The 115,343-nt window shown below is 51.3% G+C and carries 106 protein-coding genes, 2 tRNA genes, 1 other RNA gene and 2 pseudogenes (1 of these 111 running past the window's edge); 60 read left to right on the top strand and 51 right to left on the bottom strand.

Translation table 11 applies throughout. The features are described from left to right. Together rsmH and mraZ are read right to left on the bottom strand one after the other, a co-directional pair. Positions 1–199 carry the start of a 16S rRNA (cytosine(1402)-N(4))-methyltransferase RsmH gene (rsmH, locus tag Q0X97_RS05095; protein ID WP_302066294.1) on the bottom strand. The gene continues 770 nt to the left of window position 1, outside the view, so only the first 199 of its 969 coding nucleotides appear in the window; its start codon is at positions 197–199; the stop codon falls past the left edge of the window. After that, complete coding sequence (gene mraZ, locus Q0X97_RS05090; RefSeq protein ID WP_244740356.1) at positions 196–651, bottom strand: division/cell wall cluster transcriptional repressor MraZ; 456 nt, start codon at positions 649–651, stop codon at positions 196–198. Before mraZ ends, rsmH begins: the two co-directional genes overlap by 4 nt. A 320-nt stretch (positions 652–971) precedes the next feature. On the opposite strand from mraZ, the gene Q0X97_RS05085 reads away from it, so the two are divergent. The 3 genes from Q0X97_RS05085 to Q0X97_RS05075 all read left to right on the top strand — a co-directional run bounded on the left by Q0X97_RS05085 (position 972) and on the right by Q0X97_RS05075 (position 2,469). Then, positions 972–2,120, top strand: coding sequence for a class I SAM-dependent methyltransferase (locus tag Q0X97_RS05085; protein ID WP_302066393.1), 1,149 nt, complete (start codon positions 972–974; stop codon positions 2,118–2,120). A 190-nt stretch (positions 2,121–2,310) separates the two neighbouring features. After that, positions 2,311–2,387: transfer RNA gene (locus tag Q0X97_RS05080), tRNA-Met, on the top strand. Positions 2,388–2,393: 6 nt separating this feature from the next. Continuing rightward, a tRNA-Ala gene (locus Q0X97_RS05075) sits at positions 2,394–2,469 on the top strand. A 124-nt stretch (positions 2,470–2,593) separates the two neighbouring features. On the opposite strand, the gene Q0X97_RS05070 is transcribed toward Q0X97_RS05075, so the two are convergent. Next, positions 2,594–3,211, bottom strand: a complete 618-nt coding sequence (locus tag Q0X97_RS05070) for an RDD family protein (RefSeq protein ID WP_302066295.1) — start codon at positions 3,209–3,211, stop codon at positions 2,594–2,596. Between the two features lie 169 nt (positions 3,212–3,380). Between Q0X97_RS05070 and asd the strand changes: the two genes are divergently transcribed. Both asd and Q0X97_RS05060 read left to right on the top strand, forming a co-directional pair. Next, on the top strand, positions 3,381–4,499 hold the full coding sequence (gene asd / locus Q0X97_RS05065) for an aspartate-semialdehyde dehydrogenase (protein ID WP_302066296.1): 1,119 nt from the start codon (positions 3,381–3,383) through the stop codon (positions 4,497–4,499). Positions 4,500–4,814: 315 nt separating this feature from the next. Further along, positions 4,815–6,635, top strand: a complete 1,821-nt coding sequence (locus tag Q0X97_RS05060; protein WP_302066297.1) for a BCCT family transporter — start codon at positions 4,815–4,817, stop codon at positions 6,633–6,635. A gap of 198 nt (positions 6,636–6,833) precedes the next feature. Here the strand turns inward: Q0X97_RS05060 and Q0X97_RS05055 are convergent, their stop codons facing one another. The 3 genes from Q0X97_RS05055 to Q0X97_RS05045 form a co-directional block, all read right to left on the bottom strand. Continuing rightward, the gene (locus Q0X97_RS05055) at positions 6,834–7,703 is read right to left on the bottom strand and encodes a mechanosensitive ion channel family protein (RefSeq protein ID WP_302066394.1); all 870 of its coding nucleotides are present in this window, start codon (positions 7,701–7,703) and stop codon (positions 6,834–6,836) included. 154 nt (positions 7,704–7,857) lie between these two features. After that, positions 7,858–8,685 carry a factor H binding protein domain-containing protein gene (locus Q0X97_RS05050; protein ID WP_302066298.1) on the bottom strand — a complete coding sequence of 276 codons (828 nt, stop codon included), beginning with the start codon at positions 8,683–8,685 and terminating at the stop codon, positions 7,858–7,860. A gap of 278 nt (positions 8,686–8,963) precedes the next feature. Continuing rightward, a complete protein-coding gene (locus tag Q0X97_RS05045; protein ID WP_302066299.1) occupies positions 8,964–9,125 on the bottom strand; it encodes a hypothetical protein in 162 nt (53 codons plus the stop codon). 130 nt (positions 9,126–9,255) lie between these two features. Here Q0X97_RS05045 and Q0X97_RS05040 point away from each other — a divergent pair, with 130 nt between their 5' ends. Beyond that, positions 9,256–10,746 (top strand): Fic family protein, encoded by a 1,491-nt coding sequence (locus Q0X97_RS05040; protein WP_302066300.1) that lies wholly within the window; start codon positions 9,256–9,258, stop codon positions 10,744–10,746. A 54-nt stretch (positions 10,747–10,800) separates the two neighbouring features. Here the strand turns inward: Q0X97_RS05040 and Q0X97_RS05035 are convergent, their stop codons facing one another. Next, the gene (locus Q0X97_RS05035; RefSeq protein ID WP_302066301.1) at positions 10,801–12,987 is read right to left on the bottom strand and encodes a UvrD-helicase domain-containing protein; all 2,187 of its coding nucleotides are present in this window, start codon (positions 12,985–12,987) and stop codon (positions 10,801–10,803) included. A gap of 192 nt (positions 12,988–13,179) precedes the next feature. Here Q0X97_RS05035 and sodA point away from each other — a divergent pair, with 192 nt between their 5' ends. Then, complete coding sequence (sodA, locus tag Q0X97_RS05030) at positions 13,180–13,806, top strand: superoxide dismutase [Mn] (protein WP_302066302.1); 627 nt, start codon at positions 13,180–13,182, stop codon at positions 13,804–13,806. A gap of 167 nt (positions 13,807–13,973) precedes the next feature. On the opposite strand, the gene Q0X97_RS05025 is transcribed toward sodA, so the two are convergent. Continuing rightward, complete coding sequence (locus tag Q0X97_RS05025; protein ID WP_302066303.1) at positions 13,974–14,303, bottom strand: hypothetical protein; 330 nt, start codon at positions 14,301–14,303, stop codon at positions 13,974–13,976. Positions 14,304–14,572: 269 nt separating this feature from the next. Between Q0X97_RS05025 and alr the strand changes: the two genes are divergently transcribed. Further along, complete coding sequence (gene alr / locus Q0X97_RS05020; RefSeq protein ID WP_302066304.1) at positions 14,573–15,862, top strand: alanine racemase; 1,290 nt, start codon at positions 14,573–14,575, stop codon at positions 15,860–15,862. A gap of 202 nt (positions 15,863–16,064) precedes the next feature. Here alr and rnhB read toward each other — a convergent pair whose 3' ends face one another. From rnhB to apbC, 7 genes and pseudogenes are all read right to left on the bottom strand, one after another. Further along, a complete protein-coding gene (gene rnhB / locus Q0X97_RS05015; protein WP_302066305.1) occupies positions 16,065–16,655 on the bottom strand; it encodes a ribonuclease HII in 591 nt (196 codons plus the stop codon). Positions 16,656–16,704: 49 nt separating this feature from the next. Beyond that, on the bottom strand, positions 16,705–17,646 hold the full coding sequence (locus Q0X97_RS05010) for a hypothetical protein (RefSeq protein WP_302066306.1): 942 nt from the start codon (positions 17,644–17,646) through the stop codon (positions 16,705–16,707). Positions 17,647–17,914: 268 nt separating this feature from the next. After that, a complete protein-coding gene (gene lpxB / locus Q0X97_RS05005; RefSeq protein WP_302066307.1) occupies positions 17,915–19,093 on the bottom strand; it encodes a lipid-A-disaccharide synthase in 1,179 nt (392 codons plus the stop codon). A gap of 196 nt (positions 19,094–19,289) precedes the next feature. Beyond that, complete coding sequence (locus Q0X97_RS05000; RefSeq protein WP_302066308.1) at positions 19,290–19,880, bottom strand: hypothetical protein; 591 nt, start codon at positions 19,878–19,880, stop codon at positions 19,290–19,292. Positions 19,881–19,955: 75 nt separating this feature from the next. After that, the gene (locus tag Q0X97_RS04995; protein ID WP_302066309.1) at positions 19,956–20,603 is read right to left on the bottom strand and encodes a TIGR01621 family pseudouridine synthase; all 648 of its coding nucleotides are present in this window, start codon (positions 20,601–20,603) and stop codon (positions 19,956–19,958) included. 13 nt (positions 20,604–20,616) lie between these two features. Next, a pseudogene (locus Q0X97_RS04990) lies at positions 20,617–21,188 on the bottom strand (TMEM165/GDT1 family protein). Positions 21,189–21,520: 332 nt separating this feature from the next. Then, entirely contained in the window at positions 21,521–22,600 is a 1,080-nt protein-coding gene (apbC, locus tag Q0X97_RS04985; protein ID WP_302066310.1) for an iron-sulfur cluster carrier protein ApbC, read from the bottom strand. 277 nt (positions 22,601–22,877) lie between these two features. Here apbC and Q0X97_RS04980 point away from each other — a divergent pair, with 277 nt between their 5' ends. The 4 genes from Q0X97_RS04980 to Q0X97_RS04965 all read left to right on the top strand — a co-directional run bounded on the left by Q0X97_RS04980 (position 22,878) and on the right by Q0X97_RS04965 (position 26,978). Then, positions 22,878–23,117, top strand: coding sequence for a TM2 domain-containing protein (locus Q0X97_RS04980; RefSeq protein ID WP_085390014.1), 240 nt, complete (start codon positions 22,878–22,880; stop codon positions 23,115–23,117). A 200-nt stretch (positions 23,118–23,317) separates the two neighbouring features. Further along, positions 23,318–24,592: a PHB depolymerase family esterase gene (locus tag Q0X97_RS04975; RefSeq protein WP_302066311.1), complete on the top strand. Its 1,275-nt coding sequence runs from the start codon at positions 23,318–23,320 to the stop codon at positions 24,590–24,592. Between the two features lie 268 nt (positions 24,593–24,860). After that, positions 24,861–26,330: a pyruvate kinase gene (pyk, locus tag Q0X97_RS04970; protein WP_302066312.1), complete on the top strand. Its 1,470-nt coding sequence runs from the start codon at positions 24,861–24,863 to the stop codon at positions 26,328–26,330. A 339-nt stretch (positions 26,331–26,669) separates the two neighbouring features. After that, positions 26,670–26,978, top strand: a complete 309-nt coding sequence (locus Q0X97_RS04965; RefSeq protein WP_302066313.1) for a PepSY domain-containing protein — start codon at positions 26,670–26,672, stop codon at positions 26,976–26,978. A gap of 274 nt (positions 26,979–27,252) precedes the next feature. On the opposite strand, the gene Q0X97_RS04960 is transcribed toward Q0X97_RS04965, so the two are convergent. Continuing rightward, positions 27,253–28,269 carry a quinone-dependent dihydroorotate dehydrogenase gene (locus tag Q0X97_RS04960; protein ID WP_302066314.1) on the bottom strand — a complete coding sequence of 339 codons (1,017 nt, stop codon included), beginning with the start codon at positions 28,267–28,269 and terminating at the stop codon, positions 27,253–27,255. Positions 28,270–28,518: 249 nt separating this feature from the next. On the opposite strand from Q0X97_RS04960, the gene Q0X97_RS04955 reads away from it, so the two are divergent. The 4 genes from Q0X97_RS04955 (at position 28,519) to Q0X97_RS04940 (ending at position 31,905) form a co-directional block, all read left to right on the top strand. Further along, entirely contained in the window at positions 28,519–29,181 is a 663-nt protein-coding gene (locus Q0X97_RS04955) for a histidine phosphatase family protein (RefSeq protein ID WP_302066315.1), read from the top strand. 550 nt (positions 29,182–29,731) lie between these two features. Beyond that, on the top strand, positions 29,732–30,952 hold the full coding sequence (locus Q0X97_RS04950; RefSeq protein WP_302066316.1) for a YadA family autotransporter adhesin: 1,221 nt from the start codon (positions 29,732–29,734) through the stop codon (positions 30,950–30,952). A 65-nt stretch (positions 30,953–31,017) separates the two neighbouring features. Beyond that, the gene (locus tag Q0X97_RS04945; protein ID WP_302066317.1) at positions 31,018–31,479 is read left to right on the top strand and encodes an outer membrane protein assembly factor BamE; all 462 of its coding nucleotides are present in this window, start codon (positions 31,018–31,020) and stop codon (positions 31,477–31,479) included. A 6-nt stretch (positions 31,480–31,485) separates the two neighbouring features. After that, complete coding sequence (locus tag Q0X97_RS04940; protein ID WP_302066318.1) at positions 31,486–31,905, top strand: murein L,D-transpeptidase; 420 nt, start codon at positions 31,486–31,488, stop codon at positions 31,903–31,905. Positions 31,906–32,053: 148 nt separating this feature from the next. Here Q0X97_RS04940 and Q0X97_RS04935 read toward each other — a convergent pair whose 3' ends face one another. After that, a complete protein-coding gene (locus Q0X97_RS04935; protein WP_302066319.1) occupies positions 32,054–32,212 on the bottom strand; it encodes a DUF1328 domain-containing protein in 159 nt (52 codons plus the stop codon). Positions 32,213–32,706: 494 nt separating this feature from the next. Here Q0X97_RS04935 and Q0X97_RS04930 point away from each other — a divergent pair, with 494 nt between their 5' ends. From Q0X97_RS04930 to Q0X97_RS04920, 3 genes are all read left to right on the top strand, one after another. Continuing rightward, entirely contained in the window at positions 32,707–32,904 is a 198-nt protein-coding gene (locus Q0X97_RS04930; RefSeq protein WP_302066320.1) for a CsbD family protein, read from the top strand. 157 nt (positions 32,905–33,061) lie between these two features. Further along, positions 33,062–35,872, top strand: coding sequence for a DNA polymerase I (gene polA, locus Q0X97_RS04925; protein WP_302066321.1), 2,811 nt, complete (start codon positions 33,062–33,064; stop codon positions 35,870–35,872). Between the two features lie 148 nt (positions 35,873–36,020). After that, positions 36,021–37,301, top strand: a complete 1,281-nt coding sequence (locus tag Q0X97_RS04920; RefSeq protein WP_302066322.1) for a hypothetical protein — start codon at positions 36,021–36,023, stop codon at positions 37,299–37,301. Between the two features lie 220 nt (positions 37,302–37,521). Here Q0X97_RS04920 and Q0X97_RS04915 read toward each other — a convergent pair. Further along, positions 37,522–37,644: pseudogene (locus tag Q0X97_RS04915) on the bottom strand (diaminopimelate decarboxylase); the annotation flags it as partial. Positions 37,645–37,879: 235 nt separating this feature from the next. On the opposite strand from Q0X97_RS04915, the gene Q0X97_RS04910 reads away from it, so the two are divergent. Further along, complete coding sequence (locus Q0X97_RS04910) at positions 37,880–38,317, top strand: cytochrome c (protein ID WP_302066323.1); 438 nt, start codon at positions 37,880–37,882, stop codon at positions 38,315–38,317. A gap of 131 nt (positions 38,318–38,448) precedes the next feature. Here Q0X97_RS04910 and Q0X97_RS04905 read toward each other — a convergent pair whose 3' ends face one another. Continuing rightward, a complete protein-coding gene (locus Q0X97_RS04905; protein ID WP_302066324.1) occupies positions 38,449–39,534 on the bottom strand; it encodes a methyltransferase in 1,086 nt (361 codons plus the stop codon). A 327-nt stretch (positions 39,535–39,861) separates the two neighbouring features. Here Q0X97_RS04905 and Q0X97_RS04900 point away from each other — a divergent pair, with 327 nt between their 5' ends. Continuing rightward, on the top strand, positions 39,862–41,421 hold the full coding sequence (locus tag Q0X97_RS04900) for a family 20 glycosylhydrolase (RefSeq protein WP_302066325.1): 1,560 nt from the start codon (positions 39,862–39,864) through the stop codon (positions 41,419–41,421). Between the two features lie 125 nt (positions 41,422–41,546). Here Q0X97_RS04900 and Q0X97_RS04895 read toward each other — a convergent pair whose 3' ends face one another. Next, the gene (locus Q0X97_RS04895) at positions 41,547–41,759 is read right to left on the bottom strand and encodes a cold-shock protein (protein ID WP_302066326.1); all 213 of its coding nucleotides are present in this window, start codon (positions 41,757–41,759) and stop codon (positions 41,547–41,549) included. A gap of 270 nt (positions 41,760–42,029) precedes the next feature. Beyond that, on the bottom strand, positions 42,030–42,233 hold the full coding sequence (locus Q0X97_RS04890) for a hypothetical protein (protein WP_302067682.1): 204 nt from the start codon (positions 42,231–42,233) through the stop codon (positions 42,030–42,032). On the opposite strand from Q0X97_RS04890, the gene lysS reads away from it, so the two are divergent. After that, positions 42,232–43,743, top strand: coding sequence for a lysine--tRNA ligase (gene lysS, locus Q0X97_RS04885; RefSeq protein WP_302066327.1), 1,512 nt, complete (start codon positions 42,232–42,234; stop codon positions 43,741–43,743). The genes Q0X97_RS04890 and lysS overlap by 2 nt on opposite strands. 147 nt (positions 43,744–43,890) lie before the next feature. On the opposite strand, the gene Q0X97_RS04880 is transcribed toward lysS, so the two are convergent. Continuing rightward, on the bottom strand, positions 43,891–44,325 hold the full coding sequence (locus Q0X97_RS04880; RefSeq protein WP_302066328.1) for a YiiD C-terminal domain-containing protein: 435 nt from the start codon (positions 44,323–44,325) through the stop codon (positions 43,891–43,893). 129 nt (positions 44,326–44,454) lie between these two features. Here Q0X97_RS04880 and Q0X97_RS04875 point away from each other — a divergent pair, with 129 nt between their 5' ends. The 3 genes from Q0X97_RS04875 (at position 44,455) to Q0X97_RS04865 (ending at position 47,373) form a co-directional block, all read left to right on the top strand. After that, a complete protein-coding gene (locus Q0X97_RS04875) occupies positions 44,455–45,882 on the top strand; it encodes a deoxyribodipyrimidine photo-lyase (RefSeq protein ID WP_302066329.1) in 1,428 nt (475 codons plus the stop codon). A 42-nt stretch (positions 45,883–45,924) separates the two neighbouring features. Beyond that, a complete protein-coding gene (locus Q0X97_RS04870; protein WP_302066330.1) occupies positions 45,925–46,209 on the top strand; it encodes a hypothetical protein in 285 nt (94 codons plus the stop codon). A 69-nt stretch (positions 46,210–46,278) separates the two neighbouring features. Next, positions 46,279–47,373: an FAD-dependent oxidoreductase gene (locus Q0X97_RS04865; protein ID WP_302066331.1), complete on the top strand. Its 1,095-nt coding sequence runs from the start codon at positions 46,279–46,281 to the stop codon at positions 47,371–47,373. 63 nt (positions 47,374–47,436) lie between these two features. Here Q0X97_RS04865 and Q0X97_RS04860 read toward each other — a convergent pair whose 3' ends face one another. Together Q0X97_RS04860 and Q0X97_RS04855 are read right to left on the bottom strand one after the other, a co-directional pair. Continuing rightward, the gene (locus tag Q0X97_RS04860) at positions 47,437–51,336 is read right to left on the bottom strand and encodes a translocation/assembly module TamB domain-containing protein (RefSeq protein WP_302066332.1); all 3,900 of its coding nucleotides are present in this window, start codon (positions 51,334–51,336) and stop codon (positions 47,437–47,439) included. A 1-nt stretch (position 51,337) separates the two neighbouring features. Continuing rightward, positions 51,338–53,167 (bottom strand): autotransporter assembly complex family protein, encoded by a 1,830-nt coding sequence (locus Q0X97_RS04855; protein ID WP_302066333.1) that lies wholly within the window; start codon positions 53,165–53,167, stop codon positions 51,338–51,340. Between the two features lie 385 nt (positions 53,168–53,552). Here Q0X97_RS04855 and sstT point away from each other — a divergent pair, with 385 nt between their 5' ends. Then, positions 53,553–54,782, top strand: coding sequence for a serine/threonine transporter SstT (gene sstT / locus Q0X97_RS04850; RefSeq protein WP_302066334.1), 1,230 nt, complete (start codon positions 53,553–53,555; stop codon positions 54,780–54,782). Positions 54,783–54,990: 208 nt separating this feature from the next. Here sstT and Q0X97_RS04845 read toward each other — a convergent pair whose 3' ends face one another. The 5 genes from Q0X97_RS04845 to Q0X97_RS04825 all read right to left on the bottom strand — a co-directional run bounded on the left by Q0X97_RS04845 (position 54,991) and on the right by Q0X97_RS04825 (position 58,319). Next, a complete protein-coding gene (locus tag Q0X97_RS04845) occupies positions 54,991–55,776 on the bottom strand; it encodes a trans-aconitate 2-methyltransferase (RefSeq protein ID WP_302066335.1) in 786 nt (261 codons plus the stop codon). A 155-nt stretch (positions 55,777–55,931) separates the two neighbouring features. Next, positions 55,932–56,537 carry a YdcF family protein gene (locus Q0X97_RS04840; protein WP_302066336.1) on the bottom strand — a complete coding sequence of 202 codons (606 nt, stop codon included), beginning with the start codon at positions 56,535–56,537 and terminating at the stop codon, positions 55,932–55,934. A 57-nt stretch (positions 56,538–56,594) separates the two neighbouring features. Further along, entirely contained in the window at positions 56,595–57,236 is a 642-nt protein-coding gene (locus tag Q0X97_RS04835; protein ID WP_302066337.1) for a YdcF family protein, read from the bottom strand. Between the two features lie 159 nt (positions 57,237–57,395). Next, entirely contained in the window at positions 57,396–57,875 is a 480-nt protein-coding gene (locus Q0X97_RS04830) for a CYTH domain-containing protein (RefSeq protein WP_302066338.1), read from the bottom strand. Positions 57,876–57,896: 21 nt separating this feature from the next. Further along, positions 57,897–58,319, bottom strand: a complete 423-nt coding sequence (locus Q0X97_RS04825; protein WP_302066339.1) for a CopD family protein — start codon at positions 58,317–58,319, stop codon at positions 57,897–57,899. 117 nt (positions 58,320–58,436) lie between these two features. Here Q0X97_RS04825 and Q0X97_RS04820 point away from each other — a divergent pair, with 117 nt between their 5' ends. Beyond that, the gene (locus Q0X97_RS04820; RefSeq protein WP_302066340.1) at positions 58,437–58,730 is read left to right on the top strand and encodes a hypothetical protein; all 294 of its coding nucleotides are present in this window, start codon (positions 58,437–58,439) and stop codon (positions 58,728–58,730) included. Between the two features lie 77 nt (positions 58,731–58,807). On the opposite strand, the gene Q0X97_RS04815 is transcribed toward Q0X97_RS04820, so the two are convergent. Both Q0X97_RS04815 and arsC read right to left on the bottom strand, forming a co-directional pair. Then, a complete protein-coding gene (locus Q0X97_RS04815; RefSeq protein ID WP_302066341.1) occupies positions 58,808–59,467 on the bottom strand; it encodes a YdcF family protein in 660 nt (219 codons plus the stop codon). A gap of 25 nt (positions 59,468–59,492) precedes the next feature. After that, complete coding sequence (gene arsC / locus Q0X97_RS04810) at positions 59,493–59,849, bottom strand: arsenate reductase (glutaredoxin) (RefSeq protein WP_302066342.1); 357 nt, start codon at positions 59,847–59,849, stop codon at positions 59,493–59,495. A gap of 127 nt (positions 59,850–59,976) precedes the next feature. Between arsC and Q0X97_RS04805 the strand changes: the two genes are divergently transcribed. Beyond that, the gene (locus tag Q0X97_RS04805; RefSeq protein WP_302066343.1) at positions 59,977–60,921 is read left to right on the top strand and encodes a hypothetical protein; all 945 of its coding nucleotides are present in this window, start codon (positions 59,977–59,979) and stop codon (positions 60,919–60,921) included. After that, entirely contained in the window at positions 60,918–61,406 is a 489-nt protein-coding gene (locus Q0X97_RS04800) for a TlpA disulfide reductase family protein (protein ID WP_302066344.1), read from the top strand. Before Q0X97_RS04805 ends, Q0X97_RS04800 begins: the two co-directional genes overlap by 4 nt. Positions 61,407–61,475: 69 nt before the next feature. Here Q0X97_RS04800 and Q0X97_RS04795 read toward each other — a convergent pair whose 3' ends face one another. After that, the gene (locus Q0X97_RS04795; protein ID WP_302066345.1) at positions 61,476–62,822 is read right to left on the bottom strand and encodes a murein transglycosylase A; all 1,347 of its coding nucleotides are present in this window, start codon (positions 62,820–62,822) and stop codon (positions 61,476–61,478) included. A 292-nt stretch (positions 62,823–63,114) separates the two neighbouring features. Between Q0X97_RS04795 and Q0X97_RS04790 the strand changes: the two genes are divergently transcribed. After that, the gene (locus Q0X97_RS04790; protein WP_302066346.1) at positions 63,115–63,423 is read left to right on the top strand and encodes a hypothetical protein; all 309 of its coding nucleotides are present in this window, start codon (positions 63,115–63,117) and stop codon (positions 63,421–63,423) included. A 235-nt stretch (positions 63,424–63,658) separates the two neighbouring features. On the opposite strand, the gene Q0X97_RS04785 is transcribed toward Q0X97_RS04790, so the two are convergent. The 7 genes from Q0X97_RS04785 to Q0X97_RS04755 form a co-directional block, all read right to left on the bottom strand. Next, positions 63,659–64,213: an L-threonylcarbamoyladenylate synthase gene (locus Q0X97_RS04785; protein ID WP_302066347.1), complete on the bottom strand. Its 555-nt coding sequence runs from the start codon at positions 64,211–64,213 to the stop codon at positions 63,659–63,661. A 186-nt stretch (positions 64,214–64,399) separates the two neighbouring features. Then, entirely contained in the window at positions 64,400–65,671 is a 1,272-nt protein-coding gene (purD, locus tag Q0X97_RS04780; RefSeq protein WP_302066348.1) for a phosphoribosylamine--glycine ligase, read from the bottom strand. 388 nt (positions 65,672–66,059) lie between these two features. Next, entirely contained in the window at positions 66,060–66,668 is a 609-nt protein-coding gene (locus tag Q0X97_RS04775; protein ID WP_302066349.1) for a YigZ family protein, read from the bottom strand. Positions 66,669–66,836: 168 nt separating this feature from the next. Then, complete coding sequence (locus Q0X97_RS04770) at positions 66,837–67,772, bottom strand: electron transfer flavoprotein subunit alpha/FixB family protein (RefSeq protein ID WP_302066350.1); 936 nt, start codon at positions 67,770–67,772, stop codon at positions 66,837–66,839. 10 nt (positions 67,773–67,782) lie between these two features. Then, on the bottom strand, positions 67,783–68,532 hold the full coding sequence (locus tag Q0X97_RS04765) for an electron transfer flavoprotein subunit beta/FixA family protein (protein WP_302066351.1): 750 nt from the start codon (positions 68,530–68,532) through the stop codon (positions 67,783–67,785). A gap of 223 nt (positions 68,533–68,755) precedes the next feature. Further along, positions 68,756–69,742, bottom strand: coding sequence for a lipopolysaccharide heptosyltransferase I (gene waaC, locus Q0X97_RS04760; protein WP_302066352.1), 987 nt, complete (start codon positions 69,740–69,742; stop codon positions 68,756–68,758). A 51-nt stretch (positions 69,743–69,793) separates the two neighbouring features. Continuing rightward, on the bottom strand, positions 69,794–70,429 hold the full coding sequence (locus tag Q0X97_RS04755; RefSeq protein ID WP_302066395.1) for a nicotinamidase: 636 nt from the start codon (positions 70,427–70,429) through the stop codon (positions 69,794–69,796). A gap of 116 nt (positions 70,430–70,545) precedes the next feature. Here Q0X97_RS04755 and tsaA point away from each other — a divergent pair, with 116 nt between their 5' ends. The 3 genes from tsaA to Q0X97_RS04740 all read left to right on the top strand — a co-directional run bounded on the left by tsaA (position 70,546) and on the right by Q0X97_RS04740 (position 72,286). Next, the gene (gene tsaA / locus Q0X97_RS04750) at positions 70,546–71,229 is read left to right on the top strand and encodes a tRNA (N6-threonylcarbamoyladenosine(37)-N6)-methyltransferase TrmO (protein WP_302066396.1); all 684 of its coding nucleotides are present in this window, start codon (positions 70,546–70,548) and stop codon (positions 71,227–71,229) included. A 168-nt stretch (positions 71,230–71,397) separates the two neighbouring features. Next, the gene (locus Q0X97_RS04745; RefSeq protein WP_302066353.1) at positions 71,398–71,883 is read left to right on the top strand and encodes a dihydrofolate reductase; all 486 of its coding nucleotides are present in this window, start codon (positions 71,398–71,400) and stop codon (positions 71,881–71,883) included. Between the two features lie 73 nt (positions 71,884–71,956). Then, complete coding sequence (locus tag Q0X97_RS04740) at positions 71,957–72,286, top strand: zinc ribbon domain-containing protein YjdM (RefSeq protein ID WP_302066354.1); 330 nt, start codon at positions 71,957–71,959, stop codon at positions 72,284–72,286. 175 nt (positions 72,287–72,461) lie between these two features. Here Q0X97_RS04740 and Q0X97_RS04735 read toward each other — a convergent pair whose 3' ends face one another. Further along, the gene (locus Q0X97_RS04735) at positions 72,462–73,001 is read right to left on the bottom strand and encodes a lipocalin family protein (RefSeq protein WP_302066355.1); all 540 of its coding nucleotides are present in this window, start codon (positions 72,999–73,001) and stop codon (positions 72,462–72,464) included. 423 nt (positions 73,002–73,424) lie between these two features. Here Q0X97_RS04735 and Q0X97_RS04730 point away from each other — a divergent pair, with 423 nt between their 5' ends. The 9 genes from Q0X97_RS04730 to dinG all read left to right on the top strand — a co-directional run bounded on the left by Q0X97_RS04730 (position 73,425) and on the right by dinG (position 83,630). After that, positions 73,425–73,655, top strand: coding sequence for an exodeoxyribonuclease VII small subunit (locus tag Q0X97_RS04730; protein WP_085389971.1), 231 nt, complete (start codon positions 73,425–73,427; stop codon positions 73,653–73,655). After that, complete coding sequence (locus Q0X97_RS04725; RefSeq protein ID WP_302066356.1) at positions 73,639–74,535, top strand: polyprenyl synthetase family protein; 897 nt, start codon at positions 73,639–73,641, stop codon at positions 74,533–74,535. The genes Q0X97_RS04730 and Q0X97_RS04725 overlap by 17 nt, the downstream gene beginning before the upstream one ends. An 89-nt stretch (positions 74,536–74,624) precedes the next feature. Beyond that, a complete protein-coding gene (locus Q0X97_RS04720) occupies positions 74,625–76,490 on the top strand; it encodes a ribonuclease catalytic domain-containing protein (RefSeq protein WP_302066357.1) in 1,866 nt (621 codons plus the stop codon). Between the two features lie 179 nt (positions 76,491–76,669). Beyond that, positions 76,670–77,920 carry a UDP-N-acetylglucosamine 1-carboxyvinyltransferase gene (gene murA / locus Q0X97_RS04715; RefSeq protein WP_302066358.1) on the top strand — a complete coding sequence of 417 codons (1,251 nt, stop codon included), beginning with the start codon at positions 76,670–76,672 and terminating at the stop codon, positions 77,918–77,920. 114 nt (positions 77,921–78,034) lie between these two features. Further along, positions 78,035–78,685: a uridine kinase gene (gene udk, locus Q0X97_RS04710; RefSeq protein WP_302066359.1), complete on the top strand. Its 651-nt coding sequence runs from the start codon at positions 78,035–78,037 to the stop codon at positions 78,683–78,685. Positions 78,686–78,826: 141 nt separating this feature from the next. Next, positions 78,827–79,555 (top strand): tRNA pseudouridine(65) synthase TruC, encoded by a 729-nt coding sequence (gene truC, locus Q0X97_RS04705; RefSeq protein ID WP_302066360.1) that lies wholly within the window; start codon positions 78,827–78,829, stop codon positions 79,553–79,555. A 163-nt stretch (positions 79,556–79,718) separates the two neighbouring features. Beyond that, the gene (locus tag Q0X97_RS04700) at positions 79,719–80,606 is read left to right on the top strand and encodes a DegV family protein (RefSeq protein ID WP_302066361.1); all 888 of its coding nucleotides are present in this window, start codon (positions 79,719–79,721) and stop codon (positions 80,604–80,606) included. A 230-nt stretch (positions 80,607–80,836) separates the two neighbouring features. Continuing rightward, positions 80,837–81,316, top strand: a complete 480-nt coding sequence (locus Q0X97_RS04695) for a hypothetical protein (protein ID WP_302066362.1) — start codon at positions 80,837–80,839, stop codon at positions 81,314–81,316. Between the two features lie 184 nt (positions 81,317–81,500). Beyond that, positions 81,501–83,630, top strand: coding sequence for an ATP-dependent DNA helicase DinG (dinG, locus tag Q0X97_RS04690; protein ID WP_302066363.1), 2,130 nt, complete (start codon positions 81,501–81,503; stop codon positions 83,628–83,630). An 87-nt stretch (positions 83,631–83,717) separates the two neighbouring features. On the opposite strand, the gene prfB is transcribed toward dinG, so the two are convergent. The 3 genes from prfB to Q0X97_RS04675 all read right to left on the bottom strand — a co-directional run bounded on the left by prfB (position 83,718) and on the right by Q0X97_RS04675 (position 86,985). Beyond that, positions 83,718–84,822 (bottom strand): peptide chain release factor 2 gene (prfB, locus tag Q0X97_RS04685; RefSeq protein ID WP_302066397.1). Its coding sequence is split into 2 segments (ribosomal slippage): positions 83,718–84,740 and positions 84,742–84,822, totalling 1,104 coding nucleotides; the frame shifts between segments, so codons are not numbered across the junction. 113 nt (positions 84,823–84,935) lie between these two features. Then, complete coding sequence (locus Q0X97_RS04680; RefSeq protein WP_302066364.1) at positions 84,936–85,667, bottom strand: TIGR00730 family Rossman fold protein; 732 nt, start codon at positions 85,665–85,667, stop codon at positions 84,936–84,938. Positions 85,668–85,809: 142 nt separating this feature from the next. After that, a complete protein-coding gene (locus Q0X97_RS04675) occupies positions 85,810–86,985 on the bottom strand; it encodes a phosphoglycerate kinase (protein ID WP_302066365.1) in 1,176 nt (391 codons plus the stop codon). A gap of 166 nt (positions 86,986–87,151) precedes the next feature. Here Q0X97_RS04675 and Q0X97_RS04670 point away from each other — a divergent pair, with 166 nt between their 5' ends. From Q0X97_RS04670 to rnpB, 4 genes are all read left to right on the top strand, one after another. Further along, positions 87,152–87,622, top strand: a complete 471-nt coding sequence (locus Q0X97_RS04670; RefSeq protein ID WP_302066398.1) for a GNAT family N-acetyltransferase — start codon at positions 87,152–87,154, stop codon at positions 87,620–87,622. A 107-nt stretch (positions 87,623–87,729) separates the two neighbouring features. Then, positions 87,730–88,239 carry a hypothetical protein gene (locus tag Q0X97_RS04665; RefSeq protein WP_302066366.1) on the top strand — a complete coding sequence of 170 codons (510 nt, stop codon included), beginning with the start codon at positions 87,730–87,732 and terminating at the stop codon, positions 88,237–88,239. Positions 88,240–88,354: 115 nt separating this feature from the next. Beyond that, complete coding sequence (gene rsgA / locus Q0X97_RS04660; protein ID WP_302066367.1) at positions 88,355–89,221, top strand: ribosome small subunit-dependent GTPase A; 867 nt, start codon at positions 88,355–88,357, stop codon at positions 89,219–89,221. 126 nt (positions 89,222–89,347) lie between these two features. Then, an RNA gene (rnpB, locus tag Q0X97_RS04655) (RNase P RNA component class A) lies at positions 89,348–89,708 on the top strand. Between the two features lie 91 nt (positions 89,709–89,799). On the opposite strand, the gene Q0X97_RS04650 is transcribed toward rnpB, so the two are convergent. Both Q0X97_RS04650 and gap read right to left on the bottom strand, forming a co-directional pair. Then, on the bottom strand, positions 89,800–91,074 hold the full coding sequence (locus Q0X97_RS04650; RefSeq protein ID WP_302066368.1) for a M48 family metallopeptidase: 1,275 nt from the start codon (positions 91,072–91,074) through the stop codon (positions 89,800–89,802). Between the two features lie 352 nt (positions 91,075–91,426). Further along, positions 91,427–92,431 (bottom strand): type I glyceraldehyde-3-phosphate dehydrogenase, encoded by a 1,005-nt coding sequence (gap, locus tag Q0X97_RS04645; RefSeq protein ID WP_302066369.1) that lies wholly within the window; start codon positions 92,429–92,431, stop codon positions 91,427–91,429. A 517-nt stretch (positions 92,432–92,948) separates the two neighbouring features. On the opposite strand from gap, the gene lpxC reads away from it, so the two are divergent. Then, positions 92,949–93,866 (top strand): UDP-3-O-acyl-N-acetylglucosamine deacetylase, encoded by a 918-nt coding sequence (gene lpxC / locus Q0X97_RS04640; RefSeq protein ID WP_302066370.1) that lies wholly within the window; start codon positions 92,949–92,951, stop codon positions 93,864–93,866. An 88-nt stretch (positions 93,867–93,954) separates the two neighbouring features. Here the strand turns inward: lpxC and ggt are convergent, their stop codons facing one another. After that, positions 93,955–95,736, bottom strand: a complete 1,782-nt coding sequence (gene ggt, locus Q0X97_RS04635) for a gamma-glutamyltransferase (RefSeq protein ID WP_302066371.1) — start codon at positions 95,734–95,736, stop codon at positions 93,955–93,957. Between the two features lie 418 nt (positions 95,737–96,154). Between ggt and gnd the strand changes: the two genes are divergently transcribed. After that, positions 96,155–97,603 (top strand): decarboxylating NADP(+)-dependent phosphogluconate dehydrogenase, encoded by a 1,449-nt coding sequence (gnd, locus tag Q0X97_RS04630; RefSeq protein ID WP_302066372.1) that lies wholly within the window; start codon positions 96,155–96,157, stop codon positions 97,601–97,603. 73 nt (positions 97,604–97,676) lie between these two features. On the opposite strand, the gene Q0X97_RS04625 is transcribed toward gnd, so the two are convergent. After that, complete coding sequence (locus Q0X97_RS04625; protein ID WP_302066373.1) at positions 97,677–98,627, bottom strand: D-2-hydroxyacid dehydrogenase; 951 nt, start codon at positions 98,625–98,627, stop codon at positions 97,677–97,679. A 185-nt stretch (positions 98,628–98,812) separates the two neighbouring features. Between Q0X97_RS04625 and Q0X97_RS04620 the strand changes: the two genes are divergently transcribed. From Q0X97_RS04620 to mnmE, 3 genes are all read left to right on the top strand, one after another. Further along, positions 98,813–99,040, top strand: a complete 228-nt coding sequence (locus Q0X97_RS04620; protein WP_302066374.1) for a DUF2061 domain-containing protein — start codon at positions 98,813–98,815, stop codon at positions 99,038–99,040. A gap of 71 nt (positions 99,041–99,111) precedes the next feature. Further along, positions 99,112–99,438 carry an FKBP-type peptidyl-prolyl cis-trans isomerase gene (locus Q0X97_RS04615; protein WP_085389955.1) on the top strand — a complete coding sequence of 109 codons (327 nt, stop codon included), beginning with the start codon at positions 99,112–99,114 and terminating at the stop codon, positions 99,436–99,438. 219 nt (positions 99,439–99,657) lie between these two features. Continuing rightward, the gene (mnmE, locus tag Q0X97_RS04610) at positions 99,658–101,025 is read left to right on the top strand and encodes a tRNA uridine-5-carboxymethylaminomethyl(34) synthesis GTPase MnmE (RefSeq protein ID WP_302066375.1); all 1,368 of its coding nucleotides are present in this window, start codon (positions 99,658–99,660) and stop codon (positions 101,023–101,025) included. 83 nt (positions 101,026–101,108) lie between these two features. On the opposite strand, the gene Q0X97_RS04605 is transcribed toward mnmE, so the two are convergent. After that, the gene (locus tag Q0X97_RS04605; protein ID WP_302066376.1) at positions 101,109–101,969 is read right to left on the bottom strand and encodes an SDR family oxidoreductase; all 861 of its coding nucleotides are present in this window, start codon (positions 101,967–101,969) and stop codon (positions 101,109–101,111) included. Between the two features lie 86 nt (positions 101,970–102,055). Between Q0X97_RS04605 and Q0X97_RS04600 the strand changes: the two genes are divergently transcribed. The 5 genes from Q0X97_RS04600 to mutS all read left to right on the top strand — a co-directional run bounded on the left by Q0X97_RS04600 (position 102,056) and on the right by mutS (position 108,057). Then, positions 102,056–102,430: a helix-turn-helix domain-containing protein gene (locus Q0X97_RS04600; RefSeq protein WP_302066377.1), complete on the top strand. Its 375-nt coding sequence runs from the start codon at positions 102,056–102,058 to the stop codon at positions 102,428–102,430. Positions 102,431–102,585: 155 nt separating this feature from the next. Further along, the gene (locus tag Q0X97_RS04595) at positions 102,586–103,317 is read left to right on the top strand and encodes a dienelactone hydrolase family protein (protein WP_302066378.1); all 732 of its coding nucleotides are present in this window, start codon (positions 102,586–102,588) and stop codon (positions 103,315–103,317) included. A 134-nt stretch (positions 103,318–103,451) separates the two neighbouring features. After that, positions 103,452–104,846 (top strand): glutamate--tRNA ligase, encoded by a 1,395-nt coding sequence (gene gltX / locus Q0X97_RS04590; RefSeq protein WP_302066379.1) that lies wholly within the window; start codon positions 103,452–103,454, stop codon positions 104,844–104,846. Positions 104,847–105,011: 165 nt separating this feature from the next. Continuing rightward, the gene (locus tag Q0X97_RS04585; protein WP_302066380.1) at positions 105,012–105,344 is read left to right on the top strand and encodes a hypothetical protein; all 333 of its coding nucleotides are present in this window, start codon (positions 105,012–105,014) and stop codon (positions 105,342–105,344) included. A gap of 133 nt (positions 105,345–105,477) precedes the next feature. After that, positions 105,478–108,057: a DNA mismatch repair protein MutS gene (mutS, locus tag Q0X97_RS04580; RefSeq protein WP_302066381.1), complete on the top strand. Its 2,580-nt coding sequence runs from the start codon at positions 105,478–105,480 to the stop codon at positions 108,055–108,057. A gap of 99 nt (positions 108,058–108,156) precedes the next feature. Here the strand turns inward: mutS and argE are convergent, their stop codons facing one another. From argE to Q0X97_RS04565, 3 genes are all read right to left on the bottom strand, one after another. After that, positions 108,157–109,314 (bottom strand): acetylornithine deacetylase, encoded by a 1,158-nt coding sequence (gene argE / locus Q0X97_RS04575; RefSeq protein WP_302066382.1) that lies wholly within the window; start codon positions 109,312–109,314, stop codon positions 108,157–108,159. Positions 109,315–109,626: 312 nt separating this feature from the next. Beyond that, on the bottom strand, positions 109,627–110,856 hold the full coding sequence (locus Q0X97_RS04570; RefSeq protein ID WP_302067680.1) for a PilT/PilU family type 4a pilus ATPase: 1,230 nt from the start codon (positions 110,854–110,856) through the stop codon (positions 109,627–109,629). A gap of 36 nt (positions 110,857–110,892) precedes the next feature. After that, positions 110,893–111,933: a type IV pilus twitching motility protein PilT gene (locus Q0X97_RS04565; RefSeq protein WP_302066384.1), complete on the bottom strand. Its 1,041-nt coding sequence runs from the start codon at positions 111,931–111,933 to the stop codon at positions 110,893–110,895. Positions 111,934–112,103: 170 nt separating this feature from the next. Between Q0X97_RS04565 and Q0X97_RS04560 the strand changes: the two genes are divergently transcribed. From Q0X97_RS04560 to dksA, 4 genes are all read left to right on the top strand, one after another. Beyond that, positions 112,104–112,796: a YggS family pyridoxal phosphate-dependent enzyme gene (locus Q0X97_RS04560; RefSeq protein ID WP_302066385.1), complete on the top strand. Its 693-nt coding sequence runs from the start codon at positions 112,104–112,106 to the stop codon at positions 112,794–112,796. Positions 112,797–113,246: 450 nt separating this feature from the next. Next, positions 113,247–114,041, top strand: coding sequence for a pyrroline-5-carboxylate reductase (gene proC / locus Q0X97_RS04555; protein ID WP_302066386.1), 795 nt, complete (start codon positions 113,247–113,249; stop codon positions 114,039–114,041). A 53-nt stretch (positions 114,042–114,094) separates the two neighbouring features. Continuing rightward, entirely contained in the window at positions 114,095–114,616 is a 522-nt protein-coding gene (locus Q0X97_RS04550) for a YggT family protein (RefSeq protein WP_302066387.1), read from the top strand. 208 nt (positions 114,617–114,824) lie between these two features. Further along, positions 114,825–115,241 carry an RNA polymerase-binding protein DksA gene (gene dksA, locus Q0X97_RS04545; RefSeq protein WP_302066388.1) on the top strand — a complete coding sequence of 139 codons (417 nt, stop codon included), beginning with the start codon at positions 114,825–114,827 and terminating at the stop codon, positions 115,239–115,241. The last annotated feature ends 102 nt before the right edge of the window (positions 115,242–115,343 follow it).

The following is a 115,343-nucleotide window of genomic DNA, read 5'->3' as shown; positions in this document are numbered from 1 at the left end:
TTGCCACCGCAATGGCCTGCGGGTCTTTGTCAAACACCACCAAACGGCCTTGTTCGCCCAGCTTCGACAAAATCAGGCGGGAATGCCCTCCCCTGCCGAATGTGCCGTCCACATAAATACCGTTCGGGCGGATATTCAATGCGTCAACCGCTTCATGCAGCAGCACGGTTACATGCTGTAAAGGTTCGGCGGCAATCACAATTGCAAATCCGTTTGGCTCAGCTGGAAAGCCAGCTCGTCGGGGTCGATATCCAAAGCCTTGTTCATTTCATCTTCCCAATGTTTGCGACCCCACAGCTCCAAGCGGTTGGCCCGCCCCACCAGCGTAACGTCTTTATCGAAATCCACGCGGCGGCGCAGATTGGCGGGCAACAACACGCGCCCTGCCGTATCCAATTCCAGCGTATCGGCGTTGTGCAGCAACAGGTTTTGGTAACGCTGCAAAGCCAGATTGCCGGCCACTTTCAAAGACAACAACTGCTCGGCAACTTTTTGCCATTCCGACTCGGGATAAATCAGCAGGCGGCTGCGCGAATCCAGCGTTGCCACCACGGCCGGCGTGTAATGGCGCAGCAAAAGCTCGCGGAACTTGGCAGGAATCGCCAACCGCCCTTTGCTGTCTATGCTCAACTCGTGAACGCCACCAAACACTTTATCCCACTCCGTTAACAAATCCGGGCAACAGCGACACTTTGACACACATTACCCCACATGCCCACACTATAAGAAATTTTACAGATATGGTCAAATCCGCGATTCAGCAAAAATAAGCGTTTAGACAACCACTTACCTTTAAAAAACACGGGCATGCGCCCGCCTTTGGCGCATACCCGTATGCATAAAATACTACATCTAGCGTAGATTAATTACACTAACTACTATATTTAGTAAAAAAGGCATAAAAAACATGCCGTTTCAATCCGCGCTATAATACACGCGAGTCCATATAAAATTTACATGTTCTAACAATGATAAACCCGCAACTCCCCGCCCCGTCCGCAGCAGCTTCGGCCTCCTCCCAAGCCTTACAAAACCTGATTGCGGAAGAAATTACAAAAAATGACAATTTCATTCCGTTTTCCCGCTTCATGCAACTGGCACTTTACGCCCCCGAATACGGTTACTACACCGGCGGCGCACACAAAATCGGCGCGGCAGGCGATTTCATTACCGCTCCGACATTGTCCCCGCTATTCGGCCAAACCCTTGCCCGCCAAATCGCCGCCGTGCTGCCGCAAACCGACGGCAATATTTACGAATTCGGCGCCGGCACGGGCGAACTGGCCGCGACCTTGCTGCAACAGTTTTCAGACGGCCTCAAGCATTACTACATCATTGAATTATCAAGCGAACTGGCTGAACGCCAACGCCGGCACATTCTCGAAAAAGCTCCCCGAGCGGCAGATAAAGTTATCCACCTAAACACCCTGCCCGACACCTTCGACGGCATCATCATCGGCAACGAAGTGCTGGACGCCATGCCCTGCGAAATCGTTAAACGCGAACACGGCAGCTTTTGGCAGATGGGCGTGGCCTTAGAAAGCCAATCGTTTATCCAAACCGCCCGCCCTCTGGCGCAAGAAGAACTGCTCAAAGCCGCCGCCGAATACTTTCCCGCGTCCGAACCGTACACCAGCGAATTACACCCCGCCCAACACGCCTTTATCCGCACACTTGCCGAAAAACTCGTGCGCGGCGGCATGATTTTTATCGATTACGGTTTCGATGCCGCCCAGTATTACCACCCGCAACGGCACATGGGCACATTCATCGGCCACTACCGCCACCACACCGTGCACGACCCGTTTTTCCACATCGGCCTTACCGACCTGACCGCCCATGTGAATTTCACCGATATCGCTTTGGCAGGCACCGATGCCGGACTGGACTTAATCGGCTACATCACCCAAGCCAATTTCCTGCTCAACCTCGGCATTACCGAAATGCTGGCACAAACCGCCGCACCCGATTCCGCCGACTATATCCGCGAAACCGCCGCCGTACACAAACTGGTCGGCCAGCATGAAATGGGCGAATTGTTTAAAGTCATCGCCTTCGGGCGCGGCATTGATGTTGACTGGCAAGGCTTTATGTTTGGCGACATCTGCCACAAATTGTGAATACAAAGCGGATACGAGGCCGTCTGAAAACCACACCGTTGGTTTGCCATGCTTTTTTCAGACGGCCCCCATGCTTTCCAAGCACACAAAATTGATATTTTTTCTTATAAAAATCAAATAAAAACAAACATAAGCCGATAAATCGGTTGCCCAAAAACAAAAAAGCCGTATAATCACGCTTTCATGAAACGGCGAATTAGCTCAGTCGGTTAGAGCAGAGGAATCATAATCCTTGTGTCCGGGGTTCGAGTCCCTGATTCGCCACCATATTTCGGGGGTATAGCTCAGTTGGTAGAGCGCTTGCATGGCATGCAAGAGGTCAGCGGTTCGATCCCGCTTACCTCCACCATAGAACAAAAAAGACTTGGTATGAAAACCAAGTCTTTTTGTTTTTTATAACCAACTCTTTAGAGGCCGTCTGAAAACCTTTTCAGACGGCCTCCGCTTTTGCAGCCACCTTCCCTGCAATTTATTTAACGTTTCGGTAAACGCACCACTACGGTATCGGCCAGATAATCCTGCAAAGTGCGGCGGTCTTTCGAGCGGTTGAACAGCATCACGAAGCAAACCAGCCAAACGATAAGCGATATAGTATTGGCAATCACATCGGCGATTTCTCCCCCGCTGCCGAAAAGCAAGGCAAGCAGATAGCCTGCAATCAAAGCACCGATGGTCAGCATAATATTGAACGCCACTTCCCTCAGCAAAACAGCGCCCCAGAAGCCCGGATTGCTGCCGTCGGTTTTCAGCAAGCGGATGTTCAGGATTTTTTTACCTAACGACTGACCGTCGCGGCTCATATACCAAGCCTGTATCACAACATACACCAGCAATACCAGCAATCCGCCGAGCATCCACATCCAATTGATGTTTTCGACGGCCAGATTTTCCAAATTTTCCGTACCGCCGGCCCGTGCCACATAACCGTCGCTTACAGCCAGAAATATACTGCCGATAAACGGCAAATAAGCCAAAATAGAAAATAGGCAGTTCAGCAAATAGGCTCCGATACGACGGCCGGCCGAGGCAATTTCAACTTCCACTTCTTCCGGCGGCGGCATTTGCATTCCGTTCGTATTGATTTCGTTCATTTATACACTCCGTTTTAATGTTATCCGAATCCGGCCTTACTTCCGGTATTTATTCCGTTTTTTATCAAAATACCACAAAAAAACCTTTACATTTATGCCCCTCGGCGTTAAAACGCTATCTTCATCATTACTCACCGTTTTGTAAACAATTTTTCAAAGGAGCAAACCCATGAAAGTAGGATTCGTCGGCTGGCGCGGCATGGTCGGTTCGGTGTTGATGCAACGAATGAAAGAAGAAAACGATTTCTCGCACATCCCCGAAGCCGTGTTTTTCACCACCTCCAACGTAGGCGGTGCCGCCCCCGACTTCGGCCAAGCGGCCAAAACCCTGCTGGATGCCAACGATATCGGCGAACTGGCCAAAATGGATATTATCGTTACCTGCCAAGGCGGTGATTATACCAAAGCCGTGTTTAAACCCTTGCGCGAGAGCGGCTGGAACGGCTATTGGATTGATGCGGCTTCCGCCCTGCGTATGGATGACGATGCCGTGATTATCCTCGACCCCGTTAACCGCAACGTTATCGACGGAGCCTTGAAAAACGGTGTGAAAAACTACATCGGCGGCAACTGTACCGTATCGTTGATGTTGATGGCTTTGGGCGGCTTGTTCCAAAACGGTTTGGTCGAATGGGCCACCAGCATGACTTACCAAGCCGCATCGGGTGCGGGCGCAAAAAACATGCGCGAACTGATTGAAGGCATGGGCGCCATCCACAACGAAGTCAAAACCGAAGTGGCCGACCCTGCCGGTGCGATTCTCGATATCGACCGTAAAGTATCCGATTTTCTGCGCAGCGACAGCTACCCCAAAGCCAACTTCGGCGTACCGTTGGCCGGCAGCCTGATTCCGTGGATTGATGCCGATTTAGGTAACGGCCAATCGAAAGAAGAATGGAAAGGCGGCGTGGAAACCAACAAAATTCTCGGCCGCAGCAGCAACCCCATCGTTATCGACGGCCTGTGCGTGCGTGTGGGCGCGATGCGCTGCCACAGCCAAGCCATTACGCTGAAGCTCACCAAAGACCTGCCGTTGGAAGAAATCGAAAAACTGCTGGCCGAGGCGAATGATTGGGTAAAAGTGATCCCCAACCAAAAAGAAGCCAGCATGACCGAGCTGACCCCCGCCAAAGTAACCGGCACATTAAGCGTGCCCGTTGGCCGTATCCGCAAAATGGGCATGGGCGGCGAATACATCAGCGCGTTTACCGTAGGCGACCAGCTTTTATGGGGTGCGGCCGAACCGCTGCGCCGTATGTTGCGGATTGTTTTGGGTAATCTGAACTAACCGCCTGTTTGAACGGGTTTGCTCCGAAGCAACGGTATTTTGCCGTTGCTTTTTTACAGAGGCCGTCTGAAAAAAGTTTTCAGACGGCCTCCTTTGCGTATACCTTGCCCGATGTAAAACGAATGCCCACACTTGAATATTTTCTCCTTAAAAATCAATACTATATATCTATGCTATAATAACTTACGCTCACAAACTTCTTATATGTCTTTCTTTTCAAAAGATTCTTTCACCAATACCTAAAAAACAAAATAATAACAACCGACATGCTGCTCACGAAACATTACTTTTAAAGTTTGGTTAAGGAGTAAAACATTGTCTGTTCAAAATCAACACGATAGCAAATCTGCCAACTTCCGCTACAAACCCGCGGGCCGACGCATGTCTTTCCGGCACTTGGGTACGTTTGATGCCGACAAAAACTTCCAACCGCACGGCATCTCAGGGGTATCCGACACCCGTATCGACAAATTCACTTTTTTCAGCGTATTGGTGCTGCTTTTCGGCATAACGCTGCCGTTGGTTGCGTTTCCCGTGCAAGGGGCGGATTGGGTTGCCGCCACCAAAGCATTCGTTACCGACAAGTTCGGCGTGGGCTATCTGACTTTCGGTGTGCTGGCTTTTATTTTCGTTACTTACATCTCGTTTTCCGATATCGGCAATATCAAGCTCGGCAAACCTGAAGACGAAATCGAGTTCAAAACCGGCTCATGGGCGGCCATGATGTTTTGCGGCGGCATCGGTGCCAGTATTCTTTACTGGGGCACGCTGGAATGGGCTTATTATTATCAAGGGCCGCCATTCGGCATTGCGGCCGGTTCGCCCGAAGCCGTGCGCTGGGCCAGCACTTACGGCCTCTTCCATTGGGGGCCGGTGGCATGGGCGATTTATCTGGTGCCTGCGGTTGCCATCGCCTATTTCGCCCACGTACGCAATTCGCCCGTACTGAAAGTCAGCCAGAGCCTGATGCCGCTCACGGGAGAAAAATTCGCCAAGAGCAACTGGGGCAAACTGATTGACGTGTTTTTCGTATTCGGCATGATCGGCGGCGGCGCAACCACTCTGGGGCTGGCCTCGCCGATGATTACCGAAGGGCTGTATGAGCTGTTCGGCATTCCCAACAGCCTCGGCATACGGCTGGCGGTGCTGCTGGTTACCACCATGATTTTCGCTTACAGCGCCTATCAGGGCTTGCGCGGCGGCATCCAATTTTTATCCAACATCAACTTTTATCTGTCCATTGTCTTTCTGGTTTTCGTGTTGGCAGTCGGGCCTACCGTATTTATTCTGAACACGGGCTTGGAAAGCCTCGGCCGCTCGCTCACGCAAATGTTCACCATGATGACGTGGACGGAATCGTTCGGGCGGTTTGAACACCACGGTTTTAAAAACACCGGTTTTCCGAAAGACTGGACGATATTCTACTGGGCATGGTGGCTGGTATACGCGCCGACCATCGGGCTGTTTATCGCCAAAATATCCAAAGGCCGCACCATTCGGCAAATGACCGTGGGCTCGATGTTTTACGGCTCGCTCGGCTGCGCCGTATTCTTCATCATTTTGGGCAATTACGGCCTTTATCTCCAACTTTCCGATACGCTGGACGTAATTGCCGTGCTCAACGAAAAAGGAGCCACCGCCACTATTTTTGCCGTTTTAAACACCCTGCCCGCCGCACCGCTGGCGATTGCCGTGTTTACCCTGCTTGCCGTGATTTTTACCGCCACCACTTTCGACAGCATTTCCTATATTCTCGCCTCCGTCGTGCAACATGAAGTAGACGGCGAACCGCACCGTTGGAACCGCCTGTTTTGGGCGTTTACCCTTTGCCTTATGCCCGCCGCGCTGATGTTTATCGGCGGCCTCGACACGCTTCAGACGGCCTCTATTTTCTCTGGTGCCCCGTTGCTGATTATCATGAGCATGATGATGCTTTCTATCATTAAAGCCGCCAAATACGACCTGTATTACCAGCCCGACTACTCGCTGAAAACCATCCACATCGAAGAATTGCCCGACAACGCACCGTGGGAATACGGCGAAACCTCGCAAGCCCCCGAAGGTTCGGTGCTGGCACAAAAGGCCGTATATGAAGAACAACGCCAAAGCAGCAGCGATAACTCCGAAGAACCCTGATATAGCAAATAACCTTATTGTTAATAAAAGACAGCAAGCCGCAGACAGTGCAAGGAGTACGAAACCGATTCCGTTGCCGCTTTAGCGGCTTACACAATCATTCTCTTCACGCTAAGGCGCAGCAACTCCACAGCGGAAATAATATCCGACATAAAATACCGAGAGGCCGTCTGAAAAAGTTTTTCAGACGGCCTCTTATCAAATCTGCACCCTTGTTTCTTCCAGCAGCCTGTGCTGTATGCGGATAAACTCATCCAGCAACGCCTGTTGAATTTCCAACCGTTTCGCCACCGGAGAGGCAAAGCGCACCACCACTGTATAGGTTTTATCGTCGTGCGGCACACGGCTGATGCGCGGCTGGGCGGCAGGCGTGATAAACAGCTTCTGCGTCTGCACCTCTTCCAAATGCCGCTCGACGGAAGGGATATAAGGCGCGCACAAACCGTCGACCAGCTTTTGCAGCAACGGCACGATTTCATCCGAATCCAAATGCACCGGCACCGGAATTTCAAACGTATGAATCACATACATGCCCAAAATATTATCACGCTGCACCGAACTCGACAGCAACAGGCTGTTGGGAAACGACACCGTTTTGCCGCTCAACTGCCCCACCAGCGGATTGGGCCCCACCTGCATCATCAGCGTATTCAACATATTGATGTCCACCACCCGCCCTCGCAGGCCGGCCACCTCGATATAGTCCCCCACCGAATACTGATTGGTGGAAGCCCGCAGCAAACTGCCCGACAAACACATAATCAACTCTTTCGTTGCCAGCACAATCGCCGCCGCCACCGCAAACATCGACAAAGCCAACGTTTGGATTTGCGCCGCCCAAATAATCGCCAAGCCGAATATCGCCATAATCAACGTGATATTGCGGCTCGCCACCACCCAGCGGCGTTTTTCCTCGATTTCCATTGCCGGATGGCTGCGGAAATGCGTTTGCAGAATCACCCCCCGCAGCAGCATGATGCCCACAATCATCAGCACCGATTCAATAATCTCCGCCTTTACCGGGCCGTTGTAGAGATAATAGTTGATGGTTTCCCACATAATTTCGATATTCCGTTTCAAATTTCCAGCCGGTATCGGAAGATTATAAAGGATTAGGCCGTCTGAAAACCTTTCCAGACGGCCTCAATAGCAAGTTTACTTTCTATTTACAGCAAAAGCTCAAGTGCTATTTGCCGTTTTAAGGTTTTGTAAATCACAACAGTTATTTTATTCTTAGCTTAGGTACCTTTCTTCCCCCGAAGCCAATGTTGGTATCTTTGCCATCAATCTTGAGCTCTGCCTTACCGGCAATTTCTTCGGCCGACGGCCCGAAGAAGCCTAATTTATATGATCCGGCCTCTTTACCTTTGTAACCCGCTTTTCCTTCAATACCAACTTTAGCGTTGAAAGAACCGTCAGGATTAAATCCTGTTATTTTGCTTTCCTGCAAATTAACAGTATCCAGAGTTTTAAAGTTTTTGACATAACCTATGCCTGTACCTTTATCAAAATCCACCTGATAAATCAGTTCCCCTTGGTCATTCTTACCAGTAAATGCCTGCCCCTCATAACCGAATACCCCTTTTTTCGTTATAACTGCATTAAGTTCAGTTGCAATACCTTGTACGGCCAATACTTTGGATTTATCAACCGTGCTACTGGTTCTATCTTTTATTTCTTTCTCAACATGGGCAGCCAATACTACCGAATATTTGTTTTTATAAATCCGTGCTGTGCCCTCCTCTTTAAAATTAACTTTCCTCCTGTTTTCCATCTTATCGGCAGTTAGTTCGTAAGATTGGTTATGAACTTGGTTTTGATGTAAGAGGGCGATATCTATCGGATCACCACTACGATAAACTTTACCGTTGATTTTCAATCGAACATTACTGGTATCTGCACTACTTAAATCAGGAGTGGAAATAACACGGTAATGCCCGTTTCTCCCTGAGGGCGGCTTAATAGAATCAAGTGCATCATTAACCGCCCCGCAAGCAGAAAGTGCTAAAGATGCGGCACTTGCCAAAACCAAAGTATTAAACGTTTTCATAATATGTTTCCTTCCATTTGATTATCTTCAAGCAAAAACCAGCCTTCCCGATTTCCATATAGCCCCACTGTGCTATCAAGCACTTTTGACCATTAATAAGTTTACGAACTTGATATCCGATATACAAGACAAACGGCATAAATATTGAGTACATGTTGCGCATTGTCAATAAAACTCGTTATCAAAATACAACAATGCGTAAGAAAACGCTTTTGAATGGCGTCTATTAAAGATTTGCCCCAATAAAAAGTCGGGCAAGGATGCCCGACCTACGGTTTTTAAGACGGCCTCTTGTTGGCCAAATTGGTAATTTTATCCAACAGATTAATGATCTTATCCGAACCCAAATCTTCTTCTTTACCCTCTAACAGTTGAAAATAATCTTGCCGTATCTGCTCCGACAGCAAGCGGTTGCGGATTTGGGTAAAGGTTTCCTGCACGTATTCTCTCAATTAAAAAAACGTAGGAAAAATAACGTGATTTTCTACGCTCAAATATTTGACACAGGTTTCCAAGAGAAACAAATATGTTTAAACTCTCTCAATATTAAAAAAATTGCGAGAATTTCAAATGGCAAAAATGAAAGTATCTAAACCACCAAGAATAGAAGAAATTCTAATAAAAGAATTTCAGAATTTAATCGAATTGATGCCCGTTGATACCCAGCAATTACAAAACTTGGAAAACCAACTAAATGAAATGCCTCTTTCATCATCTACAAATGTTAGTAGGGTTGTGAAGTTAGATATCAAACAACCAAATGAAGAGCAAATGAATAAGCTGATAGAAGCATATAAAAAATATTATGCACTATTTACTACACATAAAGCCACTGACAGCAAAGGCCGCTACCTCTATTGGGATAAAATCAAACGTCAATATTCTAAAAAAGAAGATGCCGAAAAAATTTGGGCTGCAACCAAAATCAACCGTTTGGCCGGAAAGAAAAAATTTGAATTCATTGCTAATTATGAGTTCTCCTTCTGCGTGCCTGATACTATGCAGGCCCTACTCCATTTCATAGATAAGAGCTGCGGCGACCACATAATGTTATCTTCAGGAAACCAGCTGGGTGCCGCGGATAAAAAAACGCTTATGATAGAAGAAGCAATCACTTCTGCACAACTTGAAGGAGCAGCCACCACGCGTAAAGTAGCCAAACAATTACTGGCATCACAGCGCCCAAAACCCCAAAATGAATATGAAATTATGATTGTCAACAATCATAAACTGATGCAGAAAACGTTGGCATTAAAAAATGAACCATTAAGCATAAAAATGATTTTATCGCTACACCATATTGCCACTGAAAATGCCATAGGCAATCAAGCGGTTTCAGGGAAATTCCGGCAAAATGACGATATCCACATCGCTGATTATGATGGTAATTCGGTATATCAACCACCTGCTTTTACAGAAGTACCGAAATTAATGGAGGCTTTATGTACATTTGCGAACACGGATCATGACGGCATTAATCATCCTTTGTTTATCCATCCGATAGTCAAAGCAATAATGTTGCATTTCTTTACGGGGTATATCCATCCTTTCGGAGACGGAAACGGACGTACGGCACGGGCATTATTTTATTGGTTCGTGCTAAGAAACGGTTATGATTTGTTTGAATACATTTCCATCAGCCGCCTGCTGCGGGAAACACCTACAAAATATGCCAAATCATATCTTTATACGGAAAATGATGATTTGGATCTAACATACTTTATTTATTATCAATTAGATATTATCAAACGTGCCATTGAAGATTTAAGGAGTTATGTAGAGAAAGAAACATCCAAGCTACAAAATTTCACTGCTGAAATTTCCAACTTTGCTACCGCTCATGGATTGAACGGCAGACAAATTGAAATTTTGCAAGCAGCAGTCAAAGAAAAAGGTAAAATTTTTACTGTCAAAAATGTCTCTGCGCAGTTTGATGTAGCCGAAAATACTGCAAGAACAGATTTGAAACAATTATTAGAATTAAAATTATTAGGGCAGTTCAAATCGGGAAATGCAATTAACTTTATTGCCCCAAGTGATTTGAAAGACAGACTAATTTGAGTCTTATAAATTAAAAGCCGTCTGGACTATTTCAGACGGCTTTTTCTATCTCTTTCAGACGGCCTCCAGCTTGGCAAACTTGGTATCCAGTTCTTTAATCCCTTCTTTTCCGAAATTCACGGTGAGCCGTGCGGATTCGCCTTTGTTGACGGCATCGATGATTACGCCGGTGCCGAATTTGGCGTGGCGCACGTTTTGGCCGATGCGGAAGCCTGCGTATTCTTGCGGCAGGTCGTAGTGTTCGACGGCTGTGCGGTTTTTGGTTTTGGGCACGTCAGTGAAGCTGTTGAAGCGTTTGGGCGGGGGCGAGAGGCGGTGCAGCACTTCTTCGGGGATTTCTTCGACGAAGCGGGAGACGATGCCGAAGTGGGTTTGGCCGTGCAGCAGGCGTTGTTGGGACATGCTGATGTAGAGGCGTTTTTTGGCGCGGGTAATGGCGACGTACATGAGGCGGCGTTCTTCTTCGAGGCCGCCGCGTTCGGCGAGGCTGTATTCGCTGGGGAAAAGGCCTTCTTCCATGCCGGTGAGGAATACGGTGTCGAACTCCAGCCCTTTGGCGGCGTGTACAGTCATCATTTGCAGGGCTTCTTCGCCTTCGCCGGCTTGGTTTTCGCCGGATTCGAGGGCGGCGTTGCTTAAGAAGGCGAGGATGGGGAAGAGCGGGTTTTCGGCGGCGTTTTCGGGCAGGATTTCGAAGTTGCTTTCAGACGGCCTGAAGGCGACGGCGGCGTTAACGAGTTCGTCGAGGTTGTCGAGGCGGTCTTGGTGATCGCCTTTTTGGGTTTGGTAGTATTCGACGAGGCCGCTGTCGCGGGTGATGCCGAGCATCATTTCTTGCAGGGATACGTTGGGGGCTTGGGCTTGGAGGTTTTCTATCAGGCGCACAAAGGCGGCGACTTTGGCGGCTTTTGCGCCCATGCCGCAGGCGGCCTGCCATAGGGAGATGCCTTGTTCGGCGGCTGCGGCTTGGATGTTTTCGATGGTGCGGGTGCCGATGCCGCGCGGGGGCATGTTGATGACGCGCAGGAGGGCGTTGTCGTCGTCGGGGTTGACGGAGAGGCGCAGGTAGGCAAGCGCGTGTTTGATTTCCTGCCGTTCGTAGAAGCGCAGGCCGCCGTAGATTTTGTAGGGGATGCCGGCGCGGAACAGGGCTTGTTCGATGATGCGCGATTGGGCGTTGCTGCGGTAGAGCACGGCCATTTGGTCGAGTGTGCGGCCTTCTCGTTGCAGGGATTTGGCTTCGTCTACGATGAATTGGGCTTCGTCGGAATCTATGGGGGCGGAGTAAAAGCGGATTTTGTCGCCGGCGGCGGCATCGGTGCGCAGGTTTTTGCCGAGGCGTTCGGCGTTGTTTTCGATCACGGCGTTGGCGGCGGTGAGGATGTTGCCGTCTGAACGGTAGTTCTGCTCGAGTTTGATGGGGGCTTCGATGTGAAATTCGTGCATGAGGGCGGTCATGTTGCCGACGTGTGCGCCGCGGAAGCGGTAGATGGATTGGTCGTCGTCGCCCACGGCAAACACGGCGGCGTGGTCGCCGGCAATGAGCTTCAGCCATGCGTATTGCAGTTTGTTGGTGTCTTGGAATTCGTCCACCAAAATATGGTTGAAGCGGTTTTGGTAATGGCGGCGCAGCACTTCGTTGGCTTGCAGCATTTCGTAACTGCGCAGCATCAGTTCGGCAAAATCGACCACGCCTTCGCGGTTGCACACTTTGTCGTATTCGGCATAGCACTCGATCATGCGTTGGGTGTGCGGGTCGGGGGCTTGCAGGGCGGAGGCGCGCAGGCCGCTTTCTTTTTGGGCGTTGATAAAGCCTTGCAAGGTGCGCGGGGCGATGATTTCTTCGGCGATGTTGAGCTGTTTGAGCAGGCGTTTGATTAAGGCGAGCTGGTCGGCGCTGTCGAGAATCTGAAAGGTGGAAGGCAGCCCTGCGTCTTTGTGGTGCAGGCGCAGAAAGCGGTGGCAGAGGCCGTGAAAGGTGCCGAGCCACATGGCGCGCACGTTAACGGGCAGCATCGCGCTTAAGCGGGTTTGCATTTCTTTGGCGGCTTTGTTGGTAAAGGTAACGGCCATGATGCTGTGCACGCTTGCCTGCGAGCTTTGCAGCAGCCATGCGATGCGGGTGGTAAGCACGCGGGTTTTGCCGCTGCCTGCTCCGGCAAGCACGAGGGCGGATTGCGGCGGCCAAGTTACGGCGGAAAGTTGTTCGGCATTCAAGCCTTTGAGCAGTTCTGTATTCATGGTGCGGATTGTAAGGCTTAGAAGTGCCTAAATCCAGCGAAGGGCACGGAACGGCAAGCAGTATTGCAGGAGGCCGTCTGAAAAAACCTTACTGTTTTGTGGGCTTTTCTTGCTTGCTTTCGAAATGAATAATAATTAATATCATTTTAGTTAATGCTTGATTAACCCGCTTCCGCCAAAGGAGATAATGATATGGCTTACACCCTGCCGGAACTCGGCTACGCTTACGATGCGCTCGAACCTTATTTCGACGAACTGACCATGAATATCCACCACACCAAGCACCATCAGGCTTATGTGAACAACGCCAATGCTGCGCTGGAATCACTGCCCGAATTCGCCGCCCTGCCCGCGGAAGAGCTGGTGGCACGTTTGGCGGAGCTGCCCGCCGACAAGCAAACGGCGCTGCGCAACAACGCCGGCGGCCATGCCAACCATACGTTTTTCTGGAAAAACCTGAAACAGGGCACGGAGCTGAAAGGCCGTCTGAAAGAAGCCATCGAACGCGATTTCGGCTCGGTGGAGAATTTTCAGGCCGAATTCGAGAAAGCCGCCGCCACCCGTTTCGGCTCGGGCTGGGCTTGGCTGGTGTGGGATGAAGGCCGTCTGAAAGTAGTGTCTACCGCCAATCAGGATACGCCGCTGATGGGCGAGGCGGTGGCAGGCTGCAAGGGCTGGCCGATTATCGGTTTGGACGTGTGGGAACACGCTTATTATCTGAAATACCAAAACCGTCGCCCCGACTACATCAAAGCCTACTGGCATGTGGTGAATTGGGACGAAGCGGCCAAGCGTTTTGAAGAGAAAGCGGCCGTCTGAAACCATTGCTCCGTTTCAGACGGCCTCTGATGCGGTTGTATTTTGAGGCCGTCTGAAAACCGTTCGGCAAACCGGTTCAAGTATGGGGGTGGAAACGAATCCACCCTATATTTATTTATGCGTTTTATCAATACGCTTTTCAGACGGCCTGCAACTTCGGCGCCCGTTCACCTGCTGCGCCGTTTCAACGCTGCCTGCACCGCTTCGCTTTGCAAAGCCTGTTGGAACATCTTCCGAAACGGCATCACTTCCTTGCTCGCCACCACGATAACCGCTTTGCCGCTTTCGGGGTTTTCCCAACGCGAAAACCACAAGCCGCAAGCGTGCGCCGCCATTTTCACGGCCTGCTCGGTTCGCGCGGCATCCATCGCCAGCCGGAACATTTCGGGATTGCGCACAAAATAATCGCGCAGCTTGTTTTTGGAAATCGCATAATCGGCACGGTCGCGGTCGATGGGATATACCGGCACGGGGAGCCGGTTGACGATATTCATCATGATGTCGGCCTCTCGGTTGCAATCTGAGATCGAATGTATCCGTTACGTTTGGCAAAAGTGTACCGCTGCCGCGCCGGTATGTGCAATCCGCCGTTGCCGAAGCATGCCCGTGCAGGCGTAATTTTTTTATGCGGTACAACCGATTTTCAGGGAATTTTTACGTCATACCCGCCTCTTACCTAAAGATAACGGCAGGTGCGGCAAACAACACAACGATAATCGCCTGCCTATCGTGCTTTTACCCGAAATAAAATCATAGAGAGGCTGAAATGAACCCGAAAAAAACCTTGTTGGCTGCCTGCCTGACCGCTCTGCTGGCCGCATCTCCGCTTTACGCCGCCCCGCCGCTGGGCACACCCGCAGACAGCGCCGCAATAAGCATCCACGGTGCAAACGCATGGATGGAAATCGACGTGCAGGCTTTTGAAGACAATATCCGCACCCTGCAAAAAGAACTCGACGGCAAATCGCAAATCTGCGCCGTCATGAAAGCCGACGCATACGGCAACAGCATCGACTTGCTGATGCCGACGGTTATCAAAACAGGCATTCCCTGCATCGGCATCGCCAGCAACGAAGAAGCCCGCATCATCCGCAAACACGGCTACACTGGCAAAATCATGCGGGTGCGGGCGGCTACCGAAGATGAAATCGTTCACGGCATGCAATACGATATGGAAGAACTGGTCGGCAACTACGGCCAAGCCAGCCGCATCAACGAACTCGCCCAAGCGGCGGGCAAAACCCTGCGCATCCATATCGCGCTGAACTCCGGCGGCATGGGGCGCAACGGTTTGGATATGTCCGACCCCGACATCCGCGAATCCGCCGTGGCCATCACCAAACTGCCCAATCTGCAAACCGTCGGCATCATGACCCACTTCGCCGTGGAAGATGCCAACGACGTGAAGCGCGGTTTGGAAGCCTTCCGTAAAGAAAGCGGCTGGCTGCTGCACAACGCCAAACTCAAACGCCGCGACATCATTCTGCACGCGGCCAACTCGTTTGCCACCTTAGCCGTACCAGAATCCCATTTGGATATGGTGCGCCCGGGCGGTTTGCTTTACGGCGATTCCATTCCCGAACGCACCGAATACAAAAAAACCTTCGCCCTGAAGAGCCGCGTCGCCACCGTAAACTATTACGGCAAAGGCAGCACCGTGGGCTACGACCGCACTTTCACCCTGCAACGCGATTCCAAGCTCGCCAACCTGCCCATCGGCTATTCGGACGGCTACCGCCGCGCCTTTACCAACAAAGGCCATGTGCTGATCCGCGGGCATAAAGTGCCGGTGGTCGGCAAAACGTCGATGAACACGACGATGGTCGACGTAACCGACTTCCCCGACATCCGCGCCGGAGACGAAGCGGTTTTGTTCGGCAAACAGGGCGACAGTGAAATCACGCAGGCGGAAATAGAAGAAATCAACGGCGCGCTGCTGGCCGACTTGTATACCATCTGGGGCACGTCCAATCCGCGCCTGCCCAAATCTGCCACATCCGTTACCGTGCCGCCGTTTATGCCGCGGGCCGAAGATTACCGCCCGATAGCCAGATAAAGCGGTACAAACGAAAAGAGGCCGTCTGAAAAGATGTTCGGACGGGCATGTTTAATCTGCGGCAGATATAGCGAATAAACCTGCTTTATCACGGTTGGCCATACTCCGGTCAAGCCCGAATATGGTTCGCGTTGTTTTTAAGCCGGCCCTACGGTTCGCTAAAGATTGAGGCCGTCTGAAAACTTTCAGACGGCCTCCTGTATTATTCAAACAACTTTCCCTGTGCCAGCAGCAGCTTCACCGGCGCAAAGTCTTTGCGGTGTTCGCCCAACACGCCGAACTCCGCCAATGCCGCCAGATGTGCCGCCGTGCCGTAGCCCTTGTGTTTATCAAACCCGTATTGCGGATAACGCGCCGCCAACGCATACATTTCGGCATCGCGGGCGGTTTTGGCCAGCACCGAAGCGGCGGAGATTTCGATGATTTTGCTGTCGCCCTTCACCACCGCCTCGGCTTCGATACCGAGATTTTTCGGAATGCGGTTGCCGTCTATCAGCACTTTCTGCGGCGGCACCGCCAAGCCGTGCACGGCACGGGCCATCGCCAGCATAGTGGCATGCAGGATATTCAATTCGGCAATTTCGGCCACATTCGCCGATGCCACGCTCCACGCCACCGCCTGCTCTTTAATCTGCACGGCCAGTTCGTCGCGCTTTTTTTCAGTGAGCTTTTTAGAATCGGTCAAGCCCGGCAGATGGTAATTGGGCGGCAGAATCACGGCGGCGGCAAACACGCTGCCCACCAACGGCCCGCGCCCCGCTTCGTCCACACCGGCGGTAAGGAAAGTAGTCATTTTCAGATAATCCTGTTTTCAGACGGCCTGCGAACTCCGTGCCGCCAGTTTATTCGAAAGTTTCCGACAACGGTTCGCCGAAATGGTGCCGCCAATATTGATCGATGATGTCGAAGGCTTCCGCTCGGGGCTTGCCCCGTATCTTTTTCAGCAACCCCGAAATGGGGCTGTCGGGATTAGCGGCAATGAAATATTGCCATGCCGCCGCATATTCGGGGTAAACCCGAGTGCCGTCATCCGAATAAGTAGGCGTGTTGTCCAATCCGCGCAGAAAAGCACCCGCGTAAAAAGCATAATCCTGTTCCGCGCGTTTTTTCAGACGGCTTTGCGGGTATTCCGCCAAGAATCTTTCCCACTTGACGATTATGTTGCCCAGCTCCGGCCAACTGACATTAACGGCCGCATCGGAAAATGCTTCTTGCTCGTCTTGCGCCGCTTTGATATTCAAATAAACGTAATAGTCGGAGCTGACACAGCATTCAAACAACTCCGGCAGATAGTTTGCCTGCGGCCGCAGCACCGCCGCCCCTTCGCCGACATCGACATACTCCAAACCAACCGCGGCGGCCTGCCGCTGCCGTTGCCGGAACAATGCGGTAGGGCGCAAATTCCGCTCGGTTTCTTTCCAATACGGCGCGCTGTAAAAATCGCCCAGCCATTGCCCGTCCAAATCGTTTAAGCGGGAAAGCACGCCGTTTTCTTTCCACAAACCCGCCTCATACCGTTCATACAATTCGTCTGCCTCTTGGGGCGTGGCTTTTTCCAGTTTCCGCTCGATTTCACGGGTTTCCGCCGCAAACTGTGCCAGCAGCGCCGACCGCTCGGCATCGGTGTCGGTTGTAAGCCCGCTTTGGGCAACTTCGGAAACGGCCTGTGCTTTTACCGAAGAAGCGGCGGTTTCGCTTTGCGGCGGTGCAACGGCGTTTCCGGCAGGTTCGCCGCACGCGGCCAGCAGCACCGATAAGGCGGTCAGGCTCAATTTGGTTTTCATGATGTTTCCTCTGCTTCGCTTCATTTGCGTTTGCCGTGCCGCAACTTCCATATTGCAAATAAACTTATTTTCGATACGGGGCGGCAAGCCGCAGACAGTACAAGCAGTACGGAACCGATTGTGCTGCCGCTTCGGCGGTTTGCAAAATCGTTCTCTTTGGGCTAAGGCGCAGCAACGCCGTAGCAATCGTAAGTTTGTTTGCCATCAAACCGTAACGGCCTTAGTTATTCAGACGGCCTCTTAATCATAAGAGGCCGTCTGAAAACTTCTATTCCGCTATATGGACGCCGGCTTCCGCCAGCACGGCCTTTGCCGCCAATGCCGCAGTATCTTTCTTCAGCAACAGATGCAGATCGTGAAAATCTTTCTGCAATGCGGCCACGTCTTGCGGCGACTCATACCATTCGGCCACAGCAGCCGCCAGCTTTTGCGGCTTGGCATCATGTTGCAGCAACTCCGGCACGGCTCCTTTGCCCAGCAGGATATTGGGCAAACCGACATGCGGCACTTTGATTTTGCGCTTCACATAAGCATAGGTCAATGGCGAAATTTTATAGCTGATAACCATCGGCCGTTTGCACAAAGCCACTTCCAGCGTAGCCGTGCCGCTCGTTACCAGCACCACATCGGCAGCGGTACAGGCCAAATCGGCATGGGCGGACATCAACTGCACCGGCAGCCCTTTGAATTCGACTTGGTTGAGAATCTCCAGCAAGCGCAAACGGGTGGCGACGGTGGCGACGGGCAGCAGAAAACGTGCGCTCGGATAACGCTGCAACAGCAGTTTGGCCGTGCGGAAAAACAGCGGTGCCATATAGTCCACTTCGCTCACACGGCTGCCGGGCATCAGGCAGAACACGGTTTCCCACAAATCGATTTTCATTTGCCGGCGCGCGGCTTGTTGATCGGCATCCAGCGGCATGGTTTGGGCCATCGGGTGGCCGACAAATTCGGCCTGTCCGCCCGCTTCGTGATACAGCGCGGGTTCCATCGGAAACAGGCACAACACGCGGTTGACCTGATGCACGATGGTATTTACCCGCTCGCGCCGCCACGCCCACACCGAAGGGCTGACATAATGCACGGTGGAAATGCCGGCTTTTTTGAGCTTTTCCGCCACACCGAGATTGAAGTCGGGCGCGTCGATGCCCACAAACACATCGGGGCGGATTTTTTTCAAATCGTGCACCAGCCCGCGACGGATTTTCAGAATTTCAGGCAACCGTTTCACCACTTCGGCAAACCCGCGCACGGCCAGTTTTTCCTGTTCATACAGGCTTTCAAACCCTTTGGCCAGCATGCGCGGCCCGCCGATGCCGACAAAACGGGCCTGCGGGCAGCGTTGCCGGATCGCATCCATCAAATGTGCGCCGAGCAAATCGCCCGAGGCTTCGCCGGCACACAGGGCAATGGTAACGGGGCGTTGGTTTGGGGTTGGTAGATTCATGAAATAACGTGTGATTTATGGCAGACGGTTATTGTACCGAAATATAAAGGAATAGGGGCGCGGCTGGGTTTCAGGCGGCCTGATGCTGTCTTGGATGACTGTAACTCGCTTAAGTTTGACGGCCGCCGCTTAAAAATCTAACAAGGCCGTCTGAAAAACTTTTTCAGACGGCCTTTCGGCAGCGTGCAATCCGATATCAGCGTTTCATTTCGTTCAAAATCGCGCGGATATTGGCCTGACGGTCGCGCACTGCCTGTTCCAAACGGATGATTTTTTCTTTTTCGCCTTTCTTGCGCGCCACATTAAGCTGGGCTTGGGTGCGCACCAACGCAGTTTGCTCATTGCGGATTTCGTTTTGCAGAATCTGCGTGCGGGAAAATTTCGGTTTGGCCGGTTCGCTAACCACCGGAGCCGGTACGCGCGGTTTGCGGGGGCTTTTTCTCGGTTGGTTGCGTAATTTGATTTCCACCGGTGCGGAAACGGCATCAACGGTGTTGGTGATGCCGTTGTTGCGTTGGGACGGCAGGATTTTAATGTCGTCATACGCACCGAATTGCTCCACTTCCCAAATCTGCTCGATTTGGTCGACAGGCTGCCTTTCTTCCAAAACATCGGCAGGCCGGGTATCGCTGATGCCGTTCATTTGCGAGAGCTTGCAGTTCCTACCGATTTTTTCGGTCGAAAACACGGCTCTGCCGCCGTTGTTACAAATATAAGTAGCGGCGTGGGCAGGCAGGCAGGCGGCCAGAACGGAAACCAGAAACAAACGTGAAGCAATCAATTTCATGCAGAATATTCAAATGGTAATAAAAATACAGGCGGCAATTATAACCATACCGCCTGTAAAAGTAAGTTTAAACGGTTAAACGGCAATTTTGCGGAACAAATCTTCCCAATCCGGCACCGCCCGCAACCATACGTCATCCGGCGGCGCGGTAATGTCGAAATGCGTGCCGCCATAGTCGAACAAGAGGTTTGAAGCATGTAAAAACAACCGCTCGGCAGGCGTGCCGCCGTATAAACCGTCCCCCAGAATCGGGCTACCCAAACTTTTCATCGCCACTCTTAATTGGTGGGTTTTGCCGGTATGCGGTTCCAACACAAACAGCCTCAGGTTGGGAGCGGCACTGCGGCTGTAAAAACGGGTAACAGCGGGGTTTTCCATATTGCGGGTGAGTTTCCATGCCCCGCGCCGCGCCTTTTCCATGCCGCCTTTTACCCAGCCCTGTTTTTTCAACGGTTTGCGGTCGCTTAAAGCAATATAGGTTTTACGCATGGTTTTGGCGGCGAACTGCTGCGCCAACACGGAAGCGGCTTTCTCGTTCAACGCCAGCAACAACACGCCGCTGGTGGGTTTGTCCAAACGGTGCACCAGCCACACACGCGGCAGATTAAGCTGCGCCGCCAGCATGTGCGTGAGGCCGTCTGAACCTTCTTCACGATGTACGGAAAGCCCTTGCGGTTTGTTCACGGCCACAAAATCATGATGCCGAAATAAGATGTCCAACATTTTTCAGACGGCCTCAACTCAATAGAATGCTCTGCCCTATCACCGTGAGCATGCCCAAAAAACAGAACAGCATGCATGCCGAAATACGCACGGCTTTGGCGGGAATTTTCCTCAGCAGCATTTCACCTAAATACACTACCGGCACGTTGACCAACAACATGCCGAACACGCTGCCGATCAACACCCAAAACATTTCTTGATATTTTGCCGCCAGCAACACCGTGGCGATTTGGGTTTTATCGCCGATTTCGGCCAAGAAAAACAATGTCGATGCGGCTCCGAACGCACCGTATTTCAACCAGCGGCCGTCGGGATTGTCGTCTTTGTCGGGCAGAAGCAGCCACAAACCGATGATAATAAAGCTCAGCCCCACGCCCCATTTCATCACGTCGGGCGAAATAAAATGCGCCAGCCACACGCCGAGTACGGCGGAAATCAAATGGTTTAGCAAAGTAGCGACAAACATGCCGGCCACAATAGCGTTTTTTTGGGCAAAACGGGCGGCAAGAAACAAGGCGAGCAATTGGGTTTTACGCCGATTTCGGCAATGGCCACGCCTATGGTTGAAGAAAATAAAGCTTCCATTCAGATACTCAAACCGTCGGGCAGACTAAAAAGCACGGCAGCCGCGCCCAACCGACGGCTTGCGTGCCTTAAGTCTTGCCTGTCTCCGGCTTGCGCAGAAGATGCCGTTGCCATGCCCGCAGGCAATTATGTTGACAACAGCTCCGGCCTGCCTGAAACGGGCCGGATGGCTACTCCCTTAAGAGCGAAAGCGAATTATATCGTGAACTGTTTTGAAATTCTATGAAAAGGGCAATTTGCAAGTGTAAAACCGGCATCGGGCGGATCAAAATCAAACAATCGGAATCCGTCGGGCAGGGATTCCGATTGTGCATTATGCTGCGGGGAATATTTTATTCGACCACGATTTTCGGGAAGCGGCTGCTGAAATCTTTTCCTTTATCGGCAACGGCTTGGGCAATCTGCCATGCGGCTCGGGTGTAAATTTCAGCGACGGCGGGGTTATCCGTCTGCATCTGCTCCGCCGTACCTTTATCCATGGCTTCGCGTACGGGCAGGCTCAAAGGCAACTGGCCGAGCAGCCGCACGCCGAGTTTTTCCGCCAGATTTTTGCCGCCGTCGCTGCCGAAAATGGCTTCGGCGTGGCCGCATTTGGAGCAGATGTGTACCGACATGTTTTCCAACACGCCGAAAATCGGGATATTCACTTTTTGGAACATATCCACCGCTTTGCGGGCATCAATCAGGGCGATGTCTTGCGGCGTGGTAACCACCACCGAGCCGGTAACGGGGATTTTCTGCGACAAGGTAAGCTGGATATCGCCGGTGCCCGGGGGCAGATCGATGAAGAGGTAATCCACGTCGTCCCATTCGCTTTGGAACAGCAACTGCTGCAAGGCTTGGCTCAGCATCGGGCCGCGCCATACGACGGCTTGGTCGGTATCCACCAAAAAACCGATGGACATAACCTGCACGCCGCTTTCGGCGGTAACGGGTATCAGCTTCTTATTTTTCTGGTCGGGCTTGCCGTCGGCCACGCCGAGCATGGTCGGCTGGCTGGGGCCGTAGAGGTCTGCGTCCAACACGCCCACGCGCGCGCCCATGCGCGACATGGCCACGGCCAAATTGGCGGTGGTGGTCGATTTACCCACGCCGCCCTTGCCCGATGCGATGGCAATAATGTTTTTCACGCCTTTGATGGTGGAAACGCCGGGCTGCACTTTATGGGTGCCGACAAGCACGTCTATGCTCAGATGCACCGCCATATCGCCGGCAAGTCCGTTTAAGGCCGTCTGAATGCGTTGGCCCAGCTCTTGTTTGATATGGTTGACGGGATAGCCGAACTGCAATCCGATATGCAGGCCGTCTGAATGTTTTTCTACCGATTTTACGGCTTTTTCACCGCCGAGCGTGCGGCTGCTTTGGGGAACAAGCACTGCATCGAGTGCGGCTTGTATGGCTGGAATATTCATAAGGCTGAATCTCTCAATCGTGTGTGGCGGTATTCTATAACAAAACGGGGCAGAGGCCGTCTGAAAATACCGCCGCACTCGCTTGAAAGCGGCCGATAGCAATAAACTTTCAACTTGCTGCGGCGTTGCAGCGCCTTGCCGCCTTGTATCGGAAAGTTAGGTACATTTGCTGCATCAAGCCTGCCGTTTGCCTGTTTTTACGCAACGCCTACTTTAATTTAAGACGGCCTGCGCCATTTTAAAAGCCGTAATATGTTCACATTCAAAAGGAAAACCCATGCAAGTACCCGTTTCTTATGCCGCGTCCTACCCGCACACCTGCAACAAAGCCCTGTATGTAGCGATGGCTCTGCTGTTCGGTACGTTCGGCGTACATAAATTCTGTGCCGGTCGGGTTGGAATGGGCATTCTGTATTTTCTGTTCAGTTGGACATTCATTCCCACCGTCGTGGGCATCATCGAAGGCGTTTTGGCCGCCTTCAAACCCACCGATTCTTTAGGTGCCATTGTGGTTTAGAGCCGCCGAACGCCGTTTATCGGTTCCGTTTTCAAAGAGGCCGTCTGAAACATTTCAGACGGCCTCTTGCCGTGAATGGCAACGTTTATTCATTTATACCGCCGCTCCGACTTTCTTTGAGGATAGTATTTTCGCAAAAGGTATATTATATCAATCGCATAGGCCTTATCGTTCCCCTCCCCCACCGAAAGCAGGAAACCATGAAAAAAATCATTACCGTTTTAGCCGCCGCAGGGTTGACCGTCGCACTGTCCGCCTGCCAAAGCCTGCTCCCGCCTGCCGACAGCAGCAGCCATATCCGCAATATCACCGCCGTAACCGAAGTATTCGGCGACGGCCAGAAAATCACCGCCGCCATCGTACAATACGATACGCCGATCGACGGCGCTTCGTTGAGTGCAAACGATTACAACGTTGCGGGGCGCACCGTTACCCATGTTTACGCCAGCGATACCACCGACAAAGCCGGACAACCTAAAAACAACGGCGAATATGTGGTTATCGAGCTTTCCCCCGCCGACGAAGATGCCGTGGCTTTCGGACGCGAAGGGCGCGACATCATCCGCCGCAAGCCCGAATTGAGCGTGATGCAGAAAGGCGCGGTTACCACCGTACGCGGCCGTACTCTGGCCGCCGGCGACCATGCCATCCGAAGCAGCCAAGTCATCAACCGCATCGTCGATGATTTCCGACAATCCGACTTTACCGACCCGCAAACCGGCATTACCGTCAAATACAACCTGTTCGTACCGAAAGATTACAACCCGCAAAAAACCTACCCATTGGTGCTGTTCCTCCACGATGCGGGCGTAAACGGCAGCGACACCCAAACTGCTTTGCAGCAGGGTTTGGGAGCCGTGGTATGGGCCTCTCCCGAAGAGCAGGAAAAGCACTCCGCTTTCGTATTGGCACCGCAATTCGACTATTCCGCTGCCAACGATCAGCTCCAAACCGCCCTCATTCCCGCAGCCACGGCCAACCTGATTAAACATCTGGAAACCGAATACCGCATCAACCCCGCCCGACGTTACGTTACCGGCCAATCCGACGGCGCTATGCTGGCAATGGCGATGAACATCAAATATCCCGATTTGTTTGCCGCCTCTTACCTTGTGGCCGGAAAATGGGATGCCGCACTGGTTATGCCGCCGCTTGATCACAAAATGTGGATTACCGTTGCCGAAAGCGATGAAAAAGCCCACTCGGGCATGAGTGCCGTTACTGCAAATTTGGAAAACCACGGTGCGAAAGTAGCCCGCGCGACATGGAGCGGCTTCGCCACACCGGTCGAACTTGATGCCGCGGCCAAAGCCATGCACGCCCAAGATGCCGATATCCGTTACGTTGCTTTGCAACAAGGCGCAGCCGCACCCGAAGATCAGAATGGCGATTCCTACGCAAACCATATGAACACATGGCGCATTGCCTACGGTATTGCAAACATCCGCGATTGGTTGTTTGAACAATACAAATAACGGCGTTCCCGAGGCTGTCTGAAATATTACTACTCAATATTTCAGACGGCCTTTCTTATATAGAAACGGCAAATATTCCCGTTCTTTCAAAAAATTAATTCAAATATCATCGCCGCTCTTCCCGCAATTCAAACTTCGTTTCCTACAAAAATTATCTAAATATTTAGCTTAAATCATAAAAACCTGTAATTTTCCAACATATAAAAACAATTCGAGTTACAATTCCGCAACAAACCCAATTCCAGTTTTGAATGAAAGGACAACGTCGATGAGCACGCCAAAACGCGATTTAACCCGCATCAGACACAATACTAAAATCGTCGCCACACTCGGCCCCGGCAGTAATAATGTCCAACTGCTTGAAGATATGATCCGTATCGGCGGCCTGAATGTAGTCCGCTTCAACTTCAGCCACGGCACCGCCGAATTCCATCAAGAAAACGCCCGTATCGTGCGCGAAGCCTCCCAACGCGCCGGCCGCGAAGTAGCGATTATGGCCGACTTGCAAGGCCCGAAAATCCGCGTGGGCAAACTCGAAGGCGGCAGCATCCGACTGGAAGCCGGCGAAAAACTGCTTTTGGATGCCGCACTGGAAGGCGAAGGCAACCGCGAACGCGTCGGCCTTGACTACCGCGATTTACCCAACGATGTGAAAGCGGGCGACATCCTGCTGCTTGACGACGGCTTGCTGACTCTGATTGTCGACAGCGTCAACGGCAGCGAAATCCTGACCACCGTTCAAAACAGCCATGTGCTGAAAAGCAATAAAGGCATCAACAAACAAGGCGGCGGCCTGTCTGCCGGCGCGCTGACCGAAAAAGACTTCCGCGACCTGAAAACCGCCGTCGGTATCGGTTGCGATTATTTGGCCGTCAGTTTCGTAAAATCCGCCGAAGATATGAAAATTGCCCGCGAGTTGGTCGAACAGGAAATGAAAGGCAGCGATGCCGTCCGCCCCGGTTTGGTGGCGAAAATCGAACGTGTGGAAGCCATTACCAATCTGGACGAAATCATTCTGGCTTCAGACGGCATCATGGTTGCCCGTGGCGATTTGGCGGTGGAAGTCGGCAATGCCGCCGTACCCGCCCTGCAAAAACGCATGATACGCCGCGCCCGCGAGCTGCGCCGTTTCAGCATCACCGCCACCCAAATGATGGAAAGCATGATCACCAATCCCGTGCCGACCCGCGCCGAAGTGAGCGATGTGGCCAATGCCGTGCTTGACGGCACCGATGCGGTAATGTGCTCCGCCGAAACCGCCGTAGGTGCGTATCCGTTTGAAACCGTGCGCCAAATGGCGATTATCTGCGCCGCCGCCGAAGCCGAACAAGACTCGCTCAACGGTGTCAGCGAGGAACACAATGAAGAAGCGGTCAGCATCAATCTGGCGATTGCCGGCGGAGCTGTCAATGTAGCCCGCGCCGTTAATGCAGAGGCGATTGTGGCCTTGACGGAGAGCGGTTCCACCGCCTTTGAAATCAGCCGCCACAGCATCCAACTGCCGATTTACGCGCTCACGCCAAGCGTTTCCGCCCAACGCCGCATGGCCATGTATCGCGGCGTGCGCCCGCTGAGGCTCGCCACCAGTACCGACCACGATACTGCTTTGGACGAAGTGGAAGCCATGCTGGTCGAGCGCCAAGTGCTCTCCAGCGGCGACAAATACATCATTACCAGCGGCTCGCGTATGCGTGAAACCGGTTCGACCAATATGCTGCAAGTATTTGTTGTGCACTAACGTTTGGAAAAAAGTAAAAGCAGACCGATACCGGTCTGCTTTTTTCATTTGATCTTGCGGATTGCTTTAGCCTCAGGCCGTCTGAAACACTTCGTCCGTTTTGATATGGCAAATAAACTTATTTTTGACATGAGGCGGCAAGCCGCAGACGGTACAAGCAGTACGGAGCCGATACTGTTGCCGCTTCGGCGGTTTATCAAACCGTTCCCTTAAAGCTAAAGCACAGCAAGTTAAGTTTATTTGCCATAGCGGGCTAATTTTTAGCTAATGGTACCGACATACAATAAAAACATCGGGACAGAGATTTCTTATTTTAAATGGCTTAAAAAGGATACCGTTATGTTAAACCTGAATAAAACCATCGCCGTCCTGCTGGCTTCCGTTTTCGCAGTTGCTGCCGCGCCCGTCATGGCCGACGATGATTATTACCTGCATCAAAACCCGGGCAAATACATTACCCATGATGCCGCAGCCAAAGCCGCGTTAAAAAAATTTCCCAATGCCTACATCAAAGAAGTTGATTTCGACATGAGCCGTTACCGCGGCGCACATTACGATGTCGACTTGATTACCAAAGACGGCAGAGAATATGATGTCATTATCGATGCCCGCAACGGCAAAATTTTGTCTTCGCACATCGATTATTGATTCCGCTTGCTTTACGACAGCCTGAAAACCACGTGTTTTCAGGCTGTTGCCGTTATCAGGCTAAAGTAACAACCAACCGGTATTTTTCAGACGGCCTCCGGCCTTTGTAAAATCGACGTTGGTATGAATGCAGTGCAAAGCACGGCAACACCGCAGGCACATGCATATCATCACAAAATTAAATGCTTGAACCGCCAATACACACAGCCGCTATGCTCAAATCGGTTTGAACATAGCGGCTGTATACAAAATGCCATTAAAAATACCCGTTCCGTTATCCTTTTGCCGCACAGCAAGCACGGATACATTCTTTCACCAGCTCAGGGCCGGCATATATCATGCCGCTATACACTTGAACGGCAGCCGCACCCAAACGCATTTTCTCAACCGCATCTTCACCGCTCATAATGCCACCCACACCGATTACGGGCAGTTTGCCTTCAAGGTGCGCCACCAAAAGTTTCAATACCCGATTGCTTTTCTCGCGTACCGGCAAGCCGCTCAAGCCGCCCTGCTCTCCTGCAAGCGTATGTTGGCCGAGCGCTGCTTTATCGATTGTCGTATTGGTGGCGATAATACCGTCCATTTCGGTTTGCACCGCCACATGTGCAATATCGGCGATTTGGGCTTCATCTAGATCCGGAGCGATTTTTACTGCCAGCGGCACATAACGGCGGTGAATGGCGGCAAGACGCGCTTGTTTGTTTTTCAAGGCTTCAAGCAATGCACTCAGTTCGTCGCTGCCTTGCAATGCGCGCAGATTTTTGGTGTTGGGAGAAGAAATATTTACCGCGATGTAGCTCGCGTAGGCATAGGCCTTTTCCAAGCAGATCAAATAATCTTCCGCTGCCTTCTCTATGGGGGTATCGGCATTTTTACCGATGTTGATGCCGAGCACGCCGCTGTAACGGCTGTTCTGAATATTTTTAACCATGGCATCAATACCGTGGTTATTAAACCCCATACGGTTAATAACCGCCTGATGTTCCGGCACACGGAACAAACGCGGCTGCGGATTGCCGTGCTGGGGACGCGGTGTTACCGTGCCCACTTCGATAAAGCCGAATCCTAATGCGGCCAAGGCATCAATATATTCCCCGTTTTTATCCATACCGGCCGCCAGCCCCACAGGGTTGGGCAGGTCAAGCCCCATCAACTTAACCGGGCAGGTTTGATGGTTGACTTTGGGCAACAATCCGAGTTTATAGGCACTGTTTAAACCTGAAAGCGCAAAATTGTGGGCTTTTTCAGGATCGGTTTTAAATAAGAAAGGGCGGATAAAAGAATACATGGTGATTAAGCCGTTTTAGATTTTTTTGTGGATTACTATTTTACCTCAATGGTAAAAGTTAGGTGGCAGTTAGCCTTGCGTTTGCGCCAAATCAAACATTTCCGGCATTGCCGGCAACATTTTAACTCTCGGCCAAAACAACATCATATTACATCTATCACTTGAGTTAAAATTATTTTTTGCACTTTTCTTTTCAGACGGCCTCCAACCATCGAATTTACCCGATCTTTCGAATATAAGGATTTTTCCATGACCTTACAGCTTTATCTTGTCCGCCACGGCAAAACCGTATTCAATACCTTGGGCCGCCTGCAAGGTTGGAGTGATTCCCCGCTCACCGCAGAAGGCAGGGAAGCCGCCACACAACTTGGATACACCCTGCGCGGCAAGGTAGATTTCGATGCCGCTTTCAGCAGCACCAGCCCCCGTGCCGTCGAAACCGCCCATTTGATTTTGTCAGCCAAAGGACAAGAAAACCTGCCCCTGAATACTATTGAGGAGCTGCGTGAATATTGTTTCGGCGGTTTTGAGGGTGAATTTGTACAAAAAGTCCATCAAACCATTGCGACACACCGTGGTTTGCCTGATGTAGACACATGGTTGGAACAATACCGGCACGGACGCTACAACATGCTGGCAGAAAGTGTTAGCGAGCTTGACCCGCTGGGTTTGGCAGAAACAGAAGAAGCATTTATCCGGCGTTTGAAACAGGGCATGGAAAAGATTTTATTTCATTCGCATAAAAATGAACGGGTGCTTATGGTGTCGCACGGCATGGCTATTACCGCACTGCTGAAAAGTATAAATCCGACCGCTATACTTTACCAAAGTGTACAAAATGCAACAGTTTTAAGGCTGGACTTTCACGACGGGAAGTGGCATATTATATCCCTCAATATGCATTATTCATAGCTAAACGAACTTAATATTACTATTCTGAGATTTGAGTATTTAACACAAAAAATACTTAGCCCGTCTTTTTTTATTAATTTTTGCATGATTTTTATTTTCTATATTAAAAATCTGTAAATTTTAGTTTTCATATAGTTTGCAAAAAGTAAATACAAAATGTAATAATTATTACTATATTTACTATATCTTTAAATTCACATTTTTTCGATTATCGAAAATACCCCTTAATCCAACACTCGGCCTGTTCAATTTTACTTTGGACAAAATTCTGTAAAGCTATATTATGTTGTTAATGCTGCACAAAACAGGCCCTGTTTAAGTAGGCCTCAGTTTGTGGGAGCTGCTTCACTGGGTTCCAAATGTTTAATTAATTTACAACTGTATCAAACACAGCTTATTCAGCAGATTGCGGGAATATAGCTACGCAGCAGAAGCGGAATTGAGGCTGGCGTTGATACTTGTTTGGGAGATAGTCATGAACCGCAAAAATAAAGTTATTCAAAATAATTTAAAGCCCAATTTGCTAGCTGTTTCTGTTGCTGCTGGCTTAATGGCTCTCATTCCATATGCACAAGCTGCAACTGCTAGCTATGTAAGTATCAATAGTACTATTGCAGGCAATAAAGCCAGTAATGGAGCAACTGGCGCAAACGCCATTGCGATCGGTGCGAACTCCTCTTCCACTGGTATTGGTTCTGTATCTATTGGTGTTAATTCGTCAAATAATCCTAGTAAAGACGGCACTCCCGCAGACGCTTCGGTAAGTGTCGGTTCCAGCGCAAAAACGGAAGGGAAAGAAGCTACCGCAATCGGCCATCAATCTAAAGCCGAAGGTAACGCTACAACCGCGCTCGGTCGCCAATCACATGCGAAAGGCGGTCAAAGCACTGCTATAGGTACCAATGCTAAGTCAATGGCAGAATCTGCCAATAGCTTCGGCGCAAATGCTACTGCTTCTGGTACACATAGTACCGCGATAGGCAGTGGTGCCAAAGCCTCGGCCCACTCTTCTATTGCTTTCGGTACTCGGGCGGAATCCAGCGGTATTGCATCGGTCGGCATTGGTGCCGGTGCTAAAGCAAGCGGTTTGGGATCTATCGCCCAAGGTAACAATGCTTCTGCCAGCGCATCTAATTCGATTGCTGTCGGCCGCGGTGCCAAAGCAACTGCTGCGAACAGTATTGCCAACGGTACCGGCGCACAAGCCAGCGGTGCCGACTCGGTAGCAATCGGTGTCGGTGCCAATGCTAAAGATGCCTTCTCCGTCGCTTTGGGCAGCAATTCTGTTACTGAAGCAGCAGTTGGAACTAATAGTGCTACTGTCGGTGGCGTAACATACGGCGGTTTTGCCGGTAATAGCCCAATCGGTACTGTAAGTATTGGTGCTCCCGGTGTTGAACGCACACTTACCAACGTAGGTGCTGGCCGCATTACCTCTACCAGCACTGATGCCATCAACGGCAGCCAACTGTATAGCGTTCTGCAAATCCAAAACAACCAATTCAACACTCTGAACAACCGTATCGGCGACATCGATAAAGACTTACGTGCCGGTATCGCAGGAGCAACTGCAATCAGCTTCCTGCAACGTCCTAACGAAGCCGGTAAGAGCTTGGTGTCTGCTGCGGTGGGTGGTTACAAAAACCAACAAGCCTTGGCTATCGGCTATGCAACCAACTCCGACAACAACAAATGGTCGACCAAGTTGGGTGTGGGTGTGAATACCCGCAAAGACGTTAACTGGGGTGGCAGCATCGGCTACCAGTGGTAAAAAACCGAATCAGGCCGTCTGAAAACGGGCGGCCTCCTGAGATAAGATAAGAGAAAGGATTTTCCATGAAACTGTCTGCCCTGATTTTACCTTTAGCTGCTGCGTTGGCTTTGGCCGCATGCGGTAACTTGAGCAAAGTAAGCAAAGAAGGTACTACCGACAATCCGGTATGGCCGAATCCTGAAAAAACCACATTCCGCCATAGCGGTACGCAACACGGTTCTTGGCCGAACTGGGACAACGTTCGTCAAATCGAAGCCGGCATGAACAAAGACCAAATCTACAACCTGATTGGCCGCCCGCACTTCAACGAAGGTTTGTATGGCGTTCGCGAATGGGATTACTTATTCAACTACCGTGAAAACGGCGAACACAAAACCTGTCAATACAAAATTCTGTTTGACAAAAAAATGAACGCCCAAAGCTTCTTCTGGCTGCCTGAAGGTTGCGGCCCGAAAGAGAAAGAACCCGTGCGCGAAGTGATTATCCGCGAAGTGGAAACTTCTCCGAAGCGTATCCGCCAATAACCTGCAATGAAAAAACTTGCAGTATTCGCAATGCTGCTCGGCTTGAGTTTTGCTGCTCAAGCCGGCAGCATTCAGTATTTGAAAAAGCGTAAAGCCGTTGTTTATACCGACAGAGCCGAAATCTGCCTTGAAGACAACCGCTGCCATCCTGTTTTAATCGGCAAAACCACGCCGAAAGGCACGTTTGACCTGAACATCGTCAAAACCAACTGGCGCGGTTACGGCGGCGACGTGATGAAATTCAAAGAAGAAAACGATTTTATGTTTGCCGTTCACAGGGTGTGGACGCTCAAACCGGAAGAACGCCGCATGGAGCGGATTGCCTCTCCCAATATTAAAGACCGCATCATGACCAACGGCTGCATCAATGTTAATAATGACGTATACGAAAAATTGAAGGCGTATTTTGTTTTGGAAGTGCGCTGATTCTCCCCCTTCCGGGGAGCGGCAGCATCTCGGGAAGATTACAGCCCATAAATCACGAGAGGCCGTCTGAAAACTTTTCAGACGGCCTCTTAGCTTATCGGTTCATACCAAACTATCAATAAACCTATAACTTACTTGATCCGACTTTTTATCTTTTACGGCCGAAAATTAACGACAACACCGCCAAAATCAAAAAGCCGATAAACAAAATCTTCGCAATACCCGCGGCACTGCCTGCGATACCGCCAAAACCCAAGACACCGGCAACAATCGCAATGATAAAAAAGATTACAGAGTAACGTAACATGGCTTTTCCTTTTTTATTAAATAAAATGATTGCAGCACCCTTACTGCATAATCCCTTTTTTCTTGTAGAAACAAGGGAATGCCATTTACCTTAACACAGCATCCGCAACCCTCCAATTACACGTATTTTCACAACATTATGATTTGAAATAGTTTTTACGATTCAGGCAAAGTTTGTTAATGATAATCGAAAAAACAGCCGCCGATCGTTCCGCCCATTGCTTTCCTCTTGATACAATAATTTCATAACAACTTGATTTTATTTCATTTTTATAAAAATCTCCCATATACATTCTGCTAACATACATTGAAACCTCGTAAAAAGTCTTGAAAAAATCAAACTAACTTTTTGATTTTCATAATTTTTTACATTCACGATGTTAAATTGCCCTTACTTTGCTTGAAAACCGCCCGATGCACCTTTAATTTTTCTTTACGCACAATGCGTTATTTCAAATATTGAATATTGATAAATTTCAGAGAGGAATTGATGATATGAATTGGGATCAAATCGAAGGAAAATGGGAACAATTTGTCGGAAAAGCCAAAGAAAAATGGGGCAAACTAACTGATGACGACTGGAAAGTCGCCGAAGGCAAACGCGACCAACTGGCCGGTAAAATCCAAGAGCGCTACGGCTATACCAAAGAGCGGGCCGAAAAAGAACTTGACGACTGGCTGAACGGCAACTGATTGTTCCGCATGCAGATTATTTAAACAACCCAAGCCCGCACCGACGGGCTTTTCTATTTCTTTCGAAACCGTTTTTTTTAAACAAAGGCCGTCTGAAACAGACAGCCTTATCCTTTATAATGCCCCCATCTATAACCTTTTCAGACGGCCTCATACCATGTCCCAAACCCTTCTCCTCGTCGACGGCTCTTCCTACCTCTACCGCGCTTTTCACGCCATGGCACCGCTTACCGCGCCCGACGGCACGCCCACCGGCGCGCTGTACGGCGTGCTCAACATGCTGCGCCGCCTGCGTGCCGATTATGTGCACGACTATTGCGCGGTGGTGCTTGATGCCAAGGGCGAAAACTTCCGCCACAAAATGTATCCCGACTACAAAGCCACGCGCCCGCCGATGCCCGACGAACTACGCCCGCAGGCCGAAATGTTGCCCGAAATGGTGCGGCTGATGGGCTGGCCGGTGCTGATTGTGCCGGATGTGGAAGCCGACGACGTGATCGGCACGCTGGCCAAACAAGGCGAGGAAGCGGGCTGGAACGTGGTGATTTCCACCGGCGACAAAGACATGGCGCAGCTGGTGTCTGAGCACGTTACCCTCGTCAACACCATGAGTAACGAAAAGCTCGACATCGAAGGCGTGAAAAACAAATTCGGCGTGCGCCCCGACCAAATCATTGATTATCTGACCTTAATCGGCGACAAGGTGGACAACGTGCCGGGCGTGGACAAATGCGGCCCCAAAACCGCCGTCAAGTGGCTGGACCAATACGGCACGCTGCAAAACGTGATGGACCATGCGTCTGAAATCAAAGGCAAAGTCGGTGAAAACCTGCAAGCCGCGCTGCCGCAACTGCCCCTTTCTTACCAACTCGTTACCATCAAAACCGATGTGGACTTGCACGGCGATCTTTCAGACGGCCTCGAAAGCCTGCGCCGCACCACGCCGAAATGGTCGCAACTGGCGGTGGAATTCAAACGCCTCAACTTCCGCACTTGGCTGAAAGAAGCCGAAGAGCGCATGCACGAAGGCAACGGCGATTTGTTTGGCGCGGCACATATCGGCGAACAAGCCGCCTTGGCAGCGGAGAGACCGAATGCGACCGAAGGAAGTCCCCTTGGGGAAAAAAGGCTGCCTGAAAAAGCCCAAGCCCCTGCAACGCTGGATTATCAAGCCGTTACCACCGAAGCCCAATTCGCCGCCCTGCTGAGCAAATTGTCGCAAGCCGACACCATCGGCATCGACACCGAAACCACCAGCCTCAACCCGATGGAAGCGCAGCTCGTCGGCATCAGCATCGCTTTCAAGGCAGGAGAAGCCGTGTATATCCCGCTCGGCCACACGCCCACTGCCGCGCCCGAACAGCTTGATTTGCAAGACGTATTAGGCCGTCTGAAACCCCATTTGGAGAATGCCTGTCTGAAAAAAATCGGCCAAAACCTCAAATACGACCAGCACATTTTCGCCAACTACAGCATTGTCCTGAACGGCATTGCCGGCGATGCCATGCTCGCTTCCTACATCATCGAAAGCCACTTGGGGCACGGCCTCGACGAACTTTCCCAACGCTGGCTCGGCCTGCCCACCATCACCTACGAATCCCTGTGCGGCAAAGGCGCCAAACAGATTTCGTTTGCCGATGTCGGCCTGGAACAAGCCACCGAATACGCCGCCCAAGATGCCGATTTCGCCCTGCGTATCGAAGGCTGGCTGAAAGCACAAATGGACGAAAAACAGCTTGAAATGTATCAAAACATGGAGCTGCCCGTAGCCCAAGTGCTGTTTGAAATGGAACGCAACGGCGTACTCATCGACAAAAGCGAACTCGCCCAACAAAGCCACGAAATCGGCACCCAACTGCTGGCGCTGGAGCAGCAAGCCTACGCAGCCGCAGGCCAGCCCTTCAACCTCAACTCGCCCAAACAACTACAAGAAATCCTGTTCGACAAAATGGGCATTCCCACCAAAGGGCTGAAAAAAACCGCGTCCGGCGGCATTTCCACCAACGAAGCCGTGCTCGAACAACTCGCGCTCGACTACCCGCTGCCCAAAATCATCTTACAAAACCGTGGTCTAGCCAAACTCAAGTCCACCTACACCGACAAACTGCCCGAGATGATCAACCCGCACACCGGCCGCGTGCACACCACCTACGCCCAAGCCGTCGCCATTACCGGCCGTCTCGCCAGCAACAACCCCAACCTGCAAAACATCCCCATCCGCACCGAAGAAGGCCGCCGCGTGCGCCGCGCCTTTACCGCCCCCGCAGGCAGCGTGATCGTGTCCGCCGACTATTCCCAAATCGAGTTGCGCATCATGGCGCATTTGAGCGGCGACAAAACCCTGATCGAAGCCTTTAAAAACGGTGAAGACATCCACCGCCGCACCGCCGCCGAAGTGTTCGGCGTCGCACAAGAAAACGTCAGCAGCGAACAGCGACGCTACGCCAAAACCATCAACTTCGGCCTCATCTACGGCATGGGCCAATACGGCCTCGCCAAATCGCTGGGCATCGACAACCTTTCCGCCAAAAACTTCATCGACCGCTACTTCGCCCGCTACCCCGGCGTGGCCGACTACATGCAGCGCACCAAAGAACAGGCCGCCGCCCAAGGCTACGTAGAAACCCTGTTCGGCCGCCGCCTCTACCTGCCCGACATCCACAACAAAAACGCCAACGCCCGCGCCGGAGCCGAACGCGCCGCCATCAACGCCCCCATGCAAGGTACCGCCTCCGACCTCATCAAACGCGCCATGATCGCCGTCCGCAACTGGCTCATTTCAGACGGCCTCCAAAGCAAACTCATCATGCAAGTGCACGACGAACTGGTGCTGGAAGTGCCCGAATCGGAACTGGATTTAGTGAAAACAAAACTGCCCGAGATTATGGCAGGTATAGCCGACGGCATGCTGGGCGTGCCGTTGGTGGCGGAAGTGGGCGTGGGGGAGAATTGGGAAGAGGCGCATTGATTTGAATAAATAAAAGGCCGTCTGAAAAATAATTTTTCAGGCCGTAGGTCGGATACTTGTATCCGACTTTTTGAGAGAAACTGAGATGCTTTGTCGGATTTAAGAATCTGGCCTACGAATTAGAATGTATGAATACAAAGGATTTAAAATGGACTACTCATATTTTGTAAATTATAAAATTCATGATCCTGTTACAGCGGCTGTCGGGGAAAACGGACATCCTACAATTGATTACTATGCGGAAGGATATTTTGAATCAGTTAGATTGATGATTAATGAGATATTAAGACGATTAAAATTAATGCAAAGCTCAAATGCTCATCAAATAGATATAAAAAATATAAAAATTACAGAGGATATTTTAGTATATCCAATTTGTTTTAATATTAGACATTCTATTGAGTTATATTTAAAAGCAATAATTGAGAAAATAATTTCTATATATGAAATCAAAAATCTAAGAAAACCGTCATCATTAAATATAAGTCATCATAATATTATTTTGTTATGGGAATTAATATGTTCACATAATTTTTCCATTTGGTCTATGGATTCACACATAAATAGAAAACAAATATTCGATGAAAAATTTGATGCATATTTATCTATTTTGGATGAATATATCCAGCAATGGGGGGCTATTGATCCAACAGGGCAAACTTTCCGTTATCCTTTAGATACAGAATCAAAAAGGCATTTACAAGATATTTCTAATATTCAAATACTTTTTTTATTTTCAAATGCTGAGAAAAATCATAAAAAATTGGATGATTTCTATCATTTTATTCAAAATTTACATGATGATTATAAGAAAAATAGAGGAAATCAATTTCTTACATACTTTCAACTAACTAAACTAGCAGAGTCTTTACCTGTATTTCATCAATGGGAAGAAGCTCTAACTCAAGAATTGCTAGATGAACTGCAAATCAAATTTAAGCTTGCTTCTAGGAAGCAAATATACAAATGCATAGATTATGTAAAAGAAGATTATTATTTATCATCTTTAATATCTAAAGATATAGCATTTAAGGATTTGAGTAATGATAAAGTTAAAAATGTTATTGATTTTTTTAAACAGTTTCAAATAAAAGAAAATTCTATAACAGGTGATAACAAAATTGAATGGGATTCAAGTTTAGATAAAATTGACTGGAAAGCGTGGCAACAAGAACGGGAAAGAATTAAAGATTTTTTCTCTGATTACACTTACAATGAGTTAGTTGATTTGGTGACGATTATTTATATAGGAAGAGATAAAAATACTCCTCAAGAATATGATTTAATTTATTGGTATATGGAGAGTACATTTGAGACACCTGATTCTATAATTAATAAAATTCAAGAAAAACAATGCAACATTGTTTGCTATCTGAATAAATCATTGGATATTTTTGGAAAATCGTTTTTGCGTACAAGCAATCCGTAGCCTGCATGTAGAGTGTGTGCCTTTGGCACGCGCGTTGTTTGTCGATCTGAACCAAAACCGCATGCGTGGCTTTGCACTACATACACCTACTGATGTATTGATCAAGCCTTAAAAAGCCAAAAGGCCGTCTGAAAATAAACCGCCCTTTAAACTCGGGGCAATTCATTTTCAGACGGCCTTATCACATCTCAACGATTTAAATCACTATGGCCGATATCCGCTATAAACAGGCTTGTTCGTTGGCAAGTTGCTGTTCGATGGTTTCGCGGCGGCGGATGAGTTTGGCTTCTGCGCCGTTTACCAATACTTCGGCGGCGCGGTTGCGGGTGTTGCGGTTGCCGGCCGGCACTGTTATGCCGGCAAAATGAATGTTCTCTTCACCGATGGCACTGTATTCTGCTGCCCAACTTGTTTTAATGAAAAAGGCCGTCTGAAAACATGATTTTAAGACGGCCTTTTTCATAATGCTGGACGGCTAACTTCAGTTAGCGTATCTTTCCATCCTTGCCGAATGTATATCGGTTTTCTTTCTAAACATTACCAATAATCTTAATTAAAAAATATTTAAGGAACACGCCATGAAAAAATGTTTTTGGGCACTGTTATGCCTTTCTCTAACAACTCCTTTTGCTCATGCCGACGCGGGCGATATCAAGGCACGCCAGCAGTATATGAAAGACTGGCGCGGCCTGAATAAGAAAATGGGCGCGATTATTAAAAAAAGCGATGCGCAATCTTTCCCTGCCAAAGAATTTGCTTTGCTGGCGGAGCAATTAAACGAAACGGCTAACGAACCTTGGCAGCATTATGATGCGGACAGCCGAGGCGAAGGTTCGGATGCTAAAGCGGCGGTTTGGGAAAAACCGCAAGAGTTCCAAGCGGCCATCAAGCGTTTTACCGATGCGGCTGCCGAATTGGATAAAGCAGCCAAAACCGGCGGTTATGATGCGGTGAAAGTGTCTTTCGGCAAAGTAGGCCAAAGCTGCAAAGCCTGCCACGATAAGTTTAAAGACTGATTATCGAAACCCTGCTCCACTTCAATAGGAAATGTACTCTTATTTACAGGGTGGGTTTTATGGAAGAGGCCGTCTGAAACAGGTTTTCAGACGGCCTCTTTATGTTTTGACACATGTTAATCAAGGAGCATTCAGGCTTTGCGGCACCGTAAAATGCTGTGGCCTCTGCCCAAGCCGTCGCGTATTTCCGCTACTTTCAATCCGGCCTCGCCCACGCAGCGGATCATGTCTTCGGAATGGTAGAATTTGCTGTTGCCGTTGGCCATGGCGGTAAAATATACGCTGCTTTGGGTAAGGCAGTAGGCGGCGGTTTCGTATTTTTGCCTGTCCCAGAAAGGCTCCATGATATAGAGGTCGGTATCGGCACCCATTGATTTGGCAGCGCGGCTCAAAATTCCGGTTACTTCTTCTTCGGAGAAGCAGTCAAGAAACTGGCTCATCCAAATCGCTTGGTAACCTTCAGGAAACGGCACGGCGGGATCAAGCAAGTTGGCCGGGTGGCCGTGTATGCGTTCTGCCCCCTCTTGGCCCTGCACGGCTTGGTGCATGAGGCCGAGCTGCTGCGGCAAGTCCATAATCGTTACTTCCACATCTTGATTGTGGCCCACGCATTGCAATGCCCAGCGACCGGTGTTGCCGCCGACATCAAGCAGTTTTGCCACCGGTTTGGCGAACACGATTTCCAATGCTTCGGGAAAAGAGTTGTCGGAATAATAGTGGTCAAACGCCAGCCATTTTTCGCGTGCAGTTTCAGGTAGTTGCGACAGGCCTTCGTAGATTGTCGGCCAGTTGCCGAACACTTTCAGCCCTTCGGGTTTGCCGCTCAGCAAAGTAGCCTCCAAATCAAACAGACCCTGATAACAAACTTCATGAATGAAATCCATGTTCACGCGTGCCATTCGGTCTTTAATCAGAAACCAACCTGCTTTGGCAATCAGATAACGATCGTTTTGCGTGATAACGGTGCCGATAGACAGTGAGGCTTCGAGCAACACTTGGGCGGCATAACGGTTCAGGCCTGCACTTTCGGCAATTTCATCCAATGTCATGCCTTCTTGCCGCCCGTTCAGGCGGTCTAAAATGCCGAATTTGACCATCAAACGCGATACTTGGAAAACCACCGGTGCGAATGCGATTTCTTGGGCAAGACGCTGGGCAGCTCCGGCGGAAAGTTGTTCTGTGGAATACCGTTCTTCTAAAGCGGGAAATAATTTCATTATATTTTTACGTTATCTGTTGTTTAAATGGGAGAAACGACGGCATTGTATCGCAATCCGCAAGCGGTTTGCTGCTCTTGTTGAAACTTTGGAAAGCAGGCGCAAGTATGGGCAGTATAGCCAAATCAGGCCGTCTGAAACAGCATTGTTTCAGACGGCCTCGCGGCATCATCCCACAATTATTCTGCACGCCTAAGCAAAATATTATAAAAATTATCGTAATTTTAAAGAAAATCAAGATATAAAATTAAATCGAACAAACTTAACGGAGCAGGCCGTATTTCTGCTACTCCTTGTAAATAACCCCTGATATCACTCGCTATAATTATGAAAAATTTTCCCGCTTCACAATATTTAAGCAAACTCGTTCTGCCTGCTTTAGCGGCTTTGATCTCCTTTACCAATGTCGCATGCGATGCCGCAACCATGAAGCATCAGAATCTGAAAAACACACCTAAAGAGAAAGAAAAAGAGTATTCCGGTAAGCAAAGCGGTTTGATGCTTGACACCGCACGGCATTTTTATCCCGTGCATGTGATCAAAGACTTTATCGACACCATCGCAGCTTCCGGCGGTAATTTTCTGCATCTGCACTTTTCCGACAATGAAAACTACGCCCTTGAAAGCAAAATACTTAACCAACTCGCGAAAAACGCCACCCAAAATACAGAAGGCGTTTACATCAACCCCAACACCGGCAAACCGTTTTTAAGTTACCGCCAGCTTGACGAAATCAAACGCTATGCCAAATCTAAAAACATAGAACTGATTCCCGAAGTAGACAGCCCCGGCCACATGTCTGCCATTTTCAAACTGCTGGAACACCACCGCGGCAAAGATTATGTGCAGTCGTTGAAATTAAAAGATTCCGAAGACGAAGAAATTGACGTTACCAACCCCGAAAGCGTTGCATTGGTAAAATCGCTGATTACCGAAGTGGCCGATGCCTTTAGCGGCAGCGGCAAACATTTCCATATAGGCGGAGATGAATTCAGTTACAGTGCCGACAGCAACCACCGATTCATTACCTATGCCAATTCTCTGGCTGCTTTTTTGTCTGAAAAAAAACTGAAGCCGCGCATGTGGAACGACGGCCTGATCAAACCCACGCTCGACCAACTCGACCGCAATATCCAAATCACTTATTGGAGCTACGACGGCGATCCCGAAGATAAAGGCACCGCCGCCCAGCGCCGCAAAATCCGTGTCAGCATGCCTGAATTGGTGGAAAAAGGGTTCGACGTGATGAATTACAACTCTTATTATTTATACGTTGTGCCGAAACAAAATTGGGGCACTTCCCACGACAGCGACTTTGCTGCGCGCGATGTGTTAAAACGTTGGAATTTGGGCGTGTGGGACGGCGAAAACCGCCACAATGCCATTAAAGACACCAGCAAAATACTGGGCGCTTCACTGGCTATTTGGGGAGAAAATGCCGGTTCACTCAACAGCAGCACCATTCAAAAATATACCGAAGGGTTGTTGGAATCGGTGATATGGAAAACCCGAGGAGACGGATCTGCGAAGGTTACAAGGCAGAAAAGAAGTGCGATAACCTACAATGCCCCTCTGTTGGAACGGGCCTATCTGGATTTAGAACAGATTAAAAACGAAACCATCGTCGATTTGAAAGCCAACAACAAGCAAACCCTGCATTTGCTTCAGGAATCCAGCCTACACAAGCGCAAAGGTTTGAATGTGTGGGTGAAAGGTTCGCCGCAAAGTAACGTCGTGCTGAGCAGCCAATGGCAGAAAACCGGTAAAACCACACAGAAAAACGGTGTGGATTACCATGCCTACCAATATCAAGACGCTAAATTATGGCTAGACAAAAACCTATCCATTGTCGATTCCCAATCAAAAGCCAAACGAAACGTAAATTGAACAAAAAAGCCCGGAACATAACGTTCCGGGCTTTTTTGTTCAAACTTTATCGTTACGGGCGGCGGCAAGCTCTTTTTGCTTTTGCAGCATATAAAAAATGCGCGCCCGTCTTTGCGATGCAGCCATCAGACAGCCTTAACATTTAATGCCTGCGGACCTTTCGGGCCGTTACCTTCGGTGTAGCTTACGCGCTGGTTTTCCTGCAAGGTGCGGAAGCCGTCCGAAGCGATGGCGGAGAAGTGTACAAACAAATCTTTGCCGCCTGTTTCGGGCGTGATAAAACCGAAACCTTTGCTCTCGTTAAACCATTTTACTGAACCGAATTGTTGGATATCCATGTGTATTTCCTTAAAAAAATAAATAAACCAGTCAGAACTAAAAGCAGGGAAACTGAATACTACGGAAACACAGATGAGAAACTTGAACAGAATGCCAAACGGAATACAGAGAACAACAGAAACTAAACAACTTCGTACTAACCAAGTGTGGGCAGTATGGGGGGCATGGCGCAGCACGTCAAGAAGTTTCTGATTTATTACACAAACCGGCACTCGGTTAAATCGCGTTGCCCCGCTAAAAACGGCAAGCGGTCGGAGCGGCACGGGGCTTCAATCGCCGGCATCAAAATCGGCGGCGGCTTTCCGGCCATCTTGCCAACATCCCGCCCGAAGGCCGTCTGAAAGCACCGGCAACGTTTTCAGACGGCCTTTATCATGGATAAAAACATAGAAACCGCGTACAATAACGCCCCAAATATTCAACCGCTTCAGGCCGCAGCAAACGGCCTGCTTATTTTTGGAAAACAACACCATGAGCGAACAGAACAACCCACAAACCGAGCCGCAGCTTGATGAAAACCAAATCATCGCCCTGCGCCGCGAAAAATTAAACGAACTGCGCAAACACGGCATCGCCTTCCCCAACCAATACAAGCGCGATGCCTTTGCCGGCGATTTGCAGGCGCAATACGGTTCGCTGGAAAAAGCCGAGCTCGACCCGCAGGAAATCCCCGTTAAAGTGGCCGGCCGCATGATGCTGCAACGCGCCATGGGTAAAGCCAGCTTCGCCACCATCCAAGACGTGAGCGGCCAGATTCAAGTGTATGTGAACAACCAAGGCGTGGGCGAAGACGTGCACAACGCCTTCAAACATTGGGATTTGGGCGACATCATCGGCGTGGAAGGCACGCTGTTCAAAACCAATCACGGCGAGTTGACCGTGCGCGCATCCAAGCTGCATCTGCTCACCAAATCGTTGCGCCCGCTGCCCGACAAACACAAAGGCTTGACCGACCAAGAACAAAAATACCGCCAGCGTTACGCCGACCTGATTACCAACCAAGATTCGCGCGACACCTTCATCAAACGCAGCAAAATCATCCAAGCCGTGCGCAACTACATGGTCAACGAGCGTTATCTCGAAGTGGAAACCCCGATGATGCACCCGATTCCCGGCGGTGCCACGGCCAAGCCCTTCGTTACCCACCACAACGCGCTCGACATGCCGCTTTACCTGCGCATCGCCCCCGAGCTTTATCTGAAACGCTTGGTTGTGGGCGGTTTGGAACGCGTGTTTGAAATCAACCGCAGCTTCCGCAACGAAGGCATGAGTACCCGCCACAACCCCGAATTCACCATGATGGAATTCTACGAAGCGTTCTGCACTTACGAGCGCATGATGGAAATGACCGAAGGCGTGATCCGCCATGCCGTCAAAGAAGTGTGCGGTACCGCCAAAGTGAGCTACAACGGCAAAGAAGTGGATTTGGAAAGCCCGTTCGAGCGTTTGACCATTCTCGAAGCCATCAAAAAATACAATCCGCATTATACCGACGAGCAGTTGAATGATGCCGAATGGCTGAAAAAAGAGATCGTGAAACACGGCGAAAAAATCCCGCCGTCGCCCGGTATCGGCAGCCTGCAACTGGCCTTGTTTGAAGGCTGTGCGGAAAGCAAACTGTGGAACCCGACGTTTATCATCGACTATCCGGTGGAAGTGTCGCCGCTGGCGCGCGCATCCGACACCAAACCCGGCCTGACCGACCGCTTCGAGCTGTTTATCGTCGGCCGCGAGTTGGCCAACGGCTATTCGGAGCTGAACGACCCCGAAGACCAAGCCGCCCGCTTTAAAGCGCAAGTGGCGCAAAAAGATGCCGGCGACGACGAAGCCATGCACTACGATGCCGACTACATCCGCGCCATGGAATACGGCCTGCCCCCCACCGGCGGCAGCGGCATCGGCTTGGACCGCTTGGTGATGCTTCTCACCGACGCGCCGTCTATCCGCGATGTGATTCTGTTCCCGCAAATGCGACCGGAATAAGGTTTGCCGTTTGTAAAGAGGCCGTCTGAAAACAAGTGCAACGCTGTTTCTGCGAAGCTAAAAGTTTTCAGACGGCCTCTTTGAATTTGCCCATGCAATCAAAGCAAAAGCAGACGGAAGTTCAAACGGATTCATACCGATAACGATCTACGCCAACACCACATACCGCCCGGCAAACTCCGCCGCCACCTCCCCTTCGCTGAACAAACGGCAGCTTACATTGATTTTTCCCTTGCCGCGCGATGCCAGCATTTTTGCGCATTCCGCCCATTCCTCGGGGTTTTCCGTTTCGCATACAGCCGTCAAATCGCCTCTCGCCGGTTTCAGATAACGGGTCGAACCTTCCTGAATCACGATTTTCCCGTGGTATTCGGGAAAATTCAGATGCACCAGCGACCAAGCGCATAAAGTGGCCAGCAGTGAAATGCTGCCGCCGAAAACGGAATGGTGGTGGTTGCAGTTGGCGACAAACGGAGCCAGCAACGCTACTTTTTCGGCGCGGCTGTCGACTACGGTCAGTTGCAGCGCAGCCGAGGCGGGAATGTTTTGATGGAGGAAGGTTTGCAGTTCGTTCGGTGTCATGGCTTTTCCAAAGCATGCGGGAAAGCAGAAATTATATCGGCCGGCGGGGCCGCCTGAAACCACCGCAATTAGATTCTTTTTGCGGTTTGGTATTACAATGCGCCTATACTTTCAGACGGCCTCTTTATTATGTCCACGCCGATTACTCTTGTTTGGTTCCGCCGCGACTTGCGCCTGTTCGACAATACCGCCCTGCAAACCGCCGTCCGCCGCGGCTTGCCCGTAGCGGGTGTGTTCGTGTTCGACACCGAAGCCGAAAGCATCGCGCGGCAAAACCACCGCCGCCTGAGTTTCATCTACGACAGCGTTATCGAACTTCAGACGGCCTTAACCGAAAAAAACGTGCCGCTGCATATACTGCACGGCAATGCCGAAACGGAAATTCCCAAACTCGCACGGCAACTGAACGCCGCCGCCGTTATTTGTGCGGAAGACTACGAGCCGCAAGCCATCGAACGCGATAACCGCATTTGGCGCACGCTGGATGCCGCCGGCAGCGAATTGGTGCGGGTGGACGACCAAGTGGTGCTGCCCAAAGCCGCCGTGATGACGCACAACGGCCTGCCCTACACCGTATTCACGCCCTACAAAACCGCATGGCTGCAAACTTACGCACTGCGTTTCGGCACATGGCAGCCCGCCGATGATTGGGCGACACTGGCGGCACTGCAAACCGGCCTGCCCGAATCCGCCAACGCCGTACCGCCCGCCCCAGCCCCCGACATGCTCGGCTTCGACTACCGAAGCACCATGTTCAAAGGCGGAGAAACCGCCGCGCAAAGGCAGCTCGGCCAATTCCTTACCCACATCGACAGCTATCACCTTACCCGCGATTTTCCGGCCAAAAAAGGCACGAGCCAGCTTTCGCCCTATATCGGCTCGGGCCTGCTTTCACCGCGCCATTTGGTGTATCTGGCACGGCAGGCCGACAACGAAGGCGCGTCGGTTTGGCTCAAAGAACTGATCTGGCGCGAATTTTTCCGCCAGTTTCTCTACCATCATCCGCAGGCAGCGCAAGAAAGTTTCCGCTCCGAATACCGCGATATCGTTTGGGAAAACAACGCCGGATGGTTTGAACGCTGGAAAGCCGGCCAAACCGGATATCCGATTGTCGATGCCGCCATGCGCCAGTTGAAAAACACCGGCTGGATGCACAACCGCATGCGCATGGTAACGGCGTGCTTTTTAGTCAAAGATTTATTAATCGACCCGCGTTGGGGCGAAGCATGGTTTGCCGAACAACTGGTCGATTACGATTTGGCCGCCAACAACGGCGGCTGGCAATGGGCGGCAAGCACGGGCTGCGATGCCCAGCCGTATTTCCGCATTTTCAATCCCGTACTGCAATCGCAAAAGTTTGACCCCGACGGAAAATTCATCCGCCGCCACATTCCCGAACTGGCACATTTGAACAAAGATATCATCCACGCACCGTGGCTGGTTAAAGAAAGCATCGATACCCACGGCTATCCCGCTCCGATCGTCAACCACGCCGAGCAGCGCGAAAAAGCCCTTGCCTTGTTTAAAAACCGAACCAAACAACCCGATGCCGTCTGAAACCGTGTTTTTCAGACGGCCTGATACCCCTGTAAAAACATCATGCCCGCGCCCTATCTGCTCACTCCGCACCCTTACCGCAACCTCGCCCTCTTTACCGCCGTTGTCGGCACATTGCTACTGTGGCGCTATGCTCAAGCGCAAGGCATGGCGGCATTTGCGGCGGTGGTGTTTCTGTTTGCCGGCGCACTGGTTGCGATTGCCGACGTTATTCTCGCCCTGCGGCGGCGCGACAGCGGCATAGTTATCCAAAGCCTGCTGCTGGTGCTGTGGCAGATCGGCTTTCCGCTGGCGTGGATGGCAAAACTGTATCATCAGGCCGTCTGAAAACATGGCGGGATTATTGTAACCGGCTCGGCACCATACCGACATACTTCTGAATATAAAGGGAAAAATATGCCCAATATTGCCATACTCGGCGGCGGCTTGTGCGGCCGCCTCACCGCCCTGCAACTGGCCGGACACGGTTTTCAGACGGCCTTATTCGACAAAGGCACCCGCGCGGGAGAACAGGCCGCCGCCCATATTGCCGCCGCCATGCTCGCACCTTTGGCCGAATCGATAGAAGCCACACCCGAAGTGATTTCATTGGGCAGGCAGAGCCTTCCCCTGTGGCGCAATATCTTAGGCCGTCTGAACACGCCCGTATTCATGCAGCAGAACGGCAGCCTGATCGTATGGCACAGGCAAGACAAACCGCTGGCCGTGCAGTTCGAGCAACATCTGCGCCGCGCCACCGGTTCGCCCCGTCCCGCCGAACACTGGCAGGCTGCCGAAATCGCCGCCCACGAGCCGCAACTGGCCGGCCGTTTTCAGACGGCCTTCTACCTACCCGAAGAAGGCCAACTCGACAACCGCCAAGTGCTGAACGCTCTGGCCGACGCGCTTGAACAGCAAAACGTTGCCTGCCATTGGCAGCATGAAACCGATGCCGCCGCATTGCACCAAAAGTTTGACTGGGTGATCGACTGCCGCGGCTTCGGTGCGCAACAAGCATGGAACAGACCGTCTGAAAACCGCAGCAGACTTCGCGGCGTGCGCGGCGAAGTCGCCCGCGTATATGCCCCCGAAATCGCCCTCAACCGCCCCGTGCGCCTGCTGCATCCGCGCTATCCGCTCTACATCGCACCGAAAGAAAACCACGTGTTTGTTATCGGAGCCACCCAAATCGAAAGCGAAAACGATGCACCCGTCAGCGTTCGCTCCGGCTTGGAACTGCTTTCCGCCCTCTACGCCGTCCACCCGGCATTCGGCGAAGCACACATTCTCGAACTGGCCGCCAACCTGCGCCCTACGCTCAACCACCACAACCCCGAAATCCGCTTCAACCGCAACCGGCGGCTGATCGAAATCAACGGCCTGTTCCGCCACGGCTTCATGATCGCCCCCGCCGTTACCGCCGCCGCCGTACGCCTTGCCGTTGATTTGCTGCAAGGCAAGAGGCCGTCTGAAAAAGATGCGGAAAGCGGGCTGGTTTATATTGAAGAATAAAAAGCAAACAGAAAGGCCGTCTGAAAAATCACTTTTCAGACGGCCTTTTTGGTTTGTATCAAGTTAATCGAACCGGACGGTATATTTCACTTCCCCGCCCCACGATACCGTGCCCACACGCGCAACGGCCTGAATCGCACGGGTAAGTTGGTAAATCATTTTCACCGATTGCTGCGCACTGTTGATACCGTATTCGTAACCGAAATACAGCTCGTTGGTTAACTGTTTACCCACCGTTAACACTTGCTCGGCAGGATTCAACTCGCCGGTTTGGGCATTGCGGCTGCGTTTGCTGGTGAAGCCGAAATCGTCTACCAAGCCGAGTTTGTCGTTGATGCGACCGGCCAAGAATGCACCGGCAGCGGCGGAAAGTGCGGCTTCATCGCCGTCGCTGCCGCTACTGGCACGGTTGAGAATCAGCCATGAAAGTTTGTCTTTTTCACTCATCGGCTCATTCGCCACCAGCGAAACGCGCGGATTGTTGAGGCTGCCGAGCACTTCGACACCGGCACCGACGGGAGAAAGGCGGCGTTCGGCACGGATATTGAGGTTGGGATCCGACAAGGGGCCGACAAACGAGATATGGCCTTTGGTAATGTCGAGGTCTTGCCCGTAGGCTTTATAGCGGCCTTTGACTACGCTTACCGTGCCGACACCTTGAACGGCCTCGCCCGGCTTGGCCAGCAGGTTCAGCTTGCCGCCGAGGGTAACATCCAAGCCTTCGCCGCTGAAGCGCAGATTGTTGTTCAAATCGAGCACGAGGTTCATGCTGATGGGCGTAGGCGTGGTTGGCGGTTTTTCGGGTTCGCCCAATACCACCACATCTTCGTCCAACGTGGGCATGCTGGATTTCTGGAAACCGAAATGGCCGGAATCGGCCTTCAGCGTACCGTTGAGCGAGATGCCGTTGGCTTCGGAATACAGCATTTTGGCATCGCCGCTGAGAATCAAACGGCGGTTCGGTTTATCGAGCGTGTTGTATTTGTTGAAGAACACGTCCACGTCTACATTAGGCACGGCATCGTTCATGCCTACGGTGCCTTTCAGTTCTACCGTGCCGCCGCGGTGGAAGCGCAAACTGTCGATTACCCATGCTTGCCCTTGCAGGCGCGAGCGCAGGGTGCCGTTATCCAATATCAAACCGAGGTCTTGGTTGCGGTAATAGAGGTTGTCGCCGTTGAGCGTGCCGTTAAGCTGAGGCTGGCCGACACGCCCGCCGATGGTCGCCACACCGAGCAGGCTGCCGCTGAGGGTTTGACCGACCGGCAGGAAATTACGGAAGTTTTCGAGCTTGGGCGCGCTGATGCTGATTTTGCCGCTAATCGGGGCGAGCTTGATGTCGTTACCGAACTGCTGGCTGATAATCAGGCTGCCGTCGAGCTTGCCGTAACCGGTAATGCCGTCAAGCGTGCTTTCGATGCGGCCGTTTTGGAAGCGGGTGTTCAGATTAAGCGCGCTCAATCCGAGCATCTGCTTGCGGTGAGGCAATTGAACATCACCGCTCTGACGGCGGATATTGAAGTAACCGCGTGCGTTTTGGCTGTACGATAAATCCCAATCGCCGCTTAACACGAGATTGTGCTGTACGGGCGGGGTATAGAAATTGTGCAGTTGCGATACGGCGAGATTGGAGGCATCGCCTTTGGTGATGATGCCGTTTTTCTTATCCCAAATGAAATTCTGCAAATTAAGGCTGCCGCCCATCGCCGCCCATCGCGCCGTACTCATTACCACGCGTTCGGCTCCGGCTTCAAGCGACATGCGGTTTTGCAGCTTGAGGTTGAATGCACCGTTGATATCAAGGGTGTCAACCAAGCCTTTCCATTGGTTTTTGTCGTTCAATACCCCGTCTGCCGCAATTTCCAAGCGATAAGGTTTGCCGCCCAAAGCCATACCTGCATTGCCGCGTATGCTGTGGCTGCGCCCCGTACCTTTGATGAAGAGGTTGACGGCATCGACAACGGTGGGCGAACTCTGCCCGGGTATCACGATGCGCTGCCCTTTCAACTCTACGTTAACAGGGCGGGTATAGTCGGGCGAACCTTGCAATCTGAAATTCAAATCATTAATTTGCACTGCATTCTGTATGCGCAAATTACGCGCCTGCCCGCTTAAATCGGCTTCGATTTTTTTCGGTTCGCCCGAAATATAGCCTTTGGCGGTAATCAAACCGCTCAGCCCGAAACCGAAACGGGATAAATCGGGCGCGTTGATGTCGAGGTTCAAACGGTCGCTTTTTTTACCGAAGCTGCCGCTGGTTTTGATCACGTTGTTGCCCAGCAGAATATCGGCTACGGCACGGGAAAGATGTTCTTTTTCATACACCACGTCGGCTTTGCCTTGCAACGGCACGCCGGATAATGTGCTGGTGCCGAACTGCATTTTTCCGGCATATTTGCTGTTGGCGATTTCGCCGTCGAGATTTATCGTGCCGTTGACACTGCCTTCGGGAAACTGCTTGTTCAATTTGCTCGGGTTGAAGTTTTTGCTGCTTACGACGAGCTTCAACGCTCTGTCTTTAAACAGCTCCAACGTGCCTTCCGCATTCATTTCCCCGCCGCCGTCGGGCAGGATTTGGGCTTTTTTCAAAAACAGGGTTTGCTGGCCGAGATGCGAATCGGTTTGCATCTGCACTTTACCTTTGGTTTGGGCGGTGCCGGTGTCCAACTCCCAGCCGGTTTCAAGGTTATTGAAATTACCGCCCACGGTAATGTTTCCATTGAGGCTGCCCTCAAGTTTCTGTTTTAAGGCATCGGCGGCGGTGATGTTGTGCAAAGCCATCGCCAAAGCAAGCTGATTGTTGGCGGTGTTGATGCTGCCGCCCACATTGACCGTACCGTTTTGAAGCAGCTTCACGGTGGTTTCTTGTATTTTGACCAATCCGTTTTCATTTACGGTAAACCCGCCCAGAATTCCCCGCACGGGAATACCGTCCGCATCGGCTGCGGCCGCTCCTGAATTGGCCAAATCAATCGAGCCTTCCAATGCCAACCCTTCTTCAAACGACGGTACAACCGTGGCATCGAATTCGAGCATGGCTTTGGGCAGTTGGGGCAGAAACGCCCGCGGGTTGATGTTGAAGCCTTTTATCTGAATATGGTCGACTTTGTCGTTGAGTTTGGGCGCAAACGGATGCAGCACCGATTCGGCATGCAGGCGGATATCGTCGCCGTCGAGCCGTATGTCGGTTTCCATATTTTTCAGATCGCCCCAAAAACGGGTGGTGGTATGAACCAATTGGCCGTCCAATTCACCGTCGCTGTCTACCGAAGCATTCAAGGCAAACGGGCTTTTCACGCCGAGAGTGGCGCGGCCGGCCGCATTGCTCCACGGAGTGCTTACTTCGGCCAGCTTCAAGCTATGCAATTGGTGGTTGTAGGTATAGGCGGCGCGGATGCGGTTAAGGAAGACGGTTTGCTTGTCTTTGCGCGGGCCGCTGCTGATTTTGCCGGTTTCAATACTGTCTATCGCTATTTCGAGCGGCAAACTGACACTTTCAGGCAGGCCGGCAGGCGGCTGCTTTTCTTTCGGCGGCGTGGGTTTGGATACGATCTCAATATCACCGGCGGCAATACGGCGCACATGCAGTTTTTTCCGCATCAGCTCTTGCGGCTGCCAAACAAAATCGAAGCGGCTGATGTCCACATCGGCAGCAGCGGTTTCTATACGCCATCCATCGCCGCTGAAACCTTTCCAAACAGTGCCTTGCAACGTTTTGGACGTAATATTGACACCGAACCACGACGGTATTTTATATAAACCGAAACGCAACCCCGATTCTGTCGTCAACACCCATGCAACGGTGCCAAGCAGCAACAGCAAAGCGGCCAGAAACACCAGCAGAATGGCAAACACCACACGGCGAATTCCGCTTTTCCGAGGCTTTTCAGACGGCCTTCGGGTATCCGGTTGCCCGGAAGGTGTTTCAGACGGCCTTTGTAGGTTTTCGGTATTTTGCGTCATTTTAGAATCGTGTTCCTAAACTGATGTGCCAACGCAGTTTTTTATCATGATGCCCGTAAGCGACATCAAACGAAAACGGTGCAACGGGGCTGAACCAACGCACGCCCACGCCCGTGCCGTGTTTGAAAGACATTCGTTTGAAGTTGCGCGCGGCATCGCCCATATCGTGAAATACGGCGGCAGAGAAACTCTTGGTTACCGGATATTGATATTCCAAACTTGCTACTGCCACCGCCCGTTCGGGCAGCACCGAACCGTTGGGGCCGGCCAAACCGATACTGTCCAACTCGTAACCGCGTATCGACGTGGCTCCGCCGGTGCGGAACTGCAAAGTGGACGGCACTTCGTCGTTTTCGCGGGCATACACGTAACCTACCTGACCGCGTGCGATGAAAGTGCCGATTTTTTTATTTTCGGGCGTGAAATAATACCCTGCCCGACCATGCGCCCTTGCAATGGTGGTGGACGATAATAGTTTGCCCAATGTGGAGCCGACTTTACCGTCCAAATAGTAACCGTTTTCAGGACGCAGCGTACTTTGGATTTCCTGCCGTTTCCACGAAGCGGTAAGCATGGTGGCATTGCTTCGGCCCAAATCGTAATTGGAACCGGGTACGCGGCGGCTTTCGGTGATGTATTCGACTCCGAGGCGGGATTCGATATTATTGCGGTCGCGCACCCGCCAAATGCCTCCGGTTAAGGCATGTTTTTCCAGATTTTGGGTGGTCGAGCGGGTGTAGCCGACATTGGAAGTGAAATAATGGCCGTTGCTGTTTCGCGGCTGGCTGATACCGGCTGCAACGGTGGTTTCGTATTTATCCGCATCCCACACAACCGAACCGATATAGCCGCGGTTGAACAAGTTGTAGTAGTCGTATCCGATACGCCCGCCGAGACCATATTCGGAATCGTAACGCACACCGGCTTCGAGTTTGTGCCGCTTCACTTCGGATACGGCTACTTTTACCGGCACGCGGTCGCCTTGCATATTATCGAAATCGGCTTGCACCGATGCGCCGGAATAGTGCCCGTCCTGCTCCAATGCCTGCTGGTAATCGAGCAGCAAATCCAAATCATAAGGCGAACCGGGCCGGAACTTCGCCATACCCCGCACTACTTTTTCGGGATAACGGTCCGTGCCGGTAATGTGTACGTCTCCAAAATATACGGGACGGTTGCTTTCTACAACCACGTTCAAATCGGCGGTATTGCGATTGGGATCAATGGTGGCTTGTGTTTGCGATAACCTGGCCAGCGGGTATTTTTTGCGCACCACTGCAGACAATACCGATGTTTTACTACTGTTCCATTCGCTTTGATCAAAATTGTCGCCGACCGGAAGCGACCAGTTTTCCAACGCACTTTTATAATACTGCGCCAGATCGTCGTCTTGCAGCACGTCGCCGATAATCGCCACGCCCACATTGTTGATCTTGGTACGCTTACCGGGCGCAACATTCACTACATAGCCCGCCCCCGCAGGCTCGACGTTTACTTTGCTGTTGAAATAGCCTTTGGTTTTCAGCATGGTCTGCACGTTATCCGGCGCATCTTCCGCCAAAAAGCCGATCTGCTCCCTATCGAGCTCTTCCTCGTGCTGTTGGGCAATCAGCGGCAGATGCTCTTCGAGCATGGCTTTGACTTCGTCGTTATCGGTACGGATTTCGACCGGATATTTCAACGGCAGTTTGCCGTTAGCATCTTTTTTTTCGCTGTTTTTGGTTTGTTTTTTGATAGGCACATAATCTTCAGGCACGGGTTCTGAAGCAAACGCTTGGGTGCAGGCAAGCGAAAGCGTGGTCAGAAACAGGGAAGTTGTGTGTTTTTTCATGGCATCAAATCGCATACTTTTCACTAAGTGTCGATTTTAGCATTATTTTCTTTAATTTCTGTTGGGATGTGGCGAGGAATCCAAATAATTATGCAAAATGCAGAAGCAATAAACCGGTAATGCGGCAAAACGATACGGTTATCTGTGCCGCTTCCGATTTCCAGCCGATACGGTCTGTTTCAGACGGCTCCAATAAGTATATTCGTCTCACTAATCATGCTAAAATATCTGTTTTTTATGAATTTTTCTAATAATTGATAACTTTTATTGCGATATAAATCTATTTAGCGGTCTTTTATGCCGTTTTCTCTCCAACCCCTCCCGGAATAAGCATTTTATTTTAAAATATTATCTTTTTTTAACATTAATATAGAAGGATGCACTCATGGCAAGCGGAAATCCGGTTGTCGATGCAGTTAACCGAATCAGTTTGGTTCAACAAATTGCAGTCGGCCTTGTTTTAGGTATTGTATTGGCGTGGCTGTCGCCATCGGCCGGTTTGGCTTCGGGCTTGCTCGGCACGCTGTTTGTAGGCGCGTTGAAAGCTGTTGCCCCTGTGCTGGTGTTTGTGCTGGTTGTTGCTGCGGTTGCCCAGCATCAACGCGGTAATGAAGCACACATCCGCCCTATTCTGATTCTTTATATTATCGGCACTTTCACTGCGGCTTTTTCCGCTGTGGTGGCCAGTTTTCTCTTTCCCACCGAAATCGTGCTGGTTCATGCCAACAATGTAACCACCGCGCCGCCTTCCGGCATTACCGAAGTGATGAAAGCGCTGTTGCTGAACTTGGTGTCCAATCCGATTAACGCGCTTGCCAACGCCAACTACATCGGTATTCTGGCTTGGGCTTTGGTGCTCGGTTTCGCTCTGCGCCATGCGGCGGAATCCACCCGTATTATGGTGGCGGATTTGGCTTCCGCCGTATCGCAAGTGGTGAAATGGGTTATCCGCTTTGCGCCTTTGGGTATATTCGGCTTGGTGTCTTCCACCATTGCCGAAACCGGTTTTACCGCGCTTGCCAGTTACGGCAAACTGATTTTGGTGTTGGTGGGCTGCATGCTGTTTATCGCCCTCGTTGCCAATCCGTTAATCGTGTGGTGGAAAGTCCGCCGCAATCCTTATCCGCTGGTGCTAACCTGCCTTCGTGAAAGTGGTATGACCGCTTTCTTTACCCGTAGTTCGGCCGCTAATATTCCCGTGAACATGGCCTTGGCGAAGAAACTCAACCTGCATGAAGATACGTATTCCATTTCTATTCCGTTGGGAGCCACCATCAATATGGGCGGGGCGGCGATCACCATTACCGTGCTGGCAATGTCTGCCGCCTACACGCAGGGCATTCAAGTGGACTTCGCCACGGCATTGCTATTGAGCTTGGTGGCGACAGTGAGCGCGGCCGGTGCATCCGGTGTGGCCGGCGGCTCGCTGCTGCTGATTCCGCTGGCGTGCAGCCTGTTCGGCATTTCCAATGACGTGGCCATGCAGGTTGTGGCTGTGGGCTTTATTATCGGGGTGATTCAGGATTCTGCCGAAACGGCATTGAACTCTTCCACCGATGTACTGTTTACCGCTGCTGCGGATTACGGCCGCCAACGCAAAGAAGGCCAGCTGTAACAAATAAACTTTCTTCCTGCTACGGCGTTGCTGCGCCTTAGCTCTCGAAGAGAACGATTGTGTAAGCCGCTATTTTGCACTGTTTGCGGTTTGCTGCCTTTTATCAACGATAAGTTTGTTTGCTATATAACGCTTTACCAACTCAAAGGCCGTCTGAAAGTTTTTCAGACGGCCTTTTCGTATATTTAAGCAGATAACTGTGTTTCGCTTAATGCTTCGGATAAAACTGCACCAAACTTTCGCCCTGCGGCAGTGTTTGCTTTTTAACCGCATGCCCATACACGGTTTCGAGCGTGATGCTGTTCAGGCTGCCGTCGGCAAACATCTCGTCGACGGCGGCTTTGGCGGCAGCCTCGTCATCAAATTCCAGTGATGCCCACAAACCGAACGTATCCATATCCTGCCAAAACGTATCGGCACGGCGGTAGTTCAGCTCCAGCTTGGCCGTATCCATTACCGGATCGTAAAATCCGTGATGAAACAGCATATCGCCCAGATCGTGCATATCGAACAGCATAGGCGTTTCACAAGCGATACCGCACTGTTTCAGACGGCCTGCCAACGCTTGCAAGCTGTCGATACCGAAGTGGGTGAAAAACAGCAAGCCGTCGGTTTTCAGAGCACGCGCCCAGTTTTCAAACACCGGCACGGGCGATTCGGCGGTAATCAGGCTGAGGTTTGCCCATAACATATCGGCAGCGGCTTCAGGCAAGGGTTCGTCGAGATCCCGACAGTATTGGGGAATACTTTTGCCGGTCAGCTTCTGCCACAGATTCGGTTTGCGTGCTTCGGCGGCAGCCTGCAAAAATGCAGGGCGGGGGTCGTATTCGGTAAAGGCGGCTTTGGGATAACGCTCCGCCAGCAAACTGCGGCTCTCGTCGGCATCGGCACCGACAAGCATAATATGTTGGGGAACATGGCGAACAAGTTGCAGCCGCTCATCCATATCTCGGGCAAGATGACGGTGAATCTGCCAATGGTCGGGGGGAATCATGTGTTTAGGCAATCAATAGGTTATGTGTGCTCAAATCGAACAGCAGGCCGTCTGAAACCGTTTTCAGACGGCCTGCCGGCTATTTTACCCCATAGACAGCCTATGTTCAGCATTACGTTTGCGTTTCGAACAATACGGCATCGCATACCGGTGCATCAGTCGGGTTTGATTACCACCGCTTTTATCCACGCCAAACTTTCGCGCACCAGCTTGCGGGCGTAATCCAAGCCGCTGTCGTCGCATGACTCTTGGCCGGAATAAACCTGTAGCATTTTTTGATCTCCCCACTCCCTTTCGGCCAGCCACAAAGCGCGTTGCAGATGAAAATCGGCACTCACAATCACCACATTGCTGTTATTGGTAAGCTGCACCGAGCTGAAGCGGATGTTTTCATAAGTATTTTCAGACTTCCCTTCCATCGCAATGCGCGATTCCGGCACACCTAATTCTATTGCAATCGCCTTCATGTGCTGGGCTTCATTGCTGCCGTCGCTGTCCGTACCTCCGGCAACCACCAGCTTGGGCACTTTATCGGCATGATACAGCTCGGCGGCAGCGGCCACGCGGGAACGCAGACACGGATTCGGGCGGCCGTCTTTATTAACCGCATTGCCCAACACCAATGCCGCATCAGCCGGTCGGATTTCGTCTTTACGGATACTCCGTGTCTGCAAAGCAGACATGTAAATCCATATCATCAATATCAGCCAACCGATCAGCAGCAGGCCGAAAAATATAGCAACATATTGTTTTTTAAGCATATTATTAAAACGGTCAAAAATTCGGCCTTATTGTACCACTTATGGCAAATAGTTTTCTCAATAGCGGTTTAATAGGCCGTTTTTTAAGATGGCTCCTGTTTCTCTAATTAAATCATATAGATAAAAACCAACATTAGAATAACAATAGCTGCCTGCAAATACCTGTATATGCTTATCGGGCCATTGTCGGGCCGCCAGCCAAGACGCACGGCGCAAATGGAAGCCGGAACTCACCAACACCACGCTGCGGTCGTGTTTTACCGATGCGGTGCTGTAAACAATATTTTGATAGGTGTCGGCGGATTCGCTTTCCAACACGATTGCTTCGGCAGGCACGCCCATCCGCTCCGCCAACATCTTCATGGTTTTCGAACCGTAATGGAAATCGCGGTTGATGCCGCCGCTCATCACCAGCCGTTTTACCTTACCCGCCCGCCACAGCGCCACACCTGCCTCTACGCGCGAAACCAAACACGGATTCAGCTTGCCTTGCCGATACGCTTTGGTACTCAACACAACCGCGCTATCTGCCGCCTCAATGCTGCCGACAGGCCGCCGGGTGATGCGGATATCGCCATACCAAACCCAAACCAGAGCGGTAAACCACACCGCCGCCAACAAAAGTGCGCCAAGCACCAAAATCTTTTTAACGCAGGAAAATATTACTCTTTGCATAATGGGTTGGATACGAACAGCCATGGCAAGTTTCCGCTTGAATAAGCTAAAAAACAATCAAGTTTTGTTTGAATGGAAAGTCAACCGAAGAAATAAAAGAGCCTGCAACAACCGGCAAAAGGCCGTCTGAAACCCATAAACAAGATTTCAGACGGCCTGAAAAGAATAAGCGCCGTAATATATTTAAGTTTTTTGGCAATGCCAAGACGAATACGGATGCTTGCTCAAATAAGCATTGGTAAATTTACCGTCGGACGTGATTTCCTCACCCAACCAATCCGGTTTGGCAAACGCCGTATACTCGTTCGGCAACTCTATCTCGGCCACGACCAACGGGGCGTTATCGCCGAAATATTCGTCGATTTCAAACACAAACCCATCGTATTCGATTTCATAACGATATTTTTCCAATTTAAACGGACACATCGTCTGCATCATTTGCTCGGCATGCGCCAACGGGATTTCGTATTCGAATTCGCTGCGGACGGCATCGGAAATATACCCCTTCAAAGTCAGCCATGCCTTATCGCCGACAATACGCACGCGAATAGTGCATTCTTTATCCACACTCAAATAGCCCTGCCGCAGCATTTTCGGCGCAGATGCCTGCCCGCGCCATGAGTCGTTTTTCAATAAAAAACGGCGTTCGATTTCAATAGTCATGTTTTCAGACGGCCTTTACTGTCAAAACGGTTTAAAAATCACCAGATATAGCGAAGCCGCCATAATCACAACGGGAATTTCATTAAACACACGATACCACTTGTGTGAATAGCGGTTACGGTTTTCCTGAAAGTCCAAAAGCAGGCGGTAGCAGTAGAAATGATAGCCGAGCAGAATCACGCCCAGCGTTACTTTCGTATGCACCCACCCCATGCCCCACCAGCCGGTAACGAACGGAACAGCAAAACCGGCAATAACCGCCCCGATGCCCAGCGGAGTCATAAATTTAAACAGCCGTTGTGCCATGCCGAGCAAGCGTTGGTATTCGCCGCGGTTGCCCGTATCCACCTGCGCCAGATTCACATAAATACGCGGCAGGTAAAACAAACCCGCAAACCATGAAATGATAAAAAACACATGTAGCAGCTTGAACCATAAATACATTTTCAGACGGCCTTTTCAAAAATACAACGTATTGTATCTGTAAAAGGTTAAGATTTGTAGGAAGCCGGCGTATTTTTGCTAGAATACCGCCCACATTCACGGAAAGGAAAACCCAAAATGATCAAACAATTTGAAATTCACGGCGGCGTAAAAAAACAGCTTCAAGCCTACCTTGATGCGCAAAATACCGATTTGAAAACCGCCATGGACAGCGAACCGCTCAACCGCGAAGTTGTCGCCATTGTTCACGACGGCCTGCCCGCGATGGTGAAAAAAATATATTCACTCGAAAAAATGCAGAAATTCTTTTGGGAAAAGAAAGATTTAATGGTTGAATTTGTAGCGGCGCGCCTGACTGCCGCCGAGAAAAAGCCCAAAGGCAGTAAAAACACCAATCAGAAAAAACGCTAATTTTCATCATTCAAAGAGGCCGTCTGAAAATAAGTTTTCAGACGGCCTCTTCCATTACCCATCTTACGCAGCCGAACCTACCCCCAGCGTAAAAACGTCAATGCCCGATCGCCCCAATACTCGCAGTAATACAGAAACAGCGCATAACTTTCCTGCATCAAAAATTTGGCTTTCTTTTGAGAATTACTGTAACGGCTGGTCGGCGTGCCCGATACCGTTGCATTCAAGCCCAAATGTTGCGCCATTACGGCTGCACGGGCGGTATGGTAGGGGTCGCTCACGATAATAACCGACCGGATACCGTTTTCCCTTAGCAGCGGCTTGATATTTAACAAATTTTCATAAGTGCTGCGGGATGTGTTTTCAAACAGGATGTGGCGGGCGGGCACACCCTGCTTGAGTGCATAACGCCGCCCCACTTCGGCCTCGGTCATAAAGCCTTTTTTAGGCGTACCGCCGGTAAACACCAGCTTTTCCACCCTGCCGCCCTGATAAAGTGCAATCGCATGATTGATACGTTCCTGAAACACGGGCGACGGGCGTTTGTCCCACGCCGCAGCCCCCAGCACCACCGCGGCATCCGCATGAATGCCGGCAGGCAGAGTGCGGTTGCCGGCGCGATACACCGTCCACACGCAGTTGCCGAACATCAGCAACACCAGCAGCAGGCTCAGTACAATACCCCGCAGCAAGTAGCAGCGCAAACCTGTACGGCTGCGTAAAAGCGGTATCCCCATATGTTTCAGACGGCCTTTTCTTTATTTACAGCAATGCTTCGATATTTTCCAACGGGCGGCCTACCGCGGCTTTGTCTCCCGACACGGCAATCGGGCGTTCCAGCAGTTTGGGATGCTCGGCAACGGCTTTGAGCAGATCATCATTGCTCAAATCGGGATTATCCAAACCCAGCTCGCGATACAAATCATCTTTCACCCGCATCATCACGCGCGGAGATTCTGCGCCGAGCTTTTCAAAAATACTCTGCAACTCATCAAAAGAAGGCGGGGAGTGCAAATAATCAACCACTTTGGTTTTGACACCGCGCACCTGTAAAAGCGACAACGCGGCGCGGGATTTACTGCACCGGTTGTTGTGATAAAGCGTTACGGTTAATGGCATAATAATTCCTTCATTCAAATTCGGCCGTTTTTTGATTGTAAACCACCCTTTACAGTTTGTCGCCCCCATTTCGGCTATTTTGGCGGTAATATCTTTATTTTATCAATGTCATACAGGAATTTAATCCATGCAGCATAAGAATGCGGCATTGGTTTTTACCGGCATTTTGACGATGCTGTCCGGCATTGTCCATGCCGCCGCCCGACCGCTGCCCGATTTTTTCTACGGCGTAACCATAGATGACGGTTGGGAAGGCAAAATCAAACAAATACATATTACCAATGCCTTAAAAGCCATGCCGGTAAAACCGGTCGTACGCATTGTGATGTCGGCGGAAAAGCCGCCTGCCGAATACAGAAAGCTGTTTGCCGCCATACACCGAACGGCATATATTATGGCCACGCCGGTAGATTCTTCCGAGATGAAACGATATCCGACCGTTGCGGCCTATCTCAAACGCTTTGAAAGCTCTTACCAAGCCTTGGCGGAATACGTGGATGTTTGGGAAATCGGTAATGAAATCAACGGCGAAAACTGGCTCGGCAACAACCCGCAACTCATTGCCGACAAAGCTGCCGCCGCCTACCGCTACATTCGCAGAAAGAATACGGCAACCGCGCTGACCGCTTATTACTTTGCACCGAACATGCAAAAAACAACCATGCAAAACTGGCTTGCCCGCTATATTCCCGCTGATATGAAACAACACGTCGATTATGTGTTTGTGAGCTATTATGAAGACGACAACAACGGATTCCAACCCGACTGGAAAAAGGTTTTCAACGAATTGCAAACCTTGTTTCCCCGTGCCAAACTCGGTATCGGTGAATGCGGCAACACCCGGAAAAACGCTACGGTTGAAAGTAAAACGGATATGATCCGTCATTACTATTCCATGCCGAAATACACACCAAATTATGTCGGCGGTTACTTCTGGTGGTATTGGGTTCAGGACAGCGTTCCCCACCACGGCAACAAAGTATGGGAGGAAATCGGCAAACACATGAAACCGCACCGGAAAACCGTATCCGACAAAATATCCAACCAGAAACCGAAGGACGAACATTTATGAAAACTCTATCCGCACTTTTTCTCGGCACCGTAATGGCGGCAGGTTTGCCCGCAGCCGCTGCCGCCGATATTCAAGATTGGAAAAGCGATGCGCCCAAAACGTTTGAATCACTGAAAGCCCCCGTGCGCATTATCAATTTGTGGGCCACTTGGTGCGGTCCGTGCCGCAAAGAAATGCCCGAAATGTCGGCATGGTACAAAAAACAGAAAAAAGGCAGCGTGGATATGGTGGGTATCGCGCTGGACAATACTGACAATATCGGCAAATTCCTGAAACAAACACCGGTCAGTTACCCCATTTGGCGTTATACCGGCAACAACAGCCGCACATGGATGAAGTCGGTCGGCAACAACGTCGGCGCACTGCCTTTCACTACCGTCGAAGCACCTAAATGCGGCTACAAACAAGCCCTTCTCGGAGAAGTAACCGCTAAAAAACTGGATGAAGCGGTTCAAAACGCACTTATGAAATGTACCAAAAAGTAACCGGTTATTTTAAAAACGGCAAAGGCCGTCTGAAATGATTTCAGACGGCCTTTGCATATCCGGTCTTCTCTACGGTCTGTATTCGGGCATCACACCATTGGGCAGCAACTGCCACACATAGCCGGTATGTTTCTGTTTGCCTGCCACGGCACCCGCTTCATCGCCGTAACCCCAGAAATAATCCACACGAACCGCGCCTTTAATCGCGCTGCCGGTATCCTGCGCCATAATCAACCGGTTGAGCGCATAATTGCTCACCGGATGGGTAGTCGCCACAAACAAAGGCGCACCCAGCGTGATGTAATGGCGGTCGACCGCTCCGGCATACTGCCCCATCAGAGGCGTGCCGAGCGCACCAACCGGGCCGTCGTCATTGCCGGGAAGCTCGCGGAAGAATACATAGCTGGGATTCTGCCCCAACACCTCGGCCAAACGCTGCGGGTTGCGCTGCATATAGGCTTTAATACCTTGCATGGTGGTTTGCGCCAAAGTCAGATAACCTCTGTCGGCCATATAACGCCCGATGGATACGTACGGATATTCGTTTTTATCTGCGAACCCCAAGCGGATGTATCTGCCGTCGGGCGTTCTCAAACGGCCCGATCCTTGAATATGCAGGAAAAACAGCTCCACAGGGTCGTCTGCATAACCGAGAATCGGCGCTTTCCCGTCCAAAGCACCGCCGTTAATCTGGGCGCGGGTGTAATAAGGCACAAACTGGCTGCCTACAAAGCGGCCTTTTAAGGCTCTGGTACGCTCGCTAATCGGAAATTTGGCTAAGTTGGCGGTATATTGGCCGGCCGGATCAACCACGCCTTTATTCTGCCCCGTAGGGCGGACACGCACCATTGCTTTGCTGTTGCGCAAACCGGCAGGCAAATCGACCGATACGAAGTCGCTGGGGATACCGTAAACGGGAAAACGTGCTTTGGCGGTGTTTTTAACATCACCGTGAAGCACCGGCTCGTAATAGCCGGTAATCGTACCGCCGAGTTTGCCGTTGCCGCTTACCTGCCACGGCGTGAAATACTGCTCGAAAAAGGCTTTGGCGGCACCGTCCTGATAAGGCGTTTGGGCTGCTTGGGCACACACATTGCGCCAATTCTGCTGTGATTTCAGTTTCTCGCATCCCAAACGGAACGAACGCAGGCTGTCGGAAAAATTCTGCTGCTGCCATTGCGGTAACTCACCGTACGAAACCGCTTTGTAGCTTGCCCCGCCGCCGGGCGCATGCACATGGCCTTGCGGCGCAGGCGTACCCGCAGGCATCGGCATACCGGGAGTGGTAACCGGCGGCACTTTGGCAGCGGGCGGCAAGGTGGTAACGGGAGGTTTGCTCTTCTTAAAGCTGCAAGCTGCCAATACGGCCGCGGCGATACCCAACAGGGCGATACGGTAAATTTTCTGACGATTCATGGTTTGCTGTATGTTAAGGCCGTCTGAAACCGACAGGGTAAGCATTTCAGACGGCATCGTTATCAATGAATAAACTTAGAAGACTGTTTTCATGCCGACTTGGTTCCTTTTCCGGATGGCTTTTTACCCATTTGATTCCACTTACAAAATGGAACATAAAGGCCGTCTGAAAACCAAGCCGGCGGCAAGTGGAATTCGGCGGCATTCTAACATAAAATCAATAAATTAATATTTTTAATATCATCAAAGGGAAAACAAGAAAATCCGCCTATCTATCCGACAAGAAAATGTTATGTTTGCCGAATTAACTCAAGAAACCGCCATTGCCCATAGAACGTTGGAATTATCAGAAAATTCTGCCGAAAAAGTAAACGTATTGATAGGCAAGCCGGAACAACTTGGCGAAAATGAATGGGCTTGCCCATACAGAATCGTCGGGGCGGGTAAAGATATCAACTTTCGTATCAGCGGTGTCGACAGCATTCAAGCGCTTCAATTGGTCTTTTCTATCATTGAAAGTGCCATTATCGGCGCAAATTTGTCTTTATGTTGGAACGGCGAAAAGAATTTGGGGTTAAGTCGGTATCCGCATAAACTCTGAAGACGTTGAAGCAAAAATATACTTGTTGAAAAGATAAAATTGATCTTGCAGTTATTTGCCAATAACTGCGCTGCATTTCATCAAGCCATGTCTCAGGCTTCTGTTGAATCAGCCCTATCATCATAGTGTATTCGGTTGCTTTGCATGATAATGCGGCCATATTTATTGCGTTATTACCATAATCTGCAAACAATACACAATATACCCAAAGTTATTATTGTGATCGCAATTTAAATCAACGCAAGCGGGCACCTGATTCGCCGTCAATAATTTGGCTGGGAGCTTTCCGGCTGCCTATCCGTCCACCGACAACCCATACCTGCCGACCAAATTGCTTTCTCACCTCACGCTCACTCTTGCACGGGCATTTTCCCGCACGATTACATGAAGTAGACACCAAAGGCATATTCAGCATTTTGCACAACCGCCGCGCCCCACTATGCGCAGGCACCCGTACGGCCAGTTTATTGCGCCCTTTTCCACGCAAAAGCGGCAACACGCGGCTACGGCAAGCCAATAAGAAAGTTTTGGGTGCAGGCCATTCGTTTTGTAACAGGGCAAGCGTTTTTTCAGACGGCCTCTCCAATAGCGGCTGCAATTGCGCCAAGCTATGGCCAATCACAATCATGCCTTTGTTTTGAGGCCGCTTTTTCAAGCATACCAATTTCTTTAAAGCACGCGGATGTGTGGGCAAACAACCGATACCGTAACAAGATTCGGTAGGGTAAGCGATCAAGCCGCCATGCTTTAAATGATGTGTAAGTTTTTTACAGGCAATGGCTGCAGGCATTCGGGAAATTCCATCATGATTGAAAATACCGCGGTGAAGCAGTTGATTTCTTTGAAGGCTATCGGGAGCATATGGGCGCTATCGCCCAATCATAGATACGATACGGATACAAAAAAGCAAATATGCCTATTCCGGCAGACAAATATTAGGGGAGGCCGTCTGAAATTTTTCAGACGGCCTATATCATTAACGTTTTATGGCTTTATCGGCAATATCTTTGCGATACTGCATACCGCTAAAATGAATGTTTTCCAATGCTTGATACGCTTTATTTTTCGCAGCAGCAACATCATCGCCCAAACCGACCACGCATAAAACACGCCCGCCATTGGTTACCGTTTCGCCTTTTTCATTTGCCGATGTGCCTGCATGAAACACTTTACCGATTTTTCCGGCGGCATCCAAACCCGAAATCACATCGCCTTTTTTCGGCGTTTCCGGATAATTCTCGGCAGCCAACACTACGCCGACGGCTGTTTGCGGGTTCCATTCGGCTTTAACGCCATCCAATTTACCGTTAATCCCGGCTTCTATCAAATCCACAAAATCACTATCCAAACGGCTCATAATCGGCTGGGTTTCAGGATCACCGAAGCGGCAGTTGAATTCAATGGTAAACGGAGCACCGCTTTTATCGATCATCAAACCGGCATACAAAAAACCTGTAAATTCATGGCCTTCGGCCTTCATACCGTTAATAGTCGGTAAAATAATTTCATTCATCGCCCGCTCATATACTTCCGGCGTAACCACCGGCGCAGGGCTGTATGCACCCATACCGCCTGTATTGGGGCCTCTATCGTCGTCCAACAACCGTTTATGGTCTTGACTGGTAGCCATCGGCAGCACATGGGTGCCGTCAGCCATCACGATAAAACTTGCTTCTTCGCCTTGCAAAAAATCCTCAATCACCACTCGGGCTCCTGCATTGCCCATCTTATTACCGAGCAGCATATCGTCAATCGCAGCATGGGCATCTTGCAAAGTCATGGCAACAATCACACCCTTTCCGGCGGCCAAACCATCGGCTTTAATCACGATCGGCGCACCTTTTTCCTCTACATATCGGTGTGCTTTTTCCGCATTTTCAAAGGTTTGATATCCGGCAGTAGGAATGCCGTATTTCGCCATAAACGCTTTGGCAAAATCTTTCGAGCTTTCCAACTGGGCCGCATAACGGGTAGGGCCGAAAATTTTCAAACCGGCGGCACGAAAATCATCCACTACGCCGGCCGCCAACGGTGCTTCGGGGCCGACCACGGTAAAAGCAATATTTTCACGCTTACAAAAATCAATCAAATCGGCATGTGCGGTCAACACAATATTTTGCAGCTTCGGTTCCAACGCTGTTCCTGCATTGCCGGGTGCCACAAATACGGTTTCTACTTTAGGCGATTGGGCCAGCTTCCAAGCTAACGCATGTTCGCGCCCACCACTGCCGATAACGAGTAATTTCATGGATTTTCCTTCCATTAAAGCCGATTGAAATGAGTATTAAAGCTGTCGGATTATAGCCTAATTTATGGCCAAATAACCGAATAATTCTAATATCTTACTTTCCGGTTTTTTTTGCATGACGATAGGTTGGCTTTGTTTGAACCGGGCACCTCAACCCGAAAACAAAATATTTTCACTACTAGACGCTATTAATATTCAATCTGCCGACCTGAGCAAAAACGAGGCCATCCGTAACGTTTTCCGATAAAGTTTAAAACGTTTCAGACGGCCTCTTAGCAATAATACAGAGCCATTTACCCCATCCCCAAGTTTAATATTCGACGCAAAACATCAAACCGATCTATGTGGTAAATATTAAATTCCAAGCTATAACACATACTAACAAGGCTTAAAATGCCTCATCTTGTACGTCAATCAATCGGGTATGCCGCCATGCGGCGACACATGCTTGATATTGGGCTAACGGGATTTTTATGGTTAAGCGGCAATCCAACTGCAAATCCTGTTCAACCACTTCGGCGTGATGCTGCTTGGCGATTCGGATAGCATCATTTAAATTCGGGTATTCGCAACGCAACCAAACCGTTTTTTCGACATTTTTTTCAATTATTTCTGCTATTTTCAGCGCTTCTACGGAAGCAGTTTTATAGGCGTGAATCAATCCGGGCACACCCAATAACGTGCCACCGAAATAACGCACCACCACGATCAACACGTCGGTTAATTCGGCGGAATCTATTTGCCCGAGAATAGGGCGGCCGGCACTGCCGGAAGGCTCTCCATCATCATTAGCCCTGAATTGCGTACCATCCACGCCCAAACGATAGGCATAGCACCAATGCCGGGCTTTATGATGTTCTTCGCGCAAAGATTCAACATACCGCTTTACCTCCGCCGCAGATTGAACAGGATAAGCAAAAGCAATGAAACGGCTTCCCTTATCTTTAAATTCAGCCTGAACCGGCCCGGTGATTGTCTTATAAACGGCAGCAGTCATCTTTATCTTTTCCGCACTTTCAGACGGCTTTCAATAACTAAGCTCGAAGATGGTTTTATAAAAAATCAGGCCGTCTGAAATAAAAAACAAAACTTTATACGAATAACCGTATAAAGTTTTGTCGGTTTAAGCCAATAATATAATATGTTTCACGTGAAACACTTTTGCTTAATCTTTCAAAGCAGCGGTTAGCTTCGGCACAATGTCAAACAAATCGCCGACCAAGCCATAATCAGCCACATTGAAAATCGGAGCATCAGGATCTTTATTAATGGCTACGATAACTTTACTGTCTTGCATACCAGCAGTATGTTGAATTGCTCCGGAAATACCGACCGCAATATATAACTGCGGCGCAACCACTTTACCGGTTTGGCCAACCTGTACATCATTCGGTGCATATTCGGCATCAACCGCAGCCCGTGAAGCACCGATTGCCGCCCCTAAAGCATCGGCCAGCGGCGTTAATACCGCTTGAAACTGCTCGGCACTACCCAATGCCCGGCCGCCGGACACCACCACTTTGGCTTGCGTTAAATCGGGGCGGTCGGATTGCGTTAATTCTCTTCCTACAAAGCGGCTCAGATTTTGGGCAGCTAATGCTTCGGCATGAACCACTTCTGCGTTACCATCTGTATTTTCCGCTGCATCGAACGCAGTAGCACGGAAAGTCAGCACTAATTTTGTCGCGTCGCTTTGCACGGTTTCAAAAGCATTGCCGGCATAAATCGGACGAACGAATGTTTTACCATCAATAATTTCCGTTAAATCAGAAATTTGCGGCACATCAAGCAAGGCGGCAACGCGCGGCAGCAGATTTTTACCGAATGCGGTAGCCGTTGCTGCAATATAACGGTAATCGGCAGCCAGTTTTACCGCGAGAGGAGCAATTTCCTCCGCCAAACTTTCACCGTAATGGAGGGCATCAGCCAGCAATACTTTAGCCACCCCTTTTACTTGCTTGACTGCATCCGCCACTGAAACGGCATTGGAACCGGCCACCAAAACATGAACTTCTCCAAGTTTCGCAGCCGCCGTTACTGCATGAAGGGTAGCGGGGTTTAACTGTTGGTTGTTGTGCTCTGCAATAATCAATACGCTCATTTCCGCCCCCTTAAATCACTTTGGCTTCATTTTTCAATTTTTCAACCAATTCGGCAACATCCGCCAACTTCACGCCTGCCTGACGCGCTTTGGGTTCCGCCACTTTTACCACGTTCAAACGCAGGGCAATATCAACACCCAGCTCTGCCGGCGTGGTTTTTCCCAGTGGCTTTTTCTTAGCGGCCATGATATTGGGCAGCTTCACAAAACGCGGCTCGTTTAACCGTAAATCCGCACTAATCACAGCGGGCAACTTCAAGGCCAATGTTTCCTCGCCGCCGTCTATTTCACGCTTAATCGATACTTCGTTTTCGCCCAATTCCACTTTGCTGGCAAACGTGCCTTGCGGCGCATTCAAAAGGGCAGCAAGCATTTGTGCGGTTTGGTTGGCATCATCGTCAATCGCCTGTTTGCCCAACAGCAGAAGCTGGGGTTGCTCTTCCTCAGCCACAGCTTTAAGCAACTTGGCAACCGCCAACGGCTCCAATTTCTCGTCGGTTTCCACATGCACGGCACGGTCTGCACCCATCGCCAAAGCCGTGCGCAAGGTTTCTTCACATTTTTTACCACCCAACGATACCGCCACGATTTCAGCCAATTTGCCTGCTTCTTTCAAACGAACCGCTTCTTCTACGGCAATCTCGTCAAAAGGATTCATCGACATTTTAACGTTGCCGATATCCACATCCGAACCGTCGGCTTTCACGCGGACTTTTACGTTGTAATCCACCACGCGTTTTACGGCGACCAGTGCTTTCATGAAATCTCCTTGAAGCCGGAGCGATCCGGCAATAATTATTTGATCATCAATCTTAAAACATAGTTTTTACCAAACAGGCTTCTGCCAACCTGCTTGGTAAAAACCACGCATTTATTGTTCAGACGGCCTCACATTATATCCGATTAAAGCAATTACTCTTCAGCTTTTACGGGATTTTAAGCAATTTTAAGGCTGCATCAATGTTCCGACAAAAACCGCAAATCTAATCCGCACTATCCGCACTATCCGCTTTTGCCGACATACATTGCAATAGGGCATGATAAACATCATCGGCATGGGGAATTTTGCCGATATTACCCAGATTTTTCGCCCATGCAGAAACTTGCACGCCGGTTTTCAGCGGGTCGGTATCGGTATAAATACCGACAACCGGTTTATCCAACGCATTTGCCAAATGTAGCAGGCCGGTATCTACGCCGATTACGCCCTTTGCATTGTCCAGCAAATAGGCTGCTTGCAGCAGGCTCATTTTTTCACACACTCGCACAAAAGGCAGCTTGCCGGCGATATTTTCAGCCCGCTGCTTTTCCGTATCGTTACCCCACGGCAAATATACGGTCGCGCCATCACGCCCGTGCAACTTTTCCAGCAAAGCCAGCCAATGCTCAATCGGCCACAATTTGCTGTCGCGGCTTGTTGCATGCAAGGCCACATAATAATGCGGCGGCAAATCTTTCAGACGGCCTGCTTCGGGCACAACCAAACCGAAATGCTGCTCGGCAGGCATTTCATAACCGAAAGCCGAGGCAAATAGCGCGCGGTTGCGCCAAACCGCATTTTTTCCTTTAGGCACGGCAAACGTTTGGTTATACAGCAACGCAGCCCAACGCTCGCGGGCACTATTGAAACCCAACCCTTTTATCGGAGCATTGGCTGTTTTGGCAAACAACGCACTTTTCAATAAACCTTGGCCGTCTAAAACAAAATCGAAGCGGTTATGCTGCAAACTGCTTTTCAGACGGCCTATCTCCTGCCATGTTTCCTTTTGCTTCAACTGCTTGCGCCATTGCCGCCAGCGCATAACATGCACTTCTTTCACGAAAGGGTGCAAGCGGGCAATATCGGCAAAAGCGGCTTCGCACAGCCAATGCAATTCCACATCGGGGCGCATACGCGACAAATCATCCACCGCAGGCAGCGTGTGGATTAAATCACCCATACTGGAAAGTCGCACAAGCAGCGTTTTCATCAAGGCTTCCGTGTATATATGTATTTATGTTTCACGTGAAACATAAACAACTCATTGATTTTTAATATAATCATAAATCGAACGTGCATTCTCCAACACAACCGCACCGTTATCGACCATTTCGTTCCACGCCGCTTCCACCGTTTCGGGTGCGATGCCTCTGCAAGCCGCCGCATTCACGATTACCTGCCAGTTTCCACCTTTTAAAAGCTGTAAAACCGTTGTTTTTACACAATAATCGGTTGCCAAACCGCCCACAATCAAGGTTTTCGCCTCTTTGCAATGCAGCCATTCCAGCAAACCGGTGCTGAGCTTTTCTTCAATATCGTGAAAACATGCGCCGTAAGGGTGAAGCGCAGGGTCTACGCCTTTCCATACGCAATAATCATATTCTTTATCGGCGGGCAATCCGTCAAGCAGTTCGAAACCTTTCGTGCCGACTATCGCGTGGGCAACCCATGTCAAATCCGCATCCGGCAAGCCGGTGGGCTTCAGCATATCGGCGGGATTTTCCACCAGCCATTTGGCCGACGGGCTGTGTGCATCTTTGGTCATCACACGCAAATCCGCCAATGCAGCCTGTGCATTCAATTCCGACACAATCAAATCGCCTTCGGCCACCGGCAGCTCGTCGGGGCATAAAGGCGAAAAAGTTTTCTGTGCGTCTACGTCTATCGACACTATCATATACGGCTTCCCGATTTCAGCAGCCGCCATTATAACAAAGGCCGTCTGAACAGGGGTATTCATGCTTGATAACGGCTGTTATCATGGCCGCCCGTATTTATTTTTCAGACGGCCTCATGCAACATACCGTTTACAGCATTGCCACCGTGCATTCCCCATACAAGCAAAAGTTCGGCGTTGCCCGCCAGCCCGGGCTGGTGCCTGCCGCAGAAGTATGCATCGAGCTGAACCGCGAATTTACCGCCGACAGCATACGCGGTTTGGACACTTTCGACTATGTGTGGATAAGTTTTATTTTTCATGATGTTATTAACGAAGGCTGGTCGCCGCTCGTTCGCCCGCCGCGTTTGGGTGGTAAGCAGAAAATGGGGGTGTTTGCCACGCGCAGCCCGCACCGTCCCAACCATATCGGCCTGTCGCTGCTGAAACTCGAACGCATCGAAACCGGCAAAACCGTACGTTTATATTGCAGCGGAGCTGACTTGCTCGACGACACGCCCGTTATCGACATCAAACCGTATATTCCTTTTGTGGAAGCCAAACCTGACGCGGCCGGCGGTTTTGCCGCCGAAAAACCGGAAGAGCTGACCGTAAACTGGCTGCCGGACAGCGGCGCAGACAACCTTGCGGCCGCCGAACGCGAAGTGATCGCCCAAAGCATCGCCCAAGACCCGCGCCCCGCCTATCAAGATATTCCCGAGCGGATATATGTGATGGCCATCTGCAATTACGAAGTAAAATTTCAAATACAAGGAAAAAACGCCACTATTATCAGCATTGTAGAATCAATGCCGGATTAAAGGGGCAGGGCGGTTGCCTCTGCCGAATCTTTGCAATAAAGCCGCCGAAGGCCGTCTGAAAACCGATTTTTCAGACGGCCTTTACCATTTGCCATCTCCTAGCTGAACAGACAAACCCGCCTCTTTCGCTATACAATGAGGCCGTCTGAACCCACATAAAAAACGGTTATGCAAAAAATCACCCTGATTGCCGCCTGCGCCGACAACGGCTGCATCGGCATCGACAACACCATGCCGTGGCACCTGCCCGAAGATTTCGCCTTTTTCCGCACCTACACATCGGGCAAACCGGTGGTAATGGGACGCAAAACATGGGAATCGCTGCCTAAAAAACCGCTGCCCAACCGCCGCAATATCGTGATTACGCGGCAGGCGGATTATGCTGCCGAAGGCGCGGAAACCGTATCCGGCCTGCAAAAAGCACTGGATTTATGCCCCGACGCCGAAGAAATCATCGTCATGGGCGGCGCACAGATTTACGCCCAAGTCCTGCCGCAGGCCACCGATTTGCGTATTACCGAAGTGCATTTAAACGTGGAAGGCGACGCGTTTTTTCCCGCCTTCAACCGTGCGGAATGGCAGGAAACCGCCCGTGAAAGCCACACCGCTGCCAACGGCATCCGCTACTCGTTCGTACACTACCAAAGGCTCTGACACGCAGAGGCCGTCTGAAAAAGTTTCAGACGGCCTGCCCAACTATCCATAACAATCTGAATAAAGGAACACCATGACTTACCCCGTCTGCCCGCAATGCGGCTCAGAATTTACCTATCACGACGGCGCACAACTCGTTTGCCCCGAATGCGCCCACGAATGGCAGGAAGGCGAAGCCGCCGCCGAAGAAAGCCTTGTAGTGAAAGATGCCAACGGCACCCCGCTGACCGACGGCGATACCGTAGTACTGATTAAAGACTTAAAAGTCAAAGGCTGCTCGATGGTCATTAAGCAAGGCACCAAAGTGAAAGGCATCCGCCTGCAAGAAGGCGACCACAACATCGCCTGCAAAATCGACGGCAGCGCCATGAACCTGAAATCGGAATTCGTGAAAAAAGCCTGATTCGGCAAACCGAAAGAGGCCGTCTGAAACTTTATTTCAGACGGCCTCAAGCATTTCCCGCAAACATCCGCTACGATTCGGCCGCAACCGAACGGCAGGGCAAACCGCCGCACCGCACGGCACCGCTTCCGTCTGCCGTTTTTTAAAATAGACGGCCGCTTTCAAACGAGACGATTCAATTTTGTTTGGTTCGGATTAATCCCGACAAATCATAACCTTGCTCGGCAGCCTGCTTCAAATAGGCTTGATAAACGGCCTCATCGATTTGCGGCGTGCGCGACAGCACCCAAAGATATTTGCGGTCGGGTTGGCCGATCATTGCCGTTTGATAATTTTCATCCAACGCCATAATCCAATAAGGCGAGTGGCCGAACGGCAGCCAGCGCAAGGCTTTCGGCAGGAAAGTTACGCTCAACCGATTATTGCTGTCGTTTTGCGGGCGGGCAAGCCCTTCGGCTGCCGACCAAGCTCCGTCAGCCTTCAAACAGCGGTTGGTAACGGTAACCGTATTGTCGGGATTGGGCGTATAAGTGGCCGTTACATTGGCGGCACATTGTTTCTGGAAAGGCATCGGCAGGCGCGCAATTTCATACCACGTGCCGGCATACCGCCCGAGATCCACCTCGCCGACCGTTTGCAAAGGAGGCAAATCGGCCGCCTGCACCGATGCGGCAATACACGCCAAACCGAATAAAGTAGAAAATCTGAAGGCCATTCTAAACTCCTGCTTGCGTGATGATGTCATTTAAAATGTTTGATTCTTTTGAAAAATTTCAGAATATCACGATTTCTAGAGTCTGTCGCGGCCAGCCGTAACCGAACCATGCTTGACAACAAACATTCAGACGGCCTTGTTATAGCGAATAAACCTAACTTCCTACGGCGTTGCTGCGCCTTAGTCCGAAGAGAACGACTGTGCAAACCGCTGAAGCGGCAACGGAATCGGTTCCGCACGGTCTGTACTGTCTGCAACTTGCCACCCTTGTATCCAAAATAAGTTTGTTTGCCATACTGTTTCCAACCTTCTTTCTCCCGCTTTAACGCATTCCGATCCACGGTATTTGCATCACCATCCGAACAGCCCGAACCGTCCCAAAAATGCTACAATAACACCTTTTCCATCCAACCCTACCGCCTTATGAAAAAATCTGCCGCGCCCAAATCGTTTGAAGACGCGCTCAAACGTCTGGAAACCCTCACCCAAGCCATGCAGAGCAGCGAAATGCCGCTGGAAGACGCGCTCGCCGCCTATCAGGAAGGCAACGAATTAGTGAAATACTGCCAAGCCAAGCTCGCCGAAGTCGAGCAGAAGCTGCAAGTATTGGATGCAGGCGAACTGAAGGAGCTGAACCTTGAGCAAAGCGAATGATTTGAAAGCATGGCAGCAGAAAGCACAAGCGCAAACCGAGCTGGTGCTCGAGCGCATGATGCCGTCTGAAAACATTGTGCCGCACATCCTGCACCAAGCCATGCGCTACGTTACCCTCGGCGGCGGCAAACGCCTGCGCCCCCTGTTGGTGCTGGCCGCTTCCGAATTGGGCAATGCCGATGCCGCCGCAACGGAGCAGGCGATGGCGGCGGTGGAGCTGATACACGTTTATTCGCTGGTGCACGACGACATGCCGGCGATGGACAACGACAGCCTGCGCCGCGGCAAACCCACCTGCCACGTGCAATACGACGAAGCCACCGCCTTGCTCGTCGGCGATGCCCTGCAAACGCTGGCTTTCGACGTATTAAGCCAACCCACGGCCTTGCCGCCGGCGCGCCAACTCAAAATGGTCGGCGTACTGGCGCGGGCATCCGGCAGCCTCGGCATGGCGGGCGGGCAGGCGATTGATCTGGCCAACGTCGGCAAACCGATGACGCAAGCCGCGCTGGAACACATGCACGGCCTCAAAACCGGCGCACTCATCCGCGCCGCCGTGATGCTCGGCGCATTGTGCTGCCCCGATTTGAACGATAGCGATATCGAACGTTTAGACGATTACGCCCGCAAACTCGGCCTCGCCTTCCAAGTGATCGACGACGTGCTCGACTGCGAAGCCGACACCGCCACGCTCGGCAAAACCGCCGGCAAAGATGCCGATAACGACAAGCCTACCTACGTGAAGCTGATGGGGCTGACCGAAGCCCGCACCTACGCCGAAACATTGATCGGCGAAGCCGTTGTCTTGCTGGAGCCGTTCGGCAGCCGGGCCGCCCACCTGCGTTTGCTGGCCGAATTCGTTACCGCCCGGAAAAACTGAAGCCGTTTCCGATAACGCGACAGACATCAAGGCCGTCTGAAACCCTTTTTCAGACGGCCTTTCCCCAAACCTGTATATCAGATTGCAATATGAACATATTTTACGAAGAATCCGGCCAATTCAAAGTGGCAACCGTCGTTCAGAAAAACGATGCCAACTATCAGGCCGACACCCAGCACGGAAAACGCACCAAAGTCAAAGCCGCCAACGTATTTGTCGAATTCGACACCCCGCTCGACGACTTCCTAAACAAAGCCCAAGCCGAAGCCGCCGACATCGACACCGATCTCTTGTGGGAAGTGTGCGGCGAAGAAGAATTCACCGCCGAAGCCATCGCCGAAGAATATTTCGGCCACGCGCCCACCAAAACCGAGCTGGCCGCCACCCTAATCTCCCTCTACGCCGCGCCGATGTACTTCTACAAAAAGGCCAAAAGCGTATTCAAAGCCGCGCCAGAAGAAACCCTCAAGCAGGCGCTGGCCGCCATCGAGCGCAAAAAGCAGCAGGAAGCGCAAATCGAAAGCTGGGCCGAAGCCTTGAAACAAGGGCAGATGCCGTCTGAAATCGCCGCCGACTTAAAAACCATCCTGCACGCGCCCGACAAACAGGCGCTCACCTACAAAGCCTTCACCAAAGCCGCCGACGCGCTCAAACTCGCTCCGCTGGCTCTCGCTATGCAAACCGGCGGCGTGGCTTCGATTCCGCAATACCTGTACGACGGCTTTGAAATCAAGCATTTCCCCAAAGGCATCGGCTTTCCCGATGCCGCCATCCCCGCTTTGGCCGACCTGCCCAAAGCCGACGTGCAGGCGTTTTCCATCGACGACGACAGCACCACCGAAGTTGACGATGCCATCAGCCTCACCGATTTGGGCAACGGCAGCAAACGCGTCGGCATCCACATCGCCGCCCCGTCGTTAGCCGTCGCACCCGGCAGCGCCATCGAGCAAATCATCATGGAACGCCTGAGCACCGCCTATTTCCCCGGCGGCAAAATCACCATGCTGCCCGACGACTGGATCGCCATGTTCAGCCTCGACGCAGGCGCATACCGCCCCGCCGTGAGCATTTATTTCGATATCGATGCCGACTTCAACGTCGGTGCGCCCGAACACAAAATCGAAGCCGTTTACATCGCCGAAAACCTGCGCATCCAAACCATCGAGCCGCATTTCAACGCCGAAACCGGCTTGGATGCCGAAGGGCAGGCCATGTTCAACCACCATCAAGATTTAATCTGGCTGTACCAATTCGCCGTTGCCCGCCAAAAAGCACGCGGCAAATACGAGCCTGAACGCGCGCCGCAATACGATTACAGCATCGAATTGAATGAAGACGGCAGCGTAGGCATTGCCCGCCGCGAACGCGGTTCGCCTATCGACACATTGGTGAGCGAAATGATGATCCTCGCCAACAGCACATGGGCCGAAATGCTCGATGCCAACAACCTGCCCGGTCTCTTCCGCGTGCAGCCCGGCAACAGCAAAGTGCGCATGAGCACCAAATCCGAACCGCACAGCGGCATGGGCGTGCAGCATTACGGCTGGTTTACCTCGCCGTTGCGCCGCGCCGCCGACTACATCAACCAAAAGCAGCTTATCAGCCTGATCGACGACACCGCCGAACCGCTGTTCCAAAACAACGATGCCGGCCTTTTCGCCGCCCTGCGCGATTTCGAGTCCGCCTACACCGCCTATGCCGATTTCCAACGCAAAATGGAAAGCTACTGGAGCTTGGTGTATCTCGAACAGCAAGGCATCAAAGAGCTGAACGCCACGCTGTTGAAAGAAGATTTGGTGCGCATCAACGGCCTGCCGCTGGTTACCCGTGCCACCGGCATTCCGTTCGACGCGCTGCCCAAATCGCAAATGCTGCTGGCCGTTACCGAGCTGGATGCGGATAAGCAGTTTATCGCGCTGAACTATCTGAAAGCCGTTGCGCCCGCCGTTGCATAGTTGTGAAGAGGCCGTCTGAAAATACAGTTTCAGACGGCCTGATACCGTTTATCCGGGCAAGTCTGCCGAACCGTTTAAAATCTTTTATAATTCTCTATTTACCGCTTTACAAAGCTATCGACACACCCGCACAGGCCGTCTGAAAAAACCTGTGCCGTCCAACTACCGAAAGAACGACTGTGGATAAACTCAAAATCTCCGCCAACGGCCCGTTAAACGGCGAAATCACCGTATCCGGCGCCAAAAACGCCGCCCTGCCGCTGATGTGCGCAGGCTTGCTTACCGCCGATACTCTGCGCCTGAAAAACGTACCCATGCTGCGCGACGTGAAAACCACCCAAAAACTGCTGCAAGGCATGGGCGCGCGCGTGCTGACCGACAATGTGCACGAATTTGAAATCAACGGCGGCACGGTCAACAACACCGTTGCCCCGTATGAATTGGTAAAAACCATGCGCGCTTCGATTCTGGTGCTCGGCCCCACGCTGGCGCGCTTCGGCGAAGCCCAAGTGAGTTTGCCCGGCGGCTGTGCCATCGGTTCGCGCCCCGTCGACCAACACTTGAAAGGCTTGGAAGCGATGGGTGCGGAAATCACCATCGAACACGGCTATGTGAAAGCCAAAGGCCGTCTGAAAGGCGCACGCGTGGTGATGGATGTGGTTACCGTGGGCGGCACCGAAAACCTGCTGATGGCCGCCACTTTGGCCGAAGGCACCACCGTATTGGAAAACTGTGCCATCGAGCCCGAAGTGGTGGATTTGGCCGAATGCTTGGTCAAAATGGGGGCAAAAATCAGCGGCATCGGCACACCGACCATGACCGTCGAAGGCGTGAAAGAATTGCACGGCTGCGAGCACAGCGTCGTGCCCGACCGCATTGAAGCCGGCACTTTCCTGTGCGCCGTCGCCATGACCGGCGGTAAAGTGGTATTGCGCAACGCCGCACCGAAAACCATGGAAGTGGTGTTGGATAAACTGGTGGAAGCCGGTGCCGTTATCGAAGCGGGCGACGACTGGATTTCCATCGATATGCAGCAACGCCCCAAAGCCGTGGATATCCGCACCATGCCGCACCCGGGTTTCCCTACCGACATGCAGGCGCAGTTTATGGTGATGAACGCCATCGCCGAAGGCACCGGCAAAGTGGTGGAAACCATTTTTGAAAACCGCTTCATGCACGTGCCCGAGTTGAACCGTATGGGCGCGAACATCACCGCCGAAGGCAATACCGCGATTGTGAAAGGCGTGGAAAGATTGTCCGGCGCCACCGTGATGGCCACCGACCTGCGCGCTTCCGCCAGCTTGGTAATGGCGGGCTTGGTGGCCGACGGCGAAACCATCGTCGAGCGCATCTACCACCTCGACCGCGGTTACGAGCATATCGAAACCAAACTCGGCAAAGTGGGCGCGAAAATCGAACGTATTTCGTAAAACCGCCGTTGCAAGCAACCATCAGGCCGTCTGAATATGATTTCAGACGGCCTCAATCATTCGGCTATAATGCCGTTATCCGGTTTATACAAACCATTACTGCAACCGAACGTTATGTTTAAAAAACCCATCATCATCGGCGTGGCCGGCGGTTCCGGTTCGGGCAAAACCACCGTTGCACGCGCATTGTTAGAGCAATTCAGCGGCTATCCGATTACCATTATCGAGCAAGATTACTACTACAACGATCAAGCCACCATGCCTTTTGAAGAAAGGCTGCGCCAGAATTACGACCACCCCGGCGCATTCGACAACGCCTTGCTTTACCGGCACCTGCAACTGCTGCTGCAACGCGAAGCGGTGGAACTGCCGCAATACGACTACAAAAGCTACACCCGCGCACCGCACACCAAACGGCAAGAGCCCGTCGACGTGATCATCGTCGAAGGCGTGTTGGCCTTGTACGACGAAAAAGTGCGCAGCCTGATGGACATCAAACTGTTTGTCGATACCGCCGCCGACCTGCGCTTCATCCGCCGTCTGTTACGCGATCAGGCCGAAAGAGGGCGTTCGGTAGAATCGGTTGTCAACCAATATATCGGACAGGTACGGCCGATGCACAACCAATTCGTCGAACCCACCAAACGCCACGCCGACATGATTATCCCAAGCGAACAACCGAATAACGTCGCCATAGACATTCTGGTCGCCAAAATCCGCTCGATTCTGGCACAGGAAAACGAAACCTCCGACAAGGCAAGCTGATACAGGCCGCCGCCCGCCAAACGGCACGGCCGTTACCGAACCGGAACCGTATCCGACAGCGGCAGGCCGTCTGAAAGCCTCCTTTTGTTTTCAGACGGCCTCCATACATACCGCGGCCGCATCATAAAAACACACATTACCATGCTCGAAATCATCTACCGCAACGCCTACTGCATCGCCGTCAACAAACCCGCCGGCATGCTGGTACACCGAAGCTGGCTCGACAGCCGTGAAACCCAATTCGTCATGCAGACCCTGCGCGACCAGATAGGCCGCCGCGTGTATCCCGTCCACCGGCTCGACCGCCCGACATCCGGCGTGCTGCTGTTCGCACTCGACAGCAAAAGCGCACACGCCCTCGCACAGCAGTTTGCCGCCCAAACCGTGCAGAAAACCTATTGGGCGGTGGTACGCGGTTATCTGAACGGGGCAGGGCGCATCGACTATCCGCTCAAAGAAGAAGCCGATAAAATCGCCGACCCGTTTGCCGACCCCGACAAACCCGCACAACCCGCCGTTACCGATTACCGCTGCCTCGCCCAAACCGAACAGCCGTTCCAATCCGCCGCCCGTTATCCCACTTCCCGCTATTCATGGGCGGAGCTGACACCGCATACCGGCCGCAAACACCAGCTCCGCCGCCACATGAAACACATTTTCCACCCGATCGTGGGCGACACCACCCACGGCGACACCGCCCAAAACCGCGCCGTCGCCGCCCATACCGGCACCACGCGGCTGATGCTGCACGCACGTTCGCTAACGTTCCGATGCCTCGAAAACCACTCGGCCATACGCTTGATTGCCGAAGCGGACGGGCAATGGCAGAGGTTGGCGGAAGCCTTCGGCTGGCAGCTCGAGGCCGTCTGAAAAAGGTTTCAGACGGCCTGATTTTTTCGGATGCCTTTGAATTAAAATGATTATGCCAACTCAATAATAATCATCAGGTTTAATGTCATAGACAAAAATAAAAATACCGCTTATCATAATTTTAAGCCGATTATTTGATGTTCTGCCCTGAAGGATTGTTAAAATGCCGCAGTCATATTCCTTTTATCGTTGCGCGGTTTTAGCCACATCCACAAGTGCTTTGGACAATGTGGTCGACCGCGACAGCCCCATCCATATCCTGCGCCCCACCGTCCATCTGGACGGACGCGAATATGCCGACTGGCTCGATTTGAAGCCGGAAGAATTTCACGAATGGCTGCTTTCCCATCCCGCCGAAGAAGCATCCACTTCGCCGCCGTCGCCGGAATCGTTGCGCAACACGTTCAATTACCTGAAAACGCAAGGCTATCACGAAGCAATCGTTACCACCGTCAGCGGCAAAGTAAGCCAAACCGCCGCGATTGTCCGAGAGATTGCCGAAGAAATGGTGCACGATCTGAAAATCTATGTCGTCGACACCGGCATGATCTGCATGCCCGAAGGCTTTTTCGCCTTTGAAGCCGTGCGCCTGCTCAAAGAGGGCAAAACGCCGGAAGAAGTGGTGGAATACCTTGAAAAGCTCAAGCCGCGCTGTCAGGTGCTGTTAGGCTTGCAGTCGTTGAAACAACTCACCCGCACCGGCACGCTGGAGCGGCTGGGGGCATCGTTCAACGATTGGCTGGGGTTGAAAAACATATTGCGTTTCTCACAAAGCGGCGTTTCGCGCGTTACCACCGTGCCGGACAGCGAAGATATGATCGATTCCCTCGTCGAAACCGTTGCCGACACCATTAAAGACATCAACCCTGCCGATTTGGTGATATGCGGCAGCTATTGCGGCCGCCGCGAACTGTATCAACAGTTTACCCAAAAGCTCCACCAGAAAACCGGCCTGCATTTGGAATGCGGCAAACCGGTTTCCCCCGCGGTAGGCGTGCATTTGGGCGAAAACGCCATCGGCGTGGGCATCGTGGAACGCTTGCCGGCATAAGCGTTCAATCTATGCCGGAACCGAAAGGCCGTCTTAAAACAAAGCGTTTCCAACGGTCGCACGGCAGTTTGCCGAAAAATAATATTCAACATTGCATGGGTAAAACCCTATCCGTTTCAAACATTCCGCCGTCCGAGCGGTTTTTCAGACGGCATCGACCGAGCCTGCACCGAACAACCGGAATAAAGCGAGTTGTTGCAGGTACCATCCGACACTTTAAGGGAGACAACATGAAAAAACACACCATCTTTCTGGCCGCCGCATTAGCCGCCGCTTCCGCTTCCGCAGCCGAAATCTACATCGCACACAGTATTCCGTATCAGGACGAAAGCCGCATCGACCGCCGCATCACTTCGGAATGCACCAAAATCGGCGAGTTTATGTCCGAATCGGTAGCCAAAAACGCCGCAAAACAGGGCATTACCGTTGTGCGCACGGCTGAAGATTTAAGCGGCCAACACACCTATGCCAAGATCGAAATCGATTCGGCCGTAAGTGCCGGCAGCGCCTATATCGGCCACTCGAAAAGCATTTCCCTCTACGCGGAACTGATCGAAAACGGCGAAGTGGTTCGCAAAACAACCCTGACGCGCCACTCGGGAGGCGGTTTTATGGGCGGCTTCAAAGGCTCGTGCGCCGTGTTGAACCGTACCGCCAATGTGTTGGGTAAAGACATCGCCAAATGGCTGGGCGGGCAAGAATCCCGATAAACCGACCCGCAATCAAACCCCAGGCCGTCTGAAAAAGTTGATTTTCAGACGGCCTTTCCGCATCCATGCAACCGGCCGTTGAAGAAAATGGCCGCAGCACGGTTTTCAAACATAATGATTCGGCTCGCCCGCCGCAATCGGTTAAAATACGCTTTTCCCTCCCAGCGCTTTTCAGACGGCCTCAATGCTCACCGATTTAGAAAAAAACGCCATCCGCGACCATTACCAAAACATCGGCAAAAACCTGCCCAACTTCCGCCCGCGCGCCGCGCAGCGGGAGATGATTGCAGCCATTGCCAACACCTTTTCGCGCACGCAAACCCGTGCCGAAGGCGAAGAAGCACCCAAACGCGAAGGCGAGAGCATAGTCGTGATCGAAGGGCCGACCGGCGTGGGCAAAAGTTTGGCTTATCTTTTGGCCGGCGGCATCATGGCGCAAACGCGCGGCAAGCGGCTGATCGTGAGCAGCGCCACCGTTGCCCTGCAAGAGCAGTTGGTTGACCGCGACTTGCCGTTTTTGGTGGAACAAAGCGGCTTGGAATTAACTTTCGCGCTTGCCAAAGGCCGCGGACGCTATCTCTGCCCCTACAAACTCTACCAGCTCACCCAAAGCAACGCCCAGCAAAACCTGCTCGGCTTCGAAGCCCCCGCCGTGTTGTGGGACAGCAAACCCAAGCCCGAAGAATTGAAGCTGCTGCGCGACATCGCCGACGAATTCGCCGCCCGCCGCTTCAACGGCGACCGCGACACTTGGCCGGAAAAAATCGACGACACCATCTGGATGAAGGTGAACAACGACAACTACGGCTGCCTCAAAGCCGCCTGCCCCAACCGCCCCGAATGCCCGTTTTACCTTGCCCGCGACACGCTGGAAAACGTCGATGTCGTTGTGGCCAACCACGACTTGCTGATGGTCGATATCAGCATGGGCGGCGGCGTGATTCTGCCCGCCCCCGAAAACAGCTTCTACTGCATCGACGAAGCGCACCACCTGCCCAAAAAAGCCCTGAGCCAGTTTGCCGCCGAGCATTCGTGGAACCAAGCGGTGTGGGCGTTGGAAAAACTGCCCGCCGTTATCGCCAAAATCGCTACCTTAACCGACAAAGCAGAGCTGGCGAACCTTGCCGACGAAGCCGCCGCCGCGCTGCTCGAAAGCCTGCACGAATGGCAGTTCCACTTATCCGAAGAGCCGGAATTGAGGCCGTCTGAAAACAACGAATCCGTATGGCTGTGGCAAGACGGCAAAATTCCCGAAGCGCTCGAATTAGCCGTATCCAACACCGCCATCGCCGCCCGCAGCCTCTACAAACACATCAACAGCCTCAACGACGCTTTGGCCGCCGCCCGCCGCGACAAAGACCAAAACAGCGCCCAAATCGACCGCCTGAGCACCGAATTCGGCGTATTCCGCGCCCGCATCGAACAAATCACCGCCACATGGGATTTGCTTTCCACCGTGCCTGCCGAAGGCGAAGAACCGCTGGCCAAATGGATAACCCGCCGCCTCGACGACAAAAACGACTACTTCTTCCACGCCAGCCCCATCAGCAGCGCATCGTATCTGGCCAACAACCTGTGGCGGCGCGCCGCCGGTGCCGTGCTTACCTCCGCCACCCTGCAATCGCTCGGCAGCTTCAACCTGATTCTGCGCCAAACCGGCCTGCAATGGTTGCCCGAAACCACCACGCTCGCCCTGCAAAGCCCGTTTGATTTCGACGCGCAAGGCGAATTGTATATCCCGCCCGTGCACGCCAGCCCCAAAGACCCCGCCGCGCACACCGCCGCCATCGTCGAATGGCTGCCCAAGCTGATTTCGCCCGCCGAAGCCATCGGTACGCTGGTGCTGTTTTCCTCGCGCAAACAAATGCAGGATGTCGCCCTGCGCCTGCCCGAAGACTACCTGCCGCTTTTGCTCGTGCAAGGCGAATTGCCCAAAGCCGTGCTGCTGCAAAAACACTACCAAGCCATTTCAGACGGCCGCGCCAGCATCATTTTCGGTTTGGATAGCTTCGCCGAAGGACTCGACCTGCCCGGCGAAGCCTGTGTGCAGGTAATCATCGCCAAACTGCCGTTCTCCATGCCCGACAACCCCATCGAAAAAACCCAAAACCGCTGGATCGAACAGCGCGGCGGCAATCCGTTTATCGAAATCACCGTGCCCGAAGCCAGCATCAAACTGGTGCAGGCCGTCGGGCGGCTGATCCGCACCGAGCAAGACTACGGTCGCGTAACCATACTCGACAACCGCGTCAAAACCCAAAACTACGGCCGCCAAATGCTCGCTTGCCTGCCGCCGTTCAAGCGGATAGGGTAGGGCGGCCGTATTACAACAGCCCAGACAAGCATACTAAGAGGCCGTCTGAAAACAAAGTTTTCAGACGGCCTCAAACTCACTGCCGGTTTAAACGCCCTGTTTCAGACTGGCTTCGATAAAGCCGTCCAAATCGCCGTCCATCACGGCTTTGATGTTGCCGACTTCGTAAGAAGTGCGCAAATCTTTGATACGTGATTGGTCGAACACATACGAGCGGATTTGGTGGCCCCAACCCACATCGGATTTGCTGTCTTCCAGCGATTGTTTTTCTTCGTTGCGTTTGCGCATTTCCAATTCAAACAGCTTGGCTTTCAGCATGTTCATCGCTTCGTCGCGGTTGCGGTGTTGCGAACGGTCGTTTTGGCATTGCACCACGATGCCGGTCGGGTTGTGGGTAATCCGCACGGCGGAATCGGTTTTGTTGATGTGCTGGCCGCCCGCACCGGAAGCGCGGTAGGTGTCGATGCGCAGGTCGGCGGGGTTGATTTCCACTTCGAAACTGTCGTCCACTTCGGGGTAAACGAATACCGAGCAGAATGAAGTGTGGCGTTTGTTGTTGGAATCGAACGGCGAGTAGCGAACCAAACGGTGGATGCCGGTTTCGGTACGCAAGAGGCCGTAGGCGTATTCGCCTTCGAGCTTGATGGTGGCGCGGTTGATGCCGGCGATGTCGCCTTCGTCTTCTTCCAGCACCTCCACTTTGAAGCCTTTGCGCTCGGCATAGCGCAGATACATGCGGTAGAGCATGCCCGCCCAGTCTTCCGCTTCGGTGCCGCCCGCGCCGGCGGTGATGTCGATAAAGCAGTTGTTCACGTCGGCCGGCTGGTTGAACATGCGTTTGAATTCCAGCTCGCCCATTTGTTTTTCAAGGTTGGCGATGTCTTCCCGCACGGCGGCAAAGCCGTCTTCGTCGTTTTCTTCCACCACCATTTCCAACAGCTCGCGGTTGTCGTCGATGCCGGCGGCGATGTTGTCGAGCGTGAGCACGATGCCTTCGAGCACTTTGCGCTCTTTGCCGATTTCTTGGGCTTTTTTAGGGTCGTTCCACAAATCGGGATCTTCGGAAAGGCCGACTACTTCTTCCAAACGGTCTTTTTTGCCGTCGTAGTCAAAGATACCCCCGAATGTCAGTGCTGCGTTCGGCAAGGTCGGCCAGCGCAGCATTCAATTGGTTGACTACTTCTGCTTCTATCATGGTTTTCTCTCTTTTAAATCTGAAGGTTAGAAATATTTTGTTTGCGGGTATTCTACTGGATTTCAATTCCGGCCGCCATGTGCGGCGACAGCCGTTTTCAGACGGCCTGTCTACAAACCCAATTCCCAAGTATTGTCTTGCGGCTCGCACAAACCGTCGGCGCGTTTTTCATAGTGGGCGAAAATATGCTCGATGATTTCGTCTTCATCATCAATCACTTTCATCAAATCCAAATCCTTTTCGGAAATCATGCCGTTACCGTGCAGTTGTTGGCGTATCCAGTCGAACAGCCCCTGCCAGAATGCTTTGCCTACCAGAATAATCGGGCGGCTGGGCGTTTTGCCGGTTTGCACCAGCGTGAGGCTTTCAAACAGTTCGTCGAGCGTACCGTAACCGCCGGGCATCACCACATAGGCAACGGCGTGCTTCACAAACATCACTTTACGCGGGAAAAAATGCTGGAATTTAATCGAAAGGTTTTGATAAGGGTTTGCCGTCTGCTCATGCGGCAACACGATATTCAAGCCCACGGCGGGGCTTCTGCCGGCAAACGCGCCTTTGTTGGCCGCTTCCATAATACCCGGCCCGCCACCCGAAATCACCGCAAAACCGGCATCGGAAAGTTTGCGCGACAGGCGTTCGGTAAACTGGTAATCAGGGCTGTCGGCCGGCGTGCGCGCGCTGCCGTAAATACTCACGGCGGGCTGGATGGCACGCAGCTCTTCTCCTGCCTCGACAAACTCGGAAATAATTTTCAGCACATGATACGATTCTTTCGCCTGAACTTCGCGGCGGACATTTTCGGGCAGAATCGGCACGGGCAGCTTGCGGTACAAATTCATAAACAGCGGATATTTTTGGTTTTAAATCCGACATTTTAACCGAATATGGCGAATATCCAAACCAAGCCGCGCATGCCGTTAAAAAGGCCGTCTGAAAGGTTTCAGACGGCCTCTGCTTGATTGTGATATTGATGCAGCACGCTTAAGCGCGTTTTTCCAAAACCGCCACGGCAGGCAGCTCTTTGCCTTCCAAAAATTCAAGGAACGCACCGCCGCCGGTGGAAATGTAACTGATTTGATCGGTGATGCCGAACTTGGCAATCGCCGCTAAAGTGTCGCCTCCGCCGGCAATCGAGAAGGCGCTGCTGTCGGCAATCGCTTTCGCCAGCACTTCTGTGCCGCCGGCGAATTGGTCGAACTCGAACACACCCACAGGGCCGTTCCACACCACCGTGCCGGCTTTTTTCAGTGCTTCGGCCAAGGCTGCGGCGGATTGCGGGCCGATGTCGAGAATCATGTCGTCTTCGGCCACGTCGTCGATATTCTTTACCGTTGCTTCGGCATCGGCGGCAAACGCTTTAGCCACCACTACGTCGGTCGGCAGCGGAACCACGCCGCCTTTGGCTGCCATTTTTTCCATGATTTTTTTCGATTCTTCCACCAAATCATGCTCGGCCAGCGATTTGCCGATGGATTTGCCCGCAGCCAGCAGGAAAGTGTTGGCGATGCCGCCGCCGACGATCAATTGGTCGACTTTGTCGGCCAAGCTCTCGAGAATGGTAAGTTTGGTCGATACTTTGCTGCCGGCCACAATCGCCGCCAAGGGGCGGGCGGGCTCCTTGAGGGCTTTGCCCAATGCGTCCAACTCGTTTGCCATCAACACGCCGGCGCATGCCACCGGTGCGGCTTGGGCCACGGCTTCGGTAGAGGCTTGGGCGCGGTGGGCGGTGCCGAATGCGTCGTTCACAAACACATCGCACAACGCGGCGTAAGCTTTGCCCAATTCCAAATCGTTTTTCTTTTCGCCTTTGTTGATGCGCACGTTTTGCAGCATGGCCACTTCGCCTGCCGCCAAAACGGGTTTGTTTTCGCGCCAGTCGTTCAACACTTTGACTTCTTTGCTCAACAATTTGCCCAAGTGGGCGGCAACCGGAGCCACGTCATCTTCCGGATTGAATTCGCCTTCGGTGGGACGGCCCAGATGCGACATCACAATCACCGATGCGCCGTTGTCCAAGCAGTATTGAATCGACGCGAGCGATGCACGGATACGGGTGTCGTCGCTGATGCTGCCGTCTTTAAACGGCACATTCATATCGGCACGGATTAAAACAGTTTTGCCTTGTACGTTTTGTTCGGTCAGTTTCAAAAATGCCATGTCGGTTTCCTTGTCTGAATAAAATAAAGCCAATCAGCCGCATTATGCGGGAAGCGGCAAAAGCGGTAAAGGCGCGAAACTTGAACGGTTGATTTGTGTCATGATTACAATAGATTACGCTAAACGTATAATCATGTTTTCAGACGGCCTCCCGAAGCACTCCGCCATGACCATCCATATCAAACCTCTAAACCAATGCCCCTACCATATCGACGCGCTCGCCCGTGCGCTTTACACCGAATGGCATGATTTCGCACCGTGGAGCGATATGCGAAAAATCCTCGACCGCTACCACCACGCCCTAACCGCCGCCGGCCCGCTGCCCAAAGTATGGATGGCCGAAAACGGCCGCGGCGCATTGCTCGGCTCGGCTTCGTTGAAAGAATACGATTTGCGGCATCACCCCGAAGAGCGCTACTGGCTGGGCGACGTGTTCGTGATGCCCGAACACCGCGGCTGCGGTGCCGGCGGCGCATTGGTAAAAACCTGTTTGCAGACGGCGCGGCTGTTGGAAATTGACAAACTCTATCTCTACACCCCCGACATGCAGCCGCTTTACGCCCGCTACGGCTGGCGGGAAACCGACAAACGCGAAGTGAACGGTGAAACGGTTTCGGTAATGGTGCTGGATTTATAAGCCTGCTTTCAAGGTTAAACTTTTAGAAACATACACCGCCACAAAAAATCAGTATAATGAACAAGCTACATCCGTTATAACCGAAATAACCCAAAGGAAAATACATTATGAACAAACGTTTTTCTGTATTACTGCTTACCAGTGCCGCCGCTCTTGCCTTGTCTGCCTGTGCCAACCACTCTGCGCCTTCCGCAAGCGGAAACGAAGCACATGCCCAAAGCCACTCAGCCGGCGGTGCCTGCCGCAGCATCGGCGAAGGCCGCAAAATCAACAACAAAGGCAAAAACGATGCCTACTTGTGTTCTGCACGCGCCGCTCTGAATTCAAGCGAAGCCAAGCAAGTGCTCAACCCCAACATCCACGTGAGCTACGGCAACGTAGGCGGCAAAACCCTCGTCTCGCGCCAAATAGCCAATGCCGTGAACAAAACCCCTGAAGAAACCTGCCAACGCGCTTTCCTAAGCGCGGTAAAACGCTTCCAATCTACTGCTCAGCGTTACAACAGCAAATCCGTGCACGTAGTCAGCTATTTCGACAAAAAAACCGTCGGTGGTGACCAATACGAATGCCATATCGGTACTTGGAACAGCCGTGTTGTGCTGAAAGGCAGTATTTAATTTCCGCTTAACCCGCAAGCAATATCGAGGCCGTCTGAAAACTTCCGTTTCAGACGGCCTTTTCGATATCAAATCTTGTAGAATAGGCTTTTCCCGCCACCAACCCTTTTCCCCTATGCCTGAAACCGCCCAAATCATCACCAGCTACGGCAGACGCTACATCGTGCGCACCGGCAGCGGCCGCATCTACGACACCACCACCCGTAAAAAACGCGTCGATTTCGCCTGCGGCGATTACGTACACATCACACCGATCAACAACGAACAGGCGGTTATCGAAGACTATCTGCCTCGCGAAAGCCTGCTCTACCGCCAAGACGCATGGAAAACCAAGCTGATCGCCGCCAACGTCGACCAGCTTTTAATCGTTACCGCCGCCGTGCCCGGCCCCAGCGAAACCTTCATCCAGCGCACCCTGCTTGCCGCCGAAGCCGCCGACATCCACGCCGTCATCGTGCTGAACAAAGCCGATCTGCCCGAAACCGCTGCATGGCATGAAAAACTGAAATTTTACGAAACACTCGGTTATCCCGTTTTGGAAGTAAGCGCGCTCGATAACGCCGAGCCGCTCAAACCGGTTTTGCAAGGCCATACCAATATTTTTCTGGGGCAGAGCGGCATGGGCAAATCCACCCTCACCAATGCCTTGCTCGGCAGCCAAACCGCCCGTGTCGGCGATATTTCCACCGCGCTCGATTCCGGCAAACACACCACCACCCACGCCCAGCTTTACGATTTAAACGAAGAAACTCAGTTAATCGATTCACCCGGCTTGCAGGAATTCGGCCTGTTCCATCTCGATGCCGCCCGATTGCTGCATTATTTCCCCGATTTACGCCATCTGGCGGGGCAATGCCGCTTCCACAACTGCACCCACCGCGCCGAACCGGGCTGCGCGGTCAAAAACGCAGCCGAAGCAGGCGAAGTGCGGCAGGACAGGGTGGCGTTTCTGCAAAAAATTACCGACGAGCTGCTGCGTTGATAATATTGCGTTCCATATAAGCCGAAGGCCGTCTGAAAAAGCTTTTCAGACGGCCTTCGATTATTTTCCGCCGTTGCCGCACCGTTCGGATACCGCCCGCATCCGTGCTATAATCTGCCGCGCATACAGGTCGGACAGACAGTCGCTGCGCATTGCATAAAGCGTGCGGGGAGGAAAGTCCGGGCTCCAAAGAGCAGAATGCCGGCTAACGGCCGGGCGCAGCAATGCGACGGAAAGTGGAACAGAAAGCAATACCGCCGATGGCTGCTTCAGCAGCACAGGTAAGGGTGAAAAGGTGCGGTAAGAGCGCACCGTGCACTTGGTAACAAGGCGCAGCAGGCTAAACCCCATTCGGAGCAAGACCAAACAGAACACCATGACGCTGCTCGCCGAGTGTTCGGGTAGGTTGCTGGAGTGCATCAGCAATGGTGTGCCTAGAGGAATGGCTGTCCGACGACAGAACCCGGCTTATCGTCCGGCCTGTATGCCCCGATATCAAGAGGCCGTCTGAAATAATCTTTCAGACGGCCTCTTATCTTTTCCACATCATCAACCGGTTGCAGCGTACGGCTTCCCCTTTACTGCACCTTGCCGCGGCTTTGGTTTTTTTCCAACGTCCTCAAAGCCGCCACCCGTTCCCTCGCGCCCGGATGGGAATCGTAAAAACGCGAATACCATTTATCCGACACCAAAGTAGCGGCATTACTGCGGTAAAGTTTAGTCAAAGCCGTAATCAAATCCTGCACTGATACGGTTTTTGCAGCAAAACGGTCGGCTTCAAACTCATTTCTACGCGACATCAAACTGCGCAAAGGCGAAAACGGAAAAGTAAACACCGGCAACACCAGCAAAAACAGTAGCAAAGCCATCGCATGGCTGGGATAGCCTACGCCCAAACCGCGGTAAAACGCCGCTTCGGGCATCAACTGACCCAATATGAACAGCACCACCAAAGCCAAAGCCAACATAACCAGCATCTGCTTGATAATATGCCTGCGTCTGAAATGGCCCAATTCATGCGCCAGCACCGCTTCCACTTCGTCCGGCTGCATATCTTGCAGCAACGTGTCGTAAAACACGATGCGCTTGTTGTCGCCCAAACCGGTGAAATAAGCATTGCCGTGGCCGGAACGTTTGCTGCCGTCCATCACAAAAATACCTTTGCTTTTGAACCCTGTGCGCTCCAACAGGCTTTCGATACGGGTTTTCAAACTGCCTTCGGGCATAGGCTCGAATTTATTGAAAACCGGCGCGATCCACTTCGGAAACGCCCACATCAGCAAAAACGAAAAAGCCAGCCACAATAGCCATATCCACATCCACCACAACGAACCGGTAATACCCATCAGATAAATCGCCGCATACAGCAGCGGCACGCCGATCACCGCCCCCAGCAGCAATGCTTTAATGTTATCGGCCATAAATGTAATCGTCGTGCTGCGGTTAAAACCGAAACGGGCTTCCAGTTTAAAGGTGGCATACCAATCAAACGGCAGCGAAAGCACGTTGTTCACCACCACAAACAAAGCAATCAGCAACACACCCTGCGTAATGGGGCCGTCTGAAAACTTCATACTCAATGCCGCCAGCAGATTCAAACCGCCGCCGAGGGTGAACACCAACAGCAAAAACGCATCGAACAAAATACGGTAACGCGATAATCTCTGCTTGGCCAAAGTATAATCTGCCGCTTTTTGATGTTCTTCCAGCGACACCGTATCGGCAAAATCGCGCGGCACTTCATGACGGTGTGCCAATACCGCACGGCTTTGTCGCACGGATAAATAAAGTTGCAAAACCGTCGAGAAAGTGAAGAAAAACAAAAATGACACGTAAACGGTATTTGTATTCATTTCAAATAAATTATCTTTAAAAACAATAACATTGTAGTTTAAACCACACAATTATAAACACATGGCCGTCTGAAACTGGCCTTTTATCAAGGTGGTGAGTATAATGGCAGACAGCAACTTTTCATAACTGTTTATCCTTTACGGAAAACAAATGAATTCCGGCCCTTGTTTTACAAGGGCTGTTTTTTTCGCCGATGGTTTTGAAAACGGTAAAAAATCCCTACAAATCAATTCGTCAGCCACCCGAAGCAGATTTTTATACGAACCCTGAAAAAAAGGCCGTCTGAAAAATATTTTTCAGACGGCCGCAGTTATATTGAGTTTTATTTTAAATTTGTGAAGCGTAAACCGGTTATTTGATCAGCTTGGCAAAGTATTCCAATACACGAACCAGCTGGCAGGTGTAAGACATTTCGTTGTCGTACCAAGCCACGGTTTTAACCAACTGTTTGTCGCCCACCGTCATCACTTTGGTTTGGGTAGCATCAAACATCGAACCCGCTTCCAAGCCGATAACGTCTGAAGACACAATCGGGTCTTCATTGTAAGCATAATAATCGCTCGCGGCTTTTTTCATTGCCGCATTCACTTCTTCAACCATAACCGGACGTTCCAAAACAGACACCAATTCGGTAAGCGAACCGGTGGCCACAGGCACGCGTTGTGCGGAGCCGTCCAATTTGCCTTTCAGCTCGGGAATCACCAAACCGATGGCTTTGGCCGCGCCTGTGGTGTTCGGCACGATGTTCAAAGCGGCGGCACGAGCGCGCCGGAAATCGTTTTTGCGGTGCGGCGCGTCCAAGGTGTTTTGGTCGCCGGTGTAGGCGTGGATAGTGGTCATCAAACCTTCGACGATACCGAACTCTTTTTGCAACACGTTGGCCATCGGTGCCAAGCAGTTGGTGGTACAGGAAGCGGCGGAAATCACGGTTTCGCTACCGTCCAGAATATGCTGGTTCACACCGTAAACCACAGTTTTCATATCGCCGCCCGGTGCGGAAATCACTACTTTTTTCGCGCCTGCTTTGATGTGTTTTTCAGCTTTTTCCTGCTTGGTGAAGAAACCGGTGCATTCCAGCACTACATCCACACCCAGCTCGCCCCACGGCAGATTTTCAGGATCAGGATCGGCAAATACTTTGATTTCCTTACCGTTCACCATGATCATATCGTCTTTCAACTCGGCTTTGCCTTGAAAACGGCCTTGGGTTGTGTCGTATTTAAACAGGTGCAGCAACATATCGGCAGGCGTTAAATCGTTTACTGCCACCACTTCAATGCCGTCGGTTTTGATAATTTGGCGCAAGGCCAGACGACCGATGCGGCCGAAACCATTAATCGCAACTTTGATGCTCATTTATCTGCTCCTTAGAAAACTTCGGTATAGAGGATTTATTTCAATACTTTATTTGTATCATGAAATAAAACTACTTACTAGCATTATTTTTATAAAACCACACAAAATCTGATTTAAATTAAGTAATCTTATCCGAGAGGCCGTCTGAAAATATTAATAATATGATTTTAAAATAAAAATGATGATTTAAATGAACACTGACCCGTTTTGTGGATAACTCGGTTTTTTATTTTTAAAATAACCGGATAAGCCTTGAATAAGCATAGGGATAAATCTGTTGCTGAAAAAGTGATAAATCGGGATAAAATTGAAATAAACTTTCATCGTGTAGATAAGTTTGCTTTATCCACGAAAAAATACCGGATAAAACCACATTCATCTATGTCGCAAGATACTGTACGTTTTAAGCCATCAATAAATAAATACTATTAAAAATACTATGTTATTGATTCTGTTTTACCGTATCATCAATCAATAATTGATACTGGCAAAACAAAAGTAAAAAAAGGATACCCCTATGCTGCAAAGAACATTGGCGAAATCCATCAATGTTACCGGAGTCGGCCTGCATTCCGGCGAACGTGTGGCACTCACCTTGCATCCCGCCCCTGAAAACAGCGGCATTTCTTTCCGCCGCACCGATTTGGAAGGTGTTCAGGGCGAAACCATCCAACTCAATCCTTATTTAATCAACGATACGCGCCTATCTTCCACCGTAGTTACCGAACACGGCGTGCGCGTCGGCACCATCGAGCACATCATGTCGGCTCTGGCCGCTTACGGTGTGGATAACACCTTAATCGAATTGAACGCGCCCGAAATCCCGATTATGGACGGCTCGAGCCTGCCGTTTATTTATCTGCTGCAAGACGCGGGCATTGTCGACCAAAAAGCACAAAAACGCTTTTTAAAGATTTTGAAGCCCGTAGAAGTGAAAGAAAGCGGCAAATGGGTGCGCTTTACCCCTTACGACGGCTTCAAAGTTACGCTGACCATCGAGTTCGACCATCCCGTATTCAACCGCAGCAGCCCAACATTTGAAATCGACTTCGCCGGCAAATCCTACATCGACGAAATCGCTCGCGCCCGCACCTTCGGTTTTATGCAGGAAGTGGAACTGATGCGCTCGCACAATCTCGGTTTGGGCGGCAACCTCAACAACGCCATCGTGATCGACGACACCGATGTGTTGAACCCCGAAGGTTTGCGTTATCCCGATGAATTCGTGCGCCATAAAATTTTGGATGCCATCGGCGACCTATATATCGTCGGCCACCCGATTATCGGTGCATTTGAAGGCTACAAATCCGGCCATGCCATCAACAATGCGCTGCTGCGTACTATTTTGGCAGACGAATCCTGCTACGAATGGGTAGAATTTCCGCATGATGAAGACTTGCCGGCCGCGTTCCACAGCTTGTCGAACGCCGCATAATATAAATTGAAAACCCATACGAAAGGCCGTCTGAAAAAGCATGTTTATGTTTTCAGACGGCCTCAATGTATCTGCGGTATTAAAACAATCAATCTCCCATCACTTTACCTTCGCGGCGCGGATCGGCACCGCCTTGCAAACCGTCGGCACGGATAACAATGCCTTGTATGCCCGAATTCAAATCACGCACCTGCACTTTATAGCCCAATCTTTCCAGAACGGAGGCTTTATCGGCGGCCGGCGTGTTCTGTTCCAGCTCATAAGTACCGGTTCGGTTAAGCATATTCGGTAAATCAATGGCTTGCTGGATATCCATGCCCCAATCAAGATGGGCGGTCAAGGTTTTGGCTACATAACCGATAATGCGGCTGCCGCCGGGCGAGCCTACTGCCAGATAAGGTTCGCCGTTTTTCAGCACAATAGTCGGTGCCATTGAAGAACGCGGGCGTTTGCCGCCGGCCACGCTGTTGGCTACCGGCTTGCCTTCTTCGTCAACGGGTTTGAACGAAAAATCGGTCAGCTCGTTGTTAAGCAGATAACCGTTGGCCATCAAAGTAGAACCGAAAGCGTTTTCGATCGATGTGGTCATGGAAACGACATTACCTTCTTTATCCACAATTACCAGATGGCTGGTAGACGGCAGCTCAATAGCTTTGCCTTTGGCTTGCGTGCGCGCAAAACCGCCGGGCATCACGTCTTTCAAGGCACCGTAATGGTCGGCAATCAACTCGGCGCGCAGTTTCAGATAAGCGGGATGCAGCATGGCACTTACCGGCACATCGGCAAATTCGGGGTCGGCGATGTAGTAATTACGGTCGGCAAAAGCCAGTCGGGAAGCATCGCCAAGCAAACGCCAGCTCATAATATTATCCGCACCCAAAGCCCGCATATTGAAATGCTGCAAAATCCCGAAAATCTGCCCTAACGCAATGCCGCCGGAACTCGGCGCACCCATACCGCAAATTTCATATTCGCGATAGGGCGTACAAACGGGGGCACGCTCGATTACCTGATAATTTTTGAAATCTTCAATGGAAATCCGACCGGGATTATCCGACATACCGATAACGGTTTTAACGATATTGAATGCGGGAATGCCTTTGTAAAACGGCCCGCTGCCTTGTTTGGCAAGCAATTTTACCGTGGCCGCAAATTCGGGATTTTTCAGCAACGTACCTTCCTCAAGCGGTTTGCCTTCGGGCATGAAATACGCGGCAGTGGCGGAATGACGTTGCAACTGCTCCCGATTTTGCTCGATGGAACGCGCCATCCGCGCCGATACGGGAAAACCTTTTTGAGCCAGCTCTATCGGCTTGTCAAACAAAGTGTGCCACGGCAATCTGCCGTAGCGTTTGTGGACATCTTCCAAAAGTTTCGGTACACCCGGCACGCCTACCGAACGGCCGCCGACCACCGCTTGTATAAATTCCAGCGGTTTGCCGTTTTTATCCAAAAAAAGCTCCGGTTCGGCGGCTTTCGGTGCGGTTTCCCGAGCATCGAACGTTGTCAGCTTTTTCTCCTTGTTATCCCAATACACCAAAAACGCACCGCCCCCCAAGCCCGAAGATTGCGGTTCGGTTAAGCTCAGCGTAGTTTGCATGGCAATCATGGCATCAATCGCACTGCCGCCGCGTTTTAAAATTTCATAACCGGCTTCGGTGGCAAGCGGGTTGGCCGATGCCGCCATAAATTCTTTGGCTTGCACCAATTTCTGCTCGGTAATCCCCGTGCCTTGTTCGGGCGCATGGTTTTCCACGGCCGCAGCCGCCGGAACTGCTTGGGGGCGATCCAAAGGCAGCGGGTTAGCCGAAGCGGTTTGCGCATAAGCGGCCAGTGTCAGCGTGGCCAACAAACTATATAAGGTTTTCATCTGCATCACTTTTCTCCCAACTGTCGGTTTCTTTGAAACAAATACACCATATTCGGTTTTTCAGACGGCCTTTAACCACACAGGCCGTCTGAAAGCTGTGCACAGCTCTTTTGTTTTCCACAAAACACCGTCTTATTTTAAATTTATCCACATTTATCATCAATAAACCGGGCACTTTTTCCCAAGTCTTTCAGACGGCCTATCTCATTTGAAATAAAAAGGAAAAACAACTTATCCACAAAAAAGCCCGCTTCTCTACATCAAAATCTTTTTATTATTTAAATATTATATTTTTACGGGCTTCGACCTCAGTTTCGCTTTCGGAAAAATTTTCCGGTAACAAATAGCCAAACATTGTTTATCCGGTTCTAATCGGTTAAAGTAAACGGCTGATACTTCACAAACAAAAGGAACCTCAATGAAAGGCGACATCGGTGTAATCGGTTTGGCGGTAATGGGCCAGAACCTGATTCTTAACATGAACGACAAAGGCTTTAAAGTCGTGGCCTTCAACCGCACTGTTTCCAAAGTAGACGACTTCCTCAACGGCGCAGCCAAAGGCGCCAATATTATCGGTGCTTATTCTTTGCAAGATTTGGTAGACAAACTGGAGAAACCGAGAAAAATCATGCTAATGGTGAGGGCCGGTGTCGTAGTAGACGAGTTTATCGACCAACTTGTTCCCTTATTGGATAAAGGCGACATCATTATCGATGGCGGCAATGCCAATTTTCCTGATTCCACCCGCCGTACCAAAGAGCTAGCCGAAAAAGGTATTCGTTTCGTCGGTGCAGGTGTTTCGGGCGGCGAAGAAGGTGCGCGCAACGGCCCTTCGATTATGCCCGGCGGCAATGAAGAAGCCTGGCCGCATGTGAAACCGATTTTGCAGGCGATTGCCGCCAAAACCCCGCAAGGCGAGCCGTGCTGCGATTGGGTCGGCCGCGACGGTGCCGGCCATTTTGTGAAAATGGTACACAACGGCATCGAATACGGCGATATGCAGCTCATTTGCGAAGCCTATCAGTTTATGAAAGACGGCTTGGGCCTGAGTTATCCGCAAATGCATGAAATTTTCAGCATTTGGAACCGTTCCGAGCTCGACAGCTACCTGATTCAGATTACCGCCGATATTCTCGGTTTCAAAGATGAAAACGGCGAGCCGTTGGTGGAAAAAATTCTCGATACCGCCGGTCAGAAAGGCACGGGTAAATGGACGGGCATTAACGCTCTGGATTTAGGCATTCCGCTGACACTGATTACCGAATCGGTGTTTGCCCGCTGCGTTTCTGCCTTTAAAGAACAACGCACCGAAGCCGGCAGATTGTTCAACAAAACCGTTAAACCGGTGGAAGGCGATAAAACTGAATGGGTGGAAGCCTTGCGCGAAGCCCTGCTTGCCTCAAAAATTATCTCTTATGCACAAGGGTTTATGCTGATTCGCGAGGCCAGCGAAGCCAACGATTGGGCATTAAATTACGGCAAAACCGCTTTGCTGTGGCGTGAAGGCTGCATCATCCGCAGCGCGTTTTTGGGCAATATCCGCGATGCTTACGAAACCAACCCCGATCTGGTTTTCTTGGGAGCGGATCCATATTTCAAAAACATTCTCGAAAACTGTTTGCCGGCATGGCGCAAAGTGGTGGTCAAAGCCATCGAATGCGGCATTCCCATGCCTTGCATGGCCTCGGCGGTTACTTTCTTAGACGGTTACACTTCCGAGCGCCTGCCCGCCAACCTGCTGCAAGCCCAGCGCGATTACTTCGGTGCGCACACTTATGAGCGTACCGACAAACCGCGCGGCGAATTTTTCCACACCAATTGGACGGGTAAGGGCGGTGATACGGCATCAACTACTTACCATATCTGATTGAATTCGATAGATATTGTTTAAGAGGCCGTCTGAAATAATCTTTCAGACGGCCTCTCGGTTTATATCTAATTTATACGATGTTTTGCGGGTTTCCCAAAACAAACCCGTTGATGTTGTCCAGTAAAATATCAAACAGACGGTTATGCGCTTCGGTGCTGCCCCATGCTACGTGCGGGGTAACAATCAGATTGGGCAGCCGCGCTTTCAATAGCGGGTTGCCGTTGCGCGGCGGCTCTTCGGTGAGTACGTCGAAACCCGCACCGCCGAGCCGGCCATATTTCAGCGCGGGCACCAGCGCCTGTTCGTCTACCAAACCGCCGCGGGCGCAGTTTATTAGTACCGCACCGGGTTTCATTTGCTGCAATTCTTCTTCGCCGATCATATCGGCGGTTTCTTCGGTGAGCGGGCAGTTCAGCGAAACCACATCTGCGCTGCGGATGGCCTCGCCGAAGGAAACATAACCTTCGCGCACGGTTGCGGCGTGTTTGTGCTCGCCGAAAATCACATCCATATTGAATGCGCGTGCATAACTCGCCAGAGTTTCGCCGATATTGCCACGACCGAAAATAGCCAGAGTTTTGCCGTTCAAATCGCGAATCGGCGCACCGAAATGGCAGAAAAACGGCGATTTTTCCCATATGCCGGCGGCCATGTCGCGTTGGTAGGCGGGCAGGTTGCGCATTAACGCAATCATCAGCATAAAGGCGTGTTCCGCCACCGATTCATTACCGTATGCGCGGATATTGCGCACGGCGGTTCCGGCTTTTTTAGCGGCGGCAATATCCACATTGTTTACGCCTGTTGCAGTAACGGCGATGAGTTTGAGCTGCGGGTTGGCGGTGATGTGTTCGGCGGAAATCTTCACTTTATTGGTGATGATAATATCCGCATCGCGAATGCGTTCGGCTGTTTCTTCAGGAGCCGTTTTTTCGTATTCAACGGTTTGATGCTCGAAATGGAAAGTGAACGGTCTTTCGGGAAGGGTACCGCGGTCGAGAACAACTACTTTGAGTATCTTCATTATTGTTTCTCTCTATAAGTTTATAAAATCGATAAAAATTGGCTAATAATAGATTAAGAAAATTAAATTTCGTTTATTAATTGAAAATAGTTATCATAACAAAATAATCCGTCAGCCCGATTTTAAACCGATATCCGAAGCAGGCTGCGGAATCTTCAGACGGCCTGTTTGTTTAGGAATATATTATGTTGAAAACCATTACTTTTGCCATTTTACATTTTAGCGTCGCTTTCGGTGTCGCTTACGTTTTAACCGGAAGCATCGGTATTTCCGGTGCGGTGGCATTGATCGAGCCGATGGTAAATACCGTTGTTTTCTATTTCCACGAAAAAGCATGGAACCGCATCGAACGTAAAAGAAACGTTCAAGCCGGGCAAGCCCGCTTTCCGCTGCATCAATGCGTAGGCAACTGAAATACGCATGCCGCCTGCGGTAAATTATGTTAACCTTGCCGCATTTCCAACCTGATAGCGAAGGAATCTGTATGAGCCTGATTATTGAAGACATCGAAACCGGCCACGGTAAAGAAGCGGTAAAAGGCAAAGAAATCACGGTACATTACACCGGTTGGCTTGAAGATGGCACCAAGTTCGATTCCAGCCTCGACCGTCGCCAGCCGCTGACCATCACTTTGGGCGTAGGCCAAGTGATCCAAGGTTGGGACGAAGGTTTCGGCGGTATGAAGGAAGGCGGTAAACGCAAACTCACCATTCCGCCGGAGATGGGTTACGGTGCACACGGTGCAGGCGGCGTGATTCCGCCCAATGCCACGTTGATTTTTGAAGTGGAATTACTGAAAGTCTACGAATAAAACCGGAAGGTCTAAGGCCGTCTGAAAGCGAACTTAGTGAGCTTCGCCAAAACGAGCCAAGCGAGTTTCGCTAAAACATACCGCCCCTGTATCGGCTTTACGGGGGCGTTTTTATATTTTATGCGGAGATTTATCCCACAAGCGCCGTAAAATGATTCAGCTTTCCCGCTATGCTATATAATCAACTCGTTCATTTCTTACATTTTACGGAATTTCCGCATGTCTGCACCCAGCCCCACCATAGCCGCCATTGCCACCGCCCCCGGGCGTGGCGGTGTCGGCGTTGTCCGCATTTCCGGTAAAAACCTGCTGCCGTTGGCGCAACAGATCAGCGGCGGCAAAACGCCCAAACCGCGCGTTGCCCTTTACACCGACTTTTTGGATTCAGACGGCCAACCCATCGACAACGGCCTGCTGCTCTACTTCGCCGCACCCGCCAGCTTTACCGGCGAAGACGTGATCGAACTGCAAGGCCACGGCGGGCCGGTGGTGATGGATATGCTGCTGCAACGCTGCCTGCAACTGGGCGCGCGCATGGCCGAACCGGGCGAATTTACCAAGCGCGCCTTCCTCAACAACAAACTCGATTTGGCGCAAGCCGAAAGCGTGGCCGATTTGATCGACGCTTCCAGCCGTTCCGCCGCGCGCATGGCCGTGCGCTCGCTCAAAGGCGCGTTTTCCCAGCACATTCACGCGCTGGTGGACGAATTGATCACCTTGCGGATGCTGGTGGAAGCCACACTCGATTTTCCCGAAGAAGACATCGATTTTCTCGAAGCCGCCGACGCACGCGGCAAGCTGGCGGAGCTGCAAGGCCGTCTGAAAACCGTGTTGGCCAGTGCCGAACAAGGAGCGATTTTGCGCGAAGGCATGAATGTGGTGCTGGTGGGCGCGCCCAACGTCGGCAAATCCAGCCTGCTCAACGCTTTGGCGGGCGATGACATCGCCATCGTTACCGACATCGCCGGCACCACCCGCGACACCGTGCGCGAACAAATTACCTTAGACGGCGTGCCCGTTCACATCATCGACACCGCCGGCTTGCGCGAAACCGATGACGTGGTGGAAAAAATCGGTATCGAACGCAGCCATAAAGCCGTAAAAGAGGCCGATGTCGCCCTGATTCTGATTGACCCGCGCGAAGGCATCAACGCCAAAACCCAAACCATTCTCGACAGCCTGCCCGACACCCTCAAGCGCATTGAAATCCACAACAAAACCGACCTCACCGGCGAATCGGCAGGCATGTTTACAAACGGCCTCGATACGCAAAGCGGTGCCGATACCTTAATCAAACTTTCCGCCAAAACAGGCGAAGGCTTGGATTTATTGAAACAGGCCCTGTTGCAGGAAATCGGCTGGCAAGGCGAAAGCGAAAGCCTGTTCCTCGCCCGCAGCCGCCACCTCACTGCGCTGCATGCCGCCGAAGCCGAATTGGAAAACGCCGCCCTGTGCGGCAACAACCAAATCGAGCTACTGGCCGAACACCTGCGGCTGGCTCAAACCGCCTGTAACGAAATCACCGGAGAATTTACGGCGGACGATTTATTGGGCGTGATTTTTTCGAGATTTTGTATCGGTAAGTAAACCACACAAATAAGGCCGTCTGAAAACTTGTTTTCAGACGGCCTTATTCACATCAACGTTCAAGCTGAAAGCCATTTGCTTAACTACATACCGATTTCTCCCAGCCATTGCTGAACCGTACGTGGGTTAATGCCGAGAGTTTGCTGTGCGCTGGTTTTCTTATGAATAACGTTCGCTTTTTCTTGTGCCAAAATTTCATATAATGTTCTTACACCGATAGCGGCATTTTCACCGATTATCGGCGCAATCAAATGACCGAATTCAGATGGTTTCAAACTTTCGAATTTAATCGGACAACCGAAATAATCGGCAAATTTTTCTGCAAGTTGCGGACCGGTCAGCCCCGGTATTTGGCCGACACCGACAATACCTTCTATTGTGTTGTCAAATAGCAAACGTTCGGCTACGTTGGCAACGTCTAAATGGGAACACCACGAAACCGGATAATCTTCCCGCAACGGATAGCGCAATATTTTTTCCGTTTTCAGCGGTTCCCAAATAACCGGAAGCAAAAGGTTTTCAAGATAAAGGCGAGTAGCGATTACGGCCATCGAAACTTGGCTGGCTTTTACTTCACGGACCAGTGTTGCAACGGCGCTTTCTTCCGGCAGTTGCAGAAGTGTGTCCGGTTCATCTATCACACCGCCGCTGGTGGAAATGACTACGCGTTCAGGTTGGGCAATTGAAATTGCTTTTGCAATATTGTGCGCATAGTTTAAGCGTTCTTTCTCACTGGCTAAAGGCAGGTGGATAAATACTCCTTCTGCGCCGCGGTATGCTTCAACCAGTGAATCGACCGAAGCATTATCCAAGGCTACGGCTTCGGTTTGTTTTACCGAAGAAATATTACGGACCGCTGCAACCGCCTGTTTGCCGGAGCGTAGCAAACGCGCCAATAACGGCGCACCTTGAGCGCCGGTAGCGCCGTGAACAATAATGGCCATTGTAAATTCCTTTATAAAATAAACTTATCCGTGCTTTTATGATATGTTACGATGGTTCGGTTACGTCAAATGCACTATTGAAAAAAATGGTACGGCAACGCAAAAAAATTCCCTCTTGTGGCGTAGATCGCTTTTTGATGCTGTTGGATGGGCCGTGGGCCACCTTGATTGTGCGCGAACTGCTTGAAGGCCCTCTCCGTTTCAATGATTTACGGGAAGCTCTACCCGGTATCAGTGCTCATACGCTAAGCCATCGGTTAAAGCAGTTCGAACGATATGGAATCGTTACCCGAACGGTATTTGCCGAAACACCCCCGCGCGTTGTTTATGCGCTTACACCGTTGGGTGAAGCGCTGCGTGATGTGTTGGCGGCTATGCGCCGTTGGGGAGATACAGTGCCCGATGCAGTTTTCGCAGAGGAACCGTTGTCTATCCATAGGCGTTCATCCGATTTTACTTAAGCATATATATCGAAGAAATTTGCCATAATCATTGGCCGTCTGAAAACAAATAAAGTTTTCAGACGGCCTTTTCCGGCGATACCGGCACCTTGTATATAAATGCTTGTTCCATTAAGCTAAAGGCCGTCTGAAACCGTTAAATAGAGGATTAAACCATGTCTTTTACCACCCGCACCGTAAATTACACCACTGCCGACGGCTTGAATCTGCAAGGCTATTTGTGCTTGCCCGAACCGGCCGTTAACGACCTTTCTGGCGTGTTGGTTGCTCCCGAATGGTGGGGCATGAGCGATCACGCCAAACAAGCGGCGGAAAAACTTGCTTCCGAAGGCTATGCCGCGATGGTAATGGATTTATACGGAGAAGGCCGGCTTACCGACGAAGCCGCCCAAGCCAATGAATGGATGACCGGCGTATTGTCCGATCCGGCTATTTTGGCCGAACGCACCAAACTGGCTTTCCATACTCTGGCGGCACAGCCTGAAGTGAATCCGCACAGTATCGGAGCAATCGGTTTCTGTTTCGGCGGCAAAGTGGTGCTCGATATGGCGCGCCGCGGCGAAGATTTGAAAGCCGTTACCAGCTTCCACGGCATTCTCGCGCCGGTTGTTCCCGCTCTGGAAGGTATTGTTAAGGGTGAGATTCTGGTTGAACATGCGGGCAAAGACGTGATGGTTTCGATGGATGACGTGGCCGCATTCGAGCAGGAAATGAAAGCCGCCAAAGTGCATTACCATGTGGATGTTTTTCCTGATGCCAAACACGGTTTTACCAACCCGCAGGCGACCCGCAACGGCGAGAAAAATGGCGTGGATTTGGCTTATGATGAAACCGCAGCGGCAGCGGCATGGCAAAATATGCTGAATTTGTTGGAACGGGTGTTGTAACCGGCAGGATCGGATTTATACGAATAAAAGGCCGTCTGAAATTTGGTTTCAGACGGCCTCTTCCACCTGCAAAGTAGCATAATTCTCCACCCCTCTATACAATAACGCCTTTCCCTATTACCGGAGCCGAAACCATGACTGTCCGTACCCGTTTTGCCCCCAGCCCCACCGGTTATCTGCATATCGGCGGCGTGCGCACCGCCCTGTTTTCATGGGCATTCGCCAGAAAACACAAAGGCGAATTTTTGTTGCGTATCGAAGACACTGATTTGGAGCGTTCTACCGCCGAATCGGTCAATATCATTCTCGACGGCATGAATTGGGTCGGCCTGCACTACGACAATGCCGACAATGTGGTTTATCAAACCCGCCGTTTCGACCGCTACAAAGAAGTGATTGCCGAGCTGCTCGAAAAAGGCCACGCCTACCATTGCTATTGCAGCAAAGAAGAGCTGGAAGCCATGCGTGAAAAAGCTGAAAAAGAAGGCACGGCCACTTACGACCGCCGCTGGCGGCCCGAAGCCGGCAAAACCCTGCCGCCCGTACCCGAAGGCGTTGAACCGGTGGTGCGTTTCAAAACCCCGATTGACGGCACGACCACATGGAACGATTTGGTCAAAGGCGAAATCAGCATTCCCAACGAAGCCTTGGACGACTTAATCATCGCCCGCGCCGACGGCACGCCCACTTATAATTTCTGCGTGGTGGTGGACGATTACGATATGGGCGTTACCCACGTCATCCGCGGCGACGATCATGTGAACAATACGCCCAAGCAAATCAATATTTTAAAAGCAATGGGCGCCACCCTGCCCGAATACGCGCATTTGCCGATGATTTTGAACGAACAGGGCAAGAAAATCTCCAAGCGCAGCGGCGATACCGTGGCGATTACCGATTTCGGCGCGATGGGTATCCTGCCCGAAGCCATGCTGAACTATCTCGCCCGTTTGGGTTGGGCGCACGGAGACGACGAATTCTTTACCATGAAGCAATTTGTCGAATGGTTTGATTTGAAAGACGTTTCCCCGTCGCCCAGCCGCATGGATTTGAAAAAGCTCTACTGGATTAACGGTGAACACATCAAAATCACACCCAATGAAAAATTGGCCGAACTGGTTAAACCCCGTTTGCAAGTGCGCGATATTCATGAAACCGACAAACCCGCATTGGAAGATGTGCTCGAATTGGTAAAAGAACGCGCCCAAGACCTCAACCAGCTTGCCGACGAATGCGTTTATTTCTACCAAAAAGGCACGCCCGCCGAAGCCGATGTGCAAAAACATTGGGACGAAGACGCACCCGAGCGCATGTTGCGTTTCGCCGAAAAACTCGAAGGTTTGAGCGATTGGAATGCCGAAGCCATCCACGATTTGTTCAAACCTTTCTGTGAAGCCGAAGGCATCAAAATGGGCAAACTCGGCATGCCGCTGCGTTTGGCCGTGTGCGGCACCGCCAAAACCCCGAGCGTGGATGCGGTGTTGGCATTAATCGGTAAAGAAGAAGTGTTGACACGGATTCGCAGCTAATCCGGTATATTCGGGTAAAAGGCCGTCTGAAACAATCTTTCAGACGGCCTTTTAAACTTAGCATTAACCGTTTTTTAAGCAATTTGTATGATGGCTTATGCATTTTTTTATTATAATCAATACATAGCCAACCGTTATTAAATGAAACTTTTAGGACAAACAACCATGAAAAAAAGCCTGTTACTTACTTTGCTGATGGCATCTGCCGGCGCATTCGCCGACACCGACGCACGTATCGCCGCATTGGAATCCCGCATCACTTATCTGGAAAAACGCTTGGAATTGCTGGAAAAACAGAATAAGCAGAGTATCGTTATCGAACACCGTAGAACAAGAAATCCCGTGTATGTGTGCAGTATTTCGGTATTCGGCAAAACTTATGAAGCCACCGATTACAACGAAGGCTTGGCGCGCATCGCTTCCCGTAGAGCCTGTACAAAAGAGCAAGACGGTTTCTTCTGTAGAGATGAGAGTGTGAGTTGCAAAAAGTTTGACTAAAACATCTGCCCGAAGCAGGCAAATGGTTGGCTGTATGCTCTTGAGGCCGTCTGAAACTTTTTAGACGGCCTCAACCCTTCCTCCGTTTGCTACAATACGCATCTTCAAGATTCACACCACAAGGCCGTCTGAAATGACCAAACCTGCCGTTTCCCCGATGATGCAGCAATATCTCGACATCAAAGCGCACCACACCGACAAGCTGGTGTTTTACCGCATGGGCGACTTTTACGAGCTGTTTCTCGACGACGCAGTGGAAGCGGCCAAGCTGCTCGACATTACGCTGACCACGCGCGGGCAGATGAACGGCGAGCCGATCAAGATGGCGGGCGTGCCGTTTCATGCCGCCGAGCAATATCTGGCGCGGCTGGTGAAAATGGGTAAAAGCGTGGCGATTTGCGAGCAGACCGGCGAAGTGGGCGCAGGCAAAGGGCCGGTGGAGCGCAAAGTGGTGCGCATCGTTACCCCCGGCACGCTCACCGACAGCGCGTTTCTCGAAGACAAAGAAACCAACCGTATCGTGGCCGTATGTGCCGACAAAAAGCACATCGGCTTGGCGTGGGCATCGCTGCAAAGCGGCGAATTCAAAGTCAAACTCACCACCGCCGACAAACTGACCGACGAACTTGCCCGCTTGCAGGCCGCCGAAATTCTGCTGCCCGACGGCAAAAACGCACCGCCGCTTCAGGCGGCCAATATCACGCGGCTGAACCATTGGCAGTTTGCCGCCGATACCGCCGCCAAGTTGCTGACCGATTATTTCGGCAGCCAAGATTTGCTCGGTTTCGGCTTGAATTTGGACGACCATGCCGCCGCCATCGGTGCCGCCGGCGCGCTGCTCAACTATATCCGCCTTACCCAAAACCACTTGCCGCAGCATCTCGACGGCCTCTCGCTTGAAACCGAAAACCAATATATCGGTATGGATGCCGCCACCCGCCGTAATCTGGAAATCACCCAAACGCTCACCGGCAAAAAATCGCCGACGCTGTTTTCCGTGCTCGACGATTGCGCCACCCATATGGGCAGCCGCCTGCTGGCTCTGTGGCTGCACCATCCGTTGCGCCACCGCGCCCATATTCAGGCGCGGCAGCAGGCGGTGTTGGAACTGCAAAACCATTATGCAGACCTGCAAGGCCGTCTGAAAAACATTGCCGACATCGAACGCATTGCCGCCCGCATCGCCGTGGGCAACGCCCGCCCGCGCGATTTGGCCGCATTGCGCGACAGCCTGTTTGTTTTGGCCGAAACCGAACTGCCCGCCGGCGGCAGCAGTTTGCTGCAAACCCTGCAAAACGTATTCCCCGAAACCCTGCCGATTGCCGAAAAACTGCAAGCCGCGATTCTGCCCGAACCCTCGGTTTGGCTGCGCGACGGCGGCGTGATCAACGAAGGTTTCCACGCCGGATTGGACGAATTGCGCCATATCCAAAACCACGGCGACGAATTTTTGCTCGCCCTCGAAGCCCGCGAACGCGAGCGCACCGGCTTGTCCACCTTAAAAGTAGAGTTCAACCGCGTGCACGGTTTTTATATCGAACTTTCCAAAGTACAGGCCGAACAAGCTCCGGCCGATTACCAACGCCGCCAAACGCTGAAAAACGCCGAGCGATTCATCACGCCCGAACTCAAAACCTTTGAAGACAAAGTGTTGACCGCGCAAGAACAGGCACTGGCGTTGGAAAAACAACTTTACGAAACCCTGCTGAAAGAACTTCAGACGGCCTTACCGCAGCTTCAAAAAGCCGCCAAAGCCGCCGCCTCGCTGGACGTATTGTCCACCTTCGCCAAGCACGCCGAAGAGCGCGGTTACGTTTGCCCCGAATTTGCCGATTACCCCTTAATCGAAATCGACAACGGCCGCCATCCCGTCGTCGAGCAACAAGTGCGCCACTTCACCGCCAACCACACCGCCCTCGACCACAAACACCGCCTGATGCTGCTCACCGGCCCCAATATGGGCGGTAAATCCACCTACATGCGCCAAGTGGCCTTGATTGTGCTGCTGGCACACACCGGCGCGTTCGTGCCTGCCGACGCAGCCAAAATCGGCACAATCGACCAGATTTTCACCCGCATCGGTGCGTCCGACGACTTGGCCGGCAACCGCTCGACCTTCATGGTGGAAATGAGCGAAACCGCCTACATTCTGCACCACGCCACCGAACAATCGCTGGTGTTGATGGACGAAGTCGGCCGCGGCACCTCCACCTTCGACGGCCTCGCCCTCGCGCAAGCCATTGCTGAACATCTGATTCAGAAAAACAAATCGTTCAGCCTGTTTGCCACCCATTATTTCGAGCTGACCCGCCTGCCCGAAGCCCATGCCACCGCCGTCAATATGCACTTGTCGGCATTGGAAGAAGGGCAGGACATCGTATTCCTGCACCACATCGAACCCGGCCCCGCCAGCAAAAGCTACGGTATCGCCGTCGCCAAACTCGCCGGCCTGCCCGCCCGCGCGTTGAAATCCGCCCACAAGCATTTAAACGAACTCGAAGCCCAAGCCGCCGCCAACCGCCCGCAGATGGATATTTTCAATATGATGCCGTCTGAAAACGAAGATACGGCATGGGAGGAAAACGAAACCAAATCGGAATCCGCTCCCAATCCCGCGTTAGAAGCACTCAAAGCCGTCAACCCCGACGAACTCTCGCCGCGCGAGGCTTTGGAATGGGTGTATAAATTGAAGGGGTTATCAGAAGAATCTTAGTTTTTGAAGAACAGACCTTTTCTGAAGAAGGCCGTCTGAACATTATGTTCAGACGGCCTATTGATATGTTGCAGGGGCTTTAGCTGTTTTTCGACCGCTTTAACGGCTTTGGGCGGCAATCATTTTGCTCAGGAATGCATCGCAACGGGCCAATTGGTCCAACTCGATAAATTCGTTCGGACGGTGTGCCTGCTCGATATTGCCCGGCCCGCAGATAACCGTATGGATACCGGCTTGCTTGAATTGGCCGCCTTCCGTGGCATAGGCCACTTTCTGTCGGGTTTTTTCGTCCACCAGAGCGGATACCAATTCATACAGTGCCCGCGCATCACCTTCCGGCATGGCCGGCACCGCGCCGTGATGCCGCAGCTCGATATGGCAGGCAGGGTCTACGGTTTGCATTTGCGGCTCCAGTACGTTGCGGATATAGGCTTCGATCGGTTCGATAACGGCGGCGGCATCCATGTGCGGCAGGTTGCGGTAGTCGAAAGAAAATTCGCACAACTGCGGCACGATATTGACTGCGGTGCCGCCGTGTATGGTGTTCACGCCCAATGTGGAAAACGGCACGTCGAAAGCCTCGTCTTGCTCGTAATCTTCTTTCAGACGGCCTGCCAGATCGTTGATAAACACAATCAGGCGGGCGGCATACTCAATCGAATTCACACCTTGCGGGGTCAGCGAAGAATGCACGGCTTTGCCGTGTACGCGGCAACTGAAGTAATGGTGCCCTTTGTGTGCCACCACCATTTTCATCGAAGTCGGTTCGCCGACAATGCAGTGCTCCGGTGTCAGCCCCCGCCGTTGTAATTCTTCAATCATCACCGGCGCGCCGAGGCAGCCGACTTCTTCGTCATACGATAAAGCGATGTGTAGCGGGCGGTTCAGGAGGGCGGCTTTCATTTGCGGCACTGCGGCCAGCACCGAGGCGATAAAACCTTTCATGTCGGCCGCACCGCGTCCATACAGTTTGCCGTCGCGCACTTCCGCCTGAAAAGGGTTGGAATGCCATTGCTGGCCGTCTACCGGCACAACGTCGGTGTGGCCCGAAAAAATCAAACCGCCGTCGGTGCGGCCGTCTGAAGCGGGTATGGTAACGAATAAATTGGCTTTGCTGCGGTCGGCGTTGTGGGCCAACCAAGGTTGCAGACCTTGTCCTTCCAAGAAACCGGCCACTTCGTGAATCAACGAAAGGTTGGAATGGCGGCTGGTGGTGTCGTGGGAGATCAAACGGGTAAGCCAGTTTAGTGTATTCATGATGTCAGCCTTTATTGATAATGACTTAAATTATACCGATTTTACGGAAAAGCAAAGCTGCCATTCTGCGCCTGATATGATTTTTCTCAAACTGCGCGAAAGGAGCCGCTTATATTTTTGCCGAGCAAATATTGAATTATTCGGTAGTCATGGGCCGATCAAACCGTTGCCGTGCCGTTTACCGTGCTTGCGGCCTGCCGTTTTGTGTGAACCATTGGTTTTTACTGCCGTATTCCGATACGGCCGGTTACGATAAGGCCGTCTGAAACAAATTTTTCAGACGGCCTTGATTGTTTACGGCAGGAAGTGGTTTTACATCAGGTTTAAATCGCTGATACGGTCGTACAGTTTTTCCGGGCTGTCGCCTTCTTCATGCAATTGGATGCGCAAGCGCAAGTCGTTGGGAGAATCTGCTTGGCGCAAAGCCTCGTCGTATTCGACTTGGCCTTTGAGATAGAGGTCGAACAGGTTTTGGTCGAACGTCTGCATGCCTTCCACGGTGGAGCGTACCATCAAGTCTTTGATTTCCATCAGCTCGCCTTTGAAAATCGTATCCTGCATGGCAGGGGTGTTCAGCAGCAAATCGATGATGGCGGTGCGTTGGCTGCGGCCTTTTTTGATGATCAAACGTTGGCCGATAATGCCGATCAGATTCAAAGCCAAGTCCATCAATACTTGATGTTGGCGTTCTTCGGGATAGAAGTTGATGATACGTTCGATGGCTTGCGAGGCATTGTTGGCATGGATGGTAAACACGCACAAGTGGCCGGTTTGCGCCAGTTGCAGCGCGTATTCCATACTGTGTTCGCTGCGTACCTCACCGATACATACGACATCCGGCGCTTGGCGCATGGCGCTTTGCACGGCTATTTTCCAGTCTGGGGTGTCGATACCGACTTCGCGTTGGGTAATGATGCAGCGGCGCGGTTTGTAAAGGTATTCGATCGGGTCTTCGATGGTAACGATGTGGCCGGGAACTTTTTGGTTGCGGTAGTCGACCATGGCGGCCATCGAAGTGGATTTACCCGAACCGGTAGGGCCGGCAAGAATCAGCAGGCCGCGGGGGGTTAGGGCGAGATCCTTGAGCTTGGACGGCAGGGCAAGTTCTTCTATGCTCGGAATATTTTGGTTGATGCGGCGCAACACCAAACCGACGCGGCCTTGCTCGTGGTAGGCATTCACACGGTAGCGGGTGTTTGAACGCGACTGCACCGAGTAGTTGAGTTCCAGATCACGGTTGAATGCCTCAAGCTGGCTCTCGTTCATGGTCGATTGCACGATGGCGGCCGTATCCGCCCCCGAAAGCGCTTTGTGCGGCATCGGGGTCAATACGCCGTTTACCTTCATGGCAGGCGGGAAACCGGCACTGATGAAGATGTCGGATGCTTTGCGTTGCTCGGCATCGGCGCACATGCGGTCGAGAATGGGATGCAGATGGGTGCCGATTTCGGCGGGCGTGGGAATATGCGGCGGTTGGTTTTTTTGCGAATATGCCTGAACCATTTCCGTCAACAGATTATGCAGTTGGTTTGAATCGCTCATGTCGTTTTCTCGTCATCGAGTAATGTGTAGGAAAAATTAGATAATCATATCGCTGTTATGCGCTTTGCTACGTGCCGTTTCAGGAGAAATAACGCCTTGGCGCACGAGGTTTTGCAAAGCTTGGTCGAGGGTCTGCATGCCGTGGGCTTGGCCGGTTTGCAGCGCCGAATTGATTTGGGCGATTTTGTTTTCACGGATCAAGTTACGCACGGCGGCGGTGGATACCAAGATTTCATGTGCGGCCACACGGCTGTTGCCGTCGCGGGTTTTCAGCAGGGTTTGCGAAATAACGGCGCGCAAGGATTCGGAAAGCATGGAACGTACCATTTCTTTTTCGCCGGCAGGGAAAACGTCGACGATACGGTCGATGGTTTTGGCCGCACCGGTGGTATGCAGCGTACCGAATACCAAGTGGCCGGTTTCTGCGGCGGTAAGGGCCAAACCGATGGTTTCGGGGTCGCGCATCTCACCCACCAGAATCACGTCGGGGTCTTCACGGAGGGCCGATTTCAAAGCATTGGCGAAGCTGTGTGTGTGTTGGTGTAGTTCGCGTTGGTTGATCAGGGCTTTTTTACTTTCATGCACAAACTCGATCGGGTCTTCGATGGTTAGGATGTGTGCAGGCTGGGTGTCGTTGATGTAGTTGATCATGGCTGCCAGCGTGGTGGATTTACCCGAACCGGTAGGGCCGGTTACCAATACCAAGCCGCGCGGGTTGTCGGCGATTTTTTGGAAAATACGCGGCGCTTTCAAGTCTTCCAGAGTCAATACGTTGCTGGGAATGGTACGGAACACCGCTGCGGGGCCGCGGTTGGTGGTAAATGCGTTCACACGGAAACGGGCTACGTTGGGCAGCTCGAAAGAAAAGTCCACTTCCAGATTTTGCTGGTACACTTTGCGTTGATAGTCGTTCATAACCGACGTAATCATATTGCCGACTTCTTCGCTGCTCATTTCCGGCAGGTTGATGCGGCGAACATCGCCGTGTACGCGGATCATCGGTGGCAGATCGGAACTCAAGTGAAGGTCGGAAGCTTTGTTTTTTACGCCGAAAGCGAGTAAGTCGGTAATTTGCATAATGTGGCCTTGATTTTTTAAGTTAAAATTTAAATAACCTGTTTAAGGTAAAAATAATGACGATTTAATCGGTATAGCTCGTTATTTTAAATAGGTATAGCCTGTTAAACCAAGTAAAAATTTAATTATTTTTGCTAACAAGCCAAAAACGGCACAATACGGAAACAATCATGACAAGCCTGCAACACAATTACCAAGCTGTATTGTCTGAAATAGCCCGAACCGAAGCCGCCGCACACCGCAAACCGGGCGGCACTAAACTCGTGGCGGTCAGTAAAACTTTCCCCGCAAGCGATATCCGCGAAGTGTATGCCGCAGGGTGCCGCGATTTCGGTGAAAACTATATTCAGGAATGGTATGAAAAAACCCGAGAGCTGGCCGATTTGCCCGATATCGTTTGGCATGTTATCGGCGATATCCAGTCGAACAAAACCAAATATGTAGCCGAACGGGCGCATTGGGTGCATACCGTAGGCCGTCTGAAAACCGCACAGCGTTTAAGTACCCAAAGGCCGTCTGAAATGCCGCCTTTGCAAGTGTGCATCGAGGTCAATATTGCCGCCGAACCGAACAAACACGGTGTTGCGCCCGAAGAAGCCGTTGCGCTGGCCGTCGAAGTGGCGAAGCTGGCAAATATACAAGTGCGCGGCTTGATGTGCGTAGCCAAGGCCGGCAGCAGCGCTGAAGAATTGCGGCGGCAGTTCGGCAGAATGCGGCAGCTTTTGACCGATTTGAACAATGCAGGTATTGCGGCGGATGTATTGTCGATAGGGATGTCCGCCGATATGGAGATTGCCGTTGAATGTGGCGCGACACATGTGCGGGTAGGCAGCGCGATTTTCGGCCGGCGCGATTACCGTTGAGAAACCAGAGGCCGTCTGAAACCATAACAAACAACGTTTTAAGAAATCCTAACGCCAGCGGGCGAAGTATCGGCTTGGCAGGCGTACTATTCGCGAACAGGATGTTTTCAGACGGCCACAGGGGAAATACTTGCAAAATGCGCGCCGTTGTTTGCTCGTAGGCATTTCGGTCTGATTCGGCAAAACGGTCAAACCGTCAAAATAAAGGCTAAGGCAAATCAGCGTTTCAAATATTGGAAAACAGTTTCAGAAAACAAGGCCGTCTGAAAATCCGTTTGAAAGTAGGGAAAAGTAATTCGCGCGGGTCGTTTTTGGCAGTCGGTGGGTTTTAAGCAGATAGGCAAAAACTTGATTCATTTGGAATGCGGCTCCCATACGGCTTACCGTATCGAGAAAATTATTGATTAAAGATTTCAGACGGCCTGAAATCAGTCATATAGAAAGAAAACCATGAATATCTACTTTTTAGGCGGCGGCAATATGGCGGCGGCAATTGCGGGCGGGTTGGTTAAAGAGAGCGGCTATCATGTCCATATCGCCAACCGCGGTGCGGAAAAGCGCGAACGGCTGGAGCGGGAATTAGGTGTCGCCGTATCGGAAAAACTGCCTGAATTAAACGCAGATGATGTATTGATACTGGCGGTCAAACCCCAAGACATGCAGGCTGCGTGCGCCGATGTGCAAACCAATGGTGCGCTGGTGTTATCGGTGGCAGCCGGTTTGAGCGTGGATACTTTAAGCCGTTATTTGAACGGTACGCGCCGAATCATCAGGGTGATGCCCAACACTCCCGGCCGTATCGGTTTGGGCGTATCAGGCATGTTTGCCGCAGAAGGGGTGAGTGAAGAGGATAAACAAATTGCTGCAAGAATCATGAGTGCAACGGGTCAGGTTGTATGGCTTGATGAAGAAGACAGAATACATGCCGTTACCGGAATCAGCGGCAGCGGCCCCGCCTATGTGTTTTATCTGTTAAACGCCTTGAAAGAGGCGGCAGTGCAACAAGGGTTCCAACCCGACGAAGCACACAGATTGAGCTTGGCTGTTTTTAAAGGCGCGGTGGCGTTGGCCGAACAAACCGGAGAAGATTTTGAATTGCTGCAACAAAATGTTACTTCCAAAGGCGGTACCACACATGAAGCCATAGAAACCTTCAAAGCACGCCGAGTTGCCGAAGCCATCGAGGCAGGTGTGCAGGCATGTGTAGCCCGTTCGCAAGAAATAGAAAAACAATTCCGGTTATAGACAGGGCCGTCTGAAAAATGTTACCTAAAATACTGATATTACTTGCCGATAGTATGGCAATCGTATGCCTGTCGCGTTGTTTGCTGCAATGGGCAAAGCTCGATTTCAGACACCCGTTGGCGCAGTTCTGCATGCAAATCACAGATTGGCTGGTAAAGCCCTTACGAAAAGCCGCTCCGCCGCTCGGATACTGGGATACCGCTTGTATATTGGCGTGCATAATATTGTATTACTCGGTATTTACAATTTTGTCATTACTAGCTTTGCCCGAAAGTTTCGGCATCAAAGTCATTGCCGCCAATTTGTTTTTCACCGTATTGCATCTGCTTAAGGCTGCCGCTTACGTGCTGTTTATGGGATTACTGTTGCGTATGATATTGAGTTTTAACAATCCTTATTCTTCTCTGCAAGTATCTTTGCATAAAATTTTTGAACCATTATCCAGACCGTTTGTCTTCTTACAATTCAGACGCTATAACTTTTCAGGTAGCGTGTTGGTATTAATACTGTGGATCTGGTTGAGTGTAATCTTGCCACAGTTGATTGCTAAGTTGAATTTATGGCTGTTAAACTGATTTATCAACGAATTAAAGAAATTAACAGGCCGTCTGAAAACGAAAGTGTCAGATGAAATCATTCGTAACATAACGGTGCATTGAAATTCATGTTATGATGCCGCTCGCCTAAAAATATTAATTAATTTGTCGAAAAATCAACAATAAGCCGATGATGGTAGACTTTATATTTAAAGTCTTTATACTAACTGGGAAAGAAAGAACGACTATGGCAAAGCTGACAGAACAAGATATCCTCAACTGGAATGGTCCAGAAGAAGATTACATGAATGCAGATCAACTGGCCTTTTTCCGAGAATTGTTGGTAAAGCTGCAAGACGAGCTGATTGAGAACGCCACCACCACTACAGGCCATCTGAAAGAACACGAATCTGCTCCCGATCCTGCCGACCGAGCCACTCAAGAAGAAGAATATGCCCTTGAATTGCGTACTCGGGACCGCGAGCGCAAACTGTTGAACAAAATACAAGCATCTATACGTAAAATAGATGAAGGTGACTACGGATTCTGCACAGATACCGGTGAACCCATCGGTCTCAAGCGTTTGCTGGCACGTCCTACGGCCACTTTATCCGTAGAGGCTCAAGAGCGACGCGAGCAGCTAAAAAAACAATTTGCAGATTAAAAAAGCAAACAAAAAATTAATTTGCACTAACGGTAAAAATAAAGCCGCCTGTTATATTCAGGCGGCTTTATTTCATTTTGTTTTCCCTAGATTAAATCGGCG

The sequence above is a fragment of the Neisseria sp. MVDL19-042950 genome (assembly GCF_030504625.1).
Lineage (GTDB): Bacteria > Pseudomonadota > Gammaproteobacteria > Burkholderiales > Neisseriaceae > Neisseria.
This window is presented reverse-complemented; position numbering and strand designations above follow the sequence as displayed.

Coding starts and splice junctions, on each gene's coding strand:
- Q0X97_RS04980 (WP_085390014.1), top strand. CDS start 22,878: ATGCAAGTACCCGTTTCTTATGCCGCGTCCTACCCGCACACCTGCAAC.
- sodA (WP_302066302.1), top strand. CDS start 13,180: ATGGCTTACACCCTGCCGGAACTCGGCTACGCTTACGATGCGCTCGAA.
- Q0X97_RS05025 (WP_302066303.1), bottom strand. CDS start 14,303: ATGATGAATATCGTCAACCGGCTCCCCGTGCCGGTATATCCCATCGAC.
- polA (WP_302066321.1), top strand. CDS start 33,062: ATGTCCCAAACCCTTCTCCTCGTCGACGGCTCTTCCTACCTCTACCGC.
- Q0X97_RS04835 (WP_302066337.1), bottom strand. CDS start 57,236: ATGGCTGTTCGTATCCAACCCATTATGCAAAGAGTAATATTTTCCTGC.
- Q0X97_RS04605 (WP_302066376.1), bottom strand. CDS start 101,969: ATGGCCATTATTGTTCACGGCGCTACCGGCGCTCAAGGTGCGCCGTTA.
- Q0X97_RS04560 (WP_302066385.1), top strand. CDS start 112,104: ATGACAAGCCTGCAACACAATTACCAAGCTGTATTGTCTGAAATAGCC.
- purD (WP_302066348.1), bottom strand. CDS start 65,671: ATGAAATTACTCGTTATCGGCAGTGGTGGGCGCGAACATGCGTTAGCT.
- Q0X97_RS04740 (WP_302066354.1), top strand. CDS start 71,957: ATGACTTACCCCGTCTGCCCGCAATGCGGCTCAGAATTTACCTATCAC.
- apbC (WP_302066310.1), bottom strand. CDS start 22,600: ATGAATATTCCAGCCATACAAGCCGCACTCGATGCAGTGCTTGTTCCC.
- Q0X97_RS04550 (WP_302066387.1), top strand. CDS start 114,095: ATGGCAATCGTATGCCTGTCGCGTTGTTTGCTGCAATGGGCAAAGCTC.
- Q0X97_RS04920 (WP_302066322.1), top strand. CDS start 36,021: ATGGACTACTCATATTTTGTAAATTATAAAATTCATGATCCTGTTACA.
- ggt (WP_302066371.1), bottom strand. CDS start 95,736: ATGAAAACCTTATATAGTTTGTTGGCCACGCTGACACTGGCCGCTTAT.
- Q0X97_RS04830 (WP_302066338.1), bottom strand. CDS start 57,875: ATGACTATTGAAATCGAACGCCGTTTTTTATTGAAAAACGACTCATGG.
- Q0X97_RS04965 (WP_302066313.1), top strand. CDS start 26,670: ATGTTAAACCTGAATAAAACCATCGCCGTCCTGCTGGCTTCCGTTTTC.
- Q0X97_RS04820 (WP_302066340.1), top strand. CDS start 58,437: ATGATCAAACAATTTGAAATTCACGGCGGCGTAAAAAAACAGCTTCAA.
- Q0X97_RS04735 (WP_302066355.1), bottom strand. CDS start 73,001: ATGGCCTTCAGATTTTCTACTTTATTCGGTTTGGCGTGTATTGCCGCA.
- gltX (WP_302066379.1), top strand. CDS start 103,452: ATGACTGTCCGTACCCGTTTTGCCCCCAGCCCCACCGGTTATCTGCAT.
- Q0X97_RS05070 (WP_302066295.1), bottom strand. CDS start 3,211: ATGAACGAAATCAATACGAACGGAATGCAAATGCCGCCGCCGGAAGAA.
- sstT (WP_302066334.1), top strand. CDS start 53,553: ATGGCAAGCGGAAATCCGGTTGTCGATGCAGTTAACCGAATCAGTTTG.
- Q0X97_RS05050 (WP_302066298.1), bottom strand. CDS start 8,685: ATGAAAACGTTTAATACTTTGGTTTTGGCAAGTGCCGCATCTTTAGCA.
- Q0X97_RS04860 (WP_302066332.1), bottom strand. CDS start 51,336: ATGACGCAAAATACCGAAAACCTACAAAGGCCGTCTGAAACACCTTCC.
- Q0X97_RS04700 (WP_302066361.1), top strand. CDS start 79,719: ATGCCGCAGTCATATTCCTTTTATCGTTGCGCGGTTTTAGCCACATCC.
- Q0X97_RS04785 (WP_302066347.1), bottom strand. CDS start 64,213: ATGCCTGCAGCCATTGCCTGTAAAAAACTTACACATCATTTAAAGCAT.
- rnhB (WP_302066305.1), bottom strand. CDS start 16,655: ATGACTACTTTCCTTACCGCCGGTGTGGACGAAGCGGGGCGCGGGCCG.
- Q0X97_RS04950 (WP_302066316.1), top strand. CDS start 29,732: ATGGCTCTCATTCCATATGCACAAGCTGCAACTGCTAGCTATGTAAGT.
- Q0X97_RS04845 (WP_302066335.1), bottom strand. CDS start 55,776: ATGATTCCCCCCGACCATTGGCAGATTCACCGTCATCTTGCCCGAGAT.
- Q0X97_RS04745 (WP_302066353.1), top strand. CDS start 71,398: ATGCAAAAAATCACCCTGATTGCCGCCTGCGCCGACAACGGCTGCATC.
- Q0X97_RS04930 (WP_302066320.1), top strand. CDS start 32,707: ATGAATTGGGATCAAATCGAAGGAAAATGGGAACAATTTGTCGGAAAA.
- proC (WP_302066386.1), top strand. CDS start 113,247: ATGAATATCTACTTTTTAGGCGGCGGCAATATGGCGGCGGCAATTGCG.
- Q0X97_RS04665 (WP_302066366.1), top strand. CDS start 87,730: ATGAACAAACGTTTTTCTGTATTACTGCTTACCAGTGCCGCCGCTCTT.
- Q0X97_RS04905 (WP_302066324.1), bottom strand. CDS start 39,534: ATGAAATTATTTCCCGCTTTAGAAGAACGGTATTCCACAGAACAACTT.
- pyk (WP_302066312.1), top strand. CDS start 24,861: ATGAGCACGCCAAAACGCGATTTAACCCGCATCAGACACAATACTAAA.
- dinG (WP_302066363.1), top strand. CDS start 81,501: ATGCTCACCGATTTAGAAAAAAACGCCATCCGCGACCATTACCAAAAC.
- Q0X97_RS04900 (WP_302066325.1), top strand. CDS start 39,862: ATGAAAAATTTTCCCGCTTCACAATATTTAAGCAAACTCGTTCTGCCT.
- Q0X97_RS04955 (WP_302066315.1), top strand. CDS start 28,519: ATGACCTTACAGCTTTATCTTGTCCGCCACGGCAAAACCGTATTCAAT.
- Q0X97_RS05000 (WP_302066308.1), bottom strand. CDS start 19,880: ATGAAATTGATTGCTTCACGTTTGTTTCTGGTTTCCGTTCTGGCCGCC.
- lysS (WP_302066327.1), top strand. CDS start 42,232: ATGAGCGAACAGAACAACCCACAAACCGAGCCGCAGCTTGATGAAAAC.
- Q0X97_RS04975 (WP_302066311.1), top strand. CDS start 23,318: ATGAAAAAAATCATTACCGTTTTAGCCGCCGCAGGGTTGACCGTCGCA.
- Q0X97_RS05010 (WP_302066306.1), bottom strand. CDS start 17,646: ATGAAAACCAAATTGAGCCTGACCGCCTTATCGGTGCTGCTGGCCGCG.
- Q0X97_RS04620 (WP_302066374.1), top strand. CDS start 98,813: ATGTTGAAAACCATTACTTTTGCCATTTTACATTTTAGCGTCGCTTTC.
- Q0X97_RS04795 (WP_302066345.1), bottom strand. CDS start 62,822: ATGAATCGTCAGAAAATTTACCGTATCGCCCTGTTGGGTATCGCCGCG.
- Q0X97_RS04720 (WP_302066357.1), top strand. CDS start 74,625: ATGAACATATTTTACGAAGAATCCGGCCAATTCAAAGTGGCAACCGTC.
- Q0X97_RS04650 (WP_302066368.1), bottom strand. CDS start 91,074: ATGAATACAAATACCGTTTACGTGTCATTTTTGTTTTTCTTCACTTTC.
- Q0X97_RS04775 (WP_302066349.1), bottom strand. CDS start 66,668: ATGACTGCTGCCGTTTATAAGACAATCACCGGGCCGGTTCAGGCTGAA.
- tsaA (WP_302066396.1), top strand. CDS start 70,546: ATGCAACATACCGTTTACAGCATTGCCACCGTGCATTCCCCATACAAG.
- Q0X97_RS04910 (WP_302066323.1), top strand. CDS start 37,880: ATGAAAAAATGTTTTTGGGCACTGTTATGCCTTTCTCTAACAACTCCT.
- rsgA (WP_302066367.1), top strand. CDS start 88,355: ATGCCTGAAACCGCCCAAATCATCACCAGCTACGGCAGACGCTACATC.
- Q0X97_RS04585 (WP_302066380.1), top strand. CDS start 105,012: ATGAAAAAAAGCCTGTTACTTACTTTGCTGATGGCATCTGCCGGCGCA.
- Q0X97_RS04770 (WP_302066350.1), bottom strand. CDS start 67,772: ATGAGCGTATTGATTATTGCAGAGCACAACAACCAACAGTTAAACCCC.
- Q0X97_RS04960 (WP_302066314.1), bottom strand. CDS start 28,269: ATGTATTCTTTTATCCGCCCTTTCTTATTTAAAACCGATCCTGAAAAA.
- Q0X97_RS04840 (WP_302066336.1), bottom strand. CDS start 56,537: ATGCTTAAAAAACAATATGTTGCTATATTTTTCGGCCTGCTGCTGATC.
- Q0X97_RS04935 (WP_302066319.1), bottom strand. CDS start 32,212: ATGTTACGTTACTCTGTAATCTTTTTTATCATTGCGATTGTTGCCGGT.
- gap (WP_302066369.1), bottom strand. CDS start 92,431: ATGAGCATCAAAGTTGCGATTAATGGTTTCGGCCGCATCGGTCGTCTG.
- Q0X97_RS04895 (WP_302066326.1), bottom strand. CDS start 41,759: ATGGATATCCAACAATTCGGTTCAGTAAAATGGTTTAACGAGAGCAAA.
- Q0X97_RS04890 (WP_302067682.1), bottom strand. CDS start 42,233: ATGGTGTTGTTTTCCAAAAATAAGCAGGCCGTTTGCTGCGGCCTGAAG.
- Q0X97_RS04880 (WP_302066328.1), bottom strand. CDS start 44,325: ATGACACCGAACGAACTGCAAACCTTCCTCCATCAAAACATTCCCGCC.
- Q0X97_RS04565 (WP_302066384.1), bottom strand. CDS start 111,933: ATGCAAATTACCGACTTACTCGCTTTCGGCGTAAAAAACAAAGCTTCC.
- Q0X97_RS04600 (WP_302066377.1), top strand. CDS start 102,056: ATGGTACGGCAACGCAAAAAAATTCCCTCTTGTGGCGTAGATCGCTTT.
- Q0X97_RS04695 (WP_302066362.1), top strand. CDS start 80,837: ATGAAAAAACACACCATCTTTCTGGCCGCCGCATTAGCCGCCGCTTCC.
- Q0X97_RS04625 (WP_302066373.1), bottom strand. CDS start 98,627: ATGAAGATACTCAAAGTAGTTGTTCTCGACCGCGGTACCCTTCCCGAA.
- Q0X97_RS04945 (WP_302066317.1), top strand. CDS start 31,018: ATGAAACTGTCTGCCCTGATTTTACCTTTAGCTGCTGCGTTGGCTTTG.
- Q0X97_RS04675 (WP_302066365.1), bottom strand. CDS start 86,985: ATGGCATTTTTGAAACTGACCGAACAAAACGTACAAGGCAAAACTGTT.
- Q0X97_RS04995 (WP_302066309.1), bottom strand. CDS start 20,603: ATGTTGGACATCTTATTTCGGCATCATGATTTTGTGGCCGTGAACAAA.
- Q0X97_RS04870 (WP_302066330.1), top strand. CDS start 45,925: ATGCCCGCGCCCTATCTGCTCACTCCGCACCCTTACCGCAACCTCGCC.
- gnd (WP_302066372.1), top strand. CDS start 96,155: ATGAAAGGCGACATCGGTGTAATCGGTTTGGCGGTAATGGGCCAGAAC.
- Q0X97_RS05040 (WP_302066300.1), top strand. CDS start 9,256: ATGGCAAAAATGAAAGTATCTAAACCACCAAGAATAGAAGAAATTCTA.
- Q0X97_RS04865 (WP_302066331.1), top strand. CDS start 46,279: ATGCCCAATATTGCCATACTCGGCGGCGGCTTGTGCGGCCGCCTCACC.
- Q0X97_RS04855 (WP_302066333.1), bottom strand. CDS start 53,167: ATGAAAAAACACACAACTTCCCTGTTTCTGACCACGCTTTCGCTTGCC.
- Q0X97_RS04570 (WP_302067680.1), bottom strand. CDS start 110,856: ATGAGCGATTCAAACCAACTGCATAATCTGTTGACGGAAATGGTTCAG.
- argE (WP_302066382.1), bottom strand. CDS start 109,314: ATGAATACACTAAACTGGCTTACCCGTTTGATCTCCCACGACACCACC.
- Q0X97_RS04670 (WP_302066398.1), top strand. CDS start 87,152: ATGACCATCCATATCAAACCTCTAAACCAATGCCCCTACCATATCGAC.
- Q0X97_RS04755 (WP_302066395.1), bottom strand. CDS start 70,429: ATGATAGTGTCGATAGACGTAGACGCACAGAAAACTTTTTCGCCTTTA.
- Q0X97_RS04680 (WP_302066364.1), bottom strand. CDS start 85,667: ATGAATTTGTACCGCAAGCTGCCCGTGCCGATTCTGCCCGAAAATGTC.
- lpxC (WP_302066370.1), top strand. CDS start 92,949: ATGCTGCAAAGAACATTGGCGAAATCCATCAATGTTACCGGAGTCGGC.
- Q0X97_RS04825 (WP_302066339.1), bottom strand. CDS start 58,319: ATGTATTTATGGTTCAAGCTGCTACATGTGTTTTTTATCATTTCATGG.
- asd (WP_302066296.1), top strand. CDS start 3,381: ATGAAAGTAGGATTCGTCGGCTGGCGCGGCATGGTCGGTTCGGTGTTG.
- Q0X97_RS04815 (WP_302066341.1), bottom strand. CDS start 59,467: ATGGGGATACCGCTTTTACGCAGCCGTACAGGTTTGCGCTGCTACTTG.
- Q0X97_RS04805 (WP_302066343.1), top strand. CDS start 59,977: ATGCAGCATAAGAATGCGGCATTGGTTTTTACCGGCATTTTGACGATG.
- waaC (WP_302066352.1), bottom strand. CDS start 69,742: ATGAAAACGCTGCTTGTGCGACTTTCCAGTATGGGTGATTTAATCCAC.
- udk (WP_302066359.1), top strand. CDS start 78,035: ATGTTTAAAAAACCCATCATCATCGGCGTGGCCGGCGGTTCCGGTTCG.
- Q0X97_RS04790 (WP_302066346.1), top strand. CDS start 63,115: ATGTTTGCCGAATTAACTCAAGAAACCGCCATTGCCCATAGAACGTTG.
- Q0X97_RS04800 (WP_302066344.1), top strand. CDS start 60,918: ATGAAAACTCTATCCGCACTTTTTCTCGGCACCGTAATGGCGGCAGGT.
- Q0X97_RS04940 (WP_302066318.1), top strand. CDS start 31,486: ATGAAAAAACTTGCAGTATTCGCAATGCTGCTCGGCTTGAGTTTTGCT.
- Q0X97_RS04595 (WP_302066378.1), top strand. CDS start 102,586: ATGTCTTTTACCACCCGCACCGTAAATTACACCACTGCCGACGGCTTG.
- Q0X97_RS04875 (WP_302066329.1), top strand. CDS start 44,455: ATGTCCACGCCGATTACTCTTGTTTGGTTCCGCCGCGACTTGCGCCTG.
- arsC (WP_302066342.1), bottom strand. CDS start 59,849: ATGCCATTAACCGTAACGCTTTATCACAACAACCGGTGCAGTAAATCC.
- Q0X97_RS04730 (WP_085389971.1), top strand. CDS start 73,425: ATGAAAAAATCTGCCGCGCCCAAATCGTTTGAAGACGCGCTCAAACGT.
- alr (WP_302066304.1), top strand. CDS start 14,573: ATGAACCCGAAAAAAACCTTGTTGGCTGCCTGCCTGACCGCTCTGCTG.
- truC (WP_302066360.1), top strand. CDS start 78,827: ATGCTCGAAATCATCTACCGCAACGCCTACTGCATCGCCGTCAACAAA.
- Q0X97_RS05035 (WP_302066301.1), bottom strand. CDS start 12,987: ATGAATACAGAACTGCTCAAAGGCTTGAATGCCGAACAACTTTCCGCC.
- dksA (WP_302066388.1), top strand. CDS start 114,825: ATGGCAAAGCTGACAGAACAAGATATCCTCAACTGGAATGGTCCAGAA.
- Q0X97_RS04615 (WP_085389955.1), top strand. CDS start 99,112: ATGAGCCTGATTATTGAAGACATCGAAACCGGCCACGGTAAAGAAGCG.
- Q0X97_RS04765 (WP_302066351.1), bottom strand. CDS start 68,532: ATGAAAGCACTGGTCGCCGTAAAACGCGTGGTGGATTACAACGTAAAA.
- mutS (WP_302066381.1), top strand. CDS start 105,478: ATGACCAAACCTGCCGTTTCCCCGATGATGCAGCAATATCTCGACATC.
- mnmE (WP_302066375.1), top strand. CDS start 99,658: ATGTCTGCACCCAGCCCCACCATAGCCGCCATTGCCACCGCCCCCGGG.
- lpxB (WP_302066307.1), bottom strand. CDS start 19,093: ATGAATCTACCAACCCCAAACCAACGCCCCGTTACCATTGCCCTGTGT.